This window comes from Dokdonella sp., assembly GCF_051958935.1.
Taxonomy (GTDB): domain Bacteria; phylum Pseudomonadota; class Gammaproteobacteria; order Xanthomonadales; family Rhodanobacteraceae; genus Dokdonella_A.
Map to the genome: position 1 here is coordinate 1 of NZ_JBQCFP010000018.1, position 113,715 is coordinate 113,715.

The window sequence follows — 113,715 nt, forward strand, 5'->3', positions numbered from 1 at the left end:
CTACGCCCTCGGCGTCCGGCTCGGCGCACTCCCCCCCGGGCGCCGGCGTGACTCCGGCGACCCGCGCCCGTTGGCGGCGCCGGCGCACCGGGCGGCGGCCGACCCCCCGCTGCCGCCGGCAGCGCTACGGCGTGCGCTGCGCGGCGATCTCGATAACATCGTGCTGCGCGCGATCGATGCCGAGCCCGAGCGGCGCTACACCGGCGCCGGTGCGCTCGCCGACGACCTCGAGCGGCATCTCGATGGCCAGCCTGTGTTGGCGCACCCGCCGTCGCGCCGCTATCGCGTGCGCAAATTCGTCGCGCGCCATCGCGGCGGCGTCGCCGCGGCGCTCGCCGTGCTCGTCGCGATCGTCGCGGCGCTCGGCGTCGCGCTGTGGCAGGCCGACGTCGCGCGCGCGCAGGCGCGTCGCGCGGCGACGATCAAGGATTTCCTCATCGACATGTTCCGCGCGAGCGATCCGCGCGTCGCACAGGACAAGCCGCGCGGCCAGGCCAGCGCGCGCGAGCTGCTCGACGCGACCGCGCCGCGCATCGCCGGCGAGTTCGGCGACGACGTGCAGACGCAAGTGGAACTGCTCGGCGTGGCCGCGTCGATCTATCGCGAGCTCGGCGACGATGCGCGCTACCGCGTGCTGCACGAACAGCAGGTCGACCTCGCGCGACGCGCATTCGGCGAGGCGCACGCGGCGATCATCGACGGCCTGCTCGACGACGCCTGGCATGCCAGCGACCGCAACGACTACGCCGCGGCACGCCGGCTGCTCGAGCAGGCCGACCCGCTGATCCGCAGCGCCGGGCTCGACCGCGCCGTGCAGCGCGCGCGCTGGTGGGTGATCGAGGCCGGCCTCTTCGCGAGCAATGCGGCCGAGCGCGAGCAATCGCGCATTGCGCTCGATCGCGCGATCGCGCTGTATGCACGCGTCGCGCCGACCGACCCGGGTTACGTGCACGCGCTCGGCATGCTCGGCTTTCGCCGCGCCGTCGACGATCCGCACGCGGCCGAGCAGGCGTACCTGCGCGCCATCGACGCGGCCACGGCAAGCCATCGTCGCGACGACGGCGAGCTGCAGCAGCTGATCCTGCCCGGCCTCGCCGCCGCGCGCGAGGACCAGGGCGACTACGCCGGCGCCGAGCACGCGTACGAGCAAGGCGCCGAGCTCGCGCAGCGCACCTACGGCGAAGCCCACAGCACCGCCTGGGTGCCGGCGGCGCAGCATGCGTGGATGGTGCATCGGCAAGGCGATCGCGAGCGCGCGCACGCATTGTTCGATCACTTGCTCGCGCTGGTCCCGCCCGACTGGGATACCGACTCCTACGACGAGTACGCGCGTGAGTTCTATGCATCCAGTCTTGCCGCCGAAGGGCGCGCGGCGGAGGCGATCCCGATCCTCGAAGCGGCCCAGCGCGCCTACCTCGCCAAACCCGGCGTCGATTACGAGCTGCGCCGCAACCGCCTCATCCTCGGCGATGCCTACGACCGCGTCGGTCGCACCGACCAGGCGCGCGCGATGATCAAGGCCTCGCTCGATGAACGCATCGAGAAGGAGAGCGCCGACGCGCGCACCGTGCTCGACGCGCGCGAGCGCTGGGGTCGTTTCCTGCTCGATCGGGGAGAATTCGATGCGGCCGAACGCGAGTTCCGCGAAGTGCTCGCGCGCCAGCACGGGCGCCGCCTCGTCACGGCCGCGCTCGCCGAAGGCGGTCTCGCACGCCTCGCGCTTGCACGGGACGATGCCGCGGGCGCGCTCGCGGCGAGCACGCGCGCGGTCGATGCCTTCGAACACGTGCTCGGCCGGCGAGATGTGCGCAGCGGCCCCTCCCTCTGGCTCGTGCACGCGCAGGCGCTGCGCCTGAGCGGCGATCGCGCCGCCGCGCGCAGCTGGGCGGAACGGGCGCTGGAAGCGAGCCGGCGTTATGACGCGCCGGGGGCGGCGTCGATCGTGCGGGCGCAGGAGGTGGTGAGAGAGGTGGAGGGCTGAGGGCCTGGAGCACCGGCCTGTCGGCATGTGGCCCCTGTCGTCGCGGTGGAGGGGGCTGCGGTGAATCCGTATGCTGCGCGCTCCCATGGAAAGGAGTGTCATCGCATGAAGAATCGCATTGCCGTTGCCGTCGCCGCCTGCCTGTTCGTCGCCGGTGTCGGCGTCGGATACGCCGCGCAGAAGGTCGCCGCCTCGACGTTCCAGGGCAAGTCGAAGGACGATGCCGCGCGCGCACTGCTCGATGTCGCGCGCGTGCAGGCGAAGGACGGCAGCTGGGAGCGCATCGCGATCGGCCGCGTGCTCTACCTCGGCGGGCACAAGCCGGAGGGCCAGGCGATCTTCGACGGCCTCCTCGGCGGCGAGCACGAGGACAGCGACGAGTTCCGCATCGCCCGCGTCTACCGCGAAGCGGGCGAGTGGGCGAAGGCGAAGCCGCTGTTCGACAAATTCGCGGCGAACAACCCGAAGGACGAGAAGGGGCTCGCCGAGATCGGCGCGTTCTACCTCCTCGCGGGCGATCGCGACGGCGCCGAGAAGCTGTTCACACGCTCGTTCGACATCGCCGCCGAGTTCTGGGCCACGGTCGACGCCGCGGGCGCGTATCTCGGCGTCGTGCCCGAGGAATGATCGAATCTGCCGCGCGCTGCGACGCTGCAGCGCGCGGGGCCGTCCGTTTGGACGCGAGCCTGCGGGGGAAGCCATGAAGGGTATCGGCTGTACAGGTGTCGTCGCTGTGGCCCTCGCGCTCGCGGCACCGGTCGGCGCGGGTGAAATCTGGCGCAGCGACGTCTACGCATCCGCTCCGCCGACGTTCGCCTACCTCTGGCCACCATCCCTGTCCGAATCGGTCATCGCGTTCGGTGACGATGGCGACGTCGTCTACGGCTCGCCATCTCCGAATCTGTCGGATCAGCGGATCGTCCGGGTTCGCGGCGATGGCAGCATCCGCTGGGCGTTTGCGCTCCCCCTCTCGGAAAGCGCCGACGCCATCGCGGCGATACTCGCCGATGGCGACGGCGGCGCCACGTTCTCCCACACCGTAACCGGCCGGATCGTGCACATCGCGCCGGATGGCTCGCTCGCCTGGTCGCGCGCACTGCCAGCCTTTTCGCTCGCGCGTGTTTCCGCCAATCGTGTCGCCGTCGCTGGCGGCGGCCGCGTCACCTTGTTGGACACCGCGAGTGGCGACGTCGTCTGGCAACGCACCCTGTCGCAGCCTGGCTACGACGGCATCGTGGCCGATGGCGCGGGCAACCTGTACGCCGGTGTCCGCAGCGCGCAAAGTGGAGCTTCGCTCGACGTCCTGAAGCTCTCACCCGACGGCCACGCGCTGTGGCGCATGGCTGTCGACGGGACGAGCGGCGGTGTCGTTGCCGTCGGTGGCGACCTGCTGTACGTGAAAGGCGGCTACGACCTGCATGCACTGAACACGGTCGACGGTGCTTTGGTATGGCGTCGCTACGCCGGTTCGGATATCGCGGTGCGGTTCAGTCCGGACGCGGCTTCCGAACCGGTCGTGGCTGACCATGCGCACATCGAGCGCCTCGATGCCTCGAACGGCAACGCGCGCTGGAGTACGCCGATTACCGACCTGCAGCGGCTGGATCGGGCAGGCGACGCTTTGCTTGGCGCGACGTCTTCGGCACTCCTGCGCGTCGACCCGGCCGACGGTACGGTCATGTGGAGCGTTCCTGCATCCGGCGGGCCCGAGTTCCCCATGGGTATCGGCCCCTACGGCAACGAGGCGCGCTTCATCGCGCGGACGAATGCGGCGCCGGGACTTGCCGGCCCGATCGACCGTCGCATCGACCTGGCCACGGGTGCGACGATCGCGAATGCGGACACGATGTCGATCGCGCAAGGCATATCCGAGATTGGCCGTCTGGACTCCCAAGGCCGCGTCGTCTGCGCGGGTGTGAGCCAGCATCCGGATGGCCCGCGATTGAACCTGCGGTCCATCGATGCGGCGACCGGCACCATGCATTGGCAGAACAACGAGTACGTCGACCTGCCCGGTGGGATTTTCGCGCCGTCGGCCCTGCAGGCAGCGCCTGAGCTCGCGGTCCGTGGCGACATGTTCGCGATTTCGCAGATGCTCGGTGACAGCATCCGCTGCGAACTCAATGCCGCTGTTGCGCGCGTCGCGAGTTATTCACTCGAATCGGGCGGCCGCCGTTGGCAAACCTGGCTGCGCGACGCGACGGATCGCCACTGCCCCCTCGTCTCGGCGCCGGTGGCCGATTCAGCGGGCAACGTATTTGTTTCGGTCAGCACGCTGGTCTACTGCCCCGAGAGTCCCGGCTGCCAGCGCAGGACGCTCTACAAGCTCGCGTCAGCGGACGGCGCAGTGGTCTGGCGGCGCGACGAGTCCGCGGATGCGGGCATGGAGGGCCTCGTGCTGTACCCGAAGGCACCGACGAGCGTGGACATGGACGTCGTGGTGGCGGGCTCGATCGATGGCGTCGCGGCGACGGCGCAGCGTATCGCGGGCACCGACGGCTCTGTCGTGTGGACGTCTCACGAGTTCGACTCGCTTGCGCCTGCCGAGTACGTGGATCGCATCGACGATGGACACCTGATCGTATACGGCGGCGATGCGACCAGCTTCCGGTTCGCCGCGCTCGATTCCGCGAACGGCCTCACGTCGTGGGCGAGCAGCGCTCCGTGGCAGCCTTGTTACAACAGTGGTTGCCTGGCGTATGGCGAACCGTTTTTCCTGCTTGGCGGTGACAAGCTCGTGCCGTTCCAGCGCGACTACGCGCCGTGGCTCAAGCGCCAGCACAACGACGGCAGCGGCCTCGTCGAGGAATGGATGCTCGGCGATGCCTCGCCGATCCTGTCCTCATGGGTGCGCCAGGTCCTCATTGATCCGAGTGGGCAACTCCACGTCTACCTGCGGCGCGGCCACCGTTTCACCGGATCGGTGAGTTTCCTCGCCGCGCTCGATGCGGAGGGCCACCTGCTCGGCCAGCAGGCGTTCTACCCCTATGACGGCGACGCGCTCGATGCGTGGTCGTATCCCGAGCCGCTCGCGATGCCCGCGCCGGACCGCGTGCTCGCGCGTACCTACGCGGCACGCCCGCCGTTGCCCACCACATCCGGTGTCGCGCTGTACGACACGAGCGTCACCGCTTACGGCAATCTCGCGATCGCGCTCGACGTCGACCGCGCGCAGGTCGGCGCGGACATGCCGCTCGCGTTCCACCTGCAGGTCACCTACACCGGCGACACGCCGATCTCGGGCGTCCGCCTCGTCGCGAACCTGCCATGGGCGAGCGGCATCACGGCCGCGACGTGTGCCCTGCAATCCGGCAGCAGCTGCGTGCTCGACACGCGCAGCGGCAACCTGCGCGCGACGTTCGATCTCGCCCCCGGCGGCACGGCCGACCTGGCAGGCAACGTGCGCGTACTCGACGCCGCCGCCGAAAAGCCTGCGATCACCGCGGCCACGTACGGCCCGATGGGCCTCAGTGAAGTCGATACGATCGACAACTTCGCGCGCGCCGACCTGCTGCAGAGCCTGTTCCTCGACGGCTTCGAGGGTTGACGTCGGCGGCGCGAAATCCTCGCCCACGATGTTTCTGCGCGCCAGGGATGCGAATGAAGTTCCCGCCGTCCGCATGGCTCGTTGAACATGAGCGACACCTTCGCAGCAGCGGTAACCGGCCTGTTCGTCGACAGGTTCGACGCGCGCTGAGGCGCAACGCATCGGCCGACGCAGCCGTTGCGGCGACCCCTCCTTCCACTCGCGCATCCGGATCGGCATGACTTCCGGCAGGTTGCGCCGGCCGCCCCGATCTACTACAACTGTAGTACTACGCGTGTAGAGAGGATTGCCGCATGGCGCGAACGAAGGACGTCAGCCTCAGCGAACTGCAGATCGCGCTGATGCGCGTGCTCTGGCGCCGCGGCGAGACGAGCACGGCCGATGTCGCGGCCGAGCTCGGCGACGCGCGCGGCCTCAAGCACACGACCGTCGCGACCCTGCTCACGCGCCTCGAAAAACGCGGCGTGGTCGCGCAGCGTCGCGACGGGCGCCAGCTCTTCTATCGCGCGCTCGTCGCCGAGGCGGATGTGCGCCGTTCGATGGTCGGCGACCTGCTCGGCGCGCTGTTCGGCGGCGACGCGAGCCAGCTCGTCGCCCATCTCGTGCAGGAATCGGAGATCGCACCGGGCGATCTCGCCAAGGTGCGGCGCCGGCTCGCCCGCGGAGGTCACGATGAAGATTGATGCCCTCGTTCCGTGGCTGCTCACGTTCGCGCTGCATGCGACCGTGCTGCTGTCGATCGCCTGGCTGCTCGATCGCGCGGCGCTGCGGCGCCTGCCGGCGTGGCGCGAACTGCTCTGGCGCGTCGCGCTGTTCGGCGGCGCGCTGACCGCTGGCGCGCAGCTGATGCTCGCCTCGCCGTTCGCCGCGCGGTTCGCGTTCGAACAGGGCGCTGGTGCCGCCGCGCCGCAAGCGGGCTCGACGCACACCGATACGCGGACAACGGCGCAAGCGGCACCGGTCACCGCCGCTGCCGTCGATGCGCGTGCGCCGGTAAGCCCGGCCACGCGCGCCAGCGAGCGCGCGCATCTCGACGTAACGCCGGTCCTCCCGGCAGCGCGCGCGACGATCGCGCGTTTCTGGCCGGGCTGGCCGCGCGTGCTCATCGCCGCGTGGCTCGCCGGCGTGGTGTTGCTGCTCGGTCGACTCGCTCTCGCCTGGCGCCGGCTCGTGCGCGTGCTGCGCGACGCGCTGCCGCTCGAGGATACGGTGCTCGGCTGCGATGCCGCCGCACTCGCGCGTGCCGCCCGCATCGAGCCGCCGCGACTCGCTTCGATCGCCGCGCTGGCCAGCCCGATCGCCGCGCACGGCCGGCGCATCGCCCTGCCGTGCTGGGCGCTCGAGCTGCTCGACCGCGTGCAGCTGCGCGCGATGCTCGCGCACGAAACCGCGCACCTCGCGCGGCGCGATCCGGCCTGGAAACTCGCCACCGCAGCGTGCTGCGCGCTGCTCTGGTTCCTCCCGCTCGCGCGAGTCGCGCGGCGTCGCCTCGACGAGATCGCCGAACTCTCGTGCGACGCGTGGGCGGCGCGCCACCTCGGCGATGGCCGACCGCTCGCCGAGTGCCTTGCCGAATGCGCGAGCCGCCACCCGGGCCACGACGATCTCGCGCTGGCACCGGCCATGGCCCAGCGCGAATCCCCGCTCCTGCAACGCATCGACCACCTGATCGAAGGCCAACCGATGACCACGACACCCTCGCGCCAGCGTGCGCTCGCCGCGACCGCCGCGCTCGTCCTCGCCGCGGCGCTGCTGCCCGGTTTCACCGCCGTGGCGCAGACGCCGCCGGCGCCACCGGCGCCCCCGGCACCGCCCGCGCCGCCGAAGGAAGCGCCCTCCCGCATCCATATTTCCAGCGATGCGGGCCCGCTCGGCGAATCGGTCTACGTCGAAGTCGGCGACGGCGAGCGCGAGTACCGCGCGCGCATCAAGGGCAAGATCACCTTCACCGACGGCGACGACGCGGTGGCCAGCCTCGGCGACGGCGGCAGTGCGACCTTCGAGGAAACGCGCGCAGGCGTCGCCCGGCGCATCGAATACCGCAGCCGCGACGGCAAGCTCCTGCAACGCTATTTCGTCGACGAGCGCGAGCAGCCGCTCGACGACGCCGGCCGCGCCTGGATCGCCGACGCCATCGCCGGCCTCGTGCGCGAAAGTGCGCTCGGCGCGGATGCGCGCGTCAAGCGCATCCATGCGAAGGGCGGCGCCGACGCCGTGCTCGACGAGATCGCACGCATCAAGTCGGGCTACGCGCGCAGCGTGTACCTCCGGCTGCTCGCCGGCATCGGCCATCTCACGAGTACCGAGGTGACGCGCGCGCTCGGCCTCGTCGACGGCATCGATTCGGATTTCGAGAAGCGCAATGCCCTCGCCGCGCTCGGCGCGGCGCAGCCGTTCGACGCCGCGCAACAGGCGCTCGTCGTCGCGCAGGCGGACAAGATCGGCTCCGACTTCGAACGCGCCACGCTGCTCACCGGCCTGCTGCCGTCGCTCGCGCCCGACCCGGCGCTGCGCAGCGCATGGCTCGCCGCGGCGAACGGCATCGATTCGGACTTCGAGCACCGCCGCACGCTCGCCGCGTTGCTGGCCGCACAGGAACCCGACGACGCGACCCTCGCAACGGTCATCGACGCGGCCAAGACGATCGATTCGGACTTCGAGCGGCGCAGCCTGCTCGTCGACGCGGTCGGGCGCGTGCGCGACGCCGAAAGCATAGCGCCGGACTACGTCGCGGCGAGCGCGGGCATCGGCTCGGACTTCGAACGGCGCGAGGCGCTGCTCGCGCTGATCCGCGCGCCGAAGTTCGGTGCAGGCGGCGCGCGCGCGGTGCTCGATTCGGCCGGTTCGATCGGCTCGGACTTCGAATGTCGCGAAGTGCTCGTCGCGCTCGCCCAGGTGATGCCGAACGATGCCGACCTCATCGCTCGCTACCGCAGCGTTGCGCGACGGCTCGGCGACTTCGAACGCGGCGAGGCCGAACGCGCGCTCGACCGCTTCGCCGGCTGACGCGCCGGAACCGGCGGCGCGCGCAACGGACCGCGCGCGCCGTCAGCGTGCCGCCGCCTCCGCGCGCGCGATCACCGCGGCGCGGCCGCGCGCAAGGAGTTCGCCCGCGTGTTCGACGCGGAACGCGTATTGCCAGCCGCCCTCGCCGCCGAGCAGGCGCTCGGCGTGCACGTCGAGCGCACCGGTGAGATCGTCGATGCGCTGAACGGCAAGTTCCACCGCGCGCAGCGACACGAGATAGCCCGGCGCCGCAACGCCTCCCGCAGCGCGCGCGAGCAGCCCGCCGTGCACGGCCATTGCCTGCGCGCCGTACTCGCACAGGTGCAGCGCACGCAAGCGCCCGTCGCTGCGCAGCGGATGGTCGGCGCGGCGGTGCGAGTGCGCGCGCAGGTGGACCGACGCCTCGTCCCACGCGACGAGTTCGTCGAGCAGGCTCATCGCACCGGCATGCGGAATCAGGCACCGCCATGGCGCGGCGGGCACTGCGGGTTGGTCGTCGTGCGGCATGCGGGGTCTCGCTGGCGGACAGCGGATTATGCCCGCCGGCGCCGCGTCGATCCGCGTTACCCTAGCGCAATGGCAACACCGTTGATTCGCTTCGGCGCTTTCCGGCTCGATCCGCACGCACGCGAGCTGTTCGAGAACGGCGAGCGCGTCGACCTTCCGCTCAGCACGATCGACTGCCTCATCCACCTCGTCCGCCACCGCGATCGCCCGGTCGGGCGCGACGAACTCGCCGCCGCGGTGTGGGGCCGCGTCGACGTCAGCGAGGTGTCGCTGAGCCATGCGATCGTGCGGCTGCGTCGCCGGCTCGGCGACGACGGCAGCGCGCAGCGCGTGATCCGTACCGTGCCGCGCCTCGGTTACCGCTGGGTCATGCCCGACACGATCGAGGAGACGCCCGGCGAAGCGGCGCAGGAGCCCGCCGTTGCCGCGGCGCCAGCCAGCGCACCCGCGCGCGCCGTGCCGGTGCGCAATCGGCGCCGCATCGCCGCGGTCATCATCGTCGCCGTCGCCGTGATCGCGCTCGCGCTCGCCGTCGCGATGGCCTGGCGCGGCCGCGGCCGTGCGCCGCAGCCGGCACCGGCGCCACCGAACAGTGCCGTCGTGCTGCCGGTGCAGGTCGATGCCGGCGCGGAATGGGCGTGGCTGCGTCTCGGACTCATGGATCTCGCCGCGACGGAGCTGCGCCGCGGCGGGCTGGCGGTCACGCCGAGCGAAACCGTCGTCGCCCAGGTGCAGGCGCGCGGCGAAGGCGCCGTGGACTTGCCCGCAGCGCTGCGCGTACTGGCGCGGGCCGGGCGCGAGCGCGAACGCTGGCACGTGCGGCTCGACGCGCGCGCCACCGCGGGCGACCTCGTGATCGACGCACGCGATGCCGATCCGTTGCGGGCAACACGCGATGCCGTCGCCGACCTCCTGATCAAGCTCGGCCGCACGCCACCGCCGGTCGATGCAGGCGACGACGCGCTCGCCGCGGCGACCCTGCGCCAGCGCGCCAATGCGGCGTTGCTCGCGAACCGCTTCGACGTCGCGCGCGGCCTCGTCGAACAGGCGCCGCCGGGCCTGCAGGCGAGTCCCGAGATCGCGCTGATCCGCGCCAAGCTCGCGTTCTATTCCGGCGACTACGAAGACGGTCGCCGCCAGGCGGCGGAGCTGTTCGCGCGACTCCCGCCGGAGGCGCCCGCGGGCTTGCGCGCGCGCGTCGCGAACACGCTCGCGTCGGCGTATTTCCGCCTCGCGCGCCTCGACGACGCCGAGCGTGTCTACGCCGACGCGATCCGCATCGCCGGCGACGCACACGACCCCGACGTGCTCGCGCATGCCTACCTCGGCCGCGGCGGCGTCGCGAGCCAGCGCGTACGCCTGGAAGCCGCCGCCGCCGACTACGGCCGCGCGCGCACCCTGTTCGAATCGGGCAACGATCCCCTCGGCGTCGCCGCGATCGACCTCAACCTCGCGATCAATGCGATGCAGCGCGGCCAGCCGGCCAACGCACTGCCCCTGCTGGAGGGCGTGCGCACCCGCTTGCGCGCGCTCGCCGCGGTCGACGCGCTCGCAGCGACCGAAGTCACGCTGGTCGAGGCGCAACTCGTCCTGCTCGACCACGATGGCGCGCTCGCGACGAGCGCCGGTTTCGTCTCGGCCGGCAACGAGAACGGCAATCCGCGCCGGCGCTGGCAGTTCACCTTCGCACGCGCGGCGGCGCTCGCCGGCAGCGGCCGGCTCGACGAAGCGGAGGTGCTGCTCGCACGCCTGCGCGATGCGAGCGACCCCGATGCCGACGCGATCGCGCGCGCGCTGGCCGAATCGCTGTCCGGCGACATCGCGCTCGCGCGCGGCGATCCGGCGCATGCCGCGGAACTCGCCGCGGGTGCATTGACGCCGGTGCTCGCCTCCTTCAACCGCGAGCAGTACGTGCAAGCCTGGTGCGTGCGCATCCGGGCGCTGCAACGGAGCGGAAGCGTCGCCGAGGCCGCGGCGGAACTCGAGCGCCTGCGCGCCTCGGTGCTGTCACCGCCGGACGGCGCCGCCGCCGATCCCGGTGCGCAGATCCTGCTCGCGCTCGCCGGCGCCGAGCAGGCCGAGGCGGAGCACCGGCCCGAACTCGCGCTGCAGCGCTATGCCGACGCGATGGCGCGGGCCACCGCGCGCGCGGTGCCGGAGGAACTCGTGCGCGTCGGCCTGCCGTACGTGCGCGCATTGATCGCCGCGGAGCGCATCGACGACGCTGCCTCGGTGCACGGCCGCATCGCCGCATGGGCCGACCGCGACCTGCGCGCGGCGTGGAGCGCCGCGCTCGTCTACCACGCGCTCGGCGAGCCGGCCGCGGTCGACGCCGCGCTGGCACGCGCGCGCGTACTCGCCGGCGAGCGTAGCGTCGCCGCACTCGAAACGGCCCTGCGCTGAGTTTCCACCACGCGCGTACACGCCTGATACATGGTTTTTACATGCCGACCACGCGCGCTTCGCCGATGGTCGGGCACCGATGCATGCCTTCCCGCCTCCGAGGTTCCGATGACCCTGCGTTCGTTCCGTCCCGTCCAGCGCCGCCGTTCGCTCGCGGCCGCCGTCCTCGCCGTCCTCACGAGCGCTCCCGCGTTCGCGGGCACGCCGGCCCCGCTCTACCACCTGGTGACGCTCGACGCGCCCGGCGGCAGCGCCGTCATCGCGCAGGACATCAACGATGCCGGCCAGGTCGTCGGCCGCTATCTCGACGCCGACTTCAACGCGCGCGCGGCCCTCTGGGACCCCGACGGCACCCTGCACGACCTGGACCTCCCCGGCGCCGGCGATGCCGCCGCGACCGCGATCAACAACGCGGGCCAGGTGGTCGGCACGTTCAACGACTACGAGCACCCGCAGGCGGCATTGCTGTGGGATCCGGCTGTCTCGACCGAGCCGGTGGTGATCACGGCCGGCCCGAACGAGTTCGTCGAGGCGCTCGACATCGGCGACGGCGGCGAAGTGGTCGGCGGCTTCGGCCTGCCGGCGCAGGAGCGCGCGTTCGTCTGGACCGGGGCGACGGGCCTCGTCGACTACGGCCTGCAGGACGAGGGTCTCGAGTTCCAGCAGGCGCGCTGGTCCGCCGTGAACGCGAGCGGGCGGCTGGTCGGTCACTGGAACCAACACTCCTCGAACGTGCACGCGACGGTCGGCGACGTCGGCGTCGCCAGCGTCATGGGGATGAGCAAGATGAGCGAGGCGTTCGCGAGCATCGCGACGGCAGTCAACGATGCCGGGGTCGTGGTCGGCCTCGGCCTCGCGATCGATGCGCCCAAGCTCGTGCCGGTCGTGCTCGACGCCGACGGCTTCAGCGAGATCGCGGGTGCCACGCTCGACCAGGACAACGGCTGCGCCGCCGCGATCAACGCGTCCGGCACGATCGTCGGCAGCGCCGGCATCGGCTCGGCGAGCGGTTGCGTGCCGGGTCTCAAGGCCTGGGTGCGGCGTGACGGCACGGTGTACGACCTCTACGACGTCGTCGACGACCACGGCCCGTTCACGCGCTTCCAGATCGCGCGCGCGATCAACGCGGACGGCGTCATCGTCGGCGCCGGCCTCGACGCGGACGAGCAGGTGCGCAGCTTCAAGCTCGTGCCGATCGGCGACACGGTGTTCGCCGACGGCTTCGACGGCTGAGGGCGATCAGCGGCGCGCGCGCGCCATCAGGATCGACAGGCAGAAGTGGAAGCCGACGCCGAGCGCGACGGTGAGACCGATCGCGCGCAGCACCGGCAGCGACGACAGCGCCTGCAGGCCGAACACGAGGAGCGCGGACGCGACGCAGACGAGCGTCGCGTGCAGGGTGCGACGCGCCTCGGCCGGTTCGGCGACGGGGCGCTCGAAGAACAGTGCGTAGTGCAAGCCGAGCCCGGCCGCGAGCGTGACCGCGACGAGGTGGAACAGCGACAGCGAGAGCCCGCTCGCGCGTTCCACCACGACCACCAGCACGGTCGCGAGCGACATCGGCGCGAGCACGTGCCACGCGCGGCGCACGCTGCGCAGCGCGACCACCACGGTCACCGCGAGCAGGCCGAGCGCGAGGCCGAGCGCACGCAGGATGCGCTCGCGGTAGGCGACGACGAGTGACTCCGACGCGGCCTTGAGATCGAGCAGGCGCACCGCGCCATGCGTCGGCCCGGCGAGCGCATCGAGCGCGGCCGCATCATGTACGCCCGACAGGGTCGCGAGGCCGAGCCAACCGTCCTCGCGCGCGACGAGCATCGCGGCGAGGCGCGCACCGAGCGGCGACGAGGCGAATGCGGCGGACGTCAGCGGCTCGAGCGCGCGCGCCGCTTCGACGTCGTCGACGAATGGCGCGAACAGTCCGGCGCGGAACGGCAGCTCCGCACTCGCCTCGTCCAGTGCGCGCTCGAGCGTCGCGCGATCGGGCAGCTTCCCCTGGCGCGCGCGCTGCGTCGCGAGACTCGGCAGGTAGCGGCTCGGCAGTTCCGCCGCGTCGAGCACGTGCCGTTGCACGAGTTCGTCGAGGCGCGGTTCCATCGCTTCGGACAACGCGAGCACGCCATCGGCATCGGTCGCGTGCAATACGAGCAGGTAGCGCACATCCGGCGCACCGAGTTCGCCGCGCAGCTTCGCGTCGCGCAGCAGCAGCTCCTGCGGCACCGGCGTCAGCGCCGCGAGGTCGTTCTCCCCCATCGGCCCCGGCGCGCGCCAGAGCACGGCGAGGCCGAGCGCGGCGAGCAACCACGGCAGCCAGCGCGGCCGCGGCAGCGCATCGAGCACCCGCACCGCGCGCGCGAGCCAGGCATGCGTGGCGACGTCGTGGAAGCGTGCCGGCAGCACGCGCGGCAGCAGGTAGCGCGTGCTGAAACCCGCGGCGAGCAGGCCGGCGATCGTGAATACCGCGAGCTGCTGCAGGCCGGTCACGCCGGATGCGAAGAACGCGAGGTAGGCGATCGCCGCCGAGACGATCGCGGTCGCGAGCAGCGGCCACAGCGCACGCACGCTGGCGAGCGCATCCTCGCCCGCGCGGCGGTGGCTGAGCACGCGGATCGGGTACTCCTGCGCGACGCCGAGCAGGGTGAAGCCGAACGCGAGCGTGATGCCGTGCGCGCTGCCGAACAGCAGCGCGAGCGCGGCGATGCCGGCGAGGCCGCCGCTGAGCACCGGCAGGCCGGCGAGCAACAACGACGGCAGGCTGCGATAGGCGAGCACGAGCAGCAGCAGGAAGCCGAGCGTGCTGACGACGCCGATGCGATCGGCCTCGCCGCGCGTGCGCTCGTTGATGAGCACGGTGAACCAGCCGGGTCCGCTGATCGTGAGCTTCGCCGCGCCGGCGTCGGGCAGCGCGCGGAACGCGGCCTCGAGCGCGTCGATCGCCGCACCCTGCGCGGCCGGGTCGAAACCCGCGCCGCGCGTCTGCGCGAGCAGCAGCGCCGCGCCATCGGTCGAGAACCAGACGCCGTCGCGCACGATCGGCGCCTTCGGCGGCGACCAGCGCTGCGCGAGCGCGAGCACTTCGAGCGTCGGGTCGCGCGGCAGCAGCGGCTTCAGCAACGTCGCCGCAGGCGAGGCGAGATCCTCGACGCGCTGGCCGAGCTGGTCGGCGAGGTACGCCGCGTCGAGCGCGTGCGTGTCGAGCGTCGGCGACAGCAGCCAGCGGTACGGCAAGAGTTTCCCGTCGAGCGCGGACGGATCGAACGCGCCGTTGATCGCCTGCTCGAAGTGGGGGTCCGCCCGCAGCGCGGCGACGAGGCCGCGACTGAGCGCCGCGAGCTCCGCCTCCGGCGCGCCCTCGATCGCGAGCAGCAGCAGGCGCGAGCCCGGTCCTTCGCCGATCTGCTCCATGAGCAGCTTCTGGTCCGGCGTCTGCGGCGGTGGCATGAAGCTGCGCAGGTCGGTGCCGATGCGCAAGGTGTGCAACGCGAACGCGGCGAGCGCCGCGAGCGCGAGCAGCCACACGGCGAGCAACGCGACGCGCCCGCGCATCAGCCGGTGCTCCGCGCCATCCGCATCACGGTGCGGCGCCGGAGCGGCAGATCGCTTCGAGCTGCGGCTGCGACGGCCGCGCGGGCAGCTTCGCCGACGCGAGGCGGTCGACCAGCAGGACCGCGACGTCGCCATCGCCCTCGCGCGTGACGAAGCAGAGCGGTGTCCGTTCGCTGCCGTCGACGCGGATCTCGCCGACGCGGCGCGCGAGGCGCGCATCGCGCGGCTTCAGCACGAGCTGCCACGCGTGCGCGTCGCCGCTCGCCGACAGCGAGAAGTCGGCCGCAAGCGTCGCCGCATCGCCGCCCAGCAGAGCGGCGAAGCCACGCAGGAAGCCTTCGAGCTCCGGCGCCTGGCCGAGCGAGAACGTGCGCACGGGTCGGTCGCCGCGCTGCACGCTTGCCGCGCCGTCCTCCACCCGGGTCTGCTCGCGGTACGGCGCATCGACGCGCTTGCCGAGGCGGCCGGGGCCGAGGTACTCGAGTTCGCCGCGCAGGATCAGCGGACGCTCAAGCAGGCTCGAGAAGCGCACTTCGGTGTACGCCGTGCGCGCGGGCACCTCGCGGCGCAGCTGCGCGACGAGTGCGGCGGCGTCGGGCGGCTCAGCCGGCGCTGCGGACGACGGCGTCGCCGGGGCGAACGTCGCCAACAGCGCGAGTGCCATGGACCGACTCGACGCCGCGGCCTTCGGGATTCCAGAAGTCATGCCAGTTGAACCAGTTGTAGGGATCCTGCCGCACATGATGTTCGAGTCGCGACGCGTAGCGCTGCACGACCTCGCGCAGCGCCGCCTCGCGTTCGCGCCGCGGCAGTGCGAGCTCGTCGGCGAGCGGTTCGAAGTACAGATCGTAGCGGTTGCCGCCGCGGTACATGCCGAGGCAGAGCACGATCGGCACTTTCAGGATCGCGCCGAGCAGGAAGGGCGCGGTCGGGAACGGTGCGGGCGCGCCGAAGAAATCCGCGTCCATCGTCGCCTCGTGCTCGCGCGCGCGATCGGCGAGCAGGGTCGCGAGCGCGCCCTCGGCGAGCGCCTCGGACAGCGCGAGCACGATCTCCGTGCCCGGGCGCGAGGCGTCGATGACGTTGCGGCCGATCTCGGGATTGAGCGCGTGCAGCAGCTCGGTCAGCGCGGGCGTCTTCTGCGTGTCGAGCACGACGCGCACCTTGATGTCCGGCCGCCCGTCCGCGGCGACGCGCAAGACCTCGAAACTGCCGACGTGCGCGCCGAGCAGCAACACGCCGCGATCCGGATGCATGCGCGAGGTGAGTTCTTCCAGGCCGTGCATGCGCACGTCGAAGCGCGCGTAGCGTTCGGCGAGCAGGAACAGGCGATCGAGGATCGTGCCCGCGAAGCGATGGATGTGGCGCATGACCTGCCACGCGCTCGGGCGGCGGCCGGTCGCGCGCTCGAGGAACGCGTAGGACACGCGCCGCTCGTACGGGCGGCGGAAATAGAAGTACAGCGTGATCGGCAGCAGGCACAGGCGCGCGACGCCGCGGCCGCACTTGAGGCCGATCGCACGGATCAGCCAGATCGCGAAGCGGCCGCCGCCTTCGGGACGCGCGCTCCAGTGCTCGCTCATGCGAGTTCGCCCTCGCCGGCGAGGATCGCCACGCCGTTGCGCTCGATGCGGAAACGCACACGCGCGCCGTCGCGCGCGAGCGTGAGCACGGCGTCCTCGCCCGGGCGCAGCGGCGCGACGAACTTGACCGAGTGGATGCGCTGCAGCACGCCGCCGTCGCGCTCGATCGCCGCCGCGACACGGTCGAGCAGCACGACACCAGGCACGATCGGGTCACCGGGAAAATGGCCCGGCAGGCTCGGATGGTCCGCCTCGATGCGCAGTGCGATCGTCATCGCACACCTGTCGGGCGCGTGTCTCCCGCATCCGCGACGATGCCCTGCAGCAGCGCCGGCCAGCGCTGCACGACGCGCGCGATGAACAGCGGCAGTGGCGCATGCGGCACGCCGCGCAGGTGCACGCGGCGATAGGCGTATTCGAGCACGAGCACGAGGGGCACGAGCGCGTAGCCGCCGACATGCAGGTACCAGCGCCAGCCCGGCGCCGCGAATGCGGCTGGGGACGTCGCGCCGAACGCGGCGAACACGCCGCCCGGCACGAGACAGAGAACGACGCCGAGCGCCGACGCCTGTGCGCCGAGCAGGAGCGCCCACGCCCAGGTGAGCTGGCGCGCGTACGCGGCCACGCGTGGCACGGCGAGCCGCTCGCGGCTTTCGATGATCGCGATGAACCGCGCGATGAGCGGCTCGCGGCCGTCGCGCAGGGTGCTCGCGAACAGCGCGCACAGCGCCGCATTCACGAGGATCGGCAACGCATCGAGCGCGAGCAGGCCCTCGCCGCGAACGGCGAGCAGGCCGAGCAGCAGCGCGAGCGCGAGCCACGCGCCCCAGGCGCCGGCGCTGCGCCGGCGCAGCGCCGGCGACAGCAGCGCGCTCGCGAGCACGAACACCGCGAGCGCGGCGAGCCAGGCGCGGCCACTCGACCACGCGGCCAGCGCGAGCACGAAATACGCGGCGAGCCCGGCGAGCAGCAGGCGCGAACGGCGGACCGGCGTCTCGGACGAAGCGGCGGGAGCGGGCAGGGACACGGAAACGGGCACGCGTGGCGACGAGGCAGGAAAGTGCGGCCGGAATGTACCATGCGTGCGCGCCGCTTCGCGGCGGTCGCGTCGCCGCGTGTCGTCGGTCCGGCGCATGGCGACGGCGATGCGCCGCACGCGCTCGTGCAGGGCCGACGCATCCGCCCGAGTTCCGGCTAGACTCGGCCGGCTGGGCTCAAGTCGATCATCGAGGGAGGAATGCAGGCGATGGCGAACACGATCGAATGCGACGTGCTGGTGGTCGGCGGCGGGCCGGGAGGCTCGACGGTGGCGACGCTGCTGCGCAAGCAGGGCCGCCACGTCGTGCAGCTCGAGAAGGACCGCCACCCGCGCTTCCACATCGGCGAGTCGCTGCTGCCGTCGAACCTGCCGATCTTCGACGCGCTCGGCGTCATGGACAAGGTGCGCGCACTCGGCGTGCTCAAGCTCGGCGCCGACTTCCCGTCGCAGGAAGGCAACTACCAGACCTTCCACTTCCGTCGCGCGCTCGGCAATACGCCGCCGCACGCATTCCAGGTCAAGCGCGAGGAATTCGACCAGATGCTGTTCGAGCATGCGCGCGAGAGCGGCGTCGACGCGCGCGAGAACGTCAAGGTCGAGAAGGTCGAGCTCGGCGGCATCGGCCAGGTCGTCGCCTGGGCGAAGGACGCCGCCGGCGAGGACCTCATCGTGCGCGCGAAGTACTTCGTCGATGCGAGCGGACGCGACACCCTGCTCGGCAACGTGCTCAAGCTCAAGCGCAAGAACGACGCGCACCAGAGCGCGGCGATCTTCGCGCATTTCACCGGGGTCGAGACGCGCCCCGGCGATGACGCCGGCAACATCAGCATCTACAACTTCGAGCACGGCTGGTGCTGGTTCATCCCGCTGCGCGACGGGGTCATGAGCATCGGTTGCGTATGCCGGCCCGAGTACCTCAAGCAGCGGCGCGGCCGCAACGAGGAATTCCTGCTCGCGACGCTCGCGATGATGCCGGACGCGGTGCGCCGCATGCAGGGCGCGAAGATGGTGTCCGAGGTGCGCGTGACCGGCAACTACTCCTACACCTGCGACCGCATGCACGGCCCGGGCTGGGTCATGGTCGGCGATGCGTGGGCATTCGTCGACCCGGTGTTCTCGTCCGGCGTCTACCTCGCGATGCACAGCGGCAAGCAGGCGGCGGCGATGGTCGGCGCCGCGCTCGACGACCCGGCGCGCGAACGTGCGCTGCAGGGCGACTTCGAGAAGCGCATCCGCCGCGGCGTGCGCGTGTTCTCGTGGTTCATCTACCGCTTCAACTCGCCGGTCATGCGCACGCTGTTCGCGAGCCCGCGCAACACCTGGCGCGTCGAAGAGGGCGTGATCTCGATGCTCGCCGGCGACGTGTTCGACAGCCCGCCGGTGATGCGCCGCCTGCACCTGTTCAAGCTCATCTACGCGACGGTCGGCCTCGCCAACCTGCGCCGCTGGCTCGGCGAACTCGGCGAACGGCGCCGCCAGGCGAAGGTCGCGTTCACCGGGGGCAACACGCCGGTGGATCCGGCGTGATTTGGGGATTGGTGGGCTGGTGATTAGTGATTAGTGATTGGTGATTGGTTGAATAGCCGAGCGCGCCCGGCATGCTCTTCACGAATCACGAATCACGAATCACGAATCACGAATCACCAATCACGGCTCCCGCGCGCGATGTTGCTCGATATGCGCCGACAACGCGCGCAGGCTGCCGAAGATCGTGCGGTTGTCGGGGTTGTCCGAGCGCAGCTGGAAGCCGTAACGCTTGGACACCGCGAGCGCGAGTTCGAGCGCGTCGATCGAGTCGAGGCCGAGGTCGCCGCCGAACAACGCGGCGTCCGGGTCGATCGCTTCCGCCTTGATCCAGTCGATGTTCAGGCTGTCGACGATGAGCCGGGCGAGTTCCTGTTCGGCGGGCGTCTGGGCAGTGGCGAGATCGGTCATGGCGGGCGCTGGCTCGGGTATTGCAGGCAGTGGCGGTCGGCGCAGTGTATCATCCGCGACCCTCTCCAATGCCCGACCCTGCAGCGCCGATGTCCACGCCGATGAGCCTGCCCGCAGCGCCGGTGGCGCCGCTCGCGATCCGCTACGAGCACGCCGCGCTGGACGCGCTGCTCGCGGCGGACGACGTGCTCGCGGTGATCGGCTTCGGTCGCGCGGCGCCGGCCTCGGACGATCCGCGCGTACTGCGCGTCGGGCTCGAGCCGCTCGTGGCCGACACAGCGCCGTTCGAAGTCTGGCGCGGCGTCGCGCCGGTGCGTCAGGGTCGCGACGGCGAGCTCGCCTGGAGCAGCGACGGCGAGCACCTGTTCTTCGCGATCGAGGTCGACGAAGACGCATACGACGGCATCGGTGGCGCGGCCGAGCACGCGTACGCCTGCCTCGGCCCGTTCGTCGCCGCGAGCGACACGCCGCACATCCTGCGCCTGTGGAACTACCTCGACGCGATCAATCTCGGCGACGGCGACGATGAACGCTACCGTCGCTTCTGCGCCGGCCGCGCGCGCGGCATGGATGCGCACGTTCCCGCGCGTTACCCGGCGGCGACCGCGATCGGCCGCCACGATGGCGTGCGCCGCCTGCAGGTGTACGGCCTCGCCGCGCGACACGCGGGTACGCCGGTCGAGAATCCGCGCCAGGTCAGTGCCTGGCGCTATCCGCGCGAATACGGGCCGACCGCGCCGACCTTCGCGCGCGGCATGCGTACCGCGAGCGCGGAACTGCTGATCTCCGGTACCGCCGCGGTGGTCGGGCACGCCTCGCGACACGCCGGCGACATCGATGCGCAGCTCGACGAGACGATCGCCAACCTGCAGAGCCTCGCGATCGAAGCCGGCGCGCCGGTGCCCGGCCTCGACGGCCACAGCGTGATGAAAGCCTACGTGCGCCACGACGCCGACGCTCCGCACGTCGCCCGGATGCTGCACGCGCGCCTGCCCTCGCTCGGCGGCCTCGTCCTGCTCGGCGGCGACATCTGCCGGCGCGAACTGCTGGTCGAGGTCGACGGCGTGCACGTACTCGCGGACTGAACCGCGTGTCGCCGCGCCGCACCGCACGAGGCGCGCTGCTCGCGCTCGCCTGCAGCGCAGGGCTCGGAGCGTGCGGGTCATCGCCCGATCCCGCCGCCGTGAGCGACGCCGCCAAGGCCGGCGGCAGCAACGAGCACGGCCTCGTGCGCCTGCGCAACCCGCTCGAGGGCGACGCCGCCGCGATCGCGGCCGGGCAGGCCCTGTTCGCGGGCAAGGCCTGCGCGGCGTGCCATGGCGCGAGCGGCGGCGGCGGCATGTGCCCACCGCTCGTCAACGACGCCTGGGTCTACGGCGACGACGACACCACGCTCTACCACCTGATCCGCGAAGGCAGCATGGCGATGCGCGCGCGCGGCTATGCGCGCGGCAGCGCCGAGAAGGTCGCCGGCGACATGCCGCCGCTCGGCAGCGCGCTCAGCGAGCAGGAAACCTGGCAGCTGATCGCATGGATCCGGGCGAACCATGCGCACGCGGCGCCGAGGGCGCCGGCGACACGGTGACGACGGCGCGCGCGAGCGCGTATCGTGTCCCCCCTGCCGTCGTACCGGAGCCGCGATGTCCACCCCTTTTCCGCGCCTGCTCGCCGTTGCGCTGCTCCTCGTCGCGGGCACGGCCGTGGCGGCGCCGCTCGCCTACGTGCCGAACCAGAAGAGCGGTTCGATTTCGGTGATCGACACCGCGACCGACGCGGTCGTGCGCACGCTGACCGCCGGCGGCGCGCTCGGCGATCGCGTGCAGGCGCTCGACATCGACGCGCGCGGCAAGACGCTCTACGTCGTCGACGCCGGCCACGACCAGCTCGTCGTGCTCGATGCCGCGACCGACCAGGTGCGCGGCAAGGTCGCGATCGGTGCGGATACCGAGGGCGTGCGGCTGTCGCCGGACGACCGCACGATCGCGATCTGCGCCGAGGGCCAGCACCAGGTGCTGCTCGTCGACGCGGCATCGCTCGCGATCAGCGCGCGCATCAAGGTGCGCGGGCGCAATCCCGAACACTGCGAGTTCTCGCCCGACGGCAAGTTCCTCGTCACCAGCAACGAAGGTTCGAACGACCTCGACGTGATCGACCTCGCCACGCGCGCCTCGGTCGGCTCCATCGCGACCGCGGGCCATCCGCGCGGCGCGGCGTTCCTGCCGCGCTCCTCGACGCTCTACGTCGCGCAGGAGTCGGCCAACGGCGTCGACCTCGTCGACTTCGCCGCGCGCCGCAAGGTCGCGACGATCGCGACGGCCGACCGCGCCGCCGGCGTCACCGTCGCGCCCGACGGCAAGCGGGTGTACGTCGCCAACGGCAGCGGCAGCGTGACGGTGATCGACGTCGCGAGCAGCGTCGTCATCCGCGAAATCCCGGTCGGCAAGCGGCCGTGGAACATGGCGATCACGCCGGACGGGCGCAAGCTCTACGTCGCCAACGGCCGCTCCAACTCGGTCAGCGTGATCGACACGCGCACGTTCGACGTGACGAAGGAAATCGCGGTCGGAGAACTGCCTTGGGGCATCGCGATCGCGCCCTGAGCGCCTCCCCTTTCGCGGCGCCGGCGCGTGGCGCGACAATGCGCGTCCGCGCCGCCCGGCGCACATTGCATGCGAGGTGATCGATGAAGACCCGTGCCGCCGTCGCCTGGGAAGCGGGCAAGCCGCTGTCGATCGAGCAGGTCGACCTCGAAGGCCCGCGCGCCGGCGAAGTGCTCGTGCGCATCGTCGCGACCGGCGTCTGCCATACGGATGCATTCACGCTGTCGGGCGCCGACCCCGAAGGCATGTTCCCGGTCATCCTCGGCCACGAGGGCGGCGGCATCGTCGAGGAAGTCGGCCCGGGCGTCACCAGCGTGAAACCGGGCGACCACGTGATCCCGCTCTACACGCCCGAATGCGGCCAGTGCAAGTTCTGCACGTCGGGCAAGACCAACCTGTGCCAGGCGATCCGCGCGACGCAGGGCAAGGGCCTCATGCCCGATGGCACCTCGCGCTTCTCGCTCAACGGCAAGCCGATCCTCCACTACATGGGCTGCAGCACGTTCTCCGAGCACACCGTGCTGCCGGAGATCGCGCTCGCGAAGATCAATCCGGCCGCGCCGCTGGACAAGGTCTGCCTGCTCGGCTGCGGCATCACGACCGGCATCGGCGCGGTGCTCAATACCGCGAAGGTGACGCCCGGATCGACCGTCGCGGTGTTCGGCCTCGGCGGCATCGGCATGTCGGTGATCCAGGGCGCGGTCATGGCGAAGGCCGCACGCATCGTCGCGATCGACATGAACCCGGACAAGTTCGAGATGGCGAGGCAACTCGGCGCGACCGATTTCGTCAATCCGAAGGATTACGACCGCCCGATCCAGGACGTGATCGTCGAGCTCACCGACGGCGGCGTCGACTACTCGTTCGAGTGCATCGGCAACGTCAACGTCATGCGTTCGGCGCTCGAGTGCTGCCACAAGGGCTGGGGCGAGTCGATCATCATCGGCGTCGCGGGTGCGGGCCAGGAGATCTCGACGAGGCCGTTCCAGCTCGTGACCGGCCGCGTCTGGCGCGGTTCCGCGTTCGGCGGCGTCAAGGGTCGCTCGCAGCTGCCGGGCTACGTCGACCGTTACCTCAGCGGCGAGTTGAAGATCGACGAATTCGTGTCGGCGGAGCTGCCGCTCGAGCAGATCAACCATGCGTTCGATCTCATGCACGAGGGCAAGGTGATCCGGTCCGTCATCAGGTACTAGGCATCGGCGGGACGGCGGTCGCCGGCATGGGCGCGCAGGCGATGGTGCAACCGTCGAAGCGAAAATGGATTCCCGCTTCCGCGGGAATGGCGGCGCGGCGGAATCGGCCGACTGACGGGCGCACCGATGCGTCGTCGCCGTCACGCGGCGCAAAGTGGTTCGCCAGGGACGCGGCTTGGCAACGTGGTAGATGCTGACTCCAACCGGGAGGCCATCATGGCCGTTGCAATCCATCCGTCGGTCGACCGCGGGATCGCGCCCGCGGCGCCGGGTTTCGCGGGCGGCACGCTCGCGTGCAGGTGCGCGTCCGATCCGGTCATCGTCGCGCTGAAGGCACAGACCGCGCACAACCACGTGTGCGGATGCACGCAGTGCTGGAAACCCGCGGGCGCGCTGTTCTCGTTGGTCGCGGTGGTGCCGAGCGACAAGGTCGAGGTTACGGCGAACGGCGACAAGCTGCGCGTCGTCGATCCGGCGAAGACGATCCTGCGCCATGCCTGCAGCGCGTGCGGCACGCACATGTACGGCCGCATCGAGAACACGAAGCATCCGTTTTACGGCCTCGACTTCGTGCATACGGAACTGTCGCCGCAGGCCGGCTGGTCGCCGCCGACGTTCGCCGCGTTCGTGTCGTCGATCATCGAGGCCGGCGCCGATCCGGCCGAGATGGGCAGGGTTCGCGCGCAGCTGAAGTCGCTCGGCCTCGAACCGTACGACTGCCTGTCGCCACCGCTGATGGACGCGATCGCGACGCACGCGGCCAGGGCATCCGGCGTGCTCAGGGGCTGAGCATGCCCTTCGCGCAGTGCACGCGGCACGGCGCCGCACTCATCCTCGCCGTGCTCGCGCTGCTGCGCGCGGGCGCCCTAAACGCGCAGCAACGCGGCGACGAGGACGTCGACGCGCTCGACCTCGTGCGCGTCGTCGGCGTCACGCCGCTGACCGGCACCGAGCTGCCCGCGGCGAAGCTGCCGTACGACGTGCAATCGACGGACGACGCCGCGTTCTCACGCGCGCAGGTCGCCGGCCTCGCCGACTACCTCGACCGCCATCTCGCCGGCGTGAGCAGCAATGCGGCGCAGAACAGCCCGCTGCAGCCGGACCTGCAGTTCCGCGGTTACACCGCGACGCCGCTGCTCGGTGGCGCGGAAGGCCTGTCGGTCTACCTCGACGGCGTGCGCGTCAACGAAGTGTTCGGCGACACCGTCAACTGGGATCTCGTGCCCGACGCCGCGATCGAACGCATGAGCCTGTTCGCCGGAGCGAACCCGATCTTCGGCCTCAACACGCTCGGCGGCGCGATCGCGATCCGCACCAAGAGCGGCTTCAGCGATCCGGGTACGCGCGTTTCGCTCTACGGCGGCTCGTTCGGCCGCAGCGACGCGACGTTCGAGACCGCCGGCAACGCGGGCACGTGGGGCTGGTACCTCATGGGTCGCCGCTTCGACGAGGACGGCTGGCGCGACGCATCGCCGTCGAACGCGAAGAACCTTTACGGGACGTTGTCGTGGCGCGGCGATGCGGCGACGTTCGACCTGCACCTCGGCCACGGCGACACCGACCTCACCGGCAACGGCCCCGCGCCCGTGCAGCAGCTCGCCGGGCGCTGGCAAGCCGTATTCACCGCGCCCGACGAGACCGCGAACCGCATGGACCTCGCGAGCGGCGAAGGCTCGCTCGACGTCTCCGAACACGCGAAGCTCTCGTTCACGCTGTTCCATCGCGCGGTGACGACGCGTTCGTACAACGGCGACGGCAGCGACTTCGAGGAGTGCGACGACGACGCCACGATCCTGTGCGACGGCGGCGAAGCCGTGCTCGACCAGCATGGCGCGCCGCTGCCCGCGACGTTCGACGCAATCAACAACATCAGCCGGCGCCGCCAGCGCAGCAACGGCGCCACGGTGCAGCTCGCGATCGATGCGCCGCTCGCGGGGCGCGAGAACCAGCTCGTCGTCGGCCTCGATGCGAACGACGGTCGCCTGCGCTTCGATTCCGCGGTGGAGGCGGCGATGCTCGACGCCGACCGCCATACCTCGGCGGACTCGGGGCTGTTCATTCCCGACGCCGCACTCGCGGTGCGCAGCCGCACGCGCAGCCTCGGCCTGTATGCCACCGATACGCTGTCGTTGACCGAGCGTCTCGCCCTCACGCTGTCCGCGCGCGGCAACCACACGCGCACGACGATCACCGATCCCGGCGGCGAGAACCCCGACCTCGACGGCCGCCACCGGTTCTCGCGGATCAACCCCGCCGCCGGATTCACCTGGCGCTGGAGCGACGCGCTGAATGCGTACGCGGGGTACAGCGAGTCGACGCGCGCGCCGACGCCGGTCGAGCTCACCTGCGCGGACGAGGACGCGCCGTGCAAGCTGCCGAACCAGTTCCTCAGCGACCCGCCGCTCGAGCAGGTCGTCGCGAAGGGCTGGGAAGCCGGCCTGCGCGGTGCGCTCGTCGACGCGCGTGGCGGCGATCGTCTCGACTGGCGCGTCGGCGCGTTCCGCACGACCAACACCGACGACATCCTGTTCCAGGCGACCGGCGGCACGCAGTCGAACGAAGGCTTCTTCGCCAATGTCGGCGACACGCGCCGGCAGGGCCTCCAGGCGGGCATTTCCGGCACCTCGTTCGGGCGACGCCTCGCGTGGCATGCGAACGCGAGCTGGCTCGACGCGACCTATCGCAGCGCGTTCGTCGAGAACAGCGCGCATCACCCGGATGCCGACGACGACGGGCTCATCGCCGTGCGGCGCGGCGACCGCATCCCGGGCCTGCCGCGCGCGAGCGTGAAGCTCGGTGCCGATTTCGCGTTCACGCCTGCATGGTCGCTCGGTGGCGACGTGGTCGCGAACACGGGGCAGTACCTGCGCGGCGACGAGGCGAACCGCTTGGCGCGCACGGGCGGCTGGGCCGTCGTGAACCTGCGCGCGGAATGGAGCCTCAATGCGCACGCGAGCGTGTTCGCGCGCGTGGACAACGTATTCGATCGCCGCTACGTCACCTTCGGCACGCTCGGCGATGCGAGCGAGGTATTCGACGCCTTCGACGATCCGCGCTTCCTCGGCCCCGCTGCGCCGCGCGGCGCATGGGTGGGCGTGCGGCTGTCGCTGTGACATCGCGATCGCGCTTCGTGCGTGCGGGCGATGCGGCGCCGCGCGCCAACCGTGAAACGCGCGGCAACGCAAGCCTTGACCGCACCGGGGGCATTACTACGATACGGCGCTCGCACACGCGTGCGTGAAACGAGCGGAAGCGTCCCGACGCGATCCGTCTCCCTCGACGAAATCCCTCAAGCGCCCGCCCGAACGGGCACGGCGGCCTCGTGCACGGCGCGATCGCCGTCGCGACACAGGACGATCCATGCTGAGCATCGAACAACGCATCGCCGCGGACATCGCCGCGCAACCGGCACAGGTGAAGGCCGCGGTGGAACTCCTCGACGGCGGTGCCACCGTGCCGTTCATCGCGCGCTACCGCAAGGAAGTCACCGGCGGGCTCGACGACACGCAGCTGCGCCTGCTCGAGGAACGCCTCGGTTACCTGCGCGAGCTCGAGGATCGCCGCGCGGCCATCCTCGCGAGCATCGAGGAGCAGGGCAAGCTCGACGACGCGCTCAAGGCGCAGATCCTCGAGGCCGACACCAAGGCTCGGCTCGAGGACCTCTACCTGCCGTACAAGCCCAAGCGCCGCACCAAGGCGCAGATCGCGCGCGAAGCGGGCCTCGAGCCGCTCGCGCTCGGCCTGCGCGAGGATCCGACCGTCGCGCCGGACGTGCGCGCGGCCGCGTTCGTCGACGCCGAAAAGGGCGTGCCGGACGTCAAGACCGCGCTCGACGGCGCGCGCCAGATCCTCATGGAGACGTTCGCGGAAGACGCCGCGCTCGTCGGCGGCCTGCGCGAATGGGCCTGGGGCAAGGGCCAGATCCGCGCCAAGGTCGTCGAAGGCACGGAGAACGAAGGCGCGAAGTTCCGCGATTACTTCGACCATGCCGAACCGATCGCGAAAATCCCGTCGCACCGCCTGCTCGCGTTGATGCGCGCGCGCAATGAAGGCGTGCTCGCGCTCGAACTGGTACCGACCGCGGAAGCCGAGCAGGGCCACGCCGAGGCGGAAGCGCGCGTCGCCGCGCACGCCGGCATCGCCGCGCGCGGGCGTGCCGCCGATGCCTGGCTGCTCGAGACGTGCCGCCTCGCCTGGCGCGTGAAGCTGCACCTCTCGCTCACGCTCGACCTCTTCTCGCGCGCGCGCGAAGCGGCCGAGGAGGAAGCGATCCGCGTGTTCGGCGACAACCTCAAGGACCTGCTGCTCGCCGCACCGGCGGGGCCGAAGGCGGTCATGGGCCTGGATCCCGGCATCCGCACCGGCGTGAAGGTCGCCGTGGTCGATGCGACCGGCAAGCTGCTCGCGACGACGACCGTGTATCCGCACGAGCCGCGCCGGCAGTGGAACGAGTCGCTCGCCGAACTCGGCGCGCTGTGCCTGAAACACGGCGTCGAGCTCATCGCGATCGGCAACGGCACCGCCTCGCGCGAGACCGACAAGCTCGCCGGCGAAGTCATCAAGAAACTCGGCGAGCGCGCGAAGATCGCCAAGATCGTCGTCAGCGAAGCCGGCGCATCGGTGTATTCGGCGTCGGAAACCGCGGCGAAGGAATTCCCGACGCTCGACGTCTCGCTGCGTGGCGCAGTGTCCATCGCCCGACGCCTGCAGGACCCGCTCGCCGAACTCGTGAAGATCGAGCCGAAGGCGATCGGCGTCGGCCAGTACCAGCACGACGTCAACCAGGCGCGACTCGCGCGCGCGCTCGATGCGAAAGTCGAGGACTGCGTCAACGCGGTCGGTGTCGACGTCAACACCGCCTCGGCGCCGCTGCTCGCGCGCGTCGCCGGCCTCAGCGGCAGCGTCGCCGAGAACATCGTCAAATACCGGGATGAACACGGCGCGTTCGCGACGCGCGCGGTGCTGAAGAAGGTGCCGCGCCTCGGCGACAAGGCGTTCGAACAGGCGGCCGGTTTCCTGCGCATCCCGCACGGCGACAACCCGCTCGACGCGGGCGGCGTGCATCCGGAAGCATATCCCGTGGTCGAACGCATCCTCGCGCGCTGCGGTCGCGAGGTGAAGCAGGTGATCGGCGACGGCGCGTTCCTGCGCAGCCTGCGCGCGGAAGACTACGTCGACGAACGCTTCGGCGTGCCAACCGTGCGCGACATCATCCGCGAGCTCGAGAAGCCCGGCCGCGATCCGCGCCCGAGCTTCGTCGCGCCCGCGTTCGCCGAGGGCGTCGAGGACCTCAAGGACCTCGTCGTCGGGATGGTGCTCGAAGGCCGGGTAACCAACGTCGCCGCGTTCGGCGCCTTCGTCGACATCGGCGTGCACCAGGACGGCCTCGTGCATGTTTCGGCGCTGTCTCACACGTTCGTGCGCGATCCACGCGAGGCGGTGAAGGCGGGCGACATCGTCAAGGTCAAGGTCATGGAGGTCGACCTGCAACGCCAGCGCATCGCCCTCAGCATGCGCCTCGACGACGTCCCCGGCGAGGCGCGCGGCGCGCGTCCTGCACGCGACGAACGCGGCGGTGGCGAGCGCAATGCGCGTCGCGATGGCTCCGCGCGCAAGCCGGCGAGCGCATCCGCGCCGACGAACAGCGCCTTCGCGGATGCGTTTACGCGGGCGCGCAGGAATTGAGGGCTGAACAGCGTCGCGACTCTATGGATTCGCTCCCACGCACGGCGTGCGCTCGACCTTCGGGCTCGAGCCGCCGCGTCGTCGTTTGTCCTGCAGAACCATTACCTGAGCGCGACCCGAACGGCGATCCGCGCATCGGCCGATCCCGTGAAGTCCCGCCTTAAACTTGGGCTCCACGGTATTTCTGGATCGCCATCATGAACATCCGCACGATATCCGGCCTGCCGATCGCGATCGCTGCCGCAGCCGCACTGGCGGCGTGCAGCGACAAGCCGGCGGCCACGAGCACCGGCGATGCGCCCGCGGCAACGGCGTCCACGCAGGCATCGACGGACGCACCGCCGCACGAAGGACTCACCGCGCGCGAGATGATCTCGGCACCGCGCGGCAGCCTGCCTCCTGCAGGGAATCCCGATGGCGACTTGCCCGATGCCGGTGCGGCGGCCGCGCAGGCGCAGTCCGCGCGTGCCGAACTGCCCGCACCACCCGCGGGCGACAGCACAGACGCATCGCCTGCGCGCCCGCAAGATGCAGGCAGCGCCACGCCCCGTTACGCGGACGTGATCAGCGTGCAGCCCGTCAAGCAGACGACGACGCGCGAGCGCGAGGAATGCCGCGACGAGCGCATCGTGCACAAGCACCGGCCGAAGGATGACCGGCAAGTGGCCGGCACCGTGCTCGGCGCCGTCGCCGGTGGCGTGATCGGCCATCAGGTCGGCGGCGGGCGCGGACGCGATCTCGCGACCGTCGCCGGCGCCGTCGGCGGCGGCTATGCCGGCAAGAAGATCCAGCAGCGGCAGCAGGACCGCGACACCTACACGACGACCGAGCGCCGCTGCCGCACCGTGAAGGAGCCGGTCGAGGACGTCACCTACGACGTCGTTTACGAATACCGCGGCCAGACGCACCAGGTGCGCCTCGACCACGACCCGGGCGAGCGCGTCGAGCTGCCCGTGCGCGGGATCGAGTAGGCGCTGCAGGCCGCTCGCGCCGTTTCGGCGCGGACGGCCCTGCACCGGCGACCGTCAGGACGCGCCGTACTTGACCGCGCAGCCGTACGGTTCCGACGTCGTCACGCTCACCGCCTTGCCGGCCGCGAGTTCCGCGAGCACCTGCGGCACGTACTGGGTCGCCTTCGCGATGTCGTCGGCGTCGGCGCTCTGGATCGAGTCGATGCCGCCCATGTAGCGCAGCACGCCGCCGCCATCGATGACGTACAGGTGCGGCGTCGTCTTCGCGTCGTACGCGCGGCCCACCTTGCCGTCCGGGTCGAGCAGGTATGCGCTCGCCTTGGCCCCGACCTTGGCGATCCATGCATTCGCCCCGGCCGCGTCGAAGTGGCCCTGCTTGCCTGCCGCGCCCGAATTGATCGTGAACCACACCACGCCCTGCGCGGCCGCGTCGGCCTGCTGCTTCTGCAGGTTGCCCGCGCCGTAGTGCTTGCGCACGAACGGGCAATCCGGATTGGACCACTCGAGCACGACCGTCCTGCCGGCATAGTCGGCGAGCGCGTGCGTCTTCCCATGGGTATCGATGGCGCTGAACGCAGGCGCGGGCTCTCCGACTCTCGGCTTGGCCGACAGCGGCGTGGCGACGGTGCACAGCAGCGCGAACAGGAACATCGGTTTCATCGTGGACTCCGGCAGGGAACGACGGGGATTTCGGACCTCAAGGGGCCGACGCGGTTCCGGCCGCGTACGGCACCCGCACATGCCAGCCGCGCGGCGTGCGCCCGTCCGTCGTCGTGACGACGAGATCGAGCTGCGCCGGCGCCTGCGTGAAGTACTCGCTGCGCGCCGTCTCGACGAGCAGCGCATCGCCCTCGCGGCGGATCGAAGGCGGCGCGTTGCCGACCACCTTGCGCTGTGCGACAAACGCATCGAGCGCGGCCGACGCGGGTGGCAGGCTCGTGCCCTCGACGCGCACGACGATGCGCGCGCCGTCATCGTGCGCGCTGCCGCTCCATCCACTCGCCTGCGGCTGCGCGAGCCGCGCCTGCGCGAACGCGGCGCTCCAGCGTGCATCGATGCGTGGTGGCTCCGCCGCCACCGGCAGGTCGAGCGACAGTGACGCCTTGCCCGGGATGCACTCCTCGCGGCAGGCGAGCCATTTCACCGCCACCGCGAGATGCACGTTCGATCCGACCGCGGCATCGGCCGGTACGCTGAGCGCGACCGGCAACAGCACGTCGCCTTCGTAACCGATGTTGTAGAGGCCACCGACACCGAACCGCTTCGGCACCGGCCACTCGACCTCGCCCGCGGCGTATCCGGGCGGCGGGGACCATGCGAGCGTCGTCGGCAGTCCCGAATCGCCCGGGTTGATCCAGTAGCTGTGCCAGTGCGGCGCGTGGCGCAGGCGCACGCCGAGCGATGACGTACCGCCCGGCACGAGCGCCGCGTGTTCGGCGACCAGTTCGGCCTGCAATGGGGTGATTTCGGCGTCTTCGCCGGAAGCCGCATGCGCCGACGCGGCGAACGCGAGCAGGAAAATCCCGCTGCAACGGACGCGACGGAAAAACGCGAACGGATGGCGCATCGTCATGGGCTCCTCGATGCAACTACGCTAGACGATCGCGTGTTAGCGATGCGTGACGGCAGCGACGTACGAGGCGGGGGAAAGGGTGGTGCCGCTTATCCGACTCGAACGGATGACCTACCGCTTACAAGGCGGTTGCTCTACCAACTGAGCTAAAGCGGCACGGGCGGCCGATTCTAGCAGCATCGTCCGGTGAGGCCCGCGGCGCGGCCCCGGCGGGTGAGGACAGCCGCGCTAGCAGGATGTTGAAAAAGGCGCTATCCAGCGCTTTTTCAACTCAGCGAGTCCCGCGCATGTCCGGACTCGCTTCCGCGATTCAACGACGTGCGTCGTCGACTCGCGAGCGATCCATCCCTGGATCGCGTCCGCAGGCTGTTTTTCAACAGCCTGCTAGTAGGCCTGGCAGCGCGTCTGCTCGATGTGCGCATCGTGCGCGCCGGCGACGCGGCTCGCGAGGTCGGCCGGCTCGGCGCCGGCGAGGGCGAAGTCGAGCCAGTAGACGGGCAGGTCTTCGGTGCGCGCGTTGACCTTCGGGGTGAAGCCGAGCGCGGCGATCTCGGCGCGGCGGCGCTCGGCGTTGCCCTGGTCGCGGAACAAGCCGAGCGAGATCGTGTTCTGCTGGTCGCCCGCGGTGACGACGTAGTAGTCGTGCACGCTCTTGGCGGCGAGCGCGCGCGCGGTCGCGAGCGCCTGCTCGCGCGTCGGCATCGCGGGCAGGTACACCCAGTAGCCGCGCGTCTGCGTCGCGCGTTCCTCGCGCATGCGGATGCGCTTGGTCGACGGCGTCAGGATGTTCATTGCCGCGCGCGCATCGGCCTGGGTCTGGAACGGGCCGAAGCGGCGGCACTGGTCGTTGGCGAGGTCGGCCGGGCTTTCCGGCGCGCTCGCGAGCTCGGCATGGTCGTCGGCGTCGCGCTCGGCGAGCAGTTCCAGCCGCGGCACGCCCGGATCGGTCGCCGGTGCCGCTTCCGCGACCGGTCGGTTCGCGAACGCGAGCCAGCACGCGCCGCCGATATTCAGCGCGAGCAGCAGCATGAACAGGACGCGGACGAACATGGCGATGATTCGGGTGCGCGATGACCGGCCGATTCTAATCGACACGCACCGGGTCGACGCGCACCCGATCCACGCGAACCATCAGCCGTCCGGCGTACCCGCTTCGCGTGCCCACAGCGCGAGCCCGTGCAGCACGAGGTCGTGCACGCGCTCGACCTGGCCAAGCAGCGGCTCGAGCTCGTCGGCGCCGCCGCCGCCGAGGAGGAGCGGCGGCATTGCCTCGCCCGGCGATACCAGGCTCGCGCTAAAGCGCTCGTTGGCACCGGCCGCGGCGTACAGCGAGCCGGTGACGACCGCGTCGGCGGTCGAACGCGGACGCTCGCGCAGCTGGCCGCCGCGCGCAACGACGCGCGCGGTGCCGGCGACGATCGCCTGGCGCATCGCGAGCGGGCTCGCGACGATGAGGCCGCCGAGATGCTGGCCAGCGGCATCGAGCGCATCCACGGTGAGCGCAGTGCCCGCGCTGACGAGCACCTGCAGGCGCGCCTCACGCGCATGCGCGGCGGCGAGCGCGAGGAAGCGGTCGACGCCGAGTCGCTCCGGTTCGGCGTAGGCGTTGCGCACGCCGAGTGCGACGGCCGGACTGCGCACGAACTGCGCGCGCAGCCCGAAGCGCTCGCGCACGAACGCGGCGAGTTCCTCTTCGCGAGCGCTCGAGACCACGCTCGCGACCCAGGCCGACTCGACGCGCGCGAGCGCACCCCATTCGCGGCGCAGCTCCGCGACGAGCGACCCTTCCGTGTGCGCGAACACGCCGCCCGGCCGCAGGCGCGCATCGCCGGCGACGCTCGCCCATTTGAGACGCGTGTTGCCGACGTCGACGAGCAGCTTCATGCGCGCAACCTGAGGCTCACTTCGCCCGCATCGACGGCTTCCTCGCGACCACCGAAGTCGACGCGCAGCGCGCCGCGCGCGTCGATGCCGCGCGCGACGCCATGGCGCCGTTCGGTTCCACGCACGACGTCGACGTCGCGGCCGTCGAGCGCGTCGTGGCGCGCGTAGGCAGCGGCGAATGCGGCGAAACCGTGCGCGGCGAAGCAATCGAGTGCAGCCACGAGGTGGTCGATCAGGCTCGCGGCGATGCGCGTACGCGACAGGTCGGGCGCCAGCGCGGCGAGATCGATCGCTGCCTGATCGATCGCCCGGGCCGCGGCGCCGAGGCGCAGGTTGAGGCCGAGCCCGATCACTGCATGGCAGGGGCCGAGTGCATCGCCGCCGAGCTCGACGAGGATGCCGCCGAGCTTGGCGCCGCGTGCGACGAGATCGTTCGGCCATTTGAGCGCGACTTCGCCGATGCCGCACGCGGTGAGTGCCTCGACCGCGGCGACGCCGACGGCGAGGCTGAGCCCGGCGAGCGAAGCCATGCCCGCGTCGAAACGCTTGAGCAGCGACAGCGCGATGCCGCCGCCGGGCGGCGTGTGCCAACGGCGGCCGCGGCGGCCGCGTCCGGCAGTCTGCATCTCGGCGAGGCACACGATCACGTCACGCGGATCGCGATCGGCTCGACGCAGCAGTTCGCTGCTGGTCGAATCGATCTGCCAGTGCACGGCGAGTTCGGCCAGACGCGCGCGCGTCGCCGGCGCCAGCGCGCGCAGCAGGGTCGCCTCGTCGAGCAACTCGAGCGGCGCGGCGAGCCGGTAGCCGCTGCCCGCCTGGGCCAGGATCCCCACGCCTGCTTCGCGCAGGCGCTCGACCTGCTTCCATACGGCCGCGCGCGACACGCCGAGGCGCCCGGCGAGCGCGCTGCCGGAGATCGCGTGCTCGCCGAGTTCGGCGAGTACGGCGCGCGCACTCGGCTCGGCAGCGGTCGATCGGCTGGTTCGGGATTCGGCCACGCACGCGGTCCGCAGAAGGGAGCCTGAGTGTAGCCGGGGCCGGCGGCGGCGCGGGTGGGCGGCGCGGGGAGGCGTCCGCCCCCTTGTCCGCGGGTGTCCGGCACTGTCCGACGGACACCGACCGCGCTGATCCCACCGCGGTGGGACCGTGCCGAAAGACACTGGCACGACTCCTGCTTCCCTGACGGCGAGCCGACTGGAGTCGGGATCGGGATCGTGCGAGCATTGCGGCTTCCTCGGCCGCACGCCAGGGAACCCTGCCATGAACAAGACCGCCATCATCCTCGCTGCCCTGGGCTGGTCGCTGACCGCCGCAGGCGCGCACGCGCAGAGCGCACCCCTGCGCGGCGCCGGGCTGCTCGCCCTCAACACGGTCGATTCGAGGGCCTGCCCGACCGTGGTCGAGCGCATCGACACCGGTGGCGGTTCCGGCGGGTCCACCGGCGCGCGCGCCGTCCGCGGCAGCGACGTGACGCCACGCCCGGCACAGACCGTCGCCGACGAAAGCACCGCCCCCGCGATGGCCGACCCGCTGCCGAAACCGATCGCCGGCGGCGATCCGTCGGCCCCGGCCGCGGCGACGCCGAAGCGCCCGAGCTACCGCTGGCAATCGCTGGTGCCCGGCGCCATCAAGTGAGCCCAGGATGGGCTCATCCCGTGCAGGCCCACGACGGTCGATGAGGCGGAACCCGGTACCGCGTCCGTCGCGATCATGCGCTGGCTGACGCGGCTGCGCGATGCGCTGCAGCCACCCGCCCGCATCGCCGACGCCGACTGGGATGCACTGCTCGCATCGTCCGACCTGTTCGCGCGCGTCGAGGCCGGCGATCGCGATGCCTGGCGCGCGCTGGTCGAACATTTCCTCGCGCGCAAGTCGTTCAGTGCAGCCGGCGGACATGTGCTCGAGCCCGCCCATGCGCTCGCGATCGCGGCGCTTGCGAGCCTGTGCGTGCTGCGCCTTGGCCGCGACGCGCTGGCGGGGTGGCGCGAGGTGATCGTCTATCCGGGCGAGTTCCGCGTGAAGCGCGAGCATCACGACGAGCACAGCGGCGTCGTCACCGAAGGCGAGGACGTGCTGATCGGCGAGGCCTGGGAACGCGGTCCGCTGATCCTCTCGTGGGCCGACGTCGCGACCGACCTCGCGCATCCGTTCGACGGCTTCAACGTGGTCGCCCACGAAATGGCGCACAAGCTCGACCTGCTCGACGGCGCGATGAACGGCGTGCCGGCATTGCCGCCCTCGATCGCCCGGCGCGACTGGATCGCCGCGATGCAGGCCGGCTACGACCGCCTCGTGCGGGCGGTCGACCGCGGCCGCGACACCTTCATCGATCCGTACGCCGCCGAGAGCGCGGACGAGTATTTCGCCGTCGTCAGCGAGCTGCATTTCTCCGACCCCGCCGGGCTCGGGCGCGCCGAGCCCGCCGTCGCGGCGCTGCTGGCGCGGTTTTACGGCGGCGCCGCGTGAACTCGGTTGCGGCGCTGCGGTCCGACAGGTAGCCTGCGCTGTTTCGGAAAGCAGCGCGGGCGCCGTTCCGCGGACCCGTCGCCATGCCGATCTGCCATCTCCGGCGCGCACTCGCGCCCCTCCTCATGCTCGCCCCGCTGTTCGCCGTCGCGTGCGAAGGCGAGCTCCACGTCGAACTGGAGCACGCCGGCGTCTACGCGCTGGACCATGCAGCGATCGCCGCCGCCCAGCCCGGCCTCGCCGATTGTGCCGCCGACGAGCTGTGGCTGCGCCAGGCCGGCAAGGAAGTGCCGCTGCGTGTCGTCGCGCGGGGCGCGCGCTTCGCCGACGGCGATCACGTCGAATGGGTCGGCGCTCCCCTGCACGGACCCGAAAGCTGGTATGACCCCTACAGCGTGAACAATGTGTACGTGCTCGGCGCCAGCCCGGGCCCGCACGAACGCATGCGCGTGGCCGACGCCAGCGGAACCGGACGCGCCGTGCTCGAGCGCACCCTTCACCTCGAGCAGGAAAACCTGATGATCCGGCTCGACCCTTCCCAGCAGAAGCCGGGCGAGGAACCGGACGTCTGGCAGTGGGCGAAGCTGACGCACGTCGATCCGCAGCCGTTCGAGCTGCGCTTCGACCTCGCCGACCTCGACGCGAGCGGCGCACCCGCGCACCTCGCACTCGCCTTCCGCGGGCTGTCCGAGCTCGAGCGTCCACGCAAGGGCGCGGTCGGCGCCATCAACGACCACGCGGTCGAGCTTACGCTCAACGGCCGGGCACTGGCGACGCAGCAGTGGGACGGCCGCGGCGAAGTGCGACGCGAGATCGAGCTGCCCGCCTCCGAGCTCAAGGCGCGCGGCAACGTGCTGGTCATGCGCGTACCCAAGCGCACGCTGCCGTGGGCGGATACCCAGGTCGCCGTCGACGTCGTGATGTTCAACTACATCGAGGCGCGTTTCCCCGCCCGCGGCGATCTCGATGGCGGCGGCGCATTGTCGGTGCGCGCGGATGCGGCATCGATGCTCTCGCTGGGCGCGAGCGGAGAAGCACCGCTGCTGTACGGCGAGGACGGCGTGCTGCGCCTGCCGCGCGCGATCGGCGCGCGCCGTTTCGCCTACGCACCGGCCGCGGCGGGTGTCGCGCTGATTCCCGCGACTTCGCGCGATTTGGCCAAGCCCACGTTCCTGCGCGCCGTGCGCGGCAGGGAGTGGCGCGAGCCGGGACGCGGCTACGACTATCTCATCGTCGCCCACCCACGCCTGCTCGACGCGATCCAGCCGCTCGCCGAATTCCATCGCAAGCGTGGCCTGTCGGTCGCCGTGATCGACACCGACAGCGTCTACGACCAGTACAACAACGGCATCACGCACCCGCAGGCGATTCGCAACCTCGTGGACGCTGCGTGGCATCGCTGGCCCGGCAAGCCGCGCTTCCTGTTGCTGGTCGGCGATTCGAGTTTCGACATCCGCCACGAGACGTACAACGACCTCGCCTACGCGAAGTGGACCGATCGCGAGCTGCTGTTCCCCGGCCATTTCGGCGCGGTGCCCGGCGGCACGTATGCGAACCCGCCGAAGAAGCTCGCCGACCGCAACCTGATCCCGACCTGGCAATTCCCTTCTCCGGAAGGCCAGTCCGCGAGCGACAACTGGTTCGGTGCGGTGGACGGCGACGACTGGCATCCGGTGGTCGCGGTCGGCCGCTTCCCGGTGGTCGAGCCGGCGGAAGTGAGCGCGATCGTGGACAAGACGATCGCCTATCTTTCCGAGCCGCAGCTCGGCGCGTGGCGCCGCGACGTGATGTTCATCGCCGACGAGATCGGATCGTTCCAGAGCGCCTCGGACGAAATCGCCAAAGCGCTCGGCAAGGAAGGCTTCCTCGCCGACAAGGTCTACGCCAAGCCGGACGTCACCGAGAACGCGGTGCACCAGCGCGCGATCCACGACGGCATCGATGCCGGTCGCCTGCTGGTGCATTTCATCGGCCATGGCGGCCGCTACATCTGGCGCACGGGTCCGCCGGACCTGCGCAAGAACAACGATCTGTTCACGCTCGACGACGTGTCCAGGCTCGGCAACGGCAGCCGCCTGCCGATGGTGCTGTCGATGACCTGCTATTCGGCGCCGTTCGACAACCCGACCGAGGACTCGATCGGCGAGCGCTTCCTGCGCGAGAAGGACAAGGGTGCGATCGCGGTATTCGCGGCATCGTGGCGCAACTCGCCGTCCCCCGAGTACAGCAAGAACGTGATCGCGGAGTTGCTCGAGCCCGGCGCTACGATCGGCGAGGCGATCGTGCGCGCGAAGAAGCGTTCCAACGACCGCGTGCTCGTCGAGATGTACAACCTGCTCGGCGACCCGGCCGTGGTGCTCGAACGGCCGCGCGGCGGGCTGCTCGCTGTGCCCGACGGCGATCGCTGGAATCCGGGCGTGCTGGTCGACCTCAAGCAGGCCGCGTTCGATGGGCAGGTCACGGTCGACTGGGTCGGCACGGACGGAAGCACGCTCGCCTCGTCCGAGCACGTCGTGCACGAGCCGCGCTTCCGCGTGGCACCGCCAGCGGGCATCGCCAAGGCGGCCCAGGTGCGCATCTACGCGGCGTCGCCGACCAGCGGCCGCGATGCGGTCGGCGGTGCGGAGCTCGCACCCAAGGCCTCGTCGGTGCCATCGCTGCCGCTCGGTGCACGCATCGCCGCGGCATGGCATCGATGGCTGCATCCGCCCAAGCCGTCGGAGCGCCGCGACGACACGATCTCGATCCTCGACTTCGACGGACCTGCGCGCTGAGCGCGGACGTCAGTCGAGCGTCATCGCCGACGCATCGTCGCCGGCCGGCTCCTCGCTGCGCGCTTCGTCGAGGCGCGCCTTGAGCGATGCGGCACCGTCGAAGAACGCGGCGGGCTCTCGCGGTGGTGCGAGTCGCAGCCACGGCGGCGCGAGCCGCTGCAGCACGATCGGCTGTCCCCATTCCGCGCGGCGGTCGGCGATCGTCAGCGCCTGCGTGCCGATCGCCAATGTCGCCAGCGCGCCGACGACGACCGCCTTGAAGCGCAGGCGCGTGCTGCCGACCACGCGAAGGTGGGCGAAACACGTCGCGGCGAGCGCGATCCAGGCGCCTGCCCATGCATACAGCGCCAGTGCCGGCCACGACAGCGCGAACGCGACGAGCTCGCAGAACGGGTCGTACAGGCTGTATGCGAGCACGCCGCCTGCGGCGACGAGCAGGTGCGCACCGAAACGCGCATGGCCGGCGAACAGGCGCGACACGAGCGCCCATGCGGCCGTCCACAGCGCGAGCAGGGTGGCCAGCGCGAGCGCACCGGTGACGTAGCGGATCAGCTTCGGCTCGCCGGTTTCAGCGCGCCACAGTTCCACCAGCGCCACGAGCACGACCAGAGCGGCCAGCACGAGCGCGATCGGCCACGGCGAGCGCCGCTGCAACGGCGTTTCCGGCGCGACGTCCTCGTCGCCGCGATGCAGTCGCACGAGGCTGTGGCCCACCTGCAGGGAAACGTGCGAAGCGAGCACGACGCGTTCGCGCCGGCCACGTTCGCCTTCGACGTAGAGGCCATTGACGCTGCCGAGATCGTGCGCGATCCAATCGCCTCCGTCGTCGCGTTCGATGCGCAGGTGGTGGGCGGCGACGTGCGGATCATCGAGTACGATGTCGTTGTCCCACGCGCGGCCGAGCGTGAGCACGCGCGTGCCGACCCGCTGGCGCAGCGCGTGCTCGCGGTGGCGCGGCAGCACCTCGATCCAGATCACTTCGTCCATGCGACACCCTCCACGAAGCGGCGGCCGAGGGTGAGCGCGTTGTCGTAGGCGATGCCCTGCACGACCAGGCGCGAGACGAGCGCCTCGCGATCGCGGTCCTGCGTGACGAGGGTCAACGCGACGTCGTAGAGGTCGGCGAAGTCGCGATAGGCGCGCGCGCACCAGATCGCGTGCAGCGCCGGCGCGGTCGGCGAGGCGGCGACGAAGCGTTCCTCGCATTCGGGACGGGTCAGCCGCTTGCGCTGCGACGAGCCGGTCATGCCGGCGGAGCGGTAGATCGGCAACTGCGAGACGAACGTCGCGAACTGGAACGAATTGAGGTCGCTGCTGCGCACGTAGGCGTGGCTGAACTGCGCGCTGCCGCTCTGGATGTCCTCGGCGACGAACAGCGCGCTCGGCGTGCTGCAGGTCGAACCGTCCACCTGCGCGCGTGGCTTGGGCGTCTTCTCCGCATTGGTCTGCGCCCAGCAGTTGAACCAGGGCGCCTCGCTCTCGGGCGCGTGGTACGGACCGAACGCGGTCGAACGCCAGCCCTTGGCGATGAGTGCGCCGTAGAACCCCGCCTGCCAATCGAGCAGCTGGCGGTCGATCTCCTCGCGCACGGCATCGATGCCGATCGGCGGCCCGCTGCGCGCGCGCTCGACCAGCGCGGCCGCCTTGCGTGCGGGCACGAGGAAACTCACGAGCTCTCCGTCGAGCCGCTTGGCGACGTTGACGCCGACCACGCGACCGCTCGCATCGACCGCCGGGCCCCCGCTCATGCCCGGGTTGATCGCGCCGGTGAAGTGCACGCGCTCGTTGTAGCTGCGCTCGACCAGGCCGTTCCAGGTGCCTTCGACGATGGTGAAGCCGAGATCGAGCGGATTGCCCATCGCGTAGGCGCGCTCGCCACGCGGCAACTCACCCTCGACCGCGCGCGGATCGAAGGCGAGGTGCGGCAGGTCGGAGCCGTCGAGGCGCACGACCGCGAGATCGTTCGCTATGTCGATCGCGAGGAGCGCGAGCGTGCCTTCGGCGCCGTCCGGCCGCTTGTATTCGAGGCGGTAGGTGCCCGGCTCGAGCGCGTACTGCGAAACCACGTGGTAGTTGGTCACCGCGAAGCCGTCGGCGCCGACGAGGAAGCCCGAGCCGATCGATGACTGGCGCCCGGCCGCGGCGACGAGGGTGCGGATCTGCAGCAGGCTCGGGCGGACGTCGGCGTAGATGCGCTCGGCGGCGGCGGACACCGGCGCCTCGGGCGGCGCGGCGGCCGCGAGCGCAGCGGGTACCGGCGGTGGCGGCGACGCCGGCTCTTCCTGCGCCGTCGCGGCAATGGCCGGCAACGCGCACGACATCAGGACGAGCAGGCGCCGGCGAAAGGAGGGTTCCATCGGCGACTCCAACAGGGATCGTCGCAGCCTATAGCACCTCGCGGTAGACCGCGACCGTTTCATCGACGCAGCGTGACCAGGCGTAGCCTGCCGCGCGCGCGACGCCGGCGCCGGCAACACGCGCGCGCCAGGGTGCATCCTCTAGCAGGCGCGCGAGACCGTCGCGCAGCGCCGTTTCGTCGAGCGGATCGACGCACAACGCGAGATCGCCGTCGTCGCCGCGCACGATCTCCGCGAGCGAGGAGCCGACCGAGGTGAGCACGGGCACGCCGCTCGCGAGCGCTTCGAGCACGGGCAACCCGAAGCCTTCGTACAGGGAAGGGAACGCGAACGCGTGCGCGGCGGCGTACAGCAGCGGCAGGTCGGCCTCGTCGACATTGCCGTGCCGGCGCACCTCGCCCGCGGCCTCGAGCGGCGCGAGCACGCGCTCGAGTTCCGCCTGCAGCCAGCCACGCGCGCCGACGACGACGAGCGGGTGTCGCCGGCGCAGCGGCGCCGGCAGCGCCGCGTACGCACGCGCGAGCCGCGCGAGGTTCTTGCGCGGCTCCTGCGTCGCGACCACGAGCAGGTACTCGAGGTCGCCGAGGCCATGGCGCGCGAGCGCGGCGGCGCACTCCGCGCGCGAGCGCGGCCGGTACGCGGCGTCGACACCGAGCGGCACGACGCGCAGCTTCGCGCGCGGCACGCCGAGCTTCGCGACGATCTCGTCGGCGATGAAGCACGAATCAGTGAGCACCGCGGCCGCCTGCTCGAGCGAACGCGGCAGGTGCCGCTCGAGGAAGCGCACGCGCTCGGGCGGGTGCGTCTCGGGATGGTTGAGCCACGAAAGATCATGCACGGTCGTCAGCGAGACGCCTTCGAACGGCATCAGCACGTAGTTGGGCGTGTGCAGCAACCAGTCGCGCATGCCGCGCGCGTGCAGGCGGAACAGTCCCGAGCGCACCCGGGTATACAGCTCGAGCGCCGCGCCCTTGAACGGCACGTGTCGGCGCACCGCGGCGATCGTGCGGTTCGCGCCGAGCGCATGCTCCGGATCGTCGACCCACTGGTAGGCGGAATACAGGCGCAGCGCCTCGATCGCCTCGTGTCGCGCGAGCCCGCGCGCGAGTTCCAGCGCATAGCGGCCGATCCCGGTCAGCGGCGCGGTGATGGCATCGACGTTGAAGATCACGCGCATGCGTTCGCCGCGTATCGGCAGTGAAGGAAAAGACTGAAACACGAAGCAGACCGAGGAAGGACCAAAGCCCTTCTCCGTGTGCTCGATGTGCTTCGTGTTTGAAGCTGTTGCTTCATGTCGACCCCGCGCGCTCGCGGGCGAGGTCGGCTTCGACCATGCGGCGGGCGAGGCCGGCGAGGTCGACGCTCGGTGCGAAGCCGAGATCGCGCCGCGCCTTCGCCGCATCTCCCACCAGCAGCGGCGCGTCGACCGGGCGGAAGAACGCCGCGTCGACGCGCACGCGCTGGGCGCCGCTGCCGCGTTCGACACCGACTTCCGCGAGGCCTTCGCCGGACCAGTCGAGCACGATGCCGGCGGCGGCGAATGCGGCCGTCGCGAACTCGCGGATGCTCGCCGCGTGGCCGGTCGCGAGCACGTAGTCGGCGGGTTCGGCGCGCGCGGCCATCGCGACCATCGCGGCGACGTGGTCGGGCGCATACCCGAAATCGCGACGCGCATCGAGGTTGCCGAGGGTGACGTCCGCGGCGCGCCCGAGCGCGATGCGAGCGACCGCGCGGCTCAGCTTGCGCGTGACGAACGCGTCGTCGCGCAGCTCCGACTCGTGGTTGACCAGGATCGCGCTCGACGCGCGCAGGCCGTAGCTCGCGCGCCAGGTGCCGACCGCCGCGTGCGCATGCAGCTTCGACAGGCCGTACGGCGTGCGTGCCGCGAGCGGCGTCGATTCGTCCTGCGGCGCGGTCGCCGGCGCGCCGAAGATCTCCGCGCTCGCCGCGAGCACGAAATGCGCGGCCGGCGCGTGCGCACGCACGGCTTCGAGCAGGTTGAGCGTGCTCATGCCGTTCGCTTGTGCGCTCGCGCGCGGATCGCGGAACGAATCGGCGACACGCGACTGCCCGGCGCAATGGAACAATGCATCCGGCTGCAGCTCGGCGACGATCCGCGCGCAGGCGTCGCCGTCGCGCGGATCGAGCGCGACCCTGCGCAGGCGCGCGGCGCCTGCGATGCCGAGTTCCTGCAGGCGCCAGCTCGGCGCATCGCTGCCGGGACGATGGGTGCCGACCACGTCGCTGCCGGCCGCGATCAGGCGCGCGGCGAGCAGCGCACCATCCTGGCCGCTGTTGCCGGTGACGAGGGCGCGTCGGATCGGGTTCATGGCGCGGGGTCGCTCGGCAGGCGTGCGGGGGGCAGCCATTCTGCCGTGCGCAGCGCCTGCGCGGCAGTCTCCGCGAACGGCACGCCGACGCGCGCGCGCGCGATGCCGAGCAAACCGCAGAGGATTTCCACGACCGAATCGCGCGGCTCGGCGACGAGCAGCGCCTCGATCGCATGCAGTTGCAGCCAGTCCCACAGCGCGCGATACGACGGCTCCGGATCGCGTGCGGCCCACTCGCTCGCGGCGACGACCTTGCCGGAGCGGACGAGTTCGTTGCGCGAGCGGTTCGCGCGCAGGTTCCATACCTCGGCGTCGCGCCACGCGGGGGCGCCCGCGCCGACCCAGAGCAGACGCCGCAGCGGCACCGCGCCTGCACGCGCGTCGGCATGGACGCGCCGCATGCGCCAGTCGAGCACGCGGCGCTCGTACGAATACAGCATGCGCGCGACATCGCTTTCGTAGTCCGGCCAGCGCTCGCGCAGCACCGCCATTCCAGCGCGGCCGAGCGCGAGGCGCCGTTCGTCGCCGAAGCTCGCGCTGCGCGCATGGCGCACGAACACGTTGCCCGCGATCACGTGGCGCAGGCCGCGCCGTGCGGCGCGCTGGCTCCAGTCGTTCTCCTCACCATAACCCTGCGGGAATGCGGCCTCGTCGAGCACGCCGGCCGCGTCGAGCGCGTCACGGCGCAGGTACATGCAAAAGCCGTTGCCGGTCGGCAATTGCGGGTAGGCGAGGCCCGCGCTTTGCCATGCCGCGCGGGCGGCGTGTTCGGTCGTCCAGCCGGGTGGCAACGGGTTGTACTGTTCGAGTTCGGGCACCGAGAACGCGCCCGCGTTGTCCGACACCGCGGTCGCGCTCGCGATGTCGTCCGCCGCGTACGCGGCGCGGCGCAGGCCGGCGAGCCAGTGGGGCCCGACTTCGGTGTCGGCATTGAGCAGCACGACGTCGGCGCGCCCGGCTTCGGCGATGCCGCGATTCGCGGTCGCGGTGAAGCCGCGGTTGACGTCGTTGCGCAGCACGCGCGCGAAGCCGACGGCACGCTCGAGCAGCGGACCGATCGCGGGGTCGCGGCTCGCATCGTCGATGACGATCACGCGCGTCGCCGCGTCGAGGTGCGCGCGCAACGCCGCGAGGCAGCGTTCGACGAGTTCGGGTGCATCGTGCACCGGCACGACGACCACGACCCCGCGCGCGGCGACATCACGCCCGAACGGCACGAGGCACGAGGCCGCCAATGGCGCGAGCGACGCGCGATGCGCACCGGCGGACGCGGCGGCGAGGCCGGCCTTGCCGAACTGCAGGTGCAGCGGGCCGGCGACCAGCGCCGCACCGTCACGTCCGGCGCGTGGCAACAGTTCGATCGCGTCGGTGCCCGACGGCGCGAACGCGAACCCGCAGCGCGCATGGCCGCGGGCATCGACGGCGATACTCGTGAAGGGGCAGCCATCGAGGTCGAGTGCGACGTCGGCGAGTGCGCCCGGTGAACATGCGAGCTGCAGTTCGCGGCCGTCCCATCGCAGTTCGCGCAGCGGCGGCAGGAGCACCGGTTTCGCGCGGCGCAGCAGGCCGAACATCAGGCTCGCCCCATCATCAGGCGCTCCGCGGCACGGCGACGGGCGCCGCCGGTGCCGCGTCGGCGAGGATGCTGCGATCGGCGATGGACGCCTGCAGCGCGTGCTGCGCCGCCGTGGGCTTCGCCGCCGATGCGCGAACGCGCTGCCTATTCGGCTCGATCCACGCCCGCACGACGTCGGCCGGCGGCAGGCGGATGCGCTCCACGCCCGCACCACGCAGCGCATCGAACAGGCGGCGCGTTTCCGCTTCCGGATCGGCGCACAGCGCATCGTAGTCGACGATGATGCGCGGCCAGCCGCGACTCGCCTCGAACGCATCGCGTGTGTGGCGCTCCCAAAGCGCGAGTGCGTCCGCCGGCGCGAAGCCGTCACGCGCGGCGAGCGAATCGGCGACGGCGACGGGGTCACGCACGACGTGCACGAACAGGGGCCGCGTCAGCAACGGCAACATCTCGCGCGCGAGGAGGCACAGGCGAGGCTCCTTGAAGAGCCATGGCCGCTGCGCATCGAACTCGTCGACGAGCGTGCCGACCTCGCGGCGGAACGCGTCGATCGCGGCCGGGACGGCCGCGATGGGGGGCTCGCGCCAGGCGCCGCCCGCGGCCGCGAGCCGGCGCACGCACGCCATGTGCAACCGACCGGATTCGTAGTGCCCTCTCGGGTTGTCGGGGCCCTGCAGCAGGTCGTGCTCCGGGCCGACCGCGACGCCCATGCGCGCGAGCAGGCCGGCGACGCTCGAGGCGCCGGAGCGATGCATGCCGAGCACGATGATCTGTCCGCTCGGCGCACGCGCGAGATCGAGCGGGCGGTGCGGCCGCGGCGACGGCGCCGCTGCGCGCAGGCCGGCGAATTCGCCGACGCGCGCGGCGAGGCGGTCCGCGCTCGCCTCGACGTCGTGCGCGAGCGCGAATGCATCGGCGTCGCGCCGCGCCTGTGCGAGCCGCTCCTCATGCCGCGCATGCGTGTCGCGCAACGCGGCGACGAACGCGTCGTGATCGGGCTCGGCCCACGCGAGGCCGCTCGCGGGATCGATCGCGCGTCTGCAGGCGACGACGCTGCCGTGCGCGCGCGCGAGCTGCTGCTGGCTGCCGAAATCGGCGGCGACGAGCAGCTTGCCGCAGGCGAGCGCCTCCGCGGCGTACGGATCCCAGCCACCGCCGCGGCGCACTCCCACGTAGACGTCCGCCCCAGCAAGCAGCTGCGCGCGCTGATACCAGGGATGCGCCCAGTCGACGAGCAGGCGGATGCGCTCGTCACCGGCGCACAGCGGCGCGAGCGCATCGGCGATCGCGAATGTCTCGACCCCGGGCCTGACATGCACGAGCAGGGCGACCCGTTCGTCGCGGTCGAACGCGGCGCGGAACGCGCGCACGAGACGGTCCGGTGCATCGCGCGCGAATGCGTCCACCACGGCGAGGAATACGAGGCGGCCGTGCGGATCGCGCGGCGCCGGCACGCGCGGGTGGCAATAGTCGCGGTCGACGCCGGGCGGCAGGATCTCGATCGGTACGTCGACGCCGGCAGCGCGGAACGCGTCGCGCTGGAATGCGTCGGGCACGAGCAGAAGGTCGAGCGAGCGCGCCGCGACGGCCCAGGCGACGGGCACGCGTTCCCATTCGCCGCTGCGCAGGCCGATGCGCACGCGCGCGCTCGCGGGCGCGACGGCCGCGCCGCAGGCGATCGCCGCGTCGTAGGGCGGCCGCGCACGGCGCCGCGCGGCGATGTCCAAGCGGAAGTCGTCGCCGGGTGCGACCTCCGCGGCCGCCGGCGAGCGCAGCATGCGCAGCCCGCGCGCGTCGAGCCGGCGCACGAACGCGTGCGCGAGGTGGGCGTCGGCATACGGCCGCCGCGCAGCGCCGTGCCAGACGACGTCGCCGCGATACGCATCGCGCAGGCGCCCTTGCCAGCGCGCCGCGAACGACGCGCGGCTTGCCTCCCACAGGCGGCGGCGGAAGCCGCCGTCGTCACGGGTCGAGCCGTGCTGGTGGTGGTGCAGCGTAACGGCGCCGGCGACGACCGTCGCGATGCCCGCGTCGGCCGCGCGCAGGCAATAGTCGGTGTCTTCGAAGTAGCTGTGGAAGACCGGATCGAGCACGCCGATCCGGTCGAGGCAGTCGCGGCGCAGGTACGCGAGCGCGAACGCGATGCCCTGCACGCGCCGCGTCGTGTCGTACTGCGCCACGTCACGCTCGTCCGGGCCGCTCTCGACCTGTTGGCCATGCAGCTCGTCGGCTTCGATGAAGCCGCCCGCGTGGTAGAGGCGGCCCTCCGCCTCCGGACCCAGCTGGCGGCAACCGACGACGCCGATGTCCGGCGCGGCATAGGCCGCGTCGCGCAGGCGCTCGAGCCAGTCCGGCTGGCTGAACACGAGATCGTTGTTGAGCAGGACGACGTCGTCGTCGGCGCGCGCGGCGGCGATGCCCGCATTCATGCCGCGCACGAAACCGAGGTTCTGCGGCAGCGCGACGACGCGCACCCGGTCGGCGTAGGCGGCGAGTTCCGTCGGCGTTTCGTCGCAGCTGCCATTGTCGACGACGATGACCTCGGCCGCATGCGGCCGGGTTGCGAGCAGCGAATCGAGGCAGCGGCGCGTGGTCGGCCACTGGTTCCAGGCGAGCACGATCAGGGCCGCGCCGCGCACGTCAGCGCTCCGCCATGTCCGCCCAGATCATGCCGAGCGCGTGGTCGATGTCGTCGAGCGCGTACGCGCCCGGGCCGAGCACGGCGAGCGCGGCGGCGGCGTGCGTCGCGCCCGGCGAATCGCGCAGCAGGGCGACCTCGCGCTGCAGCGTGGCCGCGTCGAGCGGCGCGCCGGGCTGCGCGGCGCGTCGTGCGAGCAGGACCAGCAGCGCGCCGGGCTCGAGGCCGAGGCACGTGGCGAGTGCCTCCAGGCGTGCTGCATCCTGCACCGCGGCGTTCATGGCGTCTCCGGCGGATGGTGCAGGTCGCGGTGATAGGCCGCGAACACGTCGTCGCGCGCGCCTTCGAGCACGCTGCGGCCGTGCTCGATCCACAGCACGCGGTCGCAGCGGTCGGCGATCTGCTTCTCGTCGTGGCTGACCAGCACGACGGTATGGCCTTCGCCCATGCGCGCACGCAACGCGGCGCCGGACTTCTCCTGGAACTCCGCATCGCCGACAGAAAGCACTTCGTCGATCAGCAGCACGTCGGGCTCGACCTGGATCGCGACCGAGAATGCGAGGCGCAGGTTCATGCCGGCCGAGTACGTCGCGATCGGCTGCTCGAAGAACTCGCCGAGCTCGGCGAACGCGCGGATCGCCGGCAGGCGCGCGACGATGTCGCGCCGGCGCAGCCCGAGCAGCAGGCCGGAGAGGATCGCGTTGTCGCGGCCGGACAGGTGCGGCACGAAACCGAGTGCGAGCGACATGAGCTGGCACGATACGCCGCTGCGCCGGATCGTGCCGCGATCGGGCGCGAGGATGCCCGCGAGCACGCGCAGCAGGGTGCTCTTGCCGGCCCCGTTGCGGCCGATCACGCCGAGGCGCTCGCCGCGGCGCAACTGCAGGCTGACGTCTTCGAGTGCCCAATAGCGGCCGCCGCCGATGCTGCGCTGCGAGCTGAAGGCGACGCCGACGCGGTCGAGTTCGATCACGACGTCGTTCACGCGCACCTCGCGCGGGCGGAAGCGGTTGTCGTCGTCATGTCAGTTGGCAAGCTTGGGGAAGCGCGGCGCGAGGCGCTGCACGAACAGCACGCCGATCGCGCAGAGCACGACCGAGATCAGCGCGACCTTGGACAGGCCGATCCAATTCGGCAGCCGCGCATGCAGGAGGATGCCCCGGGCGTCGTCCATTACCACCGCGACCGGATTGAGCGCCATGACCCAGCGCAGGTGTTCGGGCACCCTGTCGAGCGGGAAGATGACGCCGGAGAGGAACATCACCACCATCAGCACCTGCTCGATCACGAAGCGCAGGTCCGGCACCAGCGGCACCAGCGCCGAGATGACGAAGCCGGCGCCGGCCGCGGCGAGGAAGATCGCGGCGAACACGATCGGCAGCGCCCAGTAGGCCGCGTTCGGCGGATAGCCGAGCGCCCACAGGATCGCCACCAGCAGCACGAAGATGCAGGCGAACTTGACCGTGTCCGACAGCATCGCGATGAGCGGGAACACGAGCGGCGGCAGGCGCACCTGGCGCACCATCGGCAGGCTGCCCCAGATCGCGTAGCCACCGTGGGTGATGCACGACTTCATCCACTGCCACAGCGTCATGCCGATCAGCAGGAACGGGACGTAGTCGGGGCCGCCGGTGCGCAGGATCACGTCGAACACGAGCCAGAACGCGCCCATCATCATCGCGGGCTCGAGGACCCACCAGACGAGGCCGAGGTAGCTGCGCGCGGCTTCGGCGCGCAATTCGGCGTAGGTGCTGAACAGGACGAGTTCGACGAGATGGAGACGCATCGCGGGATACGAACGGAAGGCGGCCGCGAGGATACCGGATTCGCCGCGGCTCAGCCCGCGCACAGGTGATCCAGCCACGGTCCTGCGAAAGCGAGAAAAAGCAGCAGCACCGCGAGCGCTGCGCCGATGGCCAGGCGCGCCGGCGTGCGGGCGATCGCGTCATCTGCGCCGGTGCGACGGAGCGAGGCGAGGAAGCTTCCGGCGAAGCCGCACAGGATCGGCAGCAGCGGCAACAGGAAGCGGGCCTTCACGTGGATCAACGCGAACAGCGCGAGCTGGTAACCCGCGAACGCCGCGAACACGAGCATCAGCCGATCCGGCCGGCGCCGCCAGGTCGCGAGGCCGAGGGCGGCCGCCGCGAGGATCAGCGCGTGGAACGCGTCGTTGCTCCACGCCAGCGCGCGCGTGACGGCCGGCGAGGTCGCGTAGACCGACAGGTGGCCCGCGCATGCGGGACCCGGCAGCTGCGACACGAGCGGCGTCTTCGCGCTGAACAGGCGGAAGTACTGCCGCCCGAGCTGCGCGGCTGCGATCTCGACGACGCCGCGCTCGGCGACGAGCGCGCGCACCTTGTCGAGGTAGATCGCATTGCGTTGCTGCGGCGTGTCGGCACTGGCGAGGAACTCGGGCAGGGTGCGCCCGCCGAGATCGGCGACGTAGTCGCTGCGCCAGCGATCGCCGAGGCCGACCCAGAGGTTGTAGATCGAGCTGTCCGCGATCATCGGCTTGCCGTATTCGCGCCAGCCGTGCAGCAGCGCCGGTGCGGTGACGAGGCCGATGCCGAGCACGAACGCCGCGACGATTCGCGCGGCCGCGAGCGGCCGCCGCGCCGGCACGAGCAGCAGCGCGAGCACGGGCCAGAACGGCGCCAGCAGGCTCTTGGCGAGCAGGGCGAGGCCGACGCACACGCCAGCCGCGAACGCGCGCGCGCGCAGCAGCAGGGCGAGCGCGGCAAGCAGCAGGAACAGGTGCGGCATCTCCGGCCACAGCCAGTGCGCGTAGCCGGCGATGCCCGGATCGAGCAGGAACAGCGCTGCAGCGGTATTCGCCGCGGCGACACTGCCGCCCGCACGGCGCCAGACGTCGCGCAGCAAGGCCGCACAGGCGACGAACAGGAGGGTCTGCAGCCATTGCACGGCGTACGCGTGCACGCCGCACAGCGCGTACAGACCGGCGAGCAGCAGCGGCTGCAACGGCGGCCAGATCGTGCTCGGCATCCATGCGCCGCCGGCGAGGACCGACAGCGCGGTCTGCTGGTAGGTCTGCTCGTCGCCGATCAGCGTCTTCGCGGCGGTACCGTAGTAGGCGTACCAGAGCAGTGCCTGCGACAGCACGAACGCAAGCACGAACACCGCGGCGAGCACGCGGCGCTGCCGCGCGGTCGCCGCATCGGTCTTCATCGTGGCGCGTGCGGGACCGGCCTCAGCCGTTCTTCGCGGGCTCCGTCGATGCCGCGGCGGCGCCTGCGCGCGCACGCACCTTCGGCGGAGCACGGAAGGTCGGCGTGAACTTCTCGTGCGAACCGCTCGTCGTGATGCCCTCGACGTAGTACCAGTATTCCTTGCACGGGTCGATCGTGTCGTCGCGGAACTCGTACTTGTGGGTTTCGTCCGAGGTGCCCGCGCCGAGGATCGGTTCCTTGGTCAGCTTGGTGAATTCGCCCTTCTCGCTGTCACCGCGAAAGACGTCGAAACCGAAGTTGTTCTGCTCGCTCGCGGTGGTCCAGCGCGCGGTATTGGCGATGCGCTGATCGGGCGGGAGCTTGGACTGGTCGCCGCAATCGCCTTCGGGAATTTCCTTGGGTGGCGCGGCGGGTGCCGCGGCGGTCGAGTCGGCGGGCTTGGGCGCCGCAGCCGGTGCAGCCGGCTTGGGGGGCGTCGCCGTCGGCGCGGCCTGTTCCGGCGAGGGGCTGCACGCGCACAACGCGGCGGCGACGAGGGCGGTAAGGGCGAGCTGACGCATGCGGAACTCCCTGGGTTCGAGGCTGGACAATGGCCGGCGCCGGCAACGATAGTCGGCGGATGCGTCCACTGGCAACCGCACCTTGCAGCCGGCCGTTCCGCGCGCTGGCCGGCGCCGGCGTGCTCGTACTTCTCTTCGCCACCGGCCCCGCCCGCGCGTTCGACTGGCAGGTCGACGTGACGCCCGCGGGAGAACTCTTCCCGGCCTTGCAGCTTTCGCAGTCGCCGCGCCCGCGCGCCGACGGCGTCGGGGACGGTGATGGCCTGGTCAGTGTGCGCGTGCGCGGCGACGACCTGCCGCGCCGGCTGAAGCTGCGCATCGACACGCCCGGCCTGCTGCGCCCGGTCGAGCTCGAAACGCGCATTGGCGCGGGTCAGCGCGCCATCGACCTGCATCCGCGGCTCGAGTGGGATACGACCTGGCTGCGTTCGCTCGATGCCACGCGCAGCCAGCCGATGCGCCTCGCACTGGAGGCGGACGGCGCCACCCAGACGCGCCGCGTCGACGTGCGCGTGCATGCACTCGACGATGCGCCGTATTTCGTGCGCGAAGGACGCGACCGCGTCGACCTCGGCTGGGCGTTCGCCGGCTATGTCGATCCGAACGATCCGGTCGTCGACGAGATCCTCGCGGACGCCCGCGCATCCGACGCCGGCTTCGAGCGCGGCAGCGACCTGCACCGGGTCGGCGCGGTGTGGGCAGCGCTGGAGCGACGCGGGCTGCGCTACGACGCGGGCGATCCGGCGCTCAGTCGCGGGCCGGTCGTCTGGAGCCAGCGCGTGCGCCTGCCCGCCGCGGTGTGGCGCGACCGGCGTGCGAACTGCATCGACAGCAGCGTGCTCATCGCCGCCGTGCTCGAACGACTCGGCATGCGTGCGCTGATCGTGCTCGTCCCCGGCCATGCCTGCGTCGGCTATCGCACCGGCGCGGGCGCGCAATACTTCGAGACGACGCTGCTCGGCGCCGTGCGCGGCCGCGACGGCGGGCGCGCAGCGACGAATTTCGCCGCGGCACGCGCGGCCGGTCACGCGCGCTGGCAACGCGTCGCCGCGCGGCTGGACGGCCGCCACGGGCCCGACTATGCGCTCATCGATATCGGCACCGCACGCGCGTATGGCATCATTCCGATCGGCGCCGGGGAGCGCGCCAGCCGACCTTCACCCGAGGCCACACCGGCGCCCGCCGGATCCTCCCGACAGCGCGGGTTGCCGTGAATTCCGATCGCAACGACGAACAGCTCGAGCAGGTGCGGAGCGAAATCCGTGCCGCCGCCGCGACCCTGCGCGACCGTCCACGCCTGGCCCCGTCGCCGCCCGCGCAGCCGGCGGGCGCCGACGGCGTCGAGCCCGCCCGCCGCCATTACCGGATCGCCGAACTCACCGACCCGCCGTATCACGCCTTCGTCGAGCACGCCTTCCGGGCCCTGCTCAAGCGCGCACCGACGCCGTCGGAAGCCTCTGCCCAGCACGACCTGCTCGGTCGCGGCGCGAGCAAGGCCGAGGTGCTCGGCAACCTGCGCTGGTCCGCCGAAGGCCGCCGCACGAACGTCGCGGTCACGGGGCTGCTGCCGCGCTACCTGCTCGCCAAGCTCGGTCGCGTGCCGGTGCTCGGCTACCTCGTCCAATGGGGCCTCGCGCTCGCCGCGCTGCCGATGCTCGCGCGCCAGCTGCGCGCGGCCGACGCCGCGATGTCGGCCGGCGACGCCGCGCTCGGCGCGCGCATCGGCGCGCTCGCGTCGCGTGGCGACGCCGCGCACGAGCGCATCGATGACCTGCGCCGGCTCGTGCACGAACTCGGCCTCGCGCGCGACGAGCTCATCCGCACCCTCAACACGATCGACGAAGGCCTGCGCGCACGCGCATCCGCGGCCGAAGTCGCGCTCGACGGCCTGGCGCGGCGGCATCGGGAACTGGAAGGCGTGCGCCGGGACGAACTCGAGTTCGTCCGGCGGCGCGTACATGCGATGAATCGCTGGTTCGAGGCGCTGCAAGGCGCGCTCGCCGAGGTCGAAGCGGTCGCCGGCCAACGTGCCGACGGCCTGCGCGCGTTCGAAACCCGTACTGCGGCGTCGCTCGCGAGCGACGCCGCGCGCGCGGCGCGCGTCGACCACTGGCTCGATGCGCTCGGGCCGGGACTTGCGGCGGTCGCGACGATCGGCGACGACGCCGACTGGCAGGCACGCTGCGCCGCACGCGGGATCGCCGCGATATCGCTCGGATCCACGCGCGCGGGCGATGGCCCGATGCTGCGCGACGCGCTCGCGCGCGTCGAGGACGCTGGCCTCGCGGCCGTGGTGGTGCCCGCGCTGCCGGCGCTGCTGCGCGCGATGGCCGCCGACGAGTTCATCGACGCCACGACGCGCATCCTGCGGCCCGACGGCCACCTGCTGGTCGGCTTCGCCGCCGAACCCGTGCTCGCCGCAGCACTCGCCGGCGACACGCCGCCGCCCGCGCAACCGGTCGCGCTCGCTGCCGCGCTCGCCGGCGCCGGCTATGCGACGCGACGTGTCGATGCCGCCGACGGGACGCCCGCGCTGCTCGCGTGGAGACCGTCGCAGTGATGGACGCGCTCGCTGCCCTCGCCGCGGCGTCGCGCCGCCTGCGCACCCGGGTTCCCGATGACGCCTTCCTGCGAAGCTGGCAGACGCCCTCGACCGTGTGGGTGGCCAGCTGCGACGCCGCGGGTGTCGACGTCCTCCTCGATGCGTTCGACGCGTGCCTCTCGCATTGCGATGCGGCGGCGCGCCTGATCGTGTTTCCGCCGCAGGCCGAGGCGGTGGCCGCCGCGGCGGCGCGGCGCGGCATCGGCGCACACGTGCAGGGCGTGGACGACGCGCCTGCCCTGCGCAAGGCGGCCCTGCTCGCGGCCGATGCGCTGGTCGTGTGCGGCGGCAACGGTGCCGTCACGCTCGACGCACTGGCGCTCGGTACCCCGGTCACCGGGACCGACGGCGATGGCGATGCGCGCGCCGGCGGCGACGCCGTGCTGCTCTGGCCTGCGCACGAACGCGCCGCCGAGCTGATCGCGGGCACGGTCGAGCGCCTGCGCGCCGACGCGTCGCTGCGCGCGCTGCTGCGTGCACGCGGCAACGCACGCCTGTCGCGCCTCGCCGTTACTGCAGGCGGGTCCGCATGACGCGCATCGCGATCGTCGTGCAGCGCTGCGACGAATCCGTCGTCGGCGGCTCGGAGGCGCTCGCCTGGCAGTACGCGCGGCTGCTGTCGGACCGCTTCGAGGTCGAGGTGCTGAGCTCGACCGCGGTCGACTACGTCAGCTGGCGCGACGAACTGCCCGTGGGCGTGCATCTGCGCGACGGCATCCCGGTGCGCCGTTTCCCCGTGGCGCTCGAACGCGGGCCGTACTGGTACGGCCTGCACCAGCGCATGATGCTCGAAGTGCAACCGTTCGCCGCGCCGCGCGACGGCACGCCGCTCGCGTGGCGCGAGGCGCTGCAGGACGAATACGTGCGCTTCCAGGGGCCGTGTTGCCCCGAGCTCGACGACTGGCTGCGCGATCGCCACCACGACTACGCCGCCGTGCTGTTCTGCACATACCTCTACCCGACCACGTACTTCGGCATCGCCGAGGTGCCGCCGCACAAGACGCTGTTCGTGCCGACCCTGCACGATGAGCCGACGGCGTACCTGCCAGCGTTCGCGCAGCGCTATGCCACGCACCGCAACCGCATCTGGCTGACCGCGGCCGAACAGCGCACGGCCGCGCGCGTGTGGGGCTACGACGAGGGCGAAGTGATCGGCATGGCGGTCGAACACAGTGAATCGGCGACGCCCGCATCGCGCGCGCGGCCGTACCTGCTGTACTGCGGCCGCATCGAGGCGGGCAAGGGCTGCGACGAACTCGTGCGCGCGATGGGGCACGTCGCCGATCGCGGCCTCGACCTCGTGCTGACCGGGGTCGACAACATGGGCCTGCCGCGGCAACCGTGGATCGAGTACCTCGGCTTCGTCGACGAGCGCCGCAAGTTCGAGCTCATGGCCGGCGCGACCGCCTTCGTGTTGCCGTCGCAGTACGAGAGCTTCAGCATCGTCACGCTCGAGGCGATGGCGCAGCGCGCGCCGGTGCTCGTCAACGGCCGCTGCGACGTCATGCGCGAGCACATCGAACGCTCCGGCGCAGGGTTCCACTATGACGGCATCGACGACATGGTCGCGAAGATCGGCCGACTCGCCGCACTCGATCCCGGGGAGCGCGCGCGCATCGGCGCGGCCGGGCGCGAGTACGTGCTCGCCAACTATCGCGAAGAGCACGTGCGCGCGCGCCTGGTCGGGCAGGTCGAACGCGTGATCGGCGCGGCGGCGGGCTGACCATGGCACGGCTCTTCATCGACCTCACCACGAGCATCCGCTGGCGCCGCCCACCGGTCGGCATCGTGCGCGTCGAGCGTGAATTCGCCCGCCATTGCCTGCTGCACGAGCCGGCGACCGTGTTCTGCGAGATCGACGCGGCGGGCGAGTATCGCCAGATCGAACCCGCGCATGCGCGCATGATCCTCGACGACGGCTGGTGCCGCGCCGAGCCGGTCGCGCCGATCGGCGCGCAAGCCGCGGCCGCGCCGCCGCCGGTGCGCGGCCGCGTGCAGCGCCTGTTCGACTGGCTCGCAGCGCGCGGGCCCAAGCTCGTGCCTGCCGCCGCATATCCGCTGCTTCGCGACCTCGGCCGCGTGCTCGCCGACCATCACGCCGCGTTCGTGCGCCATCGCGCGACCCGCAAGGCGCTGCGCGAGGCGGCCCCCGAGCCCGAGCCCGCGCCCACACCGCAGACCGGCGTCGCGCCGTGCATCGAACCCACGCCGCAGGACCTGTTCTTCTCGATCGGCCTGCAGTGGCACCACGGCGCGATCCACGCCTGGCGGCTGAAACAACGCACGGGCGTGCGCGTGGTCGAGGCCTGCTACGACACGATCCCGATCGACTACCCCGAATATGCGGGCAGCGCGAAACAGCCGTTCGCCGAGCATTTCACGACGATCGGGCACACCGCCGACGTCGTGTTCGCGATCTCCGATACCTCGAAGGCGGATCTCGCCGCGTTCTACCGGCGCGTCGGCCTGTTCGACGTGCCGCCCATCCGCACCGTGCATCTGGCCACGCCCGAAGTGCATCGCGACGCCGACATCGCCGCGCTCGCCGACGACGAACGCGCGGCACTGACCGCGCTCGGCGTGCGTGACTACGTGCTGTACGTGAGCACGTTCGAGACGCGCAAGAACCATCGCATCCTGCTGCAGGTGTGGAAGGAACTGCATCGATGCCGCGGCGAGGCCTGCCCGACGCTCGTCGTGGTCGGCATGTTCGGTTGGGGCGTCAACGACCTGTGGGCCGAGATGCAGGCGAGCGAAGTCTGGGAAGCCGGGCGCATCGTCATGCTGCATCACGTGTCGGATGCGCTGCTCGCGCACCTCTACCGCGGCTGCGCGTTCACCGTGTTCCCGTCGGTATACGAGGGCTGGGGCCTCGCGGCGACCGAGAGCCTCGCCTACGGCAAGCTCGCGATCGTTTCCGACGCTCCGGCACTGCGCGAGGCGACGCAGGGGCTGTGCCCGGCGATCCATCCGTTCGATTTCCCGCGCTGGCTCGCGGCGATCACGCACTATCTCGACGACCCTTCCGCGCGTGGCGAGGCGGAATCGCGCATCCGCGCGACGTACGTGCCGCGGCACTGGAGCGATTTCGCGGCGGACCTCCTCGTCGCGGCGAGGGCCGAACCGTGAAGCGCATCGTCCAGCTCACGACGTATCCGCTGAAGGCGCCACGCCATGGCGGCCAGTTGCGCTGCGCGGCAATTCGCGCGTGCTATCGCGAGCTCGGCGCGGAGGTGTCGACCATCGCCGCGATCCACGGCACCGATTATCGCCCGGCGGACCTCGAAGGCGAGGATCTCGTCCTCCCGGCCGACCATGCCGCATTCGATCCGCGCCTGGCACGCTTCACGGACCTGCAGAGCGGCGAGCTGATCGCCGCCGACGAAGGGACGATCTGGCGCGCGTTCTCGCGCACGCTCGATCGCCTCGCGCCCGATGCGATCGCACTCGAGCAGCCATGGCTGTATCCGGCCGCGCGCCGCTGGATCGATGCACGCGTGGCGGCGGGCGCGACGCGGCCGCGACTGATCTATTCCTCGCAGAACATCGAAAGCAAGCTCAAGCGCGACGAGAGCGCCGGGGGCACGCACGATGCGCTACAGGCCGAAGCGGTCGTTCGGGTCGAACGGCTCGAACGCGACGTCGTGCGGCATTCCGATCTCGTCGTCGCCTGCACCGCGGAGGAGCTCGCCGTATTGCGCGCGATGGACGACGCGCCTGGTTCGCGCGCCTGGGTCGTCGCGCACAACGCGATCGCGCCGTTCGAGCCCGATCCACAGCGCATCGCCGATGTCCGTCGCCGCTTCGGACTGGCCCGCTATGCACTGTTCGTCGGCAGCGCGCACCCGCCGAACGCCGACGGCTTCTGGCACATGCTCGCTCCGTCGCTCGCCTTCGTGCGCCCCGACGAGCGCATCGTCGTCGTCGGCGGCGTCGTCAACTACCTGCGCCAGCATCGCGTCTACCAGGCGTGGCCGGCGATCGACGAACCGCGCCTGGTCACGCCGGGCGAGATCGAACGCGACGACCTCGTCGCGCTGCTCGGCGGCGCCCACGTGATCCTGCTGCCGATCACCACCGGCGGCGGTTCCAACCTCAAGACCGCCGAAGCGATCTACAGCGGCCGCCCCGTGCTCGCGACACCGCATGCGCTGCGCGGCTACGGCGACGCTGCGCGCTGGCCGACGGTCACGGTCGCCGCGGACGCGGATACGTACCGCCGGTCCCTGCGCGCGCTGCTGGATCGTGACGTGCCGCAGCTGCCGGCGGGATACGCCTCCCTGCGCGAGGAGGTCACCTGGCAGCGCAGCCTTGCGCCGCTCGCGGCCGTGGTCCGCTCGCTCATGGACGCATAGCCGCGATGCGCCGGGCCGATCCGCCGCGCGATGGCGTGCCGGCTCACTCCACGGCGCCGCTGGAGTTCGTGCAGGCATTTCGCGGGATCGCGGCGCTCCTTGTCGTCCTCTGGCACGCGAGCATCTTCCTCGGCCCGTACGGTACCGGGCTCGGCGGCAGGTTGTTCGGATCGGGCGGGTCGATGGGCGTGGACCTGTTCTTCCTGATCAGCGGCTTCATCATGGTGCACACGACGCGCGGCAGCGACGGCTCCTGGCGGGACGCGGCGGTGTTCGCGATCAAGCGCGCCGCGCGCATCTGGCCGGTATGGATCGTCGCCGCCGCGCTGTTCGTGTTGTGCAAGCCGGAGCCCCGCGCGTTCGTGCTCGAGCCCGCGAACCGTTCCTGGCTGCTGCATTCGCTGCTGTTCGTGCCAACGCCGGGCGCACCCTCGGACGTCGCGCCGATCTACGGTTTCCCCGTGCTCGGCGTCGGCTGGACACTCAATTACGAGATGTACTTCTACGCGGTCTTCGGCGCGTCGATGCTGTTTGCGCGCTGGCGCTGGCATGCGTTTCGCCTGGATCATCGCCACCTTGCTTCTGCTGCCGTACGCCGCCGGACATCTGGCAACGGACGCGGACTGGGCCGCAATGGCTGCTTCCGGTGGAGCGCATCGATTCGGGCTGCACTACCTCGACCTGATGACCAACCCGTTGGTGCTGTTCGTGACCGGCGTGATCATCGGCTTGGTCCATGGTTCGCGTCTCGCGATCGGCACTGCGCCCGTGGCGCGGGGCCTGTGCCCCGCCGCGACCGCCGCCGTAGTGCAGCAGTACGCCATGCAATGCGCGTCGACCACGGCATTGGCCAGTGGGGCCTTTCACTCGCCCCGTTGCTGCTGGTGTACTGCATCGCGAGCAAGCGCATCGCCATACCCGTGCCGCGCTCGCTCGTCTGGCTCGGCAACATTTCCTTTTCGTTGTACCTGCTGCATCCGTTGGCACCCGCGATCCTGCGATGGGTGCCGGCCCCGAGCCGGGGATTTGCCGCAATCATCCTCATGACGGGCGTATCCGTCGGCCTCGCCGCGTTGTCCTGCGCGTTGATCGAACGCGGCCTGTGCGAACGGCTCAAGGAGAGCCTGCTGCGCAGCCTGCCGGCGCGCCCGGTCGCGGGCCTGGCTGCCGAGAGCTGATCAACGCACGCCGAGCTGCACCTTGAAGCGCGCGCCGCCGAGCGTGGGCGAGCGGTCGACGACGAGTTCGCCGCGATAGGCGCGCACGATGTCCTGCACGATCGCGAGGCCGATGCCGTGGCCCTGCACGCGTTCGTCGCCGCGCACGCCCCGCTGCAGGAGATGCTCGACCTGGTCTTCGGGAATGCCGGGGCCGTCGTCCTCGACCGTGAACTCGAGGCCGGCGCGCCGCCCGCCTGCGGTCGCGAGCGGGCGCGCTTCGAGCAGCACACGGCGGCGCGCCCACTTGAATGCGTTCTCGAGCAGGTTGCCGAGCAGTTCCATGAGGTCGCCCTGGTCACCGTGGAAACGCGCGCCCGGATCGATCTCGAATTCGCACAGCACCGCCTTGCCGGCATAGACCTTCTCGAGGCTGCGCACAATCTCTTCCGCGTACGGCTCCATCAGCAACGGCGCCGCGAACGTCTGGTGGCCGGAGGTGGCCGCCCGCGAGAGCTGGTACGCGACGATCTCGTCCATGCGCCCGACCTGCTCGAGCACGGTCCAGCGCAGCGATTCGCCGTCGCTGCCGATCTCCAACTGGCTGCGCATCACCGCGAGCGGGGTCTTGAGGCTGTGGGCGAGATCGGACAGCGTGTTGCGATAGCGCTTGACGCGATCGCGTTCGGCTTCGATGAAACTGTCCAGGCTCGTCGTGAGGCCGGAGAGCTCCACCGGATAGCGGTCGCCGAGATGTTCCTGCATGCCGCGCTCGACGCGCACGAGATCGGTGGCGACCTTGCGCAATGGCGCGAGACTCCAGCGCAGCACCGCGAGCAGCAACAGCAGCAACGCGACGCCGAGCACGCCGAGCCAGGTCAGCAGCGTGCGCCGGAAGATGTCGATCTGCGCGCGCAGTGCCTCGCCGTCTTCGGCAACGTAGAACGTGAGGTGCAACGCATCGCTCTTGCCGCCGCTGTTCCAGTCCACGCCCTGGGCGAGTACGAACAGGTCGCCCGCGGGTGTTTCGACCGGTCCGCGGAACTGGGCCGGGCCGCGCGGCAACGTTTCGGAGAATGGCAGGTCACGCCCGATCGCCGACGGCGAGCGCCAGCTGCCGTCCTTGGATCCGAGGATCTTCGCGCCGACGATGCCGGCGTACAGGCCGCTCTGCGAAGGGCGGTCGAAGCGCGGATCCGGTCCGACTTCGGGCGGGATCAGCGTCCCCGCACGGGTCGTGTCGGAACCGGCGAGGTACGCATACATGTAGCCCTGCAGGCGCTCGCGCAGCGAACTCTCGGCGGCCTCGTAGAAGGCGCGGTCGAGGGTGACGAAGGCGAGCGCGAGGAATGCGGCCAACACGACGCCCGCCGCCGCCAGAGAGCGCGCTTGCAGCGAAAGCGGGCGCGCCACGGCGTGGACTCTCAGGCGTTTTCGGCGTGCGCGGCGTCGTCCACCGGGTTGTCACTGCGTTCCAGCGCGAAGCGGTAACCGCGACCGCGCACCGTCTCGATCGGCTTGATCGCGTTGTCGGGGTCGAGCTTGCGGCGCAGGCGCCCGATGAACACCTCGAGCACGTTCGAGTCGCGGTCGAAGTCCTGCTGGTAGATGTGCTCGGTGAGGTCGGCTTTCGACACCAGTTCGCCCGCGTGCAGCATGAGGTACTCGAGCACCTTGTACTCGTAGCTCGTGAGGTCGACCGTGCTGCCATTGACCGCGACGGTCTGCGCCGTCGTATCCAGTACCACCGGGCCGCATTCGAGCGTCGGCCGCGACCAGCCGCTCGCCCGCCGCACGAGTGCGTTGAGGCGGGCCAGCAGTTCCTCGACGTGGAACGGCTTGACGAGGTAGTCGTCGGCGCCGTTCTTGAGGCCCTGTACCTTGTCCTGCCACGACGAACGCGCGGTGAGGATCAGGATCGGATAGCGCTGGCCGGCTTCGCGCAGCTGCTTGACCAGGTCCATGCCGGACAGTTTGGGCAGGCCGAGGTCGATGATGGCGACGTCGAACGGCACTTCGCGCCCGAGATAGAGGCCTTCCTCGCCGTCACCGGCTGCATCGACCGCGAAGCCGTCGCGCTTGAGGCGCGCAGCGAGCGTTTCGCGCAGGGGCGCCTCGTCTTCCACCAAAAGTACGCGCATGTGTCCTCCGTCAGTCTCGTCCGTGCCCGCGCGGGTGCCGGTCATTGCTCGGCCTGCACCTGCACGATGCGCACCTGGCCATCGCGGGTCAGGATCTTGATGCGATACACCTTGCGCTTGCCCACGTTGAGGGCCTGCACCGACAGCACCTTGCCGTCGATCTCCCGCTGCGCCTGCACGACCGCTTCCTGCACGCTGATTTCGCGAGCGCCGGCGGCCGTCGCTGCAAAGACGGTGCAGAGCATGAGCAGCAGGCGGATTGTGTAGGTTCGCATCACTCCGTCCGCATCATAGCGACCGCGGCTCCAACCGCGGTAGCCACGATTGCCGTGGCGGGGAGTCTCGGCAGCACGGATTGAATTGCGGCTGAACCCGTCAAGCGGACCGCGCCGTGGCGCGGAAAACGCGGCGGCCGCGGGCGCCGATGCGGACGGTTGGACGTCGGTCGGCTAGAAGATCTCGGCCACGCAGCAGCGCAGGCTGCCGCCGGCCTTCTCGATCTCGTCGAGATCCACGGCGCCGAGCGAGAACCCGGCGTCCTCCAGCGTGCGCCGCTGCGCGGGTTCGAGCGCAGCGGCCGCCGCCGCACTCATCCATACCCGGCCGGGCGCGAGCGCGATCGCATTGCCGGCGAATGCGCGCTTCTGCGCGGCACTCAGGCGCACGGCAATTCCACCGTAGGCACGCGCGATCGCCTCCGGAACGGCCGGGTCGGCGAAGCCGTCGCCGGCGAGGATGACCGCGCGGCCGGCGAGCACGGCGAGCACGACATTGGTATGGTACTCGCCCGCGGCGAGTTCGAATGCGAACGTCAGGCGCAGGCCGAACGCTTCGTGCATCGCGCGTGCGCCGGCCATGTCGCAGCGCTCCGACAAGCCGCAATAGCCGACACCGCGTGCGCGGTCGATGACGAGCGCGCCGGTCAGTTCGGCGACGTAGTCACCGCGCGAAAGGTCCAGCTCGCGGTAGCCGAGCACGTCGCGGAAGAAGCCGCGGATGTCATCGCGCGCGGCTTCGCGCTGGCGCACCGGATGGCGCATGCGGCCGACGATGAGGTTGCCGCGCGCGGTCGCGAACACGTTGTTCGGGAACATGCCATCGGGGCAGTCCGGATCGCCGGGGAAGGTCAGCACCGGCACATCCGCGCCGAGACGGCGCGCGAGTTCGGCGTGCTGGTGCAGGGCGCGCAGCGGATCGGGCGCACGCGAGAGGTCCATGTAGCGGTTGTCGCGCGCCGACTCCTCGGCGAGCACGCCGCTCGCGGGGCTCACGAGGAACGCGCTGCGCGCGGTGGCCGCACCACGCATCGGATAGCGTTCGTCGCTGAACTCGGCGAGGAAGGCGGCGGGATCGGTGACGAACATGGCGCGGCCTCAGGGCACGGCATCGTGGCGGAAGCAGCCGACCAGATGGTCGTTGACCATGCCCGTCGCCTGCATGAACGCGTAGCAGATCGTCGAGCCGACGAAGCGGAAGCCGCGTTTGCGCAGCGCCTTGCTCATGCGATCGGAGACGTCGGTAGTGGCCGGCACCTCGGCACGCGTGCGCCAGCGGTTGCGCAGCGGGCGGCCGTCGACGAACGACCAGAGGAACGCGTCGAGGCTGCCATGGTCGGCGATCGCCTCGAGCGCCGCGCGCGCGTTGTCGCGCACCGATTCGATCTTCATGCGGTTGCGGATCAGCCCGGCGTCGCCGAGCAGGCGTTCGATGCGGGCATCGGTCAGGCGCGCGCAGCGCGCGATGTCGAAATCGCCGAACGCGCGGCGATAGGCGTCACGCTTGGCCAGCACGGTGCGCCAGCTCAGTCCCGCCTGCGCGCCTTCGAGGCAGAGGAATTCGAAAAGCGCGCGATCGTCGTGCAGCGGCACGCCCCACTCGGTGTCGTGGTAGTCGCGTTCGATTTCGCTGCCTGCGGCCCAGTCGCAGCGGACAGGCTCCCGGCCTTTCATGTAACGACCCTCGATCGTGGACACGTATCATACGCAGCCCGCCGCCCGCGCCACGCGCACGACTGTGACCGCCGTCTCATCTTCCCGTCGACCCGCGCTCGTCGCGCTGGTGCTGCTCACGCTGGTCTGGAGCTACAACTGGATCGTCATGAAGCAGGCGCTGCGCTACAGCGGCCCGTTCGAATTCTCCGCGCTGCGCTACGTGCTCGGCAGCGCCGTGCTGTTCGCAGTGCTGCTGCTGCGCGGCGAATCGCTGCGGCCGCCGCCGCTGTGGCCGACGACCCTGATCGGGCTCGCGCAGACGACGGGTTTCCAGCTGTTCGTGCAATCGGCGCTGCTCGTCGGTGGCGCCGGCAAGACGGCGCTGCTCGCCTACACGATGCCGTTCTGGGTCGTGCTGATCGGCTGGCTCGCGCTCGGCGACACGCCGACGCGCCGGCTCTGGCTCGGCCTCGCGGTCGCCGCGGCCGGCCTCGTGCTCGTGCTCGATCCGTGGCACGGACTCGGCAGCGCGGGCAGCTCCGCACTCGCTCTCGCCGGCGGCGCCTGCTGGGCGATCGGCGTGGTCGCATCCAAGCGCCTGTTCCAGCGCGGTGGCACGAGCGCGCTGTCGCTGACCGCCTGGCAGATGCTGATCGGCACGCTCGCCGTCATCGCGGTCGCGCTGGTCGTGCCCGAGCGCCCGATCGAATGGTCGAACTGGTTCATCGGCGCGCTCGTCTACAACGCGCTGCTCGCATCCGGCCTCGCCTGGCTGCTGTGGTCCTACGTCGTCGAACGGCTGCCCGCGAACGTCGCCGGCCTGTCGAGCCTGGTGATTCCGATCGCCGGCGTCGGCTTCGCCTGGCTCGTCCTCGGCGAGCGACCGACCTGGCCCGAAGGTGCGGGGATCATCCTGATCGGGTCGGCGCTCGCCCTCGTCAACCTGCGGCGTAGCCGCTGAGCGCCACCATCATCGCGCGCGCGGCCCTCGTCGCCGCGGCGCCTCCGAAGCAAGATCAAAATGGATTCCCGCTTTCGCGGGAACGACGGCGCGCGTGGTCGAAGGGGCCGGGTTTCGGCACTTGCTCGCCAGTGGTCCGCGCGATCTGGCGCGATCGCGGCTGGATCCCGCGCGGCGCGGTTCGATCCCGCGATCCCGGCACGCGCTATGCGCGAAGCAAACCCCGCGCCATGATCACCGCCGCAAGCGGAATCAGCGCAAGCAGGTGCAACTCGACGAGGATCCAGCGCCGCGCAGCGCGCCATTCCACCTCCGGTACGCGCCAGGCCGGGTCGGCGCGGCGCGCGCGGCGCCAGCGCAGGAACGCGCGCGTCGGCAGGATCGACAGCAGGCCGACCAGCACGAACAGGGTGATCTTGAAGTGGAACGTCGGGCTGTGCGCATAGAACGACCAGCCCTTGAGGCCGTACGCCGCGCGCAGCGCGCCGCTCAGCACGACGACGACGGCGAGTGCGCCGTAGCCGGCATCCGCGCGTGCGAGGCGTTCGACGTCGACGGCGCCTGCGCCTGCGCGCAGCAGCGTCCATTCCCTCGACAGAAGCCAGATCATCGTGAAGATCGCCGCGAAATGGAAATACGCGAGCAGGGCATCGGTCCACATGGTTCGGGGTCCTGGTCAGTCCACGTTGCCGCCGGAGAGGATGATGCCGACGCGCCGGCCGGAGAACAGGTCGCGATGGACGAACACCGCGGCGAGCGCGATCGCCGACGACGGCTCGACGACCTGCTTGAGGCGCGCGGCGATCAGCCGCTGCGCGGCGAGCGTGTCGTCATCGTCGACGGTGAGCACGCGCACCGCGCAGGCGCCGAGCAGTTCGAAATTGATCGCGCCGATCGTACCGCGCAGGCCGTCGCAGATCGTGTCGGGCACGATGTCGGTCACGCGCGTCCCGCGGCGCAGCGCTTCGTACGCATCGGCGGCACCGCTCGGCTCCGCCGCGAACACCGCGATGCCGGGCGCGAGCGCGCGTGCGGCGAGCGCGCTGCCGCCGATCAGGCCGCCGCCACCCACCGGTGTGACCAGGGCGTCCAGGCCGTCGACCTCGCGCAACAACTCCAGCGCTGCGGTGCCTTGCCCGGCGATCACGCGGGGATCGGTGTAAGGGTGCACGAGCGTCGCGCCGGTCGCCTCGCGCACTGATTCGGCGGCGGCCTCGCGTGCGGCGATCGTCGGCGCGCAGCGATGCAGGGTCGCACCGTAGGCTTCGATCGCGGCGACCTTGGATCGCACCGCGCCTTCGGGCACGACGACGTGCGCCTGGATGCCGCGCGTACGCGCGGCGAGCGCGAGTGCGGCGCCGTGGTTGCCCGACGAATGCGTGACGACGCCGCGCGCGGCGTCGGCATCGCCGAGCGACCAGACCGCATTGCAAGCGCCGCGGAACTTGAACGCGCCCGCGCGCTGCAGGTGCTCGCACTTGAAATGCAGTTCGGCACCGGCGAGCTCATCGAGCGAATGCGAACGCATCACCGGCGTGCGGTGCGCGTGCGGCGCGATGCGCGCGGCAGCGGCTTCGATCGCACGGAAGTCCGGCAAGGTGTGCGTCGGCATGTTCGCGGCGTCCGGCTGGCGGAGCGCGCCACGATACACGCGCGCAGGGCGCGCATGCTAGCCTGCGATTCCGTTTCGCTTTTGCTTCTTTCCCGCCGATGAACGAGCCCGCCGGCGCCAAGCCGACCCGTTTCCTGCGCGACTACCGCGCGCCGGCCTGGCGCATCGACGAGGTGGAACTCGACATCGACCTCGATGCCGCGGCGACGATCGTGCACGCCCGGCTGGCGTTGCGCCAGGAGGATGCGGCGGCGCCGCTCGAACTCGATGCGGAGGCGCTCGAGCTGCTCGAATTGCGCGTCGACGGGCGCATGCTCGACGCGGGCGAGTTCACGCAGGGCGAAGGCCGGCTCGTGGTGCACGGCGCGCGCGGGCCCCTCGTGCTCGAGTCGCGCGTACGCATCGCACCGGAGCGCAACACGGCGCTGCAGGGCCTGTATCTCAGCGGCACGCGCGAGCACGGCTTCCTCTTGACGCAGTGCGAAGCGGAAGGCTTCCGCCGCATCACGCCGTTCCTCGACCGCAGCGACGTGCTCGCACGCTACACGGTGACGCTGCGCGCGGAGCGCGCGCGCTACCCGGTGTTGCTCGCCAACGGCAACGCCGATGGCGCCGGCGAGCTCGACGGCGGACGCCACTGGGCGCGCTTCGTCGACCCCCACCCGAAGCCGAGCTACCTGTTCGCACTCGTCGCCGGCCGGCTCGAATCGATCGAACGCGCATTCGTGACCGCGGAAGGCCGGCGCGTGCGGCTCGTGATCCATGCCGAAGCGGACGCGATCGCGCGCTGCGGCTGGGCGATGCAGTGCGTGGAGCATGCAATGCGCTGGGACGAGCAGCGCTTCGGCCGCTGCTACGACCTCGACGCGTTCCACGTGGTCGCCACGCACGACTTCACGATGGGCGCGATGGAGAACAAAGGCCTCAACATCTTCAACGCGAAGTACCTGCTCGCCGATCCCGTGAATGCGACCGACGACGATCATCGCCACGTGCTCGCGGTGGTCGGCCACGAGTACTTCCACAACTGGAGCGGCAACCGCGTCACCTGCCGCGACTGGTTCCAGTTGTGCCTCAAGGAAGGCCTCACCGTCTATCGCGAACAGGAATTCGAATCCGACCTCGCCTCGCGCACCCTGCGCCGGATCGAGGACGTGCGCCTGCTCTGGCGCGCGCAGTTCAGCGAGGACGCCGGCCCGCTCGCGCACCCGGTGCGGCCGGACCGCTACAGCGAGATCAACAACTTCTACACGGCGACCGTGTACGAGAAGGGCGCCGAGATCGTGCGGATGCTCGCCGTCGTGCTCGGCCGCGACGGCTTCCGCAGCGGCCTGGATCTCTACTTCGCCCGCCACGACGGCCATGCCGCGACGATCGAGGATTTCCTCGCCGCGCTCGGCGACGCCAACGGCGTGGATCTTTCGCCGTGGCTCGCCTGGTACGAACAGGCAGGAACGCCGCAGCTGCGTGCGAGCGGCCGCCATGACGCGGCGCGCCGCTGCTACGAACTCACGCTCGAGCAGCACACGGCACCGACGCCCGGGCAGCCGCACAAACGTGCACTGCCGATCCCGGTCGCCGTGGCGCTGTTCGATCGCGCCGGCCGCGCGTTGCCGCTGCGGCTGGACGGCGAAGCCGGCGGCTCCGCCACGAGCGAGCGCGTGCTGCTGCTCGCGGCGGACGCGGCGACGTTCCGCTTCGTGGACGTCGACGAGCCGCCGACGCCCTCGCTGCTGCGCGGTTTCTCGGCGCCCGTGCGCCTCGTGCAGGACACACCGCCGCAGGCGCTCGCCGCGATCGCACGGCACGAAAGCGACGGCTTCAACCGCTGGTTCGCCAGCGATGCGCTCGTGCGTCGCCTGTTCGCCCAGGCGCTCGCGCACGGCGAGCCCGACGCGACATTGTTTTCGGCGTGGATCGGCTGCGTCGCCGGGGCCCTCGACGAATCCGGCGTCGATCCCGCACTCGTCGCCGAGATGCTCACCGTCGCCGACGCCGGCGCGCTCGCCGACGGGCTCGACGAGATCGATCCGGAGGCGGTGTACCAGGCGCGCACGCGCGTCGAAACCGGTCTCGCGCTCGCGCTCGCAGCGCCGCTCGCGCGGCGCCATGCGGCGCTCGGCGACATCGACGATCTCGCCGTCGATCCGCCGACGCAGGCACGCCGCCGCTTGCGCAACGCCTGCCTCGCCGCGCTCTGCCGCGCCGATGTCGCGCATGCTCCGCTCGCGCGCGCGCAGTACGAACGTGCGCGCAACCTCACCGACCGGCTGGCCGCGCTGGGCGCGCTGCTGTCCATGCGTGACGCCACGGCTGGCGCGGCGCTCGCCGATTTCGCCACGCGCCATGCCGGCGACGCGCTCGTACTCGACAAATGGTTCGCGCTGCAGGCGGGCGAACCCGACCCGCGCGCGTGTGATCGTGTCGCCTCGCTGCTCGCCCACCCGGCGTTCCGCTGGAGCAATCCCAACAATGTCTACGCGCTGCTCGGCGCGTTCGCGCTGCGCAACCCGCGCGCGTTCCATCGCGCGGACGGTGATGGTTACCGACTCGTCGCCGACGCGATCGTGCGGCTCGACGCGCTCACGCCGCAGGTCGCGGCGCGACTCGCGACCGCGTTCGGCGCCTGGCGGCGCTACGAGCCGGTACGCCGCGCGCTGATGCATCGCGAGCTGGAACGCATGCTCGGCCGCGACCGCCTTTCCCCCGACCTCGCCGACATCCTCGGCCGCAGCCTCGCCGGCGACTGAGCCCACCCGCTGATATCCCCCCGTGGCCGGTATCCGCGCCGCTGATATCCGCGCCCGCTGCAATCCGCTTGATCCAGTGCACGGCCAGCCATCCGGCCACCGTCCGCGATCGCCTCGCATCGCCACTGGGGAGTACCGCCATGTATCGCCCGTCCGTTCCTCGCCTGCTCCGACTCGCGCTGCCGCTCGCCGGCCTGTGCACGCTCGCCGCAGCCGCTGCACCACTGCCGCGTTTCGCGACGCACGAATACACGCCGCTCGATTGCGCGCAGACGCCGTTCGGACGCCACGTCACGCTCGGCGGCGAAGGCGAGTACATCGACCTTGTCGCTGCCGGCGCCAGCTTCAGCAACATCGACGAGTACCAGCCGGCCGGCCCGACCGGCGATCCGCTGGTGCGCACGTTCCGCGACGGCCTGTACCCCGGCGCGCTCGCCGGCAGCACGTTCCTGAAAGCGGTCAGCATCGACCTCGACGGCGACGGCCGCGACGAGGTCGTCACCGCCAACCGTTCGGGCGCCGGTGCGCTCGTGCTCGGCGTGTTCGAGCGCGGTGCAGGTCCCGCGGCGACGCTGATCGATACCTGGACGATGGCGCAGCCGTTCAACGTCGTCGACCTCGCCGCGGGCGATCTCGACGGCTCGACCGACCAGCAGCAGGAACTCGCCGTGCTCGTGCGCACGAACACCTTCGGCCTGCGCCTGTTCGTGCTCACCGGCGCCGCCGGGGGCGTCATCGCGCAGGCGGACGGCCAGGCCGCCGGTGAATGGGTGCGTACCGACGCGGTCGGCCAGGTCAGCCTCGCCGCGGGCGACATGCTGCTCGATGGCCGGGCGCAGGTCGTGGTCGTCAACGAGAAGAGTTTCGGCGCTTCGCGCACGCTGAACTACCACCTGCTCGAATACCTGCCGAGCACGCCGCAGTTGCCGGTGGTCGCTGGCGACAGCGCGATCGGCAGCAAGACCTTCACGAGTGCGATCGGCATGACCTACGAGGCCGAAAACGGCACGCCCGGCATCGACGACGTGATCAAGCTCGAGGCCGATGCAGGCGACGTCGTCGACAGCGCCGCGGCCGAACTCGTCGTGCACATGCAGTTCGAGCAGTCGAGCTTCAACTACATCGGCGCACGCCTGCACCATTTCACGACCACGCGCGACGCCGGCAACGCAATCACCGGCATCGGCTTCGCGAGCCGCGGCCCGGGCCAGGAATACGATTCGAGCCGCATCGTGCAGGGTGAAAACGAGAACGGCGTGGCGAGCTTCGAAGCGACCGTCGCCGACGTCGATCGCGTGTCGCCGGGCGAGATCGTGCTCGCGCGTGCCGATCCGAGTTCGCACCTGCAGGTGGATGCGTACAAGGCCGAGGTCGACCTCGCCGCAGGCTACACCTGGGTCGAAAGCGGCATGGCGGTGCAGTTCACCGACACGTCGACGGGCTCGATCACGCAACGCGACTGGAACTTCGGCGACGGCACCGGCCTGATCCACGACAAGCACCCGACGCATCTCTATGCGAACGCGGGCACCTACAACGTGACCCTGAAGATCTACGACGCCGGCGGCGGAACGCGCACCTATGCGCAAACGATCGCGGTGAGCACGGGCGGCAGCGGCTCCGGCGGTACCTCGCCCGGCTACATGTATCACTTGCGCAGCGCGCCGGCCTACGCGGCCGGTTACGCCGTCGACAGCATGCAATCGCTCGCATTCGTCAACGTCGCCGTAGGCGACATGGACAAGGACGGCATTCCGGAAGTCATGACGATCGCGCGCAACACGACCGATGCCGTGCTGCGTTCGGTGTGGCACCTCACCGATACGTCGGTGCCGGCGAGCTTCTCCGGGCGGCATTTCAGCGAGAACTCCGCCGCGTTCCCGTCGATGACCGCGCTCGACCTCGTCGCGAGCGATTTCGACGGCGACTCGGTGCAGGCGACGCTCGGCACCGACTGCCGTCAGGTCGAGGAGCCGCAGCTGCGCCAGGTGGTCTGGCTGCCGCCGTACTTCCAGCGGCTGCAGGGCGGAGCGGGCAAACTCGCGACCTTCGGCGAGTCGACCAGCGGTGGTTCGAGCTACGAAAAGCAGTCCGGCAGCTTCACCTCGCACGACATCTCGGCCTACATCGGAGTCGGCGTCGGGTCCGACGTCGCCGGCGTGAAGGCATCGGTGCATGCGACCGCCGGCTACAACTACCAGTCGAGCCATGGCGCGATCCACGGCAGCGAGAACACGTTCACGATCGACCAGGGCTACGCGCAGGACCATGGCGAGGCGCTCACGGTGATCGAGGAGAACAGCTTCAACTGCTACTCGTACCAGGTCGAGAGCGAAGCCGAAGGCGTCGACGGCGACAGCGCCGTGCGCATGTGCGAGATCATCGACGGCAGCCGCTTCATGTCGGCGAGCGACGCGCAGGCGTGGGACACGCAGATTCCGGCCGCCTCGCCCGGCCATCCGCCCGCGCAGTGGATGCCGCTGCAGCGCGACTGGAACAGCATCGCGTTGTTCCGCCCGGTCGCGAGCGATGCGGCATTCTCGGGCGGCCATGGCGCCGACAAGGCCACCGACGGCCTGTTCTCGACCTCGACCGAATCGAACGCGAGCGCGCAGCCGTACCTGCAGATCGACCTCGGCGAAGTGCGCGACGTATCCAACGTCCGGGTGTTCCCCGCGTACGGCCAGGAAGCGTCGTTGAAGGGCTTCCGCGTCTATGCATCGGCGAATCCGATGAATGGCGCGGGCGTGCCTTCAGGTGGAGGCGTTCGAACGTTCGCGCCGGAAACCGCCGACGACGTCGGCTTCGATCGCTGGAACATCTGGACGCGCGACGCGGCCAACCCGTCGAACATGCTGCGCGCCCGCTACATCCGCCTGCAGAATCCGAGTTCGGCGAGCCTGCACGTCGCCGAAATCCAGGTGTTCGGCGACGTGCACGCCGAACCGCCCGCGTATCCGGACGCGGTCTGCGACCCGATCGCCAACGATGGCCTCTTCAATGCATACGTGTGGGACCAAGCGCAGGCGACGTTCCGCAGCATCGAGGTGCGCGGCGACATGCTGTGGAGTGGCGCAGGCCCGATGCCCGGCTGCACGAACTACTCGGGCCTGCTGCAGGCGTCGATCTGGCCGAATACGGTGGTCGGCGCGAGCGGCACGGTGAACTGGAACCTGAGCCAGGACGCGAGCACGCTGGTCGGCAGCAACACGAGCTTCGAGAGCTCGACCCGGGTCGGTGCCGAGTTCGACCTCGAAGCCGGCTTCATCGCGACGGTGCAGGCGGGCGGCGCGTACGAGTACACGACGGGCATCACCGAGGAAGTGCAGACGACGAGCTTCTGGGGCAGCGGGCTGGAGATCGGCGGTGAAATCAGCGGCTTCGATCCCGCGTACGCCTCGCTCATCAGCACTTGCCGCTACAACCCGCGGCCGTATGCATTCCACCTCGTGGACCTGTCCAATACGGGCTACAGGCATGACGTCTATGCGGTCGACTACACCGTCCACCAGGGCGTCGGCCTGTGGCAGCGTGGCAACGTGCCGCCGCTGTGCCTGCACGACGATGGGATCTTCGCGAACGGGTTCGATTGACAAAAAAAATCGGAGCCGCGCGCGGCGCGGCTCCGATCTTCCCCTGTTCCACCCGGTTGCGCGCGGCGCCTTGCCGCGCGCGTGTGTCCGTCAGGCCGGCAGCCGGCTCAGTGCTTCGTTGATCTTCGCGAAGCGCGTCTCGAGCTGGTCGAGCGACGCATTCGAAGGGGCTTGCGAGCGCGCGCCTTCGATGGCCATTTCGAGGCGACCCAGTTCGATCATCAGGTCGTGGCGCAGAAAGAGCGGGTTGATACTCATGGTGGCGATGTTGCTCATGGCGCGTGCTCCGGATTCCCTGTACCGGGTGCACAGCAAGCGTCGTGCCAACCGTGCAAAGCGTGCATTCGCCGTTGCGATCGTCATTTTCCGCGCGCATGATCCGCGCCGCTGGGACACGCTGCGTCCAAACCTGACGCGGGAAATCCCTCGCAGGCCGGGACCGGCAAGAGTTCGCGACGATCGTCACAGTCTGCCAGTGGCAGTTGAGGCTAAGGTCTGACATCGGTGACGCTCGCAGCCACGCGGCGGCACGTCGACTGGGAGGTTCCAGGCGGAAACGCGCCGTGAGGCGGTTCCGAACGACAACCGGGGGGCACAGGGGCCGCCCGGCATTTCGCGAAACGCGCACCGCGCGTATCCACGCAGATTCCGGCACGTCGCAGCGCGGCGTGGCCACCGCTCACTGGCGCCCGGCACACGGTCCTCTTGGATTCCCCCTGTTCCTACGACCGCCGGGCGCCAGCCTCTTCCGCTCCGCCACACCGCCGCGATACCGGCATACGAGCGCAGTGACGCGCTCAGGGTCCGGAAAGCGGTGCGTTCTGCTGAGGCGCGCGGCAGGAACTGGATCCCGGCTTCCGCCGGGATGAGGAGAAATGGGCAGACCGGGCTCTTCGAGACACGACGAATCGCGCCATCGAAACCGTGCTTCACCTGAAAAGTGCGGCCATGGACGGCCGCTGTTGGACGATCCGAAGTAGCAATACCGCGAAACGCGCTTCAGTCCCGTCGGGGCGGCGATCCAGGACGGATCGCCAAAATAAAGGTGCTCCCACCGACGCAGGCCGGCCCCTGAATTCCGACCATCGACGTGCTCGCATACGTCGTGCGTCGGTGGGAGTGTATGTCCAATGCAGCATGTTCCATGCCAGCGCCGCGCCGGCGCCTTGATAGAATGTGCGCGAGGCCGGCGTCCCGGCCGCGCATCGGTCGATACGCACCATGTACACGTATGACGTCATCGTCGTCGGCGGCGGCCACGCGGGCACCGAAGCCGCGCTCGCCAGCGCGCGCTGCGGCGCGCGCACCCTGCTGTTGACCCACAATATCGAGACGATCGGCCAGATGAGCTGCAATCCCGCGATCGGCGGGATCGGCAAGGGCCACCTCGTGCGCGAGATCGACGCGCTCGGCGGCGCGATGGCGGCCGCGGCCGATCGCGCCGGCATCCAGTGGCGTACGCTCAATGCCTCCAAGGGGCCGGCGGTGCGCGCGACGCGCTGCCAGGCCGACCGTGTTTTGTACAAAGCGGCCATCCGGCGTCGGGTCGAGACGCAACCGGGCCTGGCCCTGTTCCAGCAGGGCGTCGATGCGCTGCGCGTCGAGCATGGCCGGGTCACCGGCGTCGTGACGCAGTCCGGCCTCGAATTCCGCGCCGCGGCGGTCGTCCTGACCGCGGGTACCTTCCTCGCCGGCAAGATCCACGTGGGCATGACCCAGCACGCGGGCGGCCGGGCGGGTGACCCGCCGGCGCAGCGCCTGGCCGAGACCCTGCGCGAACTCGCGCTGCCGGTCGGCCGCCTGAAGACCGGTACCCCGCCGCGCATCGACGGCCGCACGATCGACTGGTCGGCGCTCGAGGAGCAGCCCGGTGACGATCCCGCGCCGGTGTTCTCGTTCCTTGGCTCCGCCGAGGATCATCCGCGCCAGGTGAGCTGCTGGATCACGCATACGAGCGAGCGCACGCACGACATCATCCGCGGCGCGCTCGATCGCTCGCCGCTCTACGGCGGCGTGATCGAAGGCACGGGTCCGCGCTACTGCCCCTCGATCGAGGACAAGGTCGTGCGCTTCGCCGACAAATCCTCGCACCAGATCTTCATCGAGCCCGAGGGCCTCGAGACGTTCGAGATCTACCCCAACGGCATTTCGACTTCGCTGCCGTTCGACGTGCAGGTCGAGCTCGTGCGCTCGATCCGCGGGCTCGAACAGGCGCACATCACGCGCCCGGGCTACGCGATCGAGTACGACTATTTCGACCCGCGCGGCCTCAAGGCATCGCTCGAGACGAAGGCGATCGATGCGCTCTACTTCGCCGGCCAGATCAATGGCACGACCGGCTACGAGGAAGCGGCGGCGCAGGGCCTCGTCGCGGGCCTCAATGCCGCGCGCGCGACGCGCGGCCTCGCGCCGTGGACGCCGCGCCGCGACGAGGCGTACGTCGGCGTGCTCGTCGACGACCTCGTCACCAACGGCACCAGCGAGCCGTATCGCATGTTCACCTCGCGCGCGGAATACCGGCTGCAGTTGCGCGAGGACAACGCGGACCTGCGCCTCACCGCGCGCGGCCACGAACTCGGCTGCGTACCGCAGGAACGCTACGACGCGACCTGCCGCAAGCGCGATGCGATCGAACGCGAGGGCGAGCGCCTGCGCGGCCTCTGGGCTTCGCCGGCCAATCCGCTCGGCCGCGCGATCGACACCACGCTCGGCATCGTGCTCGCGCGCGAGACGAGCGCGCACGACCTGTTGCGCCGGCCCGAGGTCGGCTACCGCGACCTCGTGCGCGTCGAGGGCATCGGCCCGGGCGTCGACGATGCCGCGGTCGCCGAGCAGGTCGAGGTCGCGGTCAAATACGCCGGCTATCTCGAGCGCCAGCGCGACGAGATCGAGCGCAGCCGCCGCCACGACGATACGGCCATCCCTGCCGCGTTCGACTTCGACACGGTGCGCGGCCTGTCCTCCGAAGTGCTCGCCAAACTCAAGCAGGTACGCCCGCAGACGGTCGGCGAGGCGCGCCGCATCTCCGGAGTGACGCCGGCCGCGGTCTCACTGCTGCTCGTCCATCTCAAGCGCGGCCTCGGCCGACGCGTTGCCTGACGCCGTGCGCATCCTCGTCGTCGAAGACGATGCGCTCGTCGCCGACGCGATCCGGCGCGGGCTCGGCGAGGCCGGTTATGCGGTCGACCACGTCGATTCGGCCGAGCGCGCCGGCACTGCGCTCGGCGCGGAGTCGTTCGACCTCGCGGTGGTCGACATCGGCCTGCCCGGCGCCGACGGCCTCACGTTGTTGCAGCGCATGCGGCGTGGCGGCAGCGCGGTGCCGGTACTCATCCTCACCGCGCGCGATGCGCTCGCCGACCGCGTCAGCGCCCTCGACCTCGGTGCCGACGATTACCTGGTCAAGCCGTTCGCGCTGCCGGAACTCGTCGCGCGCAGCCGCGCGCTGATCCGGCGCAGCCGCTCGGCGGCGAGCGCGGAACTCGTGATCGGCACGCTGCGCCTCGATCTCGCCGCGCGGCGCGCCGAGGTCGACGGGGTGGCCGTGAGCCTGACGCGGCGCGAGTGGGCCGTGCTCGAATGCCTCGCGCTCAACATCGGCCGCGTCGTCGCCAAGGATCGGTTGCTGCAGGCCATCGCCAACTGGGACGAGGACATCGGCGCCAACGCGATCGAGGTGTACGTGTCGCGCCTGCGTACCAAACTCGGTGGCGCGGCACCGATCCGCACCGTGCGCGGACTCGGCTACCGCCTCGATGACGCGCCCGGCTGACCCCGCGCCTTCGGTCAGCCGGCGCCTGCTGCGCCTGCTGCTGCTGCCGCTCGCGCTGCTGCTCGGCATCGGCGTTTTCTTCGATTACGTGAGCGGCTCGGCGACGATCCGCGCCGCGTACGATCGCGCGCTGCACGAAATGGCCCTCGCGGTCGCCGCGCACCTGCGCGATGCGGATGCCGACGGCCGCATCGACGCGGACCTGCCGCCACAGGCTGTCGCGGTGCTGCGCGCAGACAGCGTCGACTCGATCTACTTCGCCGTGCGCGCGGGCGACGGCCACATGATCAGCGGCGATGCCGACCTCGCCGCGGCCGTGGCCGGCAACCACGTCGAATTCGGCGACGCCCGCCTGCACGGCCAGGCGATCCGCTTCGTCACGCACCCGACGATGATCGGCAGCACGCCGGTGACGGTCACGATCGCCGAAACGACGCGCAAGCGCGGCACGGCGATCCGCAGCATCCTTGCCAGCGTCGTGCTCACCGACATCGTGCAGCTCGCCGGCACCCTGCTGCTGGTATGGCTCGGCGTGCGCTACGGCGTACAACCGCTGCGCGCGCTCGGCGAGCAGATCGCGCAACGCTCGGCGCGCGACCTCGCGCCGCTCGATCGCGAGCAGGTACCGACCGAAGTGCGCCCGCTGGTGCACACGCTCAATGCGCTGTTCGAAACCGTGCGCGACAGCGCGCGCGCGCAGCAGCAGTTCCTCGCCGACGCGGCGCACCAGTTGCGCACGCCGCTGACGGGCATCATCGCGCAGCTGGACCTGCTCGCGCGCGAAGCGGGCGGCAACGGGTTCGCGCCGCGCATTCATGCACTGCACGAAGGCACGCGGCGCCTCGCACATACCGCCAACCAGTTGCTCGCGCTGGCGCGCTCGGAACGCTCGGCGACGACGCACGACGACTTCGCCGTGGTCGACCTCGAGGGCGTCGCGACCGACGCGGTCGCGCAGTACCTCGACCGCTCTCTGCTCGCCCGCATCGACCTGGGCGCAGAGACGGCGCCGGCACGCGCGCTCGGCAGCCTCTGGCTGTTGCGCGAGCTGGTCGGCAACCTCGTCGACAATGCACTCGCGTACACGCCCGCGGGAGGCCGCGTGACCGTGCGCAGCGGCACTGACGGCGCGCTCGCCTTCCTCGAAGTCGAAGACGACGGACCCGGCATTCCGCGGGACATGCGCGCCCAGGTACGCGAGCGCTTTCGCCGCCTGCCGGGCTCACCCGGCAACGGCTGCGGCCTTGGCCTCGCGATCGTCGACGAGATCGCACACGCGCACGACGCGACCTTCGTGCTCGCGGAAGGCAGCGAGGGACGCGGCACGCGCGCGCGCATCGAATTCCGCGCGGTCTGAGCGGCGCGTCTTGATATCCGGAAAACAGCACCCTTGGCCGTCATTTCGCCCGCGAACGCATGGGCGCGTGGCGCGGCGACTGTCAGCTTGTCGAAAGCGAGTCGGCGCTATCGTCGCGCCGCGATGGGCGCCGGGACCTTCCACCCCAGGGAAGCACTGGCCGATTCGCAGCTCAGGCGGCCCATATCCCCCAGGATGGGCCGCCTTTTTTTGTGCGATCGTCCCCTGATCGCCGCTTCGATGCCGCGCTGTTGCGCCTGCAAGGTCGCTGGTCATGGAGACCATGAGCGGCCATCCATGGCCGCACTTTTCATCAAGAGCACGATAAAAGCGCGTGCCTTCGGCTTGTTTACTTCTTGCGCGCGGCGTCGAGTTTTTCCTGGGCCATCTGCAGGGCCTTCATCGCCGCGTCGTGCATCGAGGTGATGTCGGCCGGGGCGACCTGGCCGCCGCCGTGCTTCTCGTTGATGAGGACCGAACCGTCGTCGCCCCAGCCGACGAGGGCGCCGCCCTTCTGCTGCACGGCCATCACCTTGCCGTCCTTGAACGCGTAGTACACGGCGGAGCGGCCGCCGGCGTCGAGTTCGGTGTTGACGCGCACGTAGCGCACGACACCGCCTTCGCCGAACGCGTCCCACGCGACCGACGAGGTGTCCGTCGTGTAGGTGCCATTGACGGTCTTCATGCCGCCGATGCGGCCCTGCAACTTGGTGAACTCGGCCTTGAGGTTTTCCGCCGGCGTCGCTTCGGCGGTGAGCATGATCTGCACGTTGGTACCGGCACCATGCGTGAGCACCGGCGCGGCGAGTCCGGCCTGGAACCGGCGGTCGCCGTCGACGAGCGTCGCGTTGAGCACGTAGGTGCGTCCGACGACGATCTTCGAACGGTCGAAATCGAGCGAGAAGTTGAACGGCGCGTCGCCGCTCACGTCGAGCGTCTTTTCGGCGACCGGCGGTTGCGGCTGCGCGACGTCGACGAGGCGCAGGTCGAGCTTGCCGGCGCCGATCGTCATCGGATCGTGCAGGATCACGCTACCGGTGATCGCCGTGCCCGGCGCGATCGCCGGAGCCGCAGCCTTTTCTGTGTTCGCCGTGTCGGTCGAGGTGTTGCAACCGCCGAGCAGCGAGAGAGCGGCGATCGCCGCGAGCCAGTAGGTGCGCATGACTGTCATCTCCAACGAGAACGAAAATTATCGTACAGAATCGCGAAAACATGAAGGCGGGAGCGCGCGATCAGGGCGTCCGGGTCCGTGTTGCGGCGCGGCGGTGGAGACCGCGCCATGCAGGCATTCAACCATAGACCGCGCCTGCGTCACGCGCAATCGTGGTCACCGACCGCCGCATGAACGATGCGCAGGATCGGCAAAGCGGCCGCAGGCATGACGTTTACATGCCGGCTTGGCACCGCCCGCATCGCCCTTCGCGCCCGATTCATCCGGCGATCATGCGGTGGGCAACTGCGAGATGTCGGCGACGGCCATGAACGAACCACCGACCGCGCCCAGCAGCGAGAGGCGATTGGCCCGCACGCACTCGTCGTCGACCATGACCATCACGTCTTCGAAGTAGCGATCGATCGGCTCGCGCAGCTTCGCGAGGCGCTTGAGCAGGCCGACATAGTCGCGCTGGCGAACGAACGCGGCCTGGTCGGTGAGCGCCGCGTTGTGCGCTTCGCGCAGTGCGCGCTCGGCGCCGTCCGCGAGCAAGGCATCGTCGACCGGCCCGAGGCCGGCTCCCGCCGCCTGGCGCAACAGGTTGTTGATGCGCTTGTTGGCCGCGGCGAGCGCACGCGCTTCGGGCAGCGCGGCGAACTCCACCACCGCGCGTACGCGGCGGTCGAAGTCGGCGAGGTCGGGCGGTGCGAGTTCGCGCACCGCCTCGAACGCTTCGGCGGAAACGCCGCGCTCGGCGTAGTAGCCGCGCAGGCGGTCGAGGATGAAGTCGTACAGTTCGCCGACGAGCGCGTTGCGGCGCGCAGCCGGATCCTGTGGCGCGACGCCGTCCTTGCCCTTCGGCGCGCCCGCGGCGAGCGCGGCGTCGGGCAGTTGCGCGAGCGCCTCGTCGAACTGCGCGCGCAGGTCGAGCGCGAGGTCGCCTTCGATCAGGGTGCGCGCGAGGCCGAGTGCGGCGCGGCGCAGCGCGAACGGGTCCTTGTTGCCGGACGGCTTCATGCCGACCGCGAAGATGCCGGCGAGCGTGTCGATGCGCTCGGCGACCGCGAGCACCTGGCCGACCCTGCCGTGCGCAATGTCGTCGCCGGCAAAGCGCGGCCGGTAGAATTCGTCGAGCGCGCGTGCGACTTCGGCATCCTCGCCGCCCGCACTCGCGTAGTAGCGGCCCATCGTGCCCTGCAGTTCGGGGAATTCGCCGACCATGCGCGTCATGAGATCGCACTTGGACAGCGCGGCCGCTCGCGTCGCGAGCGCGGCGTCGACCTCGATGCCCGCCTCGCGCAGGCGATTGGCGATCACGCGCGCGAGCTCGGCCACGCGCACGGTCTTGTCCCACACCGAACCGAGCGCCTGCTGGTAGGTGACGTTCTTCAGCGATTCCTGCTGTGCGGCGAGCGGCGACTCGAGGTCCTCGTCGAAGAAGAACTTGGCATCGGCGAAACGCGGGCGGATCACGCGCTCGTAACCCTTGCGGATCTCTGCCGGATCCTTCGATTCGATGTTTGCGACACCGATGAAGTGCTCGGTGAGGCGGCCCTCGGCATCGAAGACCGGCACGAACTTCTGGTTCGTCTCCATCGTCGTCACGAGCGCCTCCTGCGGCACCGCGAGGAACTCGCGCTCGAACGTGCAGGCGATGCCGACCGGCCATTCGGTGAGGTTGGCGATCTCGTCGAGCAGGGCATCGGACAGGCGCGGCGAGCTGCCTGCCGGCGCGACGCGCGCGACTTCGGCACGCACGCGCTGGCGGCGCTCGGCGGGATCGGCGATCACCTTCGCCGCGCGCAATGCGTCGAGCCAGCTGTCGGCGTCGACGACGTGCACCGGCTGCGGATGGTGGTAGCGATGGCCGCGCGAGCTGCGACCGGAACGGAGGCCGAGGATCTCCGCATCGACGATCGCATCGCCGTGCAGGATCACGAGCCAGTGCGCCGGCCGCACGAACGTGTAGTCGTGGCTGCCCCAGCGCATGGGCTTGGGGATCGGCAGCGCCTTGAGCGCCTCGGCGACGATCTCGGGCAGCAGCGCCGCGGTCGGCTGGCCGGGCTTCTCGCTGCGCGCGAGGAAGCGCTCGCCCTTCGCGTCGGTCGTGCGCTCGAGCTGGTCGACGGCAACGCCGTTCTTCGCCGCGAAACCGAGCAGCGCAGGCGTCGGCTGTCCATTCGCGTCGAGGCCGATGTTCGCGTACGGCCCGAGTGCTTCGGCCTTCTGCAGCGGCTGCTGCGCGGCGACGGCCGGCACGAGCACGGCGAGTCGGCGCGGCGAGCAGTAGCGCTTCGCGCCGGCGAGGTCGGCCGCGATGCCGCGTTTGGCGAGGCCGTCGCAGACCCCGCTCGCGAAAGCGGTCGAGAGCTCGTCGAGTGCCTTCGGCGGCAGCTCTTCGGTGCCGAGTTCGATGAGGAGGGAAGCGTGGTCTTGGCTCATGGCGGCAATCTTGGTTCTGGCGTCATCCCGTGGAAGCGGGAATCCATCCTGTCCCGATGGAGCCCCGCGCCCGCGGCATGACATCGTATGGATCGAGATGTTCAGGCGGCAGCGGCGGCCGTGCGCAGGCCGGGAAAACCGAGCTTCTCGCGCTGCGCGTAGTACGCCTCGGCGACGCCGCGCGACAGCGCGCGCACGCGCAGGATGTAGCGCTGGCGTTCGGTCACGCTGATCGCGCGCCGCGCGTCGAGCAGGTTGAACGTGTGGCTCGCCTTCATCACCTGCTCGTACGCGGGCAGCGGCAGGCCCGCTTCGACGAGTCGCTTCGCCTCCGCTTCGCAGGTGTCGAACCAGTCGAACAGCTTCGCCACGTTCGCATGCTCGAAGTTGTAGGTGCTCTGCTCGACTTCGTTCTGGTGGAACACGTCGCCGTAGGTGACGACGCCGTGCGGCGCGCGCGTCCAGACGAGGTCGTAGACGTTGTCGACGTTCTGCAGGTACATCGCGAGGCGCTCGAGGCCGTAGGTGATCTCGCCCGTCACCGGCCGGCATTCGAGGCCGCCGGCCTGCTGGAAATAGGTGAACTGCGTGACTTCCATGCCGTTCAACCAGACTTCCCAGCCGAGGCCCCAGGCGCCGAGCGTCGGCGATTCCCAGTTGTCCTCGACGAAGCGCAGGTCGTGCACGAGCGGATCGACGCCGAGTGCCTCGAGCGAACCGACATAGCGGTCGAGGATGTCGTCCGGATTCGGCTTCAGCACCACCTGGTACTGGTAGTAGTGCTGCAGGCGGTTCGGGTTTTCACCGTAGCGGCCGTCGGTCGGGCGGCGCGACGGCTGCACGTAGGCGGCCGCCCACGGCTCGGGGCCGATCGCGCGCAGGAATGTCGCCGGATGGAACGTGCCCGCGCCGACTTCGGTGTCGAGCGGCTGGAGCAGCACGCAGCCCTGTTCGGCCCAATAACGGTTGAGGGTCTGGATGACTTCCTGGAAGGTCGGTCCGGGCATGCGGGGCTCGTCGTGGTCGTATCGGGCGGGCGTTCCGATGCAACGGTACACCGGTACCGGATTCACGGAGTGCCCTGCGAAAAGCGCGCTAGTATAGCGGCGATACCCCTGTCGGACTCGCACCATGGCCAGCGCGACCCCGCTCTCCGGCGCCCAAAAACCGCCTGCGCTGGGCCTGCATCGGCGCCTCGACCTCGACGAGACGCTCGCCGCGCTGATCGGCGACGGCCTGATCACCGAAGCGGATGCGAAGCGCGTGCGCGCGGACATCCGCACGGCGCGCGCCCACAGCGAGCTGCACCCGCTGGTGCTGGTGGCGAACCTCAAGCTGGTCGACCAGCGCCAGCCGGACAAGCCGCTCAGCCTCGAAGTGCTGACCCAGTGGCTGGCCGCGAAGGCAGGCCTTCCCTACGTCAAGATCGACCCGATGAAGGTCGACGTCGCGGGCGTGACGCAGGTCGTGAGCCACGCCTATGCGCAGCGGTACCGCATCCTTCCGGTCGCGGTCAGCGAGATGCAGGTGGTGTTCGCGACGCCCGAGCCATTCGACACGCGCTGGGTCGCGGACCTCGGCCACATCCTGCGTCGCGACATCCAGCGCGTCGTCGCGAGTCCGCTCGACGTCAACCGCTACCTCGCCGAATGGTGGAGCGTGCAGCGCTCGATCCAGCGCGCGAAGGATGCCAAGAACGACGTCCACGACGGCCGCGCGATCATCAACTTCGAGCAGCTCGTCGAGCTCGGCAAGACGGGCGAGGTCGGAGCCGACGACCGCCACGTCGTGCACATCGTCGACTGGCTGCTGCAGTACGCGTTCGAGCAGCGCGCGTCCGACATCCATCTCGAGCCGCGCCGCGACATGAGCAACATGCGCTTCCGCATCGACGGTGTCATGCACAAGGTATTCGAATTGCCGACGCCGGTGATGACCGCGGTGACCTCGCGCATCAAGATCCTCGGCCGCATGGACGTCGCCGAGAAGCGCCGCCCGCAGGACGGCCGCATCAAGACGCGCTCGCAGGGCGGGCGCGAGGTGGAGCTGCGCCTGTCGACGATGCCTACCGCGTTCGGCGAAAAGGTCGTCATGCGCATCTTCGACCCGGACATCGTGGTCAAGGAGTTCCGCCAGCTCGGCTTCTCGCCGTCCGAAGAGACGATCTGGCGCGAGATGGTCGAGCGCCCGCACGGCATCGTGCTGGTGACCGGCCCCACCGGCTCGGGCAAGACGACGACGCTGTACTCGACGCTCAAGCACCTCGCCACGCCCGACCTCAACGTCTGCACGGTCGAAGACCCGATCGAGATGGTCTCGCCCGAGTTCAACCAGATGCAGGTGCACCAGGCGATCGAGCTCGATTTCGCCGCGGGCGTGCGTACCCTGCTGCGCCAGGACCCGGACATCATCATGGTCGGCGAAATCCGCGACCTCGAGACCGCGCAGATGGCGGTACAAGCCTCGCTGACCGGCCATCTCGTGCTGTCGACCCTGCACACCAACGACGCGCCGAGCGCGATCACGCGCCTGCTCGACCTCGGCGTGCCGAACTACCTGATCCAGTCCACCCTCACCGGCATCGTCGCCCAGCGCCTCGTGCGTACGCTGTGCCCGCACTGCAAGGCGGAAGCGCCGCTCGACGTGCAGGCGTGGGCCGCGCTCACGCACCGCTGGCATCTCGCGCCGCCGGCGAAGTACTACGGGCCGAAGGGCTGCCTCGAGTGTCGCCGGACCGGCTTCCTCGGGCGCACCGGCATCTACGAGATGCTGCGCATCACGCCGGCGGTGCGCGCGCTGATCCAGCCCGACATGAACCTCGCGAAACTGACCGAAACCGCGCATGCCGAAGGCATGCAGCCGTTGCGCGCGTCCGCCGCGGCGCAGGTCGCGCGCGGCGTCACCACCATTCCCGAAGTCGTCAATGTCCTTCCGCCGACCGACTGACCTTCGCTCCGCCACGCGCTTCCTGATCGTCCAGACCGGCAGCACGCTGCCGACGGTTCGCGCGCGCCACGGCGATTTTCCGGACTGGTTCCGCTGCGGACTCGGCCTGCATCGGCGCGAGGTCGAGGTCGTGCGCGTGCATGCGGGCGAGGACCTGCCCGACCCGCACGCGTATGCGGCAGCGATCGTGACCGGCTCGCCGGCGATGGTCAGCGAGCGGCTGGCGTGGAGCGAAGAGACTGCCGCCTGGCTGCGCGAGGCCGTCGCGGGCGACCTGCCGATCCTCGGCGTCTGCTACGGCCACCAGCTGCTCGCGCATGCGCTCGGCGGCCGCGTCGACTACCACGCGAACGGTCGCGAGATCGGCACGGTCGGCATCGAGCGGCTCGCCGCTGCGGACGGCGATGCGCTGCTCGCCGCGGCTCCGGCCCGCTTCCGGGCGCATGCCTCGCACCAGCAGAGCGTGCTCGAACTGCCACGGGGAGCCGTCGTGCTCGCACGCTCAGCGCACGACCCCCACCACGCCGTGCGCTACGCGCCGCGCGTCTGGGGGCTGCAGTTCCATCCGGAGTTCAGCGTGGAAATCATGCGCGGCTACCTGCACGCGCGAGCGCGTGCGGCGCATGGAGACTGCCCGGCCGAGTGCTGTCCGCGCCGCGAACAGGCGCCCGCCCCGGCGGCACGCCGGCTGCTGCGCCGATTCCGTACGATCGCGCTCGCGAACGCCTGAGCGACGGCTGCCCACGCCCGTGCGCGGACGCCCCGCCGCCCGGGTTACTTGCGGGCGCGGCCTGCGCGGCGGATCGCGGCCAGCGGGTCGCCGAGCTTGAGGCCCGAGAGGTAATCGCTGATCGCCTCGTTCGTCACGTCGTACAGCGGCCGACCCATGACCGCCGCGGCGGCCTTGAGGCTGTCGCGCACGCGCTTGGATACGCGCAGGCTGGCATCACGCGCGTCATCGGTATCTGCCGCAACTGTGGACTTCTTCATGTTCTCTCCCGGCACCTGTGGTGTAACCGCACTTTATTTTGACTGTTTTAGAAGTGTAACTGTGATTCGGGGGCGACCGATAGGGGCGGGCGGCCAACTGTGTGACGTTTTGTGACCAAAACGGGTCGAGGCCGCGCTCCACGGGCCTTGGGTGACCCCGATGTCGGGAAACGGGCCAGGGAGAGGCCGCTTGCGCATGCGTCGCCGCGGTGCCGCAACGCAGCACCCGCCGCTGGCTCAGGCCCCCGGGGCGGTGTCGGGCGGCGGCGGGGCCGGGCGGGCGAAGGTGCGCGCGCCGAAAATGCCGACCTCGTAGAGGAGGCACATCGGCACCGCGAGCATCGTCTGCGACAGCACGTCGGGCGGAGTCAGCACCGCGGCGATCGCGAAGGCGCCGACGATCGCATATCTGCGACTGCCGGAAAGCTGCTCCGGCGTGACGACGCCGAGCGCGACGAGGATGACCAGCACGACGGGCACCTCGAAGCACAGGCCGAAGGCGAGGAACAGCATCAGCACGAAGTCGAGGTAACGGCCGATGTCGGGCGTCACCGCGACCCCGGCCGGCGCGACGCCGGTCATGAACGAGAACACCGCAGGCAGTACCAGGAAGTAGGCGAACGCGCAGCCGATGTAGAACAGGATCACCGACGACACGAGGATCGGCACGGCGAGGCGCTTCTCGTGGCGATAGAGGCCGGGCGCAACGAACGCCCAGAGCTGGTACAGCACGAACGGGATCGCGATGAACAGCGCGATGAAGAAGGCGAGCTTGAGCGGCGTCAGGAACGGCGACGCGACCTCGGTCGCTATCATCGTGCCGCCCTGCGGCAGATGCCGCAGCAACGGCAAGGCGAGCCAGCCGTAGAGCTTGTTGGCGAACGGCATCAACGCGACGAGCACGAGCAGGACGGCGGCGACCGCCTTGAGCAGCCGCTCGCGCAGTTCCACCAGGTGCGAGATGAACGACTGCTCGCCGTCGTGCTCAGGTTCGCTCATCGCTCGGCGCTGCAGGCGGTGGGGTGGGATTCACGCGGGCGGCGGCCTCGAGCTCGGCCGCGGTCGCGCGCACGTCGGCGCGCACATCGGCGGCGCGACGCGCCTCGTCGATGGACTTCTTGAGGTCCTCGGCGGCGAGTTCGCGCTCGATCTCGCTGCGCACGCTCTGCCAGCTCGCCCGCGCGCGACGCACCAGCGCTCCGGCCGTGCGTGCAACGCGCGGCAGGCGTTCGGGGCCGAGCACGAGGAGGGCGATGACCGCAACGAGCGCGATCTCGCTGAAGCCGACGTCGAACATGCGTGTTCCCGAAGGCGGGCCGCGCTCGCGCGCGGCGTGCGCGTCAGTCGACGCGTTCGTTCTTGCTGGCGGTATTCGCCGCGCCCGCGTCGGCCGGCGGCGGATCGGCCTTGAGCTGGGCCTGGTCGGCGGAGTCGCCGTCCTGCATGCCCTTCTTGAAGCCCTTGATCGCGGCGCCGAGATCCTCGCCGACGTTGCGCAGCTTCTTGGTGCCGAACACGAGGGCGACGATCGCCAGGAGCACGACCCAATGCCAGAAACTGCCGAAACCCATGATGCTACCTGCTACGAATGAGGGCGCCGTCGCGCCGCGTTACTTCGTAGTGTACTCCTCCAGCAGGTCGCGGAAATCGACCACGGCATTCGGCACGCCGGATACCCCGCCCTCGAAGATGCGGCGCGCGGTCACGCCGTTGCCGTAGACCGCCTGATTCGCGTCGTTGTCGATCTTAAGCGCAGTGCCGTCGAGCGCGGCGCCGGCGAACAGGCCGCGTGCGCGCGAATAGGAGTAGATCTCGGCCTTGAGCTGGGCGTCCGTCGAAGCCTGTGCGGAGCGCCCCACCGGGCCGGCCGCGGCGGAGGCGTCGGCACCGAGCGTGAATTTCCCGTGCACGATCGAATCGACGCCGCGCTGCGTGCGGAACACGAGGATCACGTCGGTCGAGGACACGCCCGCCTGGAAGCCGATGCTGCCGCCGGTCATGCTCACGAAAGCGGGATTGGACCAGATGCCGTCGCGCGTCTTCACCGCGATGAGCCCGTTGCCGTGGCGGCCGCCGATGACGAGGCCGGCCTTGATAACGTCGGGCACCACCGCGATCGCGTGCGCGTTCTCGAGGAGGTCCTGCGGGATCGCCTTGTCCGGCGCTTCCATGACCTCCTTCAGCACGCGCACTGCGTTTTCTGCGAGCTTGTTCTCCTCTTCTCCCGCCCGCGCCGGGTGGGTCACCGAGGCGAAAACGGCACACAGCAGGACGAACAAGGCAGCACGCATGCAGAGCTCCGGCGGATGGATTTCGCCTACGTTAATCGGCGCGAGCTGAGCCGGCGATGAAGCTTCAGGCGCGGCGGCGGCGCCGATGCATGGCCACGGCGAGGACGAGCAGCACGCCGAGCGCTCCGAACGTGACCGGTGAGCCGGCCGGTGCAGCGACAGGGCTGGTGCCCCTCACGCATTGGGCGGGTCCGGTCGTGAAGCCTTTGATGCCGACCTGCCGCAGCGATTCGGGTCCCGTGATCGGGCCGATGATGTGCACGAGCCCGGTGGCCTTGTCGATCGTCGCGAGATCGCTCCAATCGGCGAGCACATCGTTGTCGTGCTCGGGCGGAACGTAGTTGAGGACGGCCCAGAGCGTGCCGGCCTCGTCGAAACTCATCGACACCGAATTGACCCAGCGCTGCAGCCCCGGGCCGAACGGGCCGATCGCGGTCGCCGCACCGGTAGCCGGATCGATCCGGTAGAACGTGTTGTCGCCCTTGCCGCCGGCGCCGTACATCGCGTCGCCGTCGGTGACGATGCCGGTGATCGTATGGCCGGTGGAGCCGACGAGGGTGGTCGAACCGTCGGCGGGGCTGACCGTCCACAGCTTGTCGGCGACCGCCGAGACGAGCCACAGCGTGCCGTCGCAGCCCGCGGCCATGTTGAGGTCGAGTGCGTCGTTGCGGGCGGGATCGCCCTGGCCGGCCAGGCCGAGGTCGCCGACGATGCGCGCCGCGCCGGTCTGCGGATCCACCGCGATGAGCAGCTTGAAACCCCCGGCGATCGCATAGAGATCGCCCGCCGGCGTCGCGCTGAGGCCACTGATATTGCCGATCAGCTGGCCTGCATAACGGCCCGCTTCGCCGACCCGCGTGGCCTCGTGCTTGTCGAGGTCGATGCGGTAAAGCGTGTCGAACGCCTCTCCATAGGCGGTCGCCGCCTGCGCCGGAACGGCGGCGACGGCAAGCATCCCTGCTGCGATGACGCAGGTCAGTGGGCGCATGGCGGCATGTTATCGTTATAGGAATCGTCAGCCCCGCGGTTTTCCGCGGTGGCAGCCCGAGTCTACCAGCAACGTCAACGCCGTCAAAACCTTAGCGTCCGGCCGTGCTCGCGCAGGGTCGCCGCGCGGCGGCGCACCTGCCTGAAGCCACGATGCCGCGCTATTTCGGACTCACCCACCATCGCCACGGCGATCCCGCCGCCGCGGGCGTGCTGCTCGTCAACCTCGGCACGCCCGACGCGCCCACACCGCGCGCGGTGCGGCGCTACCTCGCCGAGTTCCTCGGCGACCCGCGCGTCGTCGAGCTGCCGCGCTGGCTCTGGCGCATCATCCTGCACGGCTACGTGCTGCGCGTGCGGCCTGCGCGCTCGGCCGCGCTGTACCAGCGGATCTGGACACCCGAAGGCTCGCCGCTCGCGACCGGCACCGATGCGCTCGCGCAACGCGTGCAGGCGGCACTGCGCGCGCAGCGTCCGGGCCCGATCCTCGTCCGGCATGCGATGCGCTACGGCCGCCCTGCCCTGCGCGCCGCACTGCGCGATTTCGCTGCGGCGGGCGTGCGCAGGCTGATCGTGCTGCCGCTGTTCCCGCAGTACTCGGCCACGACGACCGCGTCGGTGTTCGATGCCGTCGCGCGCGAGTTCGCCGGCTGGCGCTGGCCGCCGGAACTGCGCCTCGTCAACGACTACCACGCCGAGCCGCTGTACGTGGAGGCGCTCGCGCGCAGCGTCGAGGCGCACTGGCAGCGACATGGCCGCGCGCAGCGGCTGCTGCTGTCGTTCCACGGGATCCCCGAGCGCAACCTGCACCGCGGCGATCCGTACTACTGCCAATGCCAGGCGACCGCGCGCCGATTGCGCGAACGGCTGGGGCTGGAAGAATCCGCACTCCTCGTCACGTTCCAGTCGCGCGTGGGTCGCGCGAAATGGCTGCAGCCGTATACCGACCTGACCCTGGCGGACCTTCCGGCGGAAGGCATCAAGCACGTGCAGGTGCTTTGTCCCGGCTTCGCGGTCGATTGCCTCGAGACGCTCGAGGAGATCGCGATCGGCAACCACGCGCGTTTCCTCCACGCGGGTGGCGAACGCTTCGAGTACATCCCCGCGCTCGGTGCGGGCGACGACCATGTCGCCGCATTGACCGACCTCGTCCTGCGACACGGCCAGGGCTGGAGCGAGTTCGACCCCGGCTGGGATGCGGCGCGCGCGCAGGCGCAGCAGGCGGCCGCGCGTGCGCGGCACGAACGGATCCGCGATGCACGACGCTGAGGAACTGCGCATCGAGCTGCCGTCGGCGACGCTTGCCGCCAAGCGCTGGGGCGATCACGCCGCGCCACCGCTGCTCGCGCTGCACGGCTGGCTCGACAACGCGGGTTCGTTCGACGAACTCGCGCCGCTGCTCGCCGGGCGCTGGCAGGTGATCGCGCTCGACCTGCGCGGGCACGGCCGTTCCTCGCACATCGCGCCGGGCGCGTGGTACCACTACGTCGATTACTTTGACGACATCGGTGGCGTGCTCGCCCACTTCGGCTGGGCGCGCATCGACCTGCTCGGTCATTCGCTCGGCGGCACGCTGGCCAGCCTGTTCGCGGCCGCGTACCCCGAACGCGTCGACGAGCTGCTGCTGGTCGAGGCACTCGGCCCGCTGACGACGACGCTCGAGGATGCGCTGCCGCAGCTGCGCCGCGCGCTCGACCAGCACGCGGCATTCGCCGCGCGACGGCCCCTGCGGGTGTTCGCGACGCTCGACGAAGCGGTCTCCGCGCGCGTGCTGGCGAATGATCTTTCCGATGCGGCGGCGCGTGCGATCGTCGCGCGCGGCGTACAGGCGGTCGACGGCGGCTGGGTCTGGTCGAGCGACCCGCGCCTCACGCTCGCGAGCCCGCAGCGCTACGGCGAGGAACAGGTGCGTGCGATGCTGCGCGGCATCCGCGCACGCACGCGCCTCGTGCTCGCCGACCCGCCGACGAGCTACCTGCCGACCGCGATGATGGACGCGCGCGCGGCGTGCGTCCCCGACATCCGCGTCACGCGCATCGCAGGCCACCACCACCTGCATCTGGAAAAAGCCGCGGCGGTTGCGGCGGCACTGATCGAAGCCACGGGCTGAACCACGACGGACACAAGGGAAAAGCGCGGATTCGATCCGTTCTTCGCCCGCGGCGCTTGCTGCGAGCTTGCATGAAGCAAGCTGCTTTCCTTCGTGTACTTCGCGTTCTTCGTGGCTCAGTCTTTTGATGAAGACCGCCTCCGCCGATCACGCCTGGACCAGGCGGTTCAGTTCGGCCTTGAGGGCCTGGCCGTTGAGGCGCAGCCAGTCGCGCTGTTCGCGCCAGTCGGGCATGAGTTTTTCGACGAGCGCCCAGAAGCGCGGCGAGTGGCTGCGGATGCGCAGGTGACACAGTTCGTGCACGACCACATAGCGCAGCGCCGCCGGTGGCGCGAGTGCGAGCGCGAGATCGAGCGTGACGCGGTCGCGTGTGTCGAGGCTGCCCCACAGGCTCTTGAGCGGGCGCAGCTTGACCGCGGTCGGCGCGCGGCCGAGTTCGGGGCAGTAGCGCGCGAGCCAGCGGCTCACGTCGCGGCGGATCTGCGCCTCGAGGAACGAGCGCAGCAGCGCGCGCGCGGCGGGCAGGGTCGACTTGCCGTGCGGGCGCGGCAGCGTCAGCACGAGCCGATCGTCGATCTGTTCGATCTGCGGATAGGCGCCGTCGCGCCACGACAGGCGCGTGGTTTCGCCCCGCAGCGGCATCACGGTCGCGGCGCCCGGCTTGAGCGGCGGCGGCGCGGAGCCCAGGCTGAGCTCGTCGAGCTTGCGCTCGAGCCATTCACCATGTTTGCGCAGGAATGCGAACACCTGTGCCGGATGCGTGCCTTCGGGGTAGGTGACGCGCGCCCCGCCCGGCGTCACGGTCAGGCGCAAGCGGCGCGCCTGCGGATGGCTCTTGCGCAGCACCTTGATCGTGTCGCCGGCCGGCGTCGCCAGTTCAAGGTAGTCGTGCGCAAGTTCCACTTCATTTCTCCGACAGACCCGTGCGCGCGGCGCTCAGTCGCGCTCGCCCGGACGGGGAATTCCGAACCACTTTTCCAGACGCTCGAACAGGTGCTTGAGTTCGAGCGTCATCAACGCAAACGTCGCATCGAGTTCGGCGCGCGCCGATTCCGCCGTGCCGTCGCCGAGCTCGTCGAGCACGACGTCGAGGAAGCGGAGCTTGCGCACGACGAGGTCCTCGCCGAGCACGAAGCCCATCCGGTCATCGAACACGAGGCCAAGCTGGAAGACCTGCTTGCCCGACTTCAGATGCTCCCGGATTTCGTCCGATTCAAGGTCCTGGCGACGACAGCGAACGATCGCCCCGGCCTCGGCCGGGTCACGCAGTTCGACCTCCTCGCCGAGGACCAGTCCTGGCGGCAGTTTCCCATCTATCAGCCAGCCCGTCATCAGGTTGCGGGGCGATTCCGAGGGGGCCATCGGCGTCGCCGGGAAGCGCCCGAGCGCCTCGCGCACCTGGCTCACTGCGTCCTCGGCCGCCTTGCGGCTGGCGCTGTCGACGACGAACCACCCCTGCTCGGCATCCAGATAGGCAGAGAGCCGTGACGGGCGTATGAAGGCGCGCGGCAGGAGCTCGGAAATTACCTCTTCTTTCAACCGCTTGCGTTCCTTCGCCCCGGGCCGGCGGCCCTCCTTGTCGGCAATCTTCGCGATGCGATCGGCCAGCTCCTCGGCGACGACGACCCCCGGCAACAGGCGCTCCTCGGCGCCGATCGTGACCAGCGAGAAGGCACCGGTCTGATGCAACAGCTCCTGGCTGTCACGCCCATAGGGCGAAATGAATCCGCGGGTCGAGAGTTCGAGCGGCCCACACTCGCGCAATCGATGTGATTCGAGGTCTTTTCCAAGATTTTTGATGCTTTTGGTGACACTTTCGGGAAAACGGAACAGGCTGAGATTGCGAAAGAACATGGCGGGACCGCTTTTCGGGAATCGGGGTGGATGGGGCAGGACGCGGTCCGCGCCGGACTCGAGGAAAGTCTCGCGGACTCGCCGAGCCGGCGGTAGCCGGAATCCGTCATCGCTTTCGTAGGAGGACTGCGACGGACACCCGCCGCAACGGCGGACGTCCGATGGGAAACGGCTAGCTCGGGGCGTCCATCGCCACCGGCTCCGCGCCGGCGAGCCAGGCATGCGCGTCGGCGCGCTCCGCCCGCGGATTCGCGCCGAGTCCGGCGAAGTCGAACAGGTTGCGATCGGCGAGCTGGGACGGCGCGATGTTGCCGAGCGCGCGGAAGATCGTCTCGGTGCGCCCGGGATGCTTCTTCTCCCACTCGGCCAGCATCGCCTTGATCGCCTTGCGCTGCAGGTTCTCCTGCGAGCCGCACAGGTTGCACGGCATGATCGGAAAACCCTGCTGCGCGGCGTACTCGGCGATGTCGTCCTCGGCGCAATACGCGAGAGGGCGGATGAGCACGTTGCGACCGTCGTCCGAGCGCAGCTTGGGCGGCATCGCCTTCAGCGTCGCCTGGTGGAACAGGTTGAGGAACATCGTCTCGACGATGTCGTCGCGATGATGACCGAGCGCAATCTTGGTGTAGCCGCGCTCGACCGCATGCGTGTAGAGCGAGCCGCGACGCAGTCGCGAACACAGGCTGCACATCGTCTTGCCTTCGGGAATCACGCGCTTGACCACGCTGTAGGTGTCCTGCTCGAGGATCTCGAACGGCACGCCGAGCGCCCGCAGGTAGGCCGGCAGCACGTCCGGATCGTAACCGGGCTGCTTCTGGTCGAGATGCACCGCGACGAGTTCGAAGCGCACGGGCGCCTTCGCCTGAAGCTTGAGCAGGATGTCGAGTAGCGTGTAGGAGTCCTTGCCGCCCGACAGGCAGACCATCACGCGGTCGCCGTCCTCGATCATGTTGAAGTCGGCGATCGCCTGGCCGACCTGGTGGCGCAGGCGCTTGGCCAGTTTGGCGGCTTCGTAGTCGTGCTTGCGGGACGGGATCGCGTTCATGACCGCCTATTGTAGTCGGCGCCGTCGCAGGTGCCGATACGCCGCCGCACCGGGCCGTCCCATTCACTTCCGCGGCCGCCGCCGATGCGGCAAAATTCGCGTCCTCTGCGCACCGGGACGGAATCCGGGCGAATCCCTCGTCTTCCGCACGTCCGCCACCGGCGCCGCCGGCCTCGCGCGTGCCCTTCCGGAGTTGCTCCATGAACACCCCGAGCGTCGACACCGCCCGCCTCGCCAACGCGATCCGCTTCCTTTCCGCGGATGCGGTCGAGCAGGCGAAGTCGGGCCATCCGGGCATGCCGATGGGCATGGCCGAGATCGCGGTCGCGCTGTGGACGCGCCATCTCCGGCACAACCCGGCCAACCCGCACTGGGCCGACCGCGACCGCTTCGTCGTATCGAACGGGCACGGTTCGATGCTGCTGTATTCGCTGCTCCACCTTACCGGCTACGACCTGCCGATCGAGGAGCTGAAGAACTTCCGCCAGCTGCATTCGAAAACGCCGGGCCATCCGGAAGTACACGTGACGCCGGGCGTCGAGACGACCACCGGGCCGCTCGGCCAGGGCCTCGCCAATGCAGTCGGCATGGCACTCGCGGAGAAGCTGCTCGCCGCCGAGTTCAACACCGACGACGCGCGCATCGTCGACCACCACACCTACGTGTTCCTCGGCGACGGCTGCCTCATGGAAGGCATCTCGCACGAAGCCTGCGCGCTCGCGGGCACCTGGCAGCTCGGCAAGCTGATCGCGTTGTACGACGACAACGGCATCTCGATCGACGGCCAGGTGCAGGGCTGGTTCACCGACGACACTGCGGCGCGTTTCCGCGCCTACGGCTGGCAGGTGATCGGCCCTATCGACGGCCACGACGTCGACGCGGTGGACCGCGCTATCCGCGAGGCGAAGGACCATCTCGCGCAGCCGAGCCTGATCATCTGCCGCACGACGATCGGCAAGGGCGCGCCGACGCGTGCGGGAACCGCGAAGGCGCACGGCGAGGCGCTCGGTGCCGACGAAATCGGCGCGACGCGCAAGGCGCTCGGCTGGGAATACGGCCCATTCGAACTCCCGGCCGACATCACCGCGGCATGGGACGCGCGCGCGGCCGGCGCGCAACGCGAGGCGGCATGGAATGCGCGCCGTGACGGCTTTCGTGCGAAACACCGTGAGCGCGCGGCCGAGTTCGAACGCCGCGTCGCCGGCGAGCTGCCGGCCGACTTCGCCGAGCGCGCGGCGAAGCTCATCGCCGAGGCGAACGCGAAGGCGGAGACGGTCGCCTCGCGCAAGGCGAGCCAGTACGCGATCGAAGCGTTCGCGCCCGCGCTGCCCGAGATGCTCGGCGGCTCGGCCGACCTCACCCATTCGAACCTCACGCTCTGGAAGGGCGCGCCGCTTCTCGCCGGTGGCGGCACCGGCCGCCACATCAGCTACGGCGTGCGCGAGTTCGGCATGGCCGCGATCATGAACGGCATCGCGTTGCACGGTGGCTACATCCCGTTCGGCGGCACGTTCCTCACCTTCAGCGACTACAGCCGCAACGCGATCCGCATGGCCGCGCTGATGAACCAGCGCGTGATCCACGTGTTCACGCACGACTCGATCGGCCTCGGCGAGGACGGCCCGACACACCAGTCGATCGAGCACGTATCGAGCCTGCGGCTCATTCCGAACCTCGACGTCTGGCGCCCGTGCGACACGGTCGAGACCGCGGTCGCATGGAAGCTCGCGCTCGAGCGCCGCAACGCGCCGACCGCGCTCGCGCTGTCGCGCCAGAACCTGCCGTTCGTGCCGCGCAGCGACGCGCAGGTCGCCGCGATCGAACGCGGCGGCTACGTGCTCGCCGACAGCGACGGTGCGCCCGCGCGCATCCTCGTCGCGACGGGTTCGGAAATCGGCCTCGCGCTCGCCGCGAAGAAACTGCTCGATGCCGGTGGATTGCCGACGCGCGTCGTGTCGATGCCCTCGACCGAGGCGTTCGACCGCCAGGAAGACGCGTACCGCGCATCGGTGTTGCCCGCGGACGTGCCGAAGATCGTGATCGAGGCCGGCGCGACCGCCCTCTGGTGGAAGTACGTGCGCGGCAACGGTGCCGTCGTCGGCATCGATCGCTACGGCGAATCCGCACCGGCCGGCAAGCTGTTCGAGTTCTTCGGCTTCACGCCGGAACACGTCGCCGAAGTCGCGCGCAGCGTGTAGGGCGGGTCTAGCGCGCAGCGCGAGTCCCGCCGTTGCCTCGTCGCGGCGCCGACGGCGGCACGCGCTGCGCGCGTACCGCCCTACGGTAAACTGCGGGGTGCCATGTACCCGGAAGACCCCGCCGCCATCGTCCGCCGACTGACCGAACTGCGGATCGAACACCGCGATCTCGATGCGGCGATCGCGCGCCTGCCGACCGGACCGGGCTGCGACGAGCTGCAGCTCACTCGCCTCAAGAAGCGCAAGCTCAAGCTCAAGGACATGATCGCCTACCTCGAGGACAAGCTGATTCCCGACCTCGACGCCTGACGGACGGTCAGGCCTGCGTCGACGCCGCCGCGTCGCCGCGCTCGAGTTCGGCCTGCTTCTCCGGCGTCAGTTTGAGGATGCCGTGGCGAATCTCGCGGGACAGGATCACGCGCGCATCCTTGGCGACTTCTTCCAGCGTGAGGTCGAAATCGAGCTTGCCGTTGCCGTCGGCCCAGACCACGCGCCGCTCGCGCAGCTTCTGGATGAAACCGCGGAACAGGCTCCGGTCGAAGAACTCGGGCGCGTTGAGTTCGTGCAGCAGCGACAGGCGCTGCGCGCTGAGGAAGCACAGGTTCTCCAGTTCACCCGCGGTGAGCGTGTGCGGGCCGTTCTTCACGAGCAGGGCGAGGCCGATGTAGTAGCGCTCGATCGCCGGCAACAGGGTGTGCGCGAGCGCACGAAGGCGGAACGCGCGATCGCTCTGTCCCGGGCCGCGTTCCACGATGCGGCCGTCGGCATCGGCCTCGAGCAGTCCCTGTGCGATGAAGAAGTCGAGCGTCTTCTGGATGCGCTCGGCGAACTCGTCCTCGCTCCAGGGCAGGAACAGCTCGGCCTGCACGAACGGATAGATGAGGCGGCCGAGCCGCAGGATCGACGTGCGCGCGAGGCGGCGGTTGTTGAGGAAGCAGCAGGCGACCCACGACGCCGTCGCGAACAGGTGCGTGACGTTGTTGCGGAAGTAGCTCAGCAGCACGCCCTGCTTCGCATCGACCGTGAGCACGTCGCCGAGCGGATGCGCGACGCGGCGGATCCACTGCATCTTCTCGCCATAGGCGATGATCTCGGCAGCACCGAGCGCAGTCAGCGTGACGCGATCCGAATAGGGCAGGGTGCCGAGCAGCGCCTTGTAGAGCTCGAGCTGCGCGAGCAGGTCCGCCTCGGCCATCGCGTGCTTGGGCGTCGCGAGCAGGGCCACGGCGAGCAGGTTGATCGGATTGGCGTGCGCGGCGCGATTGATGTTGACGAGGATGCGCTCGCCGAGCGTGTCGACCGCGGCCTTGAGCCAGGCGGGTTTCGCTTCCGGATTCGCCGCAGCGGCCTTCCAGTCCGGTGCGATGTCGTCGAGCAACGGCGTCAGGAAAACGGGTTCGCCGAAGTTGACGGTCACCGCTCCGTAGTTGTCGCGCAGGGCGCCGAGACCGCGCAACAACGCGCCCCATGATTCCTTCTGTTTCGCCTTGCCGGACAGCTCGCCGATGTACGACTCGCCCTCCATGATCTTTTCGTAGCCGATGTAGACCGGCTGGAACACCACCGGCCGCTCGGGCTGGCGCAGGAAGCTGCGCAGGGTCATCGACAGCAGGCCGCCGCGCGGCTCGAGCGTGCGCCCGGTGCGCGACCGCCCGCCCTCGATGAAGTACATGAGCGAAATCCCGCGCGCGATGAGCTGGCTCATGTATTCGCGGAACACCGTCGAGTAGAACGGGTCGCTGAAACTGCGCCGCAGGAAGAACGCGCCCCCACGCCGCAGCAGCGGGCCGATCAGCGGCAGGTTGAGGTTCACGCCGGCGGCGATGTGCGGCACGGGCAGGCCATGGCGATACAGCAGGTACGGCAGCAGCGCGTCGTCGGTGGTGCTGCGATGACACGGCACGAATACGACTTCGTGGCCGGGCACGATCTTGCGCAGCTTCTCGAAATGATTCATGTGCACGCCGCGGTAGATCTTCTCCCACAGCCCGGTCAGCATGAACGACGCCGAGCGCACGACCAGGTGCGACTGGTCGGCTGCGATCTCCCAGGCGAACGCGCGCGCCTTGCGCACCGCCTTGTCGCGATCGATGCCTTCCTTGCTCGCGTTGGCGTCGATCGCCTGCTGCACGGGCGCGGCATTGACGACGCCGTCGATGAGCGTGCGCCGGTGCGAAAGGTCGGGACCGATCACCGCGGCGCGGATGCGGCGGAAGTGCGCGCGCAGGATGCGTTGCAGCTTGCGCACGCCGCGTTCGGGCTCGGGCTGGTCGGCGATGACTTCGCGCAGGGATACCGGTGCGGCGAACTGCACGTGCGTGTCGCGGCCGTTGAGCGCGAGCGCGAGTAGTCGGCGGAAACGGCCGACCACGACCCAGTTCTCGGAGAACAGCACGCTGAACCAGCCCGATTCGCGATCCGGCGCGCGGCCAACGAAGATCGATACCGGCACGAGGCGCACGTCCTGGTCAGGGTTCGCGCGCACGATGTCGGCGAGCAGGCTCAGCGTCTCCGATCGCGTCGGATGCGGCTGCCGGCCGAACACGTGCGGGCGGCGCGACAACGCGACGACCGCGCGCCGGCGGCGGATCGGCAGGCGGTCGGCCGCGGCATAGGGCGACGGCAGGCCGGCCTCGACGCAGGCCTGCTCGAGGATCAATGTATCGGACAGGCCATAGCGCTCGATCACATAGACCGTGGGCCGCGCGTCGTCGGGCAACAACGAATGGACGTCGTCAGGCGTGCGACGGATGCGGATCCACGGGCGCAGCAGCGCACCGAACGCCTTGAGCCAGGCAGGCACCTGCGCGGCCTCGGTCGGGCGCGGCGCCGGTTGCGAGTCGTTCATGCGTCGAGTTTATCAGGATGGCGGAACACCGCCCCGCGCACGCGCATCGACAGATGTCGACGCGCGTGCGAGCAGTGCGCGGCCGACCGGCGCGCACGCGCCGGGTCGACGTGCGCGTCAGCCCTGCTTGGGCGCTTCTGCTGCCGGCGTGGCTTCGGCCTCGGGGGCAGCCGGCGTCGCCGCACCCTGGTCGGCGGCCTTTTCCTTGAGCTTGTCGATCGTCTGCTTGCCGTACCAGCGGCCATCGACGTTGACCATCTCCGTCGTCGCGGTCAGCGGTGCACCGAGCAAGGTGTAGGAGAGCTGCACCGACGCGGTCTTGCCGTCGTTGCCGAGCACCTGCGGCTTGATCGAGTCGAGCGTCTGGTCGATCGAGAAACCGTACACGGCGAGCGCGTCCTTGAGGCCGAGGAACGCGATGCGCGCCTTCTGCATCGACTCGTCGAACGTGAGCGCGCGCGCCTCGTCGAGCGACTTGAGGTTCATGTCGCGCGCCGCCTTGGCGACGATCGCGATGACCTTCTTGATCGATTCGGCGTCGGTGAAGTGCGTCTTGACGACCCACGCCTGCAGCGCGTCGACGGCCGCGGTCGCCTGCGCGCGCTCGGCTTCCGACATGCTCTGGTTCTGCTGGATCATGTTCTTGATCCAGCCTGCGCCCGCCATCGCATACATCGGCAGCTGCTGCTGGTACTGCGCGTCGAACTCCTTGAGCTTGGGCTCGATCTCGGCGAAAAGCTTCTGCTCCGCGTCGGGCGCGGTCAGCTTGGCCATCGTCTCGTTGAACTGCGCGCGCTGTTCCTCGGTGATCGGCTCCTGGTCCTTGTCCTTGCCCCAGTCGGCCTTCGCCTTGGCGAAGTCGGCCGGCGGCAGCGCGTTCTGCATGAGGCCGGCGATGTCGCCCTGCTTGAGCAGGTGTACCGAAGCGAGGATCGCGGCATCCGGCGTCGCGGCCGCCGCAGGCGAGGTCACGGCGGTTTCGGCAGGCTTCTGTTCGCACCCGGCGAAGAAGACGAGCAGCGATGCCGCGAGCGCCGCGCGGACCAGAGGCTTGACCATGAGCATTCCCCAAGGGTTGGAAGGGCGCGAACTTTAGCAGCGCGCCGGTACAGCGGCCATAGTAGCGGTCAGCCCGACGAGGATGGGCTCGCGCGTCCGGAGGGGCGATCCGGATAGCGGAATGCATGGGCGCCCGCCCGCAAAAAAAAATAAACCCGGAAGGCGGAGCCATCCGGGCGGAATCCGGCAGTGCCGGAGGAGGAAATCGTACGTCGTTCTCTGGGGGCTGTGCTTCGGCGGGCGCCGGGCGACGACCCGCAAATCCTGTGAATGATTGTACTTACCGTCCAGAGTTCATGCAATACCTGACGTAAAGGTTAGCAAACCTTTGATCAATAACGGAACTGCTTGAGTTTTGCCGCGCGCTGGCGGCCCTCGGACAGGCTCCGATCATTGCCGAACATCGCGGGCTCCCAGGAACCATACGTGGGATTGGGCAACGCGAACCAGCGCTCGCCGAACCAATCGGCGTAGCCCGCCACCGCGGCGCGACGGCCCTGCGGGGTGTTCGCGGTCACGTCGACGAAGTCGCCGATCTGGTCGCCGACCTGCATCAGGACGCGGTGGGTGCGCCCGATCAGCTTGCGCCGGCACCCCTTGCTGCTGCCCGACGCCGGGCACCCCTGGACGGCGGTGCCGAGGCCGAGGAATACCGGCTCGCCGGTGGCGATCGGAAATCCGGTCTTGCGCAGGTTCGCGAGCGTCGCATCGTTGAGGTCCTGCACACGGTTGGACAGATAGAACACGGTGACGCCGTGCGCCGCGGCCAGCCGCGTGAACTCGAGTGCGCCTGGCAGCGGCTGCGCCGCTTCCTCGCGGCACCACCGGGCCCAGCTCGCATCGTCGTAGTGCGTGCCGTCGCGCACCAGGCGCGCCTGGTAGGGCGAGTTGTCGAGCACGGTCTCGTCGATGTCGAGGATCACCGCGGGCGCAAGGCCGCGTGCCTCGCCCATGCGTTCCTCGCGCGGCAGCGCGTCCCAGTCCTGATCGGCGAGCGCACGCAGCAGCTGTTCGCCGGCGTGGCGGTAGACCTCGCGATAGACGAGGTCATGCTCGATCGCGCCCTGCGTCCAGGCGACCGCATTGAGGTTGTCGTTCGCCGAGGGTTCCGCGCCAGCCGGCGCCGCCACCATGTCGGCCCGCGGCGGCGGCGATGCCGCGCACCCGGCGAGCATCGCCAGGGACAGCGCGATCAGGAATGGACGAAGGTTCGACATCGTGGCTCCGGGATTGGAAAGCGCGAGGGCAGCCCCTAGGATCGGACAGTGTAAGACACGCGCTCGCACGGACGCCCGTCGGCCGCTTGCTCCGCCTTCGCCCCGGGACGCCCATGGATCCTTCGATCAGCTCGCGCATACGGATCGCCTCGTACGTTCTCGCCGGTTTCGCGCTGCTCCTCATCCTGCAATTGCACCTGCTGTCCGCGCTGCTCGCCGGCCTGCTCGTCTACGCGCTGGTCGAGGCCCTCGCACCGCCACTGCAGCGGCATCTTCCGGGCGCGCGCGCGCACGGCCTCGTCGTCGCGCTGCTCAGCGTGGTCGTGGTCGGCCTGCTCACGCTCGCGATCATCGGCGCGGTGTCGTTCCTGCGCCGCGAACTCGGTGAGCCGGGCGCGTTGTTCGAAAGCATGATGCCGCTGATCGACCGTGCGCGTGCGCAGCTGCCGCAGGTCGTCGTCGACCACCTGCCCGACAGCATCGACGACTTCCGCACCGCGGCGATCGAATGGCTGCGCGCGCACGCGGCGCAGCTGCAGCTCGCGGGCAAGACGCTGGCACGCGTCGTCGTGCACCTCCTGATCGGCATGGTGCTCGGCGCGATGGTCGCGCTCGCCGACGCGGCGACGCATCCGGACAAGCGCCGCGGCCCGCTGGTCGAAGCGCTCGTGCAGCGCTGCCGCAGCCTCGTCGCGGCCTTCCACGACATCGTGTTCGCGCAGGTGAAGATCTCGGCGGTCAATACGCTGTTCACTGCGATCTTCCTGCTCGTGGTGCTGCCGCTGTTCGGCACCAACCTGCCGTTCGCGAAGAGCCTCGTGGTGATCACCTTCGTCGCCGGCCTGCTGCCCGTCGTGGGCAACCTGATCTCCAACACGCTCATCTTCGTGGTGGGACTGTCGCTCTCGTTCGGCGTGGCGATCTCGGCGCTCGTCTACCTGATCCTCATCCACAAGCTCGAGTACTTCCTCAATGCGCGCATCGTCGGCACACAGATCCGCGCGCGCGCGTGGGAGCTGCTCATCGCGATGCTGTTCATGGAAGCCGCGTTCGGCGCCGCCGGCCTCGTCGCCGCGCCGATCTACTACGCCTACCTCAAGCGCGAACTGTCGACGTTGAAACTGATCTGAGGCGACGCGCGCGGATTCATGCCGGTGGCGGCGCCGTCTCCGCCTGGCGCAGGCTGAGCGCGGTGCCGGCGGCAGCCGCGACGATCGCGGCGATCGCGAGCCACTGCAGCTCATCGAGGCGCTCGCCGAGGAAGGCCGCGCCGGCCGCAGCCGCGAGCGCGGGCTCGAGGCTGAGCAGCGTGCCGAAGGTGCGCGACGGCAGCCGCGTCAGCGCGACCATCTCGAGCGTGTAGGGCAAGGCCGAACTCAGCACGGCCACGCCGACTGCGAACGGCAGCCGCGCCGGTGACAGCAGCTCGGCGCCCGCATGCGCGAAACCGATCGGAACCGCGAGCAGCGCGCCGATCGAGGTGCCGAGCGTCACCGCATCGGCGCCGTACGAAATACCGGCCCTGCGCCCGAGCACGATGTAGAGCACCCAGCCGACACCCGCCGCGAGCGCGAGCGCTACCCCGAGCGGATCGAGCGCCTGCGCCTCGCCGCGCACGGGCAACAGCATGAGCAGGCCCGCCACCACCAGCGCGATCCAGATGACATCGACCCAGCGCCGCGAGCCGAACAGGGCGAGTGCGAGCGGGCCGGTGAATTCGAGCGCAACCGCGATGCCGAGCGGGATCGTGCGCAGGGAAAGGTAGAACAGCAGGTTCATCACGCCGATCGCGAGGCCATAACCCCACAACGCGCGCCGATCCCGGTTCGCGTGGGCGTTGCGGCACGGCCGCCGCCATGCGAGCAGGATCAGCGCGGCGAGGCCGAGCCGGTACGCGGTCGCGCCTTCGGCACCGACCGCGGGAAAGAGGTGCTTGGCGAGCGCTGCACCGCCCTGGTACGACGCCATGCCGGCGAGCAGCGCGCCGACCGCGACGAGGATGCTTCGGAAGTTCGAATGCGCGGCCATGCGAGCGACCCGAAAGATGTGGGCGGGAATCTTCGCAGATGCGCGCCGCGAGCATGCATCGTCCGCAGGCGCCTGCTGACAGCGCGTGTCAGCAGGCACGATCAAACGGCGAGCAGGCTGGCGAGGCGCGCGATGTGCGAGGACGCGAGTTCCTGCTTGTGCACGGCGTCCTGCTCGGCGTCGCGCCCGGACCAGTGCAGGTCGTCGCCCGGAAGCTCGGCGAGGAATCGGCTCGGCTGGTTGGCGATGATCTCGCCGAAACGCTTGCGCCGCTTCGCGTAGGACAGCGACAGCTGCTCTTTCGCGCGCGTGATGCCGACGTAGAGCAGGCGCCGTTCCTCCTCGATGCGGCCCTCCTCGATGCTGCCTTCGTGCGGCAGCGTCGTATCGTCCACACCGACGAGGAAGACGAAGCGGAACTCGAGTCCCTTCGCCGAATGCAGCGTCATCAGGCGCGCGGCGTTGCCCGGGTCGTCGCGGTCGCCGTGGCTGAGCAGGGCGAGCTGCGCGGCGAGGTCGCCCGCGGCGCCCTCCTTCTGCATCGCGCGGAACCACTCGCCGAGTTCCTTCAGGTTCTCGAGGCGACGCTCGCGCAGCGCGGGCTCCTTCACCTGCGCGGCGATGTGGTCGGCGTAGCCGATACGCGTCACGAGCTCGTCGACGAGATCGGCCGCGGGCGTGCGCTCGGCCCTCGCCGCGAGGTCGCGGACGAGGCCGGTGAACGCGACCAGCGACGATGCCGCGCGACCGGTCAGCTGGCCGAGCACGGCGTCGCTCTGCGCCGCGCGCAGCAACGATACGTGGCGCACGCTGGCGAGTTCGCCGAGCTTCTCGAGCGTGGTCGCACCGATATCGCGCCTGGGCAGGTTGACCACGCGCAGGAACGCCGCGTCGTCGTCGGGGTTGTTGATCAGGCGCAGGTAGGCAAGCAGGTCCTTGACCTCGGCGCGATCGAGGAACGCGGTGCCGCCGGTCACGTGGTACGGCACGCGCGCGAGGCGCAACGCCTTTTCGAGCGCGCGCGACTGGTGGTTGCCGCGATAGAGGATCGCGAACTCGTGCCACGGCGCCTTGTGCTTTTCGGCCAGATGCGCGATCGCGCCCGCGACGCATTCGGCCTCGTGCTCGTCGTCGCGGCATTCGAGCACGCGCACCGGCGGGCCTTCGCCCTGCTCGCTCCAGAGGCGCTTTTCGAACAGGTGCGCGTTGTGCGCGATCACCTTGTTCGCGCAGCGCAGGATACGCCTCGCGCAGCGGTAGTTCTGCTCGAGCTTGACCACGCGCAGCTTCGGATAGTCGCTTGCGAGCTCGGCGAGGTTCTCCGGGTTCGCGCCGCGCCAGGCGTAGATCGACTGGTCGTCGTCGCCGACCGCGGTGAACAGGCCACGTTCGCCCGCGAGCGCCTTGACCAGGCGGTACTGCGCCGAGTTCGTGTCCTGGTATTCGTCGACGAGCAGGTAGCGAAGCCGCTCGCGCCAGCCCGCGCGGGCTTCTTCGTCGCCTTCGAGCACGGCGAGCGGCAGGCGGATGAGATCGTCGAAGTCGACCGCATTGAACGCGGCGAGGCGGCGCTGGTAGGTCGCGTAGATCTCCGCGGCCTCGCGCTCGCGCGCGCCTGCCGCGGCCGCCGCGGCCTGCTCGGGCGTGAGTCCCTCGTTCTTCGCGCGCGAGACGAGCGACTGCAGTGCGAACAGCGCATCGGGCTTGATCGCCTTCGGCGCGAGCTCCTTGATCATGCCCTGCGTGTCGTCCGCATCGAGGATGGAGAAACCGCGGCGCAGCCCCGCGCGCGCGTGCTCGATCTGCAGGAACTTGAGGCCGAGCGCGTGGAACGTGCACACGGTGAGGCCTTCCGCGGCCGTGCCCGACACGAGCTTGCCGACGCGCTCGCGCATCTCGCGCGCGGCCTTGTTGGTGAACGTGATCGCGGCGATCTTCGTCGCCGGCATCTGCCGGCGCTTGATCAGGTGCGCGATCTTCTCGGTGATCACGCGCGTCTTGCCCGAACCCGCGCCGGCGAGCACGAGCAGGGGGCCGTCGCAATACTCGACGGCGGCGCGTTGTTGCGGGTTGAGGCTCATCGGTGCGGATCGTCGACGCGAGGCGGGACGGACGGCGATTGTGCCGCGCGACGGCCGCCACCGACAGCTTGACAGGCCGCGCACGGGCGCGCGGCGCGCCGGTCCGCGCATTGGCCGGATGCGGCGAAGGCAAGCCTCGAGGTCGCCCGGATCGGGGTTTTCGCCGCGCGAACGCGTAACGGGAGGGCGGTCCCCACCGGGAAAAATCTGTTCGCCGACGGTTTCGAGTGACGCGGTTGCGCGGTCACAGCGCGCCGAGCACTGCCGCGCAATCGGCCTCGATCTTCAGCGACAGCAGATCGTCCGCGCGCGTGCGCCCGAGGTTGAGCGCGGCGATCGGCTTGCGCGCCTGCGCGGCCGCGCGCGCGAAACGGTAGCCCGAGTAGACCATCAGCGACGAGCCGACGACGAGCATCGCATCGGCTTCTTCGAGTGCCAGCGTCGCTCGCTCCACGCGCTCGCGCGGCACGCTCTCGCCGAAGAACACCACGTCCGGCTTGAGCAGCCCGCCGCACTCGTCGCAGTCGGGCACGACGAAGCGTTCGAACGCGAGGCCTTCCAGATCGGCGTCGCCGTCGGGCGCGTCGAGCGCGTCGAACGCGAGCCAGTCTTGGTTGTGTCGTTCGAGTTCCTGCTGGAAGCGGACGCGCGGCAGGCGCCGCTCGCAGGCGAGGCAGCGCACGCGGTCGAGCCGGCCGTGCAGGTCGACGACCGCCTCGTGGCCGGCTGCCTGGTGCAGGCCATCGACGTTCTGCGTGACGAACAGCGCGACGCGGCCGCGTCGTTCGAGCGCGGCGAGCGCACGATGTGCCGCATTGGGTTGCGCAGCGCCGAAGCGACGCCAGCCGACGAGGCTGCGCGCCCAGTAGCGCGAGCGCGCGAATGCATCGCCGACGAACGCCTGCAGGGTGATCGGCGGCGTGCGCTTCCACCCGCCGTCCAGGTCGCGGTAGTCGGGAATGCCCGATGCGGTGCTGATGCCGGCACCGCCGAGCACGAAGAGGCGCGGGTGCGCTTCGATGAAGGTGGCGAGGCGCGCGGCGGCTGCGGCGGCTGCGGCCGAGCCCTCTGGAACGGCGTTCATGCATGCATTCTCGCGCGATTCGCCGCGCGGATGCAGCCGGGCGCGGATTCAATCGGGCGGGTATGCTGGGCGCCCGCTCCGCACACCGCGTCCGCATCGATGGCGAAACTGTATTTCTATTATTCGGCGATGAACGCCGGCAAGACGACGACGCTGCTGCAGAGCGCGTACAACTACCACGAGCGCGGCATGCGCACGCTGATCCTCACGCCGCAGCTCGACACGCGCGCGGGCGAGGGCGTCGTCGCCTCGCGCATCGGGCTGCGCGCGAACGCGCGCCGCTTCACGCGCGAGGACGACCTGATGTCGCTCGCGCGCGCCGACATTGCCTCGCGCGGCAAGCTCGACTGCGTGCTCGTCGACGAGGCGCAGTTCCTGTCCAAGGCGCAGGCCTGGCAGCTCGGCGACATCGTCGACGTGCTCGGCATCCCGGTGCTCGCTTACGGCCTGCGCACGGATTTTCGCGGCGAACTGTTCGAAGGCAGCCAGTACCTGCTCGCCTGGGCCGACAACCTCGTCGAGATCAAGACGATCTGCCACAGCGGGCGCAAGGCGACGATGGTCGTGCGCGTCGACGAACACGGCCGCGCCGTCACCGACGGCCCGCAGGTCGAGATCGGCGGCAACGACCGCTATGTCTCGGTCAGCCGTGCCGAGTTCAAGAAGATCATGGCCGGCGAGAGCACGGTCGAACTGCAGCAGCCGGTGCTGCCGCTCGACCAGCCGCGGGAGTCCGCATGAGCGCGCCGGCATGGCCGCGCCCGGAGTGGCGCGATGGTGGCGACGAGGCGTTCCTGCTCTGGTTCGTGTTCGGTACCTTCGACCCCGGCTTCGTCATCGATGCGCACCGCTATCGAACGCGCGGGACGCCGCCCGGCATCGATGTCGTCCGCTACGAGAACCGCGCGCTCGCGCGCTGGGACGGTTATCCGCTCGCGGGCACGCTCGGGCGCCTGCTGTGGGAGGAGGACGCGCGCCTTTTCGAACGTGCCACGAGCGCGCGCGACTGCACGATGCTGCGCGGATCGATCCGCGACCCGGCCAATCTCGATCCGCTGCGCGACCTCGTCGGCACGATCACCGCGCTGGTGGACGGCGGCGGCGTCGCCGTGGTCGATCCGCAGATCCTGTCGATGTTCGACGCGACGCAATGGCGCGAGCGCTTCACCGCGGACGTGTTCCGCACGCGCGACCACGTGCTGATCCTGTGCAGCGACGACGAGCGCAACGCGGGCCGCTCCTGGGTGCATACGCGCGGCATGCGCAAGTTCGCGCGGCCCGACATCAGCATCCGCAACGTGCCGCCCGCGGCGGTCGCGATCGCGGGCGAGCTCGCGGAGCGCTTCGCCGAGTTCCAGGCGATGGGCGGCATCGTCGACGAGAGCCGCGAGGTCGAAGTGGACGGCGTGCCGCACGGTATGCGGCTCCGCGTTGCGGGCGCGCCCGACGATCCGGAGTTCAACAATCGCCACGTCGCGTTGGACTGGCCCGTCTAGCGATGTCGGCGCGGCGCGTCACCGCTGGCAGCGCGGACAATGGAAGGTCGAGCGCTGGCCGATCACGCTCGCGCGGATCGGCGTACCGCAGGCGCGGCACGGTTCGCCCGCGCGCCCGTAGACCATGAGTTCCTGCTCGAAGTAGCCCGGCGTGCCGTCCGGGCTGATGAAATCCCGCAGGGTCGTGCCGCCGCGGCGGATCGCGTAAGCGAGGATGCGCTTCACCTCCGCCGCGAGTCGCGCGTAGCGCGCGCGCGAGACACTGCCGGCCGCACGCCGGGGATGGATGCCCGCGGCGAACAGCGCCTCGCTCGCGTAGATGTTGCCGACGCCGACCACGATCGCCTGGTCCATCACGAACAGCTTGACCGCCGCGCTGCGCCCGCGAGAGCGCGTCCACAGGTGATCGCCGTCGAAGGCTTCAGACAGCGGCTCGGGGCCGAGCCCCGCGAGGAGTTCGTGCGTCTCGCCGCGCGGCTGCCACAGCTGCGAGCCGAAGCGGCGCGGGTCCGTGTAGCGCAGTACCTGGCCCGAATCGAGGCGCCAGTCGACATGATCGTGAAGCCCTGCCGGCGTGGTCTCCGGCAACACGCGCAATGAGCCGGACATGCCGAGGTGCAGCAACGCGCTGCCGGGTTCGGTGTGCACGAGCAGGTCCTTCGCGCGCCGCTCGATCGCGTCGATGCGCTGGCCGGGCAGTTGCTCGCGCAGTTCACGCGGGACCGGCCAGCGCAATCTCGGCTGGCGCACGTCGAGCGCGACGACGCGCCGTCCGACGAGGTGCGGCGCGAGGCCGCGCCGCGTCGTTTCGACTTCGGGCAGTTCGGGCATGTCTACTCCTTGCCCGGCAACGCAGCGGCCTTGAACAGCCATGCGCTGAAGCGGTCGGGCACGAGCGCGATCGCGTCGCCGACCGCGACGAAACGGTCGCCGCGGATCGCATCGGTGCCGCCGAAGCGCAACTCGGTGTCGTCGAGGCGCAAGGTCGCGAACGGCGGCGCCAGGCCGACCTTGGCCGCCTCGAGGTCGCCGGCCGCGTGGCGCACGCGTACCGGCGCATGCGCGATCGCGAGCAGACGCTCGACCATCGCTTCGTCGGCCGGCGCGTCCGGATCCCGCTGGCGCCAGTGCGCGTCGACCTTCTCGTAGTGCCGCGCGACGCAACCCATGCAGTCCACCTCGATGCGCTTCACCGCGGCGAGGTCGAGCGTCGTCAACGGATCGAGTGCGAGCGCGCGCTCATGGCGCAGTTCGGCGAGCACCGCTACGCCGAGTAGCGCGACCGCGCCAATCAGGAACACCAGCGTGCGTGCGCGTCGCCTCATCGCTGCAGCCTAGCACGCACGCATCCGCCCACCGTCTTCAACGCCGGCGACGGCGCCACCAAAGCGCCATGCCCGTGCCCGCGAGCAGCAGCGGCAGCGCGACGAGGAACAGCACGGCGAGCGTGGTGAGCGCCGCTTGCGACAGCGCGAGCTGGCGATCCGGCGCGCTGCGGTCGGGCACGGCGATCTGCGCGTCGTCGCCGAGCAGCCAGTCGAACATGCGCTGGCCCATCTCGCGATTGCCGCCGTTGCCTAAGTAGCTGTTGGAAAGGAAGTCGCCATCGCCGACCACGACGACGCGCTGCTCGCGCTTGTCCGGCCGCGGCGAGACGCGGCTGAGCGCGAACGCGAGGTCGAGCGGGCCGGGTATCTCGCCCTCGTCGGCATCCTGGCGAACGGTATCGGCCTGCTCGCCGCCCTTCGGTATGTGGCCGGTTTCGTTCCACGATCGGGCGCTCGAGCGCAGCAGCGGCTGCACGGCCCAATGCGCGTCGCTGCGCCTGGCGAGCGCGGCCGGTTGCGGCAGCAGGGTCGTGAGCGCGAAGTCCCTGGTGATCGGCGACGGCGGGTAGGCATTGATCGCGACGAAGCTCGGATCCTGGAGGCCGAACGCCTGGCCGTTGCCGTCGACGACGACGCCGGGCAGCACGCGCACGCCGAGCGCGGACGCGAGGTCGTCGAGGCCGGCGTTCTCGCCGGGCTCGGTCAGCCAGAGCAGCGCGCCGCCGCGATCGACCCAGTCGACGAGCGCCGCGACGAGCGCGGCGTCGAGCTTCACCTGCGGGTTCGCGACGACGACGAGGTCGGCGTTGTCGGGAACCTTGCCGGTGCTCGCGAGCGGCAGTGGTACCGCGCGCACGCCGCGGCCCGCGAGGGTCGCCACGAAGGAGCCCAGATCCGCGTTCGCCTTGCCGAGCGGCTGGCGTTCGCCCTCGCCTTCGAGGAACGCGACGATGCGCTCGTGGCTGCGCGACAGGCGCAGCAGCGCGCCGGAGAATTCGCCCTCGCCGAGTACCTTGAGGCGTTCGCTGCGCTCGCGGTAACGGAGCTCCAGCTCGCCGTCGACATTGACGCCCGCCGCGCGCATTGCGGCCGGGTCGGCATCGGGATCGACGAAACGCAACGTGAGATCGGGCTTGGCGCGGTGGTATCGATCGATGAAGTCGGCGACGACCGCGCGCAGGCCGCCCTGGCGGCTCGCGTAGCTCGTCACCTCGACCGGACCATCGAGCGTCTTCAGCAAGGCGAGCGAGTCGGCCCCGAGGCTCGCGTCCTGGCCGTGGCTGCAGTCGCGGACGAAGCCCAGGCGCGTGCTGAGGAACGCGAGCAGCGCCGCGGCGAGCAGCACGAGCACGGCGTACAGCACATGGCCGAGGCGTTCGCGCATCAATCGGCGCTCCCGCGCAATGCGTCGAGCCGGCGCGTGGCGAACGCGAGCGCGACCGCGGCGACGAGCACGAAGTAGCCGATGTCCACGCTCGCGACGATGCCGCGGAAGAACGATTCGAGATGCGTCGGCAGGGCCAGGTAGTTGATGCCCGCGTTGGTGATGCCCTGCAGGCGCGCACCCGCGTCGACGACGGCGAGCAATGCGGACAGCGCGAACGCGGCCGCGGCCGCGAGCACGGGCTGCGATGCCCAGGCCGAACAGAGCACGCCGATGGCGCTCAGCGCGCCTGCGAAGAGGGCGAGGCCGAGCAGCGCGGCCCCGATCTTGCCGAGGTCGAGCGCGGTGCCGGCGGCGAGCGCGAGCGGCATCGCCGCGACCAGCGCGATCAGCACGACGACATAGCCGAACGCGGCGATGAATTTGCCGAGCACGATGTGGAGGTCGCCGACGCCGCTCGCGAGCAGCAACGGCAAGGTCGCCGCTCGCCGCTCGCCCGCGAACGATTGCATCGTGACCAGCGGCACCAGCGGCAGCAGCAGGTTCGACAGGCTGCGCAGCAACGGAATCGCGACGAGATCGCTCACGCCCGGCGCATCCTTCAGCCCGCCGAGTTTCGGCGCGAGGTCGACGAATCCCTGCAGCGCGAGCAGGAACTGCCAGGCCATGAACGCGAGCACGACCGCGGCGAGCGTCCAGGCGAACGGTTGCGCGCGCAGGCGCCGCCACTCGTGGCTGGCGATGAGCCAGGTCGCGCTCATGCGGCCGCGGCCGCGGCCGGCGCGTCGCTCGCGGCGATCGCGAGGAAGGTCGACTCGAGCGGCAGCGCATCGGCGCCAAGCGCGTTCAGGCCGAACCCCTGCGCCACGACGGCGGCGGCGAACGCATCGATCGCACTGCCGGGCGCGAGTTCGATGCGCCAGTGCGCGAGGTCGAGCGGCTCGGCCGCGGCAACCATCGGCAGGGCACGCCAGTCGTCCGCGCGCAGCGCGCGCGTGACGCCGACGCGCAGCGACGTCGTCGCCGATGCATGCACGTCGCCGACATGGCGCAGCTCGCCGCGATGCAGGATCGCGACGCGATCGCAACACGCGGAAACGTCGGGCAACACGTGCGTCGACAACACGACCGCGTGCTCGCGGCCGAGCCCGCGCACGAGTTCGCGCAGCTTGAGCGCCTGGACCGGGTCGAGTCCCGACGCGGGCTCGTCGAGCACGATGAGTTCGGGTTCGTGCACGATCGCCTGCGCGACACCGACACGCTGGCGATACCCCTTGGACAACGCACCGAGCGGGCGGTGGCGCAGCTCACCGAGTTCGCAGCGCTCGATCGCACGCTCGACCGCGGCGGTGACCGCACCACGCGCGACACCGTGCAGGCGTGCACAGAATCGGAGGTATTCCCCGGTATCGAGCTCGGCGTGCAACGGCGGCGTTTCCGGCAAATAGCCGATGCGCCGGCGCGCGAGTCCGGGATGTTCGTGCAGATCTTCGCCGGCCAACCGTACGCTGCCGGATGTCGGCGCGAGCACGCCCGCGATCATGCGCAGCGTCGTCGTCTTGCCGGCGCCGTTGACGCCGAGCAGGCCGAGCACCTCGCCACGCGCGAGCTCCAGATCCAGCGCGCGCACGACATCGCGGCCGGAGAGGCGACGGCCGGCCTGGACGAGTGCGAGGGTGGGTGTGGGCGATGTCACGACGTTCGATTGTCAAGGGTTCGGCGCGCCGGCGGCAAGCCTGAATGCGCGATCGCGGTCGCAAAGGTTGACGCGGTCGCATGGCGACCCCACTTGAGTGCGCGTATAGTGGCCATCTCCTCCTGGGGTTCCGCGCAAGTCCATGTCCGATACACTGATTTCCCTCGCCGCCCGCGGCCTGACCCAGGCCAGCTGGGGCACCTGGATCATCTACCTGCTGGTCGTGACCCAGCTGACGATCTTCACGGTCACCCTTTATCTGCATCGCAGCCAGACGCATCGCGGCGTCGACTTCCATCCGGTCGTCGCGCACTTCTTCCGCTTCTGGTCGTGGATCAGCACCGGCATGGTCACCAAGGAGTGGGTGGCGATCCATCGCAAGCACCACGCGAAGGTCGAAACCGAGGAAGATCCGCACAGCCCGCAGGTGTACGGCATCCGCAAGGTCTTCTGGGAAGGCGTCGAGCTGTACCGCGAGGCGAGCGAAAACCGCGAGGACATGGAGAAGTACGGTCGCGGCACGCCGGATGACTGGCTCGAGCGCGTGCTCTACAGCGGCCACCCGTACTGGGGCCCGACCCTGATGGCGATCATCGACCTCGCACTGTTCGGCGCGGTCGGCGGCGTGATCTGGGCGATCCAGATGGTATGGATCCCGTTCTGGGCCGCCGGCTTCGTCAACGGCATCGGCCACTGGTGGGGCTATCGCAACTTCGAGTCGGCCGACACCTCGACCAACGTTTCGCCGTGGGGTTTCTGGATCGGCGGCGAAGAGCTGCACAACAACCATCATGCGTTCCCGAGCTCGGCGAAGTTCGCGCTGCGCAAATGGGAATTCGACATTGGCTGGGTCGCGATCCGCGGCCTCGAGAAGCTCGGCCTCGCCGAGGTGCTGCGCGTGGCGCCGGCGCTCGACGTGCGCCCGAACATGAACCTGCCGGACACCGAGACCGTGAAGGCGCTGCTGTCGCACCGTTTCCACGTCATGAGCGACTACTTCCGCGGCGTGATCGCACCGACGCTGCGCGAGGAAGCCGCGAATGCGGGCGCGGGCATCAAGGCGCTGCCACGCAAGCTGCGCAAGGCGCTCGGCAACGGCGGCCGCTGGCTCGACGCGGCCTCGCGTGAACGCATGACCGCGTTCACCGAAAAGCACCCCCAGCTGCGCACCGTGTGCGAGTTCCGCGCACGCCTGGCCGAGCTCACCGAGCGCAACGGCCGCAACGCCGAAGGCATGCTCGAAGGCCTCAAGGAATGGTGCCGCGAGGCGGAGCAGACCGGCATCCGCACGCTCGCCGAATTCGCCGCGCGCCTCAAGGGTTACCGTCTCGCGAGCGAAGCCGCCTGACGGCCGGCGTGTCGAAGTCTTGGAAAGAGCCCGCCGCGTGCGGGCTTTTTCTTGCGCGTCAGTCGAGGAAACGCGCCGCGTGTTCCGGCGCAGGCAGCCAGCAGGCGTCGCTGCGGCCGAACCAGCGATAGCGGTTGCGGGCGAGCCAGCGATAGGCGGGATCGCGCAAAGCGCGCGGCACGAGCCGCAACACGCGCGCCAGGCGCCACGCACCACCCAAGCCGTCGAGCACGCGCACGATCGCCTCGCTGTCGGTGCTCGCGTGTCCGCGCTCGAGCAGGAGCAGGGAATTGGGATCGTCCGGGTCGAGGCCGTGCCGGCGCAGCAACGCGCGTCCGTTCGCCGATTGCATCGATGCGAAGCGGAAGCGGCCGGCGCGGTCGTGCGCGAGCACGAAGCGCACCCAGCGGCTGCACAGGAGGCAGACGCCGTCGTAAACGAGGACCGGGTCGCCAGCAGCGGCCGCCGGCTCCGACTGCGCGGATTGGCTGCCGTCCGATGCGGGCGTGCGCTCAAGTGGGTGAGAGAGGGGGTTGGGTTCCATGGGCGGATGC

At 70.4% G+C, this 113,715-nt stretch carries 94 protein-coding genes, 1 tRNA gene and 3 pseudogenes; 42 read left to right on the forward strand and 56 right to left on the reverse strand.

The window, feature by feature from the left end; translation table 11 throughout:
* The 5 genes and pseudogenes from ACTHK2_RS01480 to ACTHK2_RS01500 all read left to right on the forward strand — a co-directional run.
* Positions 1 to 1,981 (forward strand): annotated as a pseudogene (locus ACTHK2_RS01480) (hypothetical protein); the annotation flags it as partial.
* A 105-nt stretch (positions 1,982 to 2,086) separates the two neighbouring features.
* Entirely contained in the window at positions 2,087 to 2,608 is a 522-nt protein-coding gene (locus tag ACTHK2_RS01485) for a tetratricopeptide repeat protein (protein ID WP_440243903.1), read from the forward strand.
* Between the two features lie 73 nt (positions 2,609 to 2,681).
* On the forward strand, positions 2,682 to 5,528 hold the full coding sequence (locus ACTHK2_RS01490; RefSeq protein ID WP_440243904.1) for an outer membrane protein assembly factor BamB family protein: 2,847 nt from the start codon (positions 2,682 to 2,684) through the stop codon (positions 5,526 to 5,528).
* 293 nt (positions 5,529 to 5,821) lie between these two features.
* Positions 5,822 to 6,211, forward strand: coding sequence for a BlaI/MecI/CopY family transcriptional regulator (locus ACTHK2_RS01495; protein ID WP_440243905.1), 390 nt, complete (start codon positions 5,822 to 5,824; stop codon positions 6,209 to 6,211).
* The gene (locus tag ACTHK2_RS01500; RefSeq protein WP_440243906.1) at positions 6,201 to 8,534 is read left to right on the forward strand and encodes a M56 family metallopeptidase; all 2,334 of its coding nucleotides are present in this window, start codon (positions 6,201 to 6,203) and stop codon (positions 8,532 to 8,534) included. Before ACTHK2_RS01495 ends, ACTHK2_RS01500 begins: the two co-directional genes overlap by 11 nt.
* Before the next feature lie 42 nt (positions 8,535 to 8,576).
* Here ACTHK2_RS01500 and ACTHK2_RS01505 read toward each other — a convergent pair whose 3' ends face one another.
* Positions 8,577 to 9,041: a phosphotransferase gene (locus tag ACTHK2_RS01505; protein WP_440243907.1), complete on the reverse strand. Its 465-nt coding sequence runs from the start codon at positions 9,039 to 9,041 to the stop codon at positions 8,577 to 8,579.
* Positions 9,042 to 9,122: 81 nt separating this feature from the next.
* On the opposite strand from ACTHK2_RS01505, the gene ACTHK2_RS01510 reads away from it, so the two are divergent.
* Both ACTHK2_RS01510 and ACTHK2_RS01515 read left to right on the forward strand, forming a co-directional pair.
* Positions 9,123 to 11,444 carry a winged helix-turn-helix domain-containing protein gene (locus tag ACTHK2_RS01510; RefSeq protein ID WP_440243908.1) on the forward strand — a complete coding sequence of 774 codons (2,322 nt, stop codon included), beginning with the start codon at positions 9,123 to 9,125 and terminating at the stop codon, positions 11,442 to 11,444.
* Between the two features lie 108 nt (positions 11,445 to 11,552).
* Positions 11,553 to 12,677, forward strand: coding sequence for a hypothetical protein (locus ACTHK2_RS01515; protein WP_440243909.1), 1,125 nt, complete (start codon positions 11,553 to 11,555; stop codon positions 12,675 to 12,677).
* A 6-nt stretch (positions 12,678 to 12,683) separates the two neighbouring features.
* On the opposite strand, the gene ACTHK2_RS01520 is transcribed toward ACTHK2_RS01515, so the two are convergent.
* Genes ACTHK2_RS01520 through ACTHK2_RS01540 form a run of 5 tightly spaced genes read right to left on the reverse strand, consistent with a single transcriptional unit; the run spans position 12,684 to position 17,600 of the window.
* Positions 12,684 to 14,990, reverse strand: a complete 2,307-nt coding sequence (locus ACTHK2_RS01520) for an MMPL family transporter (protein WP_440243910.1) — start codon at positions 14,988 to 14,990, stop codon at positions 12,684 to 12,686.
* A gap of 25 nt (positions 14,991 to 15,015) precedes the next feature.
* A complete protein-coding gene (locus ACTHK2_RS01525) occupies positions 15,016 to 15,654 on the reverse strand; it encodes a LolA-related protein (RefSeq protein ID WP_440243911.1) in 639 nt (212 codons plus the stop codon).
* On the reverse strand, positions 15,593 to 16,573 hold the full coding sequence (locus ACTHK2_RS01530; RefSeq protein WP_440243912.1) for an LpxL/LpxP family acyltransferase: 981 nt from the start codon (positions 16,571 to 16,573) through the stop codon (positions 15,593 to 15,595). The genes ACTHK2_RS01525 and ACTHK2_RS01530 overlap by 62 nt, the downstream gene beginning before the upstream one ends.
* Complete coding sequence (locus ACTHK2_RS01535) at positions 16,570 to 16,842, reverse strand: hydroxymyristoyl-ACP dehydratase (RefSeq protein ID WP_440244024.1); 273 nt, start codon at positions 16,840 to 16,842, stop codon at positions 16,570 to 16,572. The genes ACTHK2_RS01530 and ACTHK2_RS01535 overlap by 4 nt, the downstream gene beginning before the upstream one ends.
* Positions 16,843 to 16,844: 2 nt before the next feature.
* Positions 16,845 to 17,600, reverse strand: coding sequence for a xanthomonadin biosynthesis protein (locus tag ACTHK2_RS01540; protein WP_440243913.1), 756 nt, complete (start codon positions 17,598 to 17,600; stop codon positions 16,845 to 16,847).
* Positions 17,601 to 17,819: 219 nt separating this feature from the next.
* On the opposite strand from ACTHK2_RS01540, the gene ACTHK2_RS01545 reads away from it, so the two are divergent.
* Positions 17,820 to 19,139 (forward strand): NAD(P)/FAD-dependent oxidoreductase, encoded by a 1,320-nt coding sequence (locus tag ACTHK2_RS01545; RefSeq protein ID WP_440243914.1) that lies wholly within the window; start codon positions 17,820 to 17,822, stop codon positions 19,137 to 19,139.
* 120 nt (positions 19,140 to 19,259) lie between these two features.
* Here the strand turns inward: ACTHK2_RS01545 and ACTHK2_RS01550 are convergent, their stop codons facing one another.
* Complete coding sequence (locus ACTHK2_RS01550) at positions 19,260 to 19,547, reverse strand: phosphopantetheine-binding protein (protein ID WP_440243915.1); 288 nt, start codon at positions 19,545 to 19,547, stop codon at positions 19,260 to 19,262.
* Positions 19,548 to 19,636: 89 nt separating this feature from the next.
* Here ACTHK2_RS01550 and ACTHK2_RS01555 point away from each other — a divergent pair, with 89 nt between their 5' ends.
* The 8 genes from ACTHK2_RS01555 (at position 19,637) to ACTHK2_RS01590 (ending at position 29,996) form a co-directional block, all read left to right on the forward strand.
* Positions 19,637 to 20,632, forward strand: coding sequence for a pteridine-dependent deoxygenase (locus ACTHK2_RS01555; protein ID WP_440243916.1), 996 nt, complete (start codon positions 19,637 to 19,639; stop codon positions 20,630 to 20,632).
* Between the two features lie 98 nt (positions 20,633 to 20,730).
* Complete coding sequence (locus tag ACTHK2_RS01560; protein WP_440243917.1) at positions 20,731 to 21,132, forward strand: c-type cytochrome; 402 nt, start codon at positions 20,731 to 20,733, stop codon at positions 21,130 to 21,132.
* A gap of 55 nt (positions 21,133 to 21,187) precedes the next feature.
* A complete protein-coding gene (locus tag ACTHK2_RS01565; RefSeq protein ID WP_440243918.1) occupies positions 21,188 to 22,147 on the forward strand; it encodes a beta-propeller fold lactonase family protein in 960 nt (319 codons plus the stop codon).
* An 83-nt stretch (positions 22,148 to 22,230) separates the two neighbouring features.
* Entirely contained in the window at positions 22,231 to 23,340 is a 1,110-nt protein-coding gene (locus ACTHK2_RS01570; protein WP_440243919.1) for an S-(hydroxymethyl)glutathione dehydrogenase/class III alcohol dehydrogenase, read from the forward strand.
* A gap of 216 nt (positions 23,341 to 23,556) precedes the next feature.
* The gene (gene gfa / locus ACTHK2_RS01575) at positions 23,557 to 24,129 is read left to right on the forward strand and encodes an S-(hydroxymethyl)glutathione synthase (protein WP_440243920.1); all 573 of its coding nucleotides are present in this window, start codon (positions 23,557 to 23,559) and stop codon (positions 24,127 to 24,129) included.
* A gap of 2 nt (positions 24,130 to 24,131) precedes the next feature.
* Positions 24,132 to 26,453, forward strand: a complete 2,322-nt coding sequence (locus ACTHK2_RS01580) for a TonB-dependent receptor (RefSeq protein ID WP_440243921.1) — start codon at positions 24,132 to 24,134, stop codon at positions 26,451 to 26,453.
* A 247-nt stretch (positions 26,454 to 26,700) separates the two neighbouring features.
* Positions 26,701 to 29,025 carry a Tex family protein gene (locus tag ACTHK2_RS01585; protein WP_440243922.1) on the forward strand — a complete coding sequence of 775 codons (2,325 nt, stop codon included), beginning with the start codon at positions 26,701 to 26,703 and terminating at the stop codon, positions 29,023 to 29,025.
* A gap of 197 nt (positions 29,026 to 29,222) precedes the next feature.
* On the forward strand, positions 29,223 to 29,996 hold the full coding sequence (locus tag ACTHK2_RS01590; RefSeq protein WP_440243923.1) for a glycine zipper 2TM domain-containing protein: 774 nt from the start codon (positions 29,223 to 29,225) through the stop codon (positions 29,994 to 29,996).
* A gap of 54 nt (positions 29,997 to 30,050) precedes the next feature.
* Here the strand turns inward: ACTHK2_RS01590 and ACTHK2_RS01595 are convergent, their stop codons facing one another.
* The 6 genes from ACTHK2_RS01595 to ACTHK2_RS01620 form a co-directional block, all read right to left on the reverse strand.
* A complete protein-coding gene (locus tag ACTHK2_RS01595) occupies positions 30,051 to 30,656 on the reverse strand; it encodes a redoxin domain-containing protein (protein ID WP_440243924.1) in 606 nt (201 codons plus the stop codon).
* Between the two features lie 37 nt (positions 30,657 to 30,693).
* A complete protein-coding gene (locus tag ACTHK2_RS01600) occupies positions 30,694 to 31,569 on the reverse strand; it encodes a protein-disulfide reductase DsbD domain-containing protein (protein WP_440243926.1) in 876 nt (291 codons plus the stop codon).
* A gap of 80 nt (positions 31,570 to 31,649) precedes the next feature.
* Positions 31,650 to 31,725: transfer RNA gene (locus ACTHK2_RS01605), tRNA-Thr, on the reverse strand.
* Between the two features lie 228 nt (positions 31,726 to 31,953).
* Complete coding sequence (locus ACTHK2_RS01610; RefSeq protein ID WP_440243927.1) at positions 31,954 to 32,619, reverse strand: SPOR domain-containing protein; 666 nt, start codon at positions 32,617 to 32,619, stop codon at positions 31,954 to 31,956.
* An 81-nt stretch (positions 32,620 to 32,700) separates the two neighbouring features.
* A complete protein-coding gene (locus ACTHK2_RS01615; protein WP_440243928.1) occupies positions 32,701 to 33,453 on the reverse strand; it encodes a type III pantothenate kinase in 753 nt (250 codons plus the stop codon).
* Positions 33,450 to 34,454, reverse strand: coding sequence for a biotin--[acetyl-CoA-carboxylase] ligase (locus tag ACTHK2_RS01620; protein ID WP_440243929.1), 1,005 nt, complete (start codon positions 34,452 to 34,454; stop codon positions 33,450 to 33,452). The genes ACTHK2_RS01615 and ACTHK2_RS01620 overlap by 4 nt, the downstream gene beginning before the upstream one ends.
* A 262-nt stretch (positions 34,455 to 34,716) precedes the next feature.
* Between ACTHK2_RS01620 and ACTHK2_RS01625 the strand changes: the two genes are divergently transcribed.
* The 3 genes from ACTHK2_RS01625 to ACTHK2_RS01635 all read left to right on the forward strand — a co-directional run bounded on the left by ACTHK2_RS01625 (position 34,717) and on the right by ACTHK2_RS01635 (position 38,696).
* A complete protein-coding gene (locus ACTHK2_RS01625; RefSeq protein WP_440243930.1) occupies positions 34,717 to 35,091 on the forward strand; it encodes a hypothetical protein in 375 nt (124 codons plus the stop codon).
* A gap of 72 nt (positions 35,092 to 35,163) precedes the next feature.
* Positions 35,164 to 35,922: a zinc-dependent peptidase gene (locus tag ACTHK2_RS01630; protein ID WP_440244025.1), complete on the forward strand. Its 759-nt coding sequence runs from the start codon at positions 35,164 to 35,166 to the stop codon at positions 35,920 to 35,922.
* 83 nt (positions 35,923 to 36,005) lie between these two features.
* Entirely contained in the window at positions 36,006 to 38,696 is a 2,691-nt protein-coding gene (locus ACTHK2_RS01635) for a C25 family cysteine peptidase (RefSeq protein WP_440243932.1), read from the forward strand.
* Positions 38,697 to 38,705: 9 nt separating this feature from the next.
* Here ACTHK2_RS01635 and ACTHK2_RS01640 read toward each other — a convergent pair whose 3' ends face one another.
* From ACTHK2_RS01640 to ACTHK2_RS01690, 11 genes and pseudogenes are all read right to left on the reverse strand, one after another.
* A complete protein-coding gene (locus tag ACTHK2_RS01640; protein ID WP_440243933.1) occupies positions 38,706 to 39,683 on the reverse strand; it encodes an FHA domain-containing protein in 978 nt (325 codons plus the stop codon).
* Positions 39,671 to 41,053, reverse strand: a complete 1,383-nt coding sequence (locus tag ACTHK2_RS01645) for a S1C family serine protease (RefSeq protein ID WP_440243934.1) — start codon at positions 41,051 to 41,053, stop codon at positions 39,671 to 39,673. The genes ACTHK2_RS01640 and ACTHK2_RS01645 overlap by 13 nt, the downstream gene beginning before the upstream one ends.
* A gap of 28 nt (positions 41,054 to 41,081) precedes the next feature.
* Positions 41,082 to 42,230: a glycosyltransferase family 4 protein gene (locus ACTHK2_RS01650; protein ID WP_440243935.1), complete on the reverse strand. Its 1,149-nt coding sequence runs from the start codon at positions 42,228 to 42,230 to the stop codon at positions 41,082 to 41,084.
* Between the two features lie 112 nt (positions 42,231 to 42,342).
* Positions 42,343 to 43,383 carry a GDP-mannose 4,6-dehydratase gene (locus ACTHK2_RS01655; RefSeq protein WP_440243936.1) on the reverse strand — a complete coding sequence of 347 codons (1,041 nt, stop codon included), beginning with the start codon at positions 43,381 to 43,383 and terminating at the stop codon, positions 42,343 to 42,345.
* Positions 43,380 to 44,957 (reverse strand): glycosyltransferase family 2 protein, encoded by a 1,578-nt coding sequence (locus tag ACTHK2_RS01660; RefSeq protein WP_440243937.1) that lies wholly within the window; start codon positions 44,955 to 44,957, stop codon positions 43,380 to 43,382. The genes ACTHK2_RS01655 and ACTHK2_RS01660 overlap by 4 nt, the downstream gene beginning before the upstream one ends.
* Before the next feature lie 16 nt (positions 44,958 to 44,973).
* Positions 44,974 to 47,598: a glycosyltransferase gene (locus ACTHK2_RS01665; protein WP_440243938.1), complete on the reverse strand. Its 2,625-nt coding sequence runs from the start codon at positions 47,596 to 47,598 to the stop codon at positions 44,974 to 44,976.
* A gap of 1 nt (position 47,599) precedes the next feature.
* Positions 47,600 to 47,878, reverse strand: coding sequence for a hypothetical protein (locus ACTHK2_RS01670; RefSeq protein WP_440243939.1), 279 nt, complete (start codon positions 47,876 to 47,878; stop codon positions 47,600 to 47,602).
* Positions 47,875 to 48,486, reverse strand: a pseudogene (locus ACTHK2_RS01675) (ABC transporter ATP-binding protein); the annotation flags it as partial. The pseudogene ACTHK2_RS01675 and the gene ACTHK2_RS01670, both read right to left, overlap by 4 nt.
* A 135-nt stretch (positions 48,487 to 48,621) precedes the next feature.
* Positions 48,622 to 49,383: an ABC transporter permease gene (locus tag ACTHK2_RS01680; protein WP_440243940.1), complete on the reverse strand. Its 762-nt coding sequence runs from the start codon at positions 49,381 to 49,383 to the stop codon at positions 48,622 to 48,624.
* Between the two features lie 50 nt (positions 49,384 to 49,433).
* Complete coding sequence (locus tag ACTHK2_RS01685; RefSeq protein WP_440243941.1) at positions 49,434 to 50,783, reverse strand: hypothetical protein; 1,350 nt, start codon at positions 50,781 to 50,783, stop codon at positions 49,434 to 49,436.
* Positions 50,784 to 50,805: 22 nt separating this feature from the next.
* Entirely contained in the window at positions 50,806 to 51,345 is a 540-nt protein-coding gene (locus tag ACTHK2_RS01690; RefSeq protein WP_440243942.1) for a hypothetical protein, read from the reverse strand.
* A gap of 119 nt (positions 51,346 to 51,464) precedes the next feature.
* On the opposite strand from ACTHK2_RS01690, the gene ACTHK2_RS01695 reads away from it, so the two are divergent.
* The 7 genes from ACTHK2_RS01695 to ACTHK2_RS01725 are packed head-to-tail and all read left to right on the forward strand — an operon-like array spanning position 51,465 to position 59,480.
* On the forward strand, positions 51,465 to 52,559 hold the full coding sequence (locus tag ACTHK2_RS01695; RefSeq protein ID WP_440243943.1) for a hypothetical protein: 1,095 nt from the start codon (positions 51,465 to 51,467) through the stop codon (positions 52,557 to 52,559).
* A complete protein-coding gene (locus ACTHK2_RS01700; RefSeq protein WP_440243944.1) occupies positions 52,556 to 53,905 on the forward strand; it encodes a hypothetical protein in 1,350 nt (449 codons plus the stop codon). The genes ACTHK2_RS01695 and ACTHK2_RS01700 overlap by 4 nt, the downstream gene beginning before the upstream one ends.
* Entirely contained in the window at positions 53,887 to 54,480 is a 594-nt protein-coding gene (locus tag ACTHK2_RS01705; protein ID WP_440243945.1) for a hypothetical protein, read from the forward strand. Before ACTHK2_RS01700 ends, ACTHK2_RS01705 begins: the two co-directional genes overlap by 19 nt.
* Positions 54,477 to 55,670 carry a glycosyltransferase family 4 protein gene (locus ACTHK2_RS01710; protein ID WP_440243946.1) on the forward strand — a complete coding sequence of 398 codons (1,194 nt, stop codon included), beginning with the start codon at positions 54,477 to 54,479 and terminating at the stop codon, positions 55,668 to 55,670. Before ACTHK2_RS01705 ends, ACTHK2_RS01710 begins: the two co-directional genes overlap by 4 nt.
* Before the next feature lie 2 nt (positions 55,671 to 55,672).
* Positions 55,673 to 57,076 (forward strand): glycosyltransferase, encoded by a 1,404-nt coding sequence (locus ACTHK2_RS01715; RefSeq protein ID WP_440243947.1) that lies wholly within the window; start codon positions 55,673 to 55,675, stop codon positions 57,074 to 57,076.
* Entirely contained in the window at positions 57,073 to 58,302 is a 1,230-nt protein-coding gene (locus ACTHK2_RS01720) for a glycosyltransferase (protein ID WP_440243949.1), read from the forward strand. Before ACTHK2_RS01715 ends, ACTHK2_RS01720 begins: the two co-directional genes overlap by 4 nt.
* Positions 58,303 to 58,307: 5 nt before the next feature.
* On the forward strand, positions 58,308 to 59,480 hold the full coding sequence (locus ACTHK2_RS01725; protein ID WP_440243950.1) for an acyltransferase family protein: 1,173 nt from the start codon (positions 58,308 to 58,310) through the stop codon (positions 59,478 to 59,480).
* Here ACTHK2_RS01725 and ACTHK2_RS01730 read toward each other — a convergent pair whose 3' ends face one another.
* From ACTHK2_RS01730 to ACTHK2_RS01750, 5 genes are all read right to left on the reverse strand, one after another.
* The gene (locus tag ACTHK2_RS01730) at positions 59,481 to 60,821 is read right to left on the reverse strand and encodes an ATP-binding protein (protein ID WP_440243951.1); all 1,341 of its coding nucleotides are present in this window, start codon (positions 60,819 to 60,821) and stop codon (positions 59,481 to 59,483) included. It lies immediately after the preceding gene.
* A 62-nt stretch (positions 60,822 to 60,883) separates the two neighbouring features.
* Positions 60,884 to 61,600 carry a response regulator transcription factor gene (locus tag ACTHK2_RS01735; RefSeq protein WP_440243952.1) on the reverse strand — a complete coding sequence of 239 codons (717 nt, stop codon included), beginning with the start codon at positions 61,598 to 61,600 and terminating at the stop codon, positions 60,884 to 60,886.
* Between the two features lie 41 nt (positions 61,601 to 61,641).
* Positions 61,642 to 61,875 (reverse strand): PepSY domain-containing protein, encoded by a 234-nt coding sequence (locus ACTHK2_RS01740; RefSeq protein WP_440243953.1) that lies wholly within the window; start codon positions 61,873 to 61,875, stop codon positions 61,642 to 61,644.
* Positions 61,876 to 62,049: 174 nt separating this feature from the next.
* Positions 62,050 to 62,964 (reverse strand): arginine deiminase-related protein, encoded by a 915-nt coding sequence (locus tag ACTHK2_RS01745; protein ID WP_440243954.1) that lies wholly within the window; start codon positions 62,962 to 62,964, stop codon positions 62,050 to 62,052.
* A gap of 9 nt (positions 62,965 to 62,973) precedes the next feature.
* Positions 62,974 to 63,549 (reverse strand): DNA-3-methyladenine glycosylase I, encoded by a 576-nt coding sequence (locus tag ACTHK2_RS01750; protein ID WP_440243955.1) that lies wholly within the window; start codon positions 63,547 to 63,549, stop codon positions 62,974 to 62,976.
* Between the two features lie 16 nt (positions 63,550 to 63,565).
* On the opposite strand from ACTHK2_RS01750, the gene ACTHK2_RS01755 reads away from it, so the two are divergent.
* Complete coding sequence (locus tag ACTHK2_RS01755; protein WP_440243957.1) at positions 63,566 to 64,492, forward strand: DMT family transporter; 927 nt, start codon at positions 63,566 to 63,568, stop codon at positions 64,490 to 64,492.
* A 205-nt stretch (positions 64,493 to 64,697) separates the two neighbouring features.
* On the opposite strand, the gene ACTHK2_RS01760 is transcribed toward ACTHK2_RS01755, so the two are convergent.
* Both ACTHK2_RS01760 and ACTHK2_RS01765 read right to left on the reverse strand, forming a co-directional pair.
* On the reverse strand, positions 64,698 to 65,153 hold the full coding sequence (locus ACTHK2_RS01760; protein ID WP_440243959.1) for a DUF2214 family protein: 456 nt from the start codon (positions 65,151 to 65,153) through the stop codon (positions 64,698 to 64,700).
* A 15-nt stretch (positions 65,154 to 65,168) separates the two neighbouring features.
* The gene (locus ACTHK2_RS01765) at positions 65,169 to 66,104 is read right to left on the reverse strand and encodes a pyridoxal-phosphate dependent enzyme (protein WP_440243961.1); all 936 of its coding nucleotides are present in this window, start codon (positions 66,102 to 66,104) and stop codon (positions 65,169 to 65,171) included.
* A 98-nt stretch (positions 66,105 to 66,202) separates the two neighbouring features.
* On the opposite strand from ACTHK2_RS01765, the gene pepN reads away from it, so the two are divergent.
* Positions 66,203 to 68,854 carry an aminopeptidase N gene (gene pepN / locus ACTHK2_RS01770; protein ID WP_440243963.1) on the forward strand — a complete coding sequence of 884 codons (2,652 nt, stop codon included), beginning with the start codon at positions 66,203 to 66,205 and terminating at the stop codon, positions 68,852 to 68,854.
* A 140-nt stretch (positions 68,855 to 68,994) separates the two neighbouring features.
* On the forward strand, positions 68,995 to 72,447 hold the full coding sequence (locus ACTHK2_RS01775) for a PKD domain-containing protein (RefSeq protein WP_440243965.1): 3,453 nt from the start codon (positions 68,995 to 68,997) through the stop codon (positions 72,445 to 72,447).
* A gap of 90 nt (positions 72,448 to 72,537) precedes the next feature.
* On the opposite strand, the gene ACTHK2_RS01780 is transcribed toward ACTHK2_RS01775, so the two are convergent.
* Complete coding sequence (locus tag ACTHK2_RS01780; protein ID WP_440243967.1) at positions 72,538 to 72,723, reverse strand: hypothetical protein; 186 nt, start codon at positions 72,721 to 72,723, stop codon at positions 72,538 to 72,540.
* 945 nt (positions 72,724 to 73,668) lie between these two features.
* Between ACTHK2_RS01780 and mnmG the strand changes: the two genes are divergently transcribed.
* Genes mnmG through ACTHK2_RS01795 form a run of 3 tightly spaced genes read left to right on the forward strand, consistent with a single transcriptional unit; the run spans position 73,669 to position 77,576 of the window.
* Positions 73,669 to 75,546, forward strand: coding sequence for a tRNA uridine-5-carboxymethylaminomethyl(34) synthesis enzyme MnmG (gene mnmG / locus ACTHK2_RS01785; RefSeq protein ID WP_440243969.1), 1,878 nt, complete (start codon positions 73,669 to 73,671; stop codon positions 75,544 to 75,546).
* A gap of 4 nt (positions 75,547 to 75,550) precedes the next feature.
* Positions 75,551 to 76,219: a response regulator gene (locus ACTHK2_RS01790; RefSeq protein WP_440243971.1), complete on the forward strand. Its 669-nt coding sequence runs from the start codon at positions 75,551 to 75,553 to the stop codon at positions 76,217 to 76,219.
* A complete protein-coding gene (locus ACTHK2_RS01795) occupies positions 76,203 to 77,576 on the forward strand; it encodes a sensor histidine kinase (protein ID WP_440243973.1) in 1,374 nt (457 codons plus the stop codon). The genes ACTHK2_RS01790 and ACTHK2_RS01795 overlap by 17 nt, the downstream gene beginning before the upstream one ends.
* Before the next feature lie 349 nt (positions 77,577 to 77,925).
* Here the strand turns inward: ACTHK2_RS01795 and ACTHK2_RS01800 are convergent, their stop codons facing one another.
* From ACTHK2_RS01800 to glyQ, 3 genes are all read right to left on the reverse strand, one after another.
* Positions 77,926 to 78,738 carry a YbaY family lipoprotein gene (locus ACTHK2_RS01800; RefSeq protein ID WP_440243975.1) on the reverse strand — a complete coding sequence of 271 codons (813 nt, stop codon included), beginning with the start codon at positions 78,736 to 78,738 and terminating at the stop codon, positions 77,926 to 77,928.
* Positions 78,739 to 79,017: 279 nt separating this feature from the next.
* Complete coding sequence (glyS, locus tag ACTHK2_RS01805) at positions 79,018 to 81,171, reverse strand: glycine--tRNA ligase subunit beta (protein WP_440243977.1); 2,154 nt, start codon at positions 81,169 to 81,171, stop codon at positions 79,018 to 79,020.
* Positions 81,172 to 81,272: 101 nt separating this feature from the next.
* A complete protein-coding gene (gene glyQ, locus ACTHK2_RS01810) occupies positions 81,273 to 82,178 on the reverse strand; it encodes a glycine--tRNA ligase subunit alpha (protein ID WP_440243979.1) in 906 nt (301 codons plus the stop codon).
* Between the two features lie 124 nt (positions 82,179 to 82,302).
* Between glyQ and ACTHK2_RS01815 the strand changes: the two genes are divergently transcribed.
* A complete protein-coding gene (locus ACTHK2_RS01815; RefSeq protein WP_440243981.1) occupies positions 82,303 to 84,117 on the forward strand; it encodes a GspE/PulE family protein in 1,815 nt (604 codons plus the stop codon).
* Complete coding sequence (locus tag ACTHK2_RS01820; protein ID WP_440243983.1) at positions 84,095 to 84,847, forward strand: glutamine amidotransferase; 753 nt, start codon at positions 84,095 to 84,097, stop codon at positions 84,845 to 84,847. Before ACTHK2_RS01815 ends, ACTHK2_RS01820 begins: the two co-directional genes overlap by 23 nt.
* A 44-nt stretch (positions 84,848 to 84,891) precedes the next feature.
* Here ACTHK2_RS01820 and ACTHK2_RS01825 read toward each other — a convergent pair whose 3' ends face one another.
* From ACTHK2_RS01825 to ACTHK2_RS01850, 6 genes and pseudogenes are all read right to left on the reverse strand, one after another.
* Positions 84,892 to 85,107, reverse strand: coding sequence for a hypothetical protein (locus ACTHK2_RS01825; RefSeq protein WP_440243985.1), 216 nt, complete (start codon positions 85,105 to 85,107; stop codon positions 84,892 to 84,894).
* A 237-nt stretch (positions 85,108 to 85,344) separates the two neighbouring features.
* Positions 85,345 to 86,106, reverse strand: a complete 762-nt coding sequence (tatC, locus tag ACTHK2_RS01830; protein ID WP_440243987.1) for a twin-arginine translocase subunit TatC — start codon at positions 86,104 to 86,106, stop codon at positions 85,345 to 85,347.
* Between the two features lie 117 nt (positions 86,107 to 86,223).
* Positions 86,224 to 86,404: pseudogene (gene tatB / locus ACTHK2_RS01835) on the reverse strand (Sec-independent protein translocase protein TatB); the annotation flags it as partial.
* A 43-nt stretch (positions 86,405 to 86,447) separates the two neighbouring features.
* Positions 86,448 to 86,678 carry a Sec-independent protein translocase subunit TatA gene (gene tatA, locus ACTHK2_RS01840; protein WP_440243988.1) on the reverse strand — a complete coding sequence of 77 codons (231 nt, stop codon included), beginning with the start codon at positions 86,676 to 86,678 and terminating at the stop codon, positions 86,448 to 86,450.
* A gap of 39 nt (positions 86,679 to 86,717) precedes the next feature.
* Positions 86,718 to 87,398: a lipid-binding SYLF domain-containing protein gene (locus tag ACTHK2_RS01845; protein ID WP_440243989.1), complete on the reverse strand. Its 681-nt coding sequence runs from the start codon at positions 87,396 to 87,398 to the stop codon at positions 86,718 to 86,720.
* Positions 87,399 to 87,462: 64 nt separating this feature from the next.
* Entirely contained in the window at positions 87,463 to 88,353 is an 891-nt protein-coding gene (locus ACTHK2_RS01850) for a hypothetical protein (protein ID WP_440243990.1), read from the reverse strand.
* 185 nt (positions 88,354 to 88,538) lie between these two features.
* Here ACTHK2_RS01850 and hemH point away from each other — a divergent pair, with 185 nt between their 5' ends.
* The gene (hemH, locus tag ACTHK2_RS01855; RefSeq protein ID WP_440243991.1) at positions 88,539 to 89,654 is read left to right on the forward strand and encodes a ferrochelatase; all 1,116 of its coding nucleotides are present in this window, start codon (positions 88,539 to 88,541) and stop codon (positions 89,652 to 89,654) included.
* Positions 89,641 to 90,495, forward strand: a complete 855-nt coding sequence (locus ACTHK2_RS01860) for an alpha/beta fold hydrolase (protein WP_440243992.1) — start codon at positions 89,641 to 89,643, stop codon at positions 90,493 to 90,495. Before hemH ends, ACTHK2_RS01860 begins: the two co-directional genes overlap by 14 nt.
* Positions 90,496 to 90,642: 147 nt before the next feature.
* Here ACTHK2_RS01860 and ACTHK2_RS01865 read toward each other — a convergent pair whose 3' ends face one another.
* The 3 genes from ACTHK2_RS01865 to ttcA form a co-directional block, all read right to left on the reverse strand.
* Entirely contained in the window at positions 90,643 to 91,398 is a 756-nt protein-coding gene (locus tag ACTHK2_RS01865; RefSeq protein ID WP_440243993.1) for a M48 family metallopeptidase, read from the reverse strand.
* A gap of 33 nt (positions 91,399 to 91,431) precedes the next feature.
* Positions 91,432 to 92,349, reverse strand: a complete 918-nt coding sequence (locus ACTHK2_RS01870; protein ID WP_440243994.1) for a recombination-associated protein RdgC — start codon at positions 92,347 to 92,349, stop codon at positions 91,432 to 91,434.
* Positions 92,350 to 92,521: 172 nt separating this feature from the next.
* Complete coding sequence (ttcA, locus tag ACTHK2_RS01875; RefSeq protein ID WP_440243995.1) at positions 92,522 to 93,394, reverse strand: tRNA 2-thiocytidine(32) synthetase TtcA; 873 nt, start codon at positions 93,392 to 93,394, stop codon at positions 92,522 to 92,524.
* A 200-nt stretch (positions 93,395 to 93,594) separates the two neighbouring features.
* Here ttcA and tkt point away from each other — a divergent pair, with 200 nt between their 5' ends.
* Both tkt and ACTHK2_RS01885 read left to right on the forward strand, forming a co-directional pair.
* Complete coding sequence (tkt, locus tag ACTHK2_RS01880; RefSeq protein WP_440243996.1) at positions 93,595 to 95,592, forward strand: transketolase; 1,998 nt, start codon at positions 93,595 to 93,597, stop codon at positions 95,590 to 95,592.
* A 102-nt stretch (positions 95,593 to 95,694) separates the two neighbouring features.
* The gene (locus tag ACTHK2_RS01885; protein WP_440243997.1) at positions 95,695 to 95,901 is read left to right on the forward strand and encodes a YdcH family protein; all 207 of its coding nucleotides are present in this window, start codon (positions 95,695 to 95,697) and stop codon (positions 95,899 to 95,901) included.
* A gap of 7 nt (positions 95,902 to 95,908) precedes the next feature.
* Here ACTHK2_RS01885 and plsB read toward each other — a convergent pair whose 3' ends face one another.
* From plsB to ACTHK2_RS01900, 3 genes are all read right to left on the reverse strand, one after another.
* Positions 95,909 to 98,440: a glycerol-3-phosphate 1-O-acyltransferase PlsB gene (gene plsB / locus ACTHK2_RS01890; protein WP_440243998.1), complete on the reverse strand. Its 2,532-nt coding sequence runs from the start codon at positions 98,438 to 98,440 to the stop codon at positions 95,909 to 95,911.
* A 117-nt stretch (positions 98,441 to 98,557) separates the two neighbouring features.
* On the reverse strand, positions 98,558 to 99,499 hold the full coding sequence (locus ACTHK2_RS01895; RefSeq protein ID WP_440243999.1) for a hypothetical protein: 942 nt from the start codon (positions 99,497 to 99,499) through the stop codon (positions 98,558 to 98,560).
* 332 nt (positions 99,500 to 99,831) lie between these two features.
* The gene (locus tag ACTHK2_RS01900) at positions 99,832 to 100,716 is read right to left on the reverse strand and encodes a 5'-nucleotidase, lipoprotein e(P4) family (RefSeq protein ID WP_440244000.1); all 885 of its coding nucleotides are present in this window, start codon (positions 100,714 to 100,716) and stop codon (positions 99,832 to 99,834) included.
* Between the two features lie 113 nt (positions 100,717 to 100,829).
* Between ACTHK2_RS01900 and ACTHK2_RS01905 the strand changes: the two genes are divergently transcribed.
* The gene (locus ACTHK2_RS01905) at positions 100,830 to 101,846 is read left to right on the forward strand and encodes an AI-2E family transporter (RefSeq protein ID WP_440244001.1); all 1,017 of its coding nucleotides are present in this window, start codon (positions 100,830 to 100,832) and stop codon (positions 101,844 to 101,846) included.
* 16 nt (positions 101,847 to 101,862) lie between these two features.
* On the opposite strand, the gene ACTHK2_RS01910 is transcribed toward ACTHK2_RS01905, so the two are convergent.
* The 3 genes from ACTHK2_RS01910 to ACTHK2_RS01920 form a co-directional block, all read right to left on the reverse strand.
* Positions 101,863 to 102,744 carry an EamA family transporter gene (locus ACTHK2_RS01910; protein ID WP_440244002.1) on the reverse strand — a complete coding sequence of 294 codons (882 nt, stop codon included), beginning with the start codon at positions 102,742 to 102,744 and terminating at the stop codon, positions 101,863 to 101,865.
* A gap of 101 nt (positions 102,745 to 102,845) precedes the next feature.
* The gene (locus tag ACTHK2_RS01915) at positions 102,846 to 104,825 is read right to left on the reverse strand and encodes a UvrD-helicase domain-containing protein (RefSeq protein WP_440244003.1); all 1,980 of its coding nucleotides are present in this window, start codon (positions 104,823 to 104,825) and stop codon (positions 102,846 to 102,848) included.
* Positions 104,826 to 105,069: 244 nt separating this feature from the next.
* Entirely contained in the window at positions 105,070 to 105,909 is an 840-nt protein-coding gene (locus ACTHK2_RS01920; RefSeq protein ID WP_440244004.1) for an NAD-dependent protein deacetylase, read from the reverse strand.
* 99 nt (positions 105,910 to 106,008) lie between these two features.
* Between ACTHK2_RS01920 and ACTHK2_RS01925 the strand changes: the two genes are divergently transcribed.
* Positions 106,009 to 106,650 carry a thymidine kinase gene (locus ACTHK2_RS01925; RefSeq protein ID WP_440244005.1) on the forward strand — a complete coding sequence of 214 codons (642 nt, stop codon included), beginning with the start codon at positions 106,009 to 106,011 and terminating at the stop codon, positions 106,648 to 106,650.
* On the forward strand, positions 106,647 to 107,405 hold the full coding sequence (locus ACTHK2_RS01930) for a hypothetical protein (RefSeq protein WP_440244006.1): 759 nt from the start codon (positions 106,647 to 106,649) through the stop codon (positions 107,403 to 107,405). Before ACTHK2_RS01925 ends, ACTHK2_RS01930 begins: the two co-directional genes overlap by 4 nt.
* Before the next feature lie 18 nt (positions 107,406 to 107,423).
* Here the strand turns inward: ACTHK2_RS01930 and mutM are convergent, their stop codons facing one another.
* The 5 genes from mutM to ACTHK2_RS01955 are packed head-to-tail and all read right to left on the reverse strand — an operon-like array spanning position 107,424 to position 111,813.
* Positions 107,424 to 108,236, reverse strand: coding sequence for a bifunctional DNA-formamidopyrimidine glycosylase/DNA-(apurinic or apyrimidinic site) lyase (gene mutM / locus ACTHK2_RS01935; RefSeq protein ID WP_440244007.1), 813 nt, complete (start codon positions 108,234 to 108,236; stop codon positions 107,424 to 107,426).
* A 2-nt stretch (positions 108,237 to 108,238) separates the two neighbouring features.
* Positions 108,239 to 108,730, reverse strand: a complete 492-nt coding sequence (locus ACTHK2_RS01940) for a hypothetical protein (protein ID WP_440244008.1) — start codon at positions 108,728 to 108,730, stop codon at positions 108,239 to 108,241.
* A gap of 37 nt (positions 108,731 to 108,767) precedes the next feature.
* On the reverse strand, positions 108,768 to 110,117 hold the full coding sequence (locus tag ACTHK2_RS01945; protein WP_440244009.1) for a GldG family protein: 1,350 nt from the start codon (positions 110,115 to 110,117) through the stop codon (positions 108,768 to 108,770).
* A complete protein-coding gene (locus ACTHK2_RS01950; protein WP_440244010.1) occupies positions 110,117 to 110,878 on the reverse strand; it encodes an ABC transporter permease in 762 nt (253 codons plus the stop codon). The genes ACTHK2_RS01945 and ACTHK2_RS01950 overlap by 1 nt, the downstream gene beginning before the upstream one ends.
* Positions 110,875 to 111,813, reverse strand: a complete 939-nt coding sequence (locus ACTHK2_RS01955) for an ABC transporter ATP-binding protein (RefSeq protein WP_440244011.1) — start codon at positions 111,811 to 111,813, stop codon at positions 110,875 to 110,877. The genes ACTHK2_RS01950 and ACTHK2_RS01955 overlap by 4 nt, the downstream gene beginning before the upstream one ends.
* 142 nt (positions 111,814 to 111,955) lie before the next feature.
* On the opposite strand from ACTHK2_RS01955, the gene ACTHK2_RS01960 reads away from it, so the two are divergent.
* Positions 111,956 to 113,161 (forward strand): DesA family fatty acid desaturase, encoded by a 1,206-nt coding sequence (locus ACTHK2_RS01960; RefSeq protein WP_440244012.1) that lies wholly within the window; start codon positions 111,956 to 111,958, stop codon positions 113,159 to 113,161.
* Between the two features lie 58 nt (positions 113,162 to 113,219).
* On the opposite strand, the gene ACTHK2_RS01965 is transcribed toward ACTHK2_RS01960, so the two are convergent.
* Positions 113,220 to 113,705, reverse strand: coding sequence for a thiol-disulfide oxidoreductase DCC family protein (locus ACTHK2_RS01965; RefSeq protein ID WP_440244013.1), 486 nt, complete (start codon positions 113,703 to 113,705; stop codon positions 113,220 to 113,222).
* Positions 113,706 to 113,715: the final 10 nt, after the last annotated feature.

Coding starts and splice junctions, on each gene's coding strand:
- ACTHK2_RS01900 (WP_440244000.1), bottom strand. CDS start 100,716: ATGTCGAACCTTCGTCCATTCCTGATCGCGCTGTCCCTGGCGATGCTC.
- ACTHK2_RS01595 (WP_440243924.1), bottom strand. CDS start 30,656: ATGAAACCGATGTTCCTGTTCGCGCTGCTGTGCACCGTCGCCACGCCG.
- ACTHK2_RS01905 (WP_440244001.1), top strand. CDS start 100,830: ATGGATCCTTCGATCAGCTCGCGCATACGGATCGCCTCGTACGTTCTC.
- ACTHK2_RS01750 (WP_440243955.1), bottom strand. CDS start 63,549: ATGAAAGGCCGGGAGCCTGTCCGCTGCGACTGGGCCGCAGGCAGCGAA.
- plsB (WP_440243998.1), bottom strand. CDS start 98,440: ATGAACGACTCGCAACCGGCGCCGCGCCCGACCGAGGCCGCGCAGGTG.
- ACTHK2_RS01615 (WP_440243928.1), bottom strand. CDS start 33,453: ATGAAGCTGCTCGTCGACGTCGGCAACACGCGTCTCAAATGGGCGAGC.
- ACTHK2_RS01505 (WP_440243907.1), bottom strand. CDS start 9,041: ATGCCGCACGACGACCAACCCGCAGTGCCCGCCGCGCCATGGCGGTGC.
- tatC (WP_440243987.1), bottom strand. CDS start 86,106: ATGAGCGAACCTGAGCACGACGGCGAGCAGTCGTTCATCTCGCACCTG.
- ACTHK2_RS01530 (WP_440243912.1), bottom strand. CDS start 16,573: ATGAGCGAGCACTGGAGCGCGCGTCCCGAAGGCGGCGGCCGCTTCGCG.
- ACTHK2_RS01710 (WP_440243946.1), top strand. CDS start 54,477: ATGACGCGCATCGCGATCGTCGTGCAGCGCTGCGACGAATCCGTCGTC.
- ACTHK2_RS01625 (WP_440243930.1), top strand. CDS start 34,717: ATGAACAAGACCGCCATCATCCTCGCTGCCCTGGGCTGGTCGCTGACC.
- pepN (WP_440243963.1), top strand. CDS start 66,203: ATGAACGAGCCCGCCGGCGCCAAGCCGACCCGTTTCCTGCGCGACTAC.
- ACTHK2_RS01500 (WP_440243906.1), top strand. CDS start 6,201: ATGAAGATTGATGCCCTCGTTCCGTGGCTGCTCACGTTCGCGCTGCAT.
- ACTHK2_RS01800 (WP_440243975.1), bottom strand. CDS start 78,738: ATGCGCACCTACTGGCTCGCGGCGATCGCCGCTCTCTCGCTGCTCGGC.
- tatA (WP_440243988.1), bottom strand. CDS start 86,678: ATGGGTTTCGGCAGTTTCTGGCATTGGGTCGTGCTCCTGGCGATCGTC.
- tkt (WP_440243996.1), top strand. CDS start 93,595: ATGAACACCCCGAGCGTCGACACCGCCCGCCTCGCCAACGCGATCCGC.
- ACTHK2_RS01570 (WP_440243919.1), top strand. CDS start 22,231: ATGAAGACCCGTGCCGCCGTCGCCTGGGAAGCGGGCAAGCCGCTGTCG.
- ACTHK2_RS01590 (WP_440243923.1), top strand. CDS start 29,223: ATGAACATCCGCACGATATCCGGCCTGCCGATCGCGATCGCTGCCGCA.
- ACTHK2_RS01825 (WP_440243985.1), bottom strand. CDS start 85,107: ATGAAGAAGTCCACAGTTGCGGCAGATACCGATGACGCGCGTGATGCC.
- ACTHK2_RS01870 (WP_440243994.1), bottom strand. CDS start 92,349: ATGTTCTTTCGCAATCTCAGCCTGTTCCGTTTTCCCGAAAGTGTCACC.
- ACTHK2_RS01660 (WP_440243937.1), bottom strand. CDS start 44,957: ATGTTCGGCCTGCTGCGCCGCGCGAAACCGGTGCTCCTGCCGCCGCTG.
- ACTHK2_RS01690 (WP_440243942.1), bottom strand. CDS start 51,345: ATGCGTCAGCTCGCCCTTACCGCCCTCGTCGCCGCCGCGTTGTGCGCG.
- ACTHK2_RS01885 (WP_440243997.1), top strand. CDS start 95,695: ATGTACCCGGAAGACCCCGCCGCCATCGTCCGCCGACTGACCGAACTG.
- ACTHK2_RS01915 (WP_440244003.1), bottom strand. CDS start 104,825: ATGAGCCTCAACCCGCAACAACGCGCCGCCGTCGAGTATTGCGACGGC.
- ACTHK2_RS01965 (WP_440244013.1), bottom strand. CDS start 113,705: ATGGAACCCAACCCCCTCTCTCACCCACTTGAGCGCACGCCCGCATCG.
- ACTHK2_RS01610 (WP_440243927.1), bottom strand. CDS start 32,619: ATGTTCGTCCGCGTCCTGTTCATGCTGCTGCTCGCGCTGAATATCGGC.
- ACTHK2_RS01585 (WP_440243922.1), top strand. CDS start 26,701: ATGCTGAGCATCGAACAACGCATCGCCGCGGACATCGCCGCGCAACCG.
- ACTHK2_RS01640 (WP_440243933.1), bottom strand. CDS start 39,683: ATGGACGAAGTGATCTGGATCGAGGTGCTGCCGCGCCACCGCGAGCAC.
- mutM (WP_440244007.1), bottom strand. CDS start 108,236: ATGCCCGAACTGCCCGAAGTCGAAACGACGCGGCGCGGCCTCGCGCCG.
- ACTHK2_RS01565 (WP_440243918.1), top strand. CDS start 21,188: ATGTCCACCCCTTTTCCGCGCCTGCTCGCCGTTGCGCTGCTCCTCGTC.
- ACTHK2_RS01930 (WP_440244006.1), top strand. CDS start 106,647: ATGAGCGCGCCGGCATGGCCGCGCCCGGAGTGGCGCGATGGTGGCGAC.
- ACTHK2_RS01815 (WP_440243981.1), top strand. CDS start 82,303: ATGGCCAGCGCGACCCCGCTCTCCGGCGCCCAAAAACCGCCTGCGCTG.
- ACTHK2_RS01765 (WP_440243961.1), bottom strand. CDS start 66,104: ATGCCGACGCACACCTTGCCGGACTTCCGTGCGATCGAAGCCGCTGCC.
- ACTHK2_RS01820 (WP_440243983.1), top strand. CDS start 84,095: ATGTCCTTCCGCCGACCGACTGACCTTCGCTCCGCCACGCGCTTCCTG.
- ACTHK2_RS01635 (WP_440243932.1), top strand. CDS start 36,006: ATGCCGATCTGCCATCTCCGGCGCGCACTCGCGCCCCTCCTCATGCTC.
- ACTHK2_RS01525 (WP_440243911.1), bottom strand. CDS start 15,654: ATGGCACTCGCGCTGTTGGCGACGTTCGCCCCGGCGACGCCGTCGTCC.
- ttcA (WP_440243995.1), bottom strand. CDS start 93,394: ATGAACGCGATCCCGTCCCGCAAGCACGACTACGAAGCCGCCAAACTG.
- ACTHK2_RS01860 (WP_440243992.1), top strand. CDS start 89,641: ATGCACGACGCTGAGGAACTGCGCATCGAGCTGCCGTCGGCGACGCTT.
- ACTHK2_RS01680 (WP_440243940.1), bottom strand. CDS start 49,383: ATGCGTCTCCATCTCGTCGAACTCGTCCTGTTCAGCACCTACGCCGAA.
- hemH (WP_440243991.1), top strand. CDS start 88,539: ATGCCGCGCTATTTCGGACTCACCCACCATCGCCACGGCGATCCCGCC.
- ACTHK2_RS01775 (WP_440243965.1), top strand. CDS start 68,995: ATGTATCGCCCGTCCGTTCCTCGCCTGCTCCGACTCGCGCTGCCGCTC.
- ACTHK2_RS01845 (WP_440243989.1), bottom strand. CDS start 87,398: ATGCGTGCTGCCTTGTTCGTCCTGCTGTGTGCCGTTTTCGCCTCGGTG.
- glyS (WP_440243977.1), bottom strand. CDS start 81,171: ATGAGCCAAGACCACGCTTCCCTCCTCATCGAACTCGGCACCGAAGAG.
- ACTHK2_RS01490 (WP_440243904.1), top strand. CDS start 2,682: ATGAAGGGTATCGGCTGTACAGGTGTCGTCGCTGTGGCCCTCGCGCTC.
- ACTHK2_RS01735 (WP_440243952.1), bottom strand. CDS start 61,600: ATGCGCGTACTTTTGGTGGAAGACGAGGCGCCCCTGCGCGAAACGCTC.
- ACTHK2_RS01550 (WP_440243915.1), bottom strand. CDS start 19,547: ATGACCGATCTCGCCACTGCCCAGACGCCCGCCGAACAGGAACTCGCC.
- ACTHK2_RS01650 (WP_440243935.1), bottom strand. CDS start 42,230: ATGCGCGTGATCTTCAACGTCGATGCCATCACCGCGCCGCTGACCGGG.
- ACTHK2_RS01645 (WP_440243934.1), bottom strand. CDS start 41,053: ATGGAACCCTCCTTTCGCCGGCGCCTGCTCGTCCTGATGTCGTGCGCG.
- ACTHK2_RS01960 (WP_440244012.1), top strand. CDS start 111,956: ATGTCCGATACACTGATTTCCCTCGCCGCCCGCGGCCTGACCCAGGCC.
- ACTHK2_RS01485 (WP_440243903.1), top strand. CDS start 2,087: ATGAAGAATCGCATTGCCGTTGCCGTCGCCGCCTGCCTGTTCGTCGCC.
- ACTHK2_RS01910 (WP_440244002.1), bottom strand. CDS start 102,744: ATGGCCGCGCATTCGAACTTCCGAAGCATCCTCGTCGCGGTCGGCGCG.
- ACTHK2_RS01715 (WP_440243947.1), top strand. CDS start 55,673: ATGGCACGGCTCTTCATCGACCTCACCACGAGCATCCGCTGGCGCCGC.
- ACTHK2_RS01950 (WP_440244010.1), bottom strand. CDS start 110,878: ATGAGCGCGACCTGGCTCATCGCCAGCCACGAGTGGCGGCGCCTGCGC.
- ACTHK2_RS01655 (WP_440243936.1), bottom strand. CDS start 43,383: ATGAACCCGATCCGACGCGCCCTCGTCACCGGCAACAGCGGCCAGGAT.
- ACTHK2_RS01920 (WP_440244004.1), bottom strand. CDS start 105,909: ATGAACGCCGTTCCAGAGGGCTCGGCCGCAGCCGCCGCAGCCGCCGCG.
- gfa (WP_440243920.1), top strand. CDS start 23,557: ATGGCCGTTGCAATCCATCCGTCGGTCGACCGCGGGATCGCGCCCGCG.
- ACTHK2_RS01580 (WP_440243921.1), top strand. CDS start 24,132: ATGCCCTTCGCGCAGTGCACGCGGCACGGCGCCGCACTCATCCTCGCC.
- ACTHK2_RS01895 (WP_440243999.1), bottom strand. CDS start 99,499: ATGGTCAAGCCTCTGGTCCGCGCGGCGCTCGCGGCATCGCTGCTCGTC.
- ACTHK2_RS01520 (WP_440243910.1), bottom strand. CDS start 14,990: ATGCGCGGGCGCGTCGCGTTGCTCGCCGTGTGGCTGCTCGCGCTCGCG.
- ACTHK2_RS01925 (WP_440244005.1), top strand. CDS start 106,009: ATGGCGAAACTGTATTTCTATTATTCGGCGATGAACGCCGGCAAGACG.
- ACTHK2_RS01515 (WP_440243909.1), top strand. CDS start 11,553: ATGACCCTGCGTTCGTTCCGTCCCGTCCAGCGCCGCCGTTCGCTCGCG.
- ACTHK2_RS01600 (WP_440243926.1), bottom strand. CDS start 31,569: ATGACGATGCGCCATCCGTTCGCGTTTTTCCGTCGCGTCCGTTGCAGC.
- ACTHK2_RS01850 (WP_440243990.1), bottom strand. CDS start 88,353: ATGCTTGCCGTCGCCGCCGTTCCGGCGCAGGCGGCGACCGCCTATGGA.
- ACTHK2_RS01670 (WP_440243939.1), bottom strand. CDS start 47,878: ATGAACGCCGCGGTGCAGGATGCAGCACGCCTGGAGGCACTCGCCACG.
- ACTHK2_RS01940 (WP_440244008.1), bottom strand. CDS start 108,730: ATGAGGCGACGCGCACGCACGCTGGTGTTCCTGATTGGCGCGGTCGCG.
- mnmG (WP_440243969.1), top strand. CDS start 73,669: ATGTACACGTATGACGTCATCGTCGTCGGCGGCGGCCACGCGGGCACC.
- ACTHK2_RS01495 (WP_440243905.1), top strand. CDS start 5,822: ATGGCGCGAACGAAGGACGTCAGCCTCAGCGAACTGCAGATCGCGCTG.
- ACTHK2_RS01725 (WP_440243950.1), top strand. CDS start 58,308: ATGCGCCGGGCCGATCCGCCGCGCGATGGCGTGCCGGCTCACTCCACG.
- glyQ (WP_440243979.1), bottom strand. CDS start 82,178: ATGCCCGGACCGACCTTCCAGGAAGTCATCCAGACCCTCAACCGTTAT.
- ACTHK2_RS01685 (WP_440243941.1), bottom strand. CDS start 50,783: ATGAAGACCGATGCGGCGACCGCGCGGCAGCGCCGCGTGCTCGCCGCG.
- ACTHK2_RS01555 (WP_440243916.1), top strand. CDS start 19,637: ATGTCCACGCCGATGAGCCTGCCCGCAGCGCCGGTGGCGCCGCTCGCG.
- ACTHK2_RS01760 (WP_440243959.1), bottom strand. CDS start 65,153: ATGTGGACCGATGCCCTGCTCGCGTATTTCCATTTCGCGGCGATCTTC.
- ACTHK2_RS01780 (WP_440243967.1), bottom strand. CDS start 72,723: ATGAGCAACATCGCCACCATGAGTATCAACCCGCTCTTTCTGCGCCAC.
- ACTHK2_RS01795 (WP_440243973.1), top strand. CDS start 76,203: ATGACGCGCCCGGCTGACCCCGCGCCTTCGGTCAGCCGGCGCCTGCTG.
- ACTHK2_RS01740 (WP_440243953.1), bottom strand. CDS start 61,875: ATGCGAACCTACACAATCCGCCTGCTGCTCATGCTCTGCACCGTCTTT.
- ACTHK2_RS01545 (WP_440243914.1), top strand. CDS start 17,820: ATGGCGAACACGATCGAATGCGACGTGCTGGTGGTCGGCGGCGGGCCG.
- ACTHK2_RS01945 (WP_440244009.1), bottom strand. CDS start 110,117: ATGCGCGAACGCCTCGGCCATGTGCTGTACGCCGTGCTCGTGCTGCTC.
- ACTHK2_RS01745 (WP_440243954.1), bottom strand. CDS start 62,964: ATGTTCGTCACCGATCCCGCCGCCTTCCTCGCCGAGTTCAGCGACGAA.